The sequence below is a fragment of the Streptomyces sp. NPDC030814 genome (genome assembly GCF_055572155.1).
On sequence record NZ_JBVIDX010000003.1, the window covers coordinates 112,131 to 225,200 of the forward strand.

General features: G+C 71.2%; 102 protein-coding genes and 3 pseudogenes (2 of these 105 running past the window's edge). 47 read left to right on the plus strand and 58 right to left on the minus strand.

What is annotated here, in order from left to right:
• The 3 genes from ACZ43N_RS07350 to ACZ43N_RS07360 form a co-directional block, all read left to right on the plus strand.
• Positions 1-488: the 3' portion of a glycosyltransferase family 4 protein gene (locus ACZ43N_RS07350; protein WP_468095670.1), read on the plus strand. It extends 802 nt beyond the left edge of the window; the window shows 488 of its 1,290 coding nt (coding positions 803-1,290); the start codon falls outside the window, past its left edge; its stop codon occupies positions 486-488.
• 369 nt (positions 489-857) lie between these two features.
• Positions 858-2,330, plus strand: coding sequence for a tyrosine-protein kinase domain-containing protein (locus ACZ43N_RS07355; protein WP_468095671.1), 1,473 nt, complete (start codon positions 858-860; stop codon positions 2,328-2,330).
• Positions 2,327-2,878, plus strand: a complete 552-nt coding sequence (locus ACZ43N_RS07360) for an arsenate reductase/protein-tyrosine-phosphatase family protein (RefSeq protein WP_468095673.1) — start codon at positions 2,327-2,329, stop codon at positions 2,876-2,878. Before ACZ43N_RS07355 ends, ACZ43N_RS07360 begins: the two co-directional genes overlap by 4 nt.
• Before the next feature lie 70 nt (positions 2,879-2,948).
• On the opposite strand, the gene ACZ43N_RS07365 is transcribed toward ACZ43N_RS07360, so the two are convergent.
• Positions 2,949-3,806 carry an LLM class F420-dependent oxidoreductase gene (locus tag ACZ43N_RS07365; protein ID WP_468095674.1) on the minus strand — a complete coding sequence of 286 codons (858 nt, stop codon included), beginning with the start codon at positions 3,804-3,806 and terminating at the stop codon, positions 2,949-2,951.
• A 235-nt stretch (positions 3,807-4,041) separates the two neighbouring features.
• Here ACZ43N_RS07365 and ACZ43N_RS07370 point away from each other — a divergent pair, with 235 nt between their 5' ends.
• Both ACZ43N_RS07370 and ACZ43N_RS07375 read left to right on the plus strand, forming a co-directional pair.
• Complete coding sequence (locus ACZ43N_RS07370) at positions 4,042-5,544, plus strand: family 43 glycosylhydrolase (protein ID WP_468095676.1); 1,503 nt, start codon at positions 4,042-4,044, stop codon at positions 5,542-5,544.
• Positions 5,545-5,631: 87 nt separating this feature from the next.
• A complete protein-coding gene (locus ACZ43N_RS07375; RefSeq protein ID WP_468095677.1) occupies positions 5,632-7,080 on the plus strand; it encodes a family 43 glycosylhydrolase in 1,449 nt (482 codons plus the stop codon).
• A 67-nt stretch (positions 7,081-7,147) separates the two neighbouring features.
• Here the strand turns inward: ACZ43N_RS07375 and ACZ43N_RS07380 are convergent, their stop codons facing one another.
• The 6 genes from ACZ43N_RS07380 to ACZ43N_RS07405 all read right to left on the minus strand — a co-directional run bounded on the left by ACZ43N_RS07380 (position 7,148) and on the right by ACZ43N_RS07405 (position 13,014).
• Positions 7,148-7,825 carry a response regulator transcription factor gene (locus ACZ43N_RS07380; protein WP_468095678.1) on the minus strand — a complete coding sequence of 226 codons (678 nt, stop codon included), beginning with the start codon at positions 7,823-7,825 and terminating at the stop codon, positions 7,148-7,150.
• Complete coding sequence (locus ACZ43N_RS07385) at positions 7,822-9,072, minus strand: sensor histidine kinase (protein ID WP_468095679.1); 1,251 nt, start codon at positions 9,070-9,072, stop codon at positions 7,822-7,824. The genes ACZ43N_RS07380 and ACZ43N_RS07385 overlap by 4 nt, the downstream gene beginning before the upstream one ends.
• A 115-nt stretch (positions 9,073-9,187) precedes the next feature.
• Positions 9,188-11,395: an MMPL family transporter gene (locus ACZ43N_RS07390; protein ID WP_468095680.1), complete on the minus strand. Its 2,208-nt coding sequence runs from the start codon at positions 11,393-11,395 to the stop codon at positions 9,188-9,190.
• Positions 11,396-11,561: 166 nt separating this feature from the next.
• Positions 11,562-12,095: a hypothetical protein gene (locus ACZ43N_RS07395; RefSeq protein ID WP_468095682.1), complete on the minus strand. Its 534-nt coding sequence runs from the start codon at positions 12,093-12,095 to the stop codon at positions 11,562-11,564.
• Positions 12,088-12,432 carry a MazG-like family protein gene (locus ACZ43N_RS07400; protein ID WP_468095684.1) on the minus strand — a complete coding sequence of 115 codons (345 nt, stop codon included), beginning with the start codon at positions 12,430-12,432 and terminating at the stop codon, positions 12,088-12,090. Before ACZ43N_RS07400 ends, ACZ43N_RS07395 begins: the two co-directional genes overlap by 8 nt.
• 36 nt (positions 12,433-12,468) lie before the next feature.
• Positions 12,469-13,014 carry a DoxX family membrane protein gene (locus tag ACZ43N_RS07405; RefSeq protein WP_468095685.1) on the minus strand — a complete coding sequence of 182 codons (546 nt, stop codon included), beginning with the start codon at positions 13,012-13,014 and terminating at the stop codon, positions 12,469-12,471.
• 218 nt (positions 13,015-13,232) lie between these two features.
• Between ACZ43N_RS07405 and ACZ43N_RS07410 the strand changes: the two genes are divergently transcribed.
• The 3 genes from ACZ43N_RS07410 (at position 13,233) to ACZ43N_RS07420 (ending at position 14,840) form a co-directional block, all read left to right on the plus strand.
• On the plus strand, positions 13,233-13,559 hold the full coding sequence (locus ACZ43N_RS07410; RefSeq protein WP_468095686.1) for a nuclear transport factor 2 family protein: 327 nt from the start codon (positions 13,233-13,235) through the stop codon (positions 13,557-13,559).
• A gap of 85 nt (positions 13,560-13,644) precedes the next feature.
• Positions 13,645-14,640, plus strand: a complete 996-nt coding sequence (locus tag ACZ43N_RS07415; protein ID WP_468095688.1) for an aldo/keto reductase — start codon at positions 13,645-13,647, stop codon at positions 14,638-14,640.
• Positions 14,637-14,840: a hypothetical protein gene (locus ACZ43N_RS07420; RefSeq protein WP_468095690.1), complete on the plus strand. Its 204-nt coding sequence runs from the start codon at positions 14,637-14,639 to the stop codon at positions 14,838-14,840. Before ACZ43N_RS07415 ends, ACZ43N_RS07420 begins: the two co-directional genes overlap by 4 nt.
• A 67-nt stretch (positions 14,841-14,907) precedes the next feature.
• Here ACZ43N_RS07420 and ACZ43N_RS07425 read toward each other — a convergent pair whose 3' ends face one another.
• Together ACZ43N_RS07425 and ACZ43N_RS07430 are read right to left on the minus strand one after the other, a co-directional pair.
• Positions 14,908-15,159, minus strand: a complete 252-nt coding sequence (locus tag ACZ43N_RS07425) for a hypothetical protein (RefSeq protein WP_468095691.1) — start codon at positions 15,157-15,159, stop codon at positions 14,908-14,910.
• Between the two features lie 56 nt (positions 15,160-15,215).
• Complete coding sequence (locus ACZ43N_RS07430) at positions 15,216-15,674, minus strand: MarR family winged helix-turn-helix transcriptional regulator (RefSeq protein ID WP_468095692.1); 459 nt, start codon at positions 15,672-15,674, stop codon at positions 15,216-15,218.
• A gap of 63 nt (positions 15,675-15,737) precedes the next feature.
• Between ACZ43N_RS07430 and ACZ43N_RS07435 the strand changes: the two genes are divergently transcribed.
• Positions 15,738-16,106 (plus strand): VOC family protein, encoded by a 369-nt coding sequence (locus tag ACZ43N_RS07435; RefSeq protein WP_468095694.1) that lies wholly within the window; start codon positions 15,738-15,740, stop codon positions 16,104-16,106.
• Positions 16,107-16,444: 338 nt separating this feature from the next.
• On the opposite strand, the gene ACZ43N_RS07440 is transcribed toward ACZ43N_RS07435, so the two are convergent.
• Both ACZ43N_RS07440 and ACZ43N_RS07445 read right to left on the minus strand, forming a co-directional pair.
• Complete coding sequence (locus tag ACZ43N_RS07440) at positions 16,445-16,807, minus strand: SDR family NAD(P)-dependent oxidoreductase (RefSeq protein ID WP_468095696.1); 363 nt, start codon at positions 16,805-16,807, stop codon at positions 16,445-16,447.
• A 57-nt stretch (positions 16,808-16,864) separates the two neighbouring features.
• Positions 16,865-17,212 (minus strand): SDR family oxidoreductase, encoded by a 348-nt coding sequence (locus ACZ43N_RS07445; RefSeq protein ID WP_468095698.1) that lies wholly within the window; start codon positions 17,210-17,212, stop codon positions 16,865-16,867.
• 190 nt (positions 17,213-17,402) lie between these two features.
• Between ACZ43N_RS07445 and ACZ43N_RS07450 the strand changes: the two genes are divergently transcribed.
• Complete coding sequence (locus ACZ43N_RS07450; RefSeq protein ID WP_468095700.1) at positions 17,403-19,064, plus strand: alkaline phosphatase D family protein; 1,662 nt, start codon at positions 17,403-17,405, stop codon at positions 19,062-19,064.
• Here the strand turns inward: ACZ43N_RS07450 and ACZ43N_RS07455 are convergent.
• Positions 19,051-20,088 (minus strand): Gfo/Idh/MocA family protein, encoded by a 1,038-nt coding sequence (locus tag ACZ43N_RS07455; protein WP_468095701.1) that lies wholly within the window; start codon positions 20,086-20,088, stop codon positions 19,051-19,053. The two genes, ACZ43N_RS07450 and ACZ43N_RS07455, sit on opposite strands and share 14 nt — an antisense overlap.
• A gap of 98 nt (positions 20,089-20,186) precedes the next feature.
• Between ACZ43N_RS07455 and ACZ43N_RS07460 the strand changes: the two genes are divergently transcribed.
• The 3 genes from ACZ43N_RS07460 (at position 20,187) to ACZ43N_RS07470 (ending at position 24,068) form a co-directional block, all read left to right on the plus strand.
• On the plus strand, positions 20,187-21,794 hold the full coding sequence (locus tag ACZ43N_RS07460) for a multidrug effflux MFS transporter (RefSeq protein ID WP_468095703.1): 1,608 nt from the start codon (positions 20,187-20,189) through the stop codon (positions 21,792-21,794).
• Entirely contained in the window at positions 21,707-22,924 is a 1,218-nt protein-coding gene (locus tag ACZ43N_RS07465; protein ID WP_468095704.1) for a serine hydrolase domain-containing protein, read from the plus strand. The genes ACZ43N_RS07460 and ACZ43N_RS07465 overlap by 88 nt, the downstream gene beginning before the upstream one ends.
• Before the next feature lie 91 nt (positions 22,925-23,015).
• The gene (locus ACZ43N_RS07470; protein WP_468095706.1) at positions 23,016-24,068 is read left to right on the plus strand and encodes a small ribosomal subunit Rsm22 family protein; all 1,053 of its coding nucleotides are present in this window, start codon (positions 23,016-23,018) and stop codon (positions 24,066-24,068) included.
• Between the two features lie 385 nt (positions 24,069-24,453).
• Here ACZ43N_RS07470 and ACZ43N_RS07475 read toward each other — a convergent pair whose 3' ends face one another.
• Positions 24,454-25,044 carry a hypothetical protein gene (locus tag ACZ43N_RS07475; protein WP_468095708.1) on the minus strand — a complete coding sequence of 197 codons (591 nt, stop codon included), beginning with the start codon at positions 25,042-25,044 and terminating at the stop codon, positions 24,454-24,456.
• 329 nt (positions 25,045-25,373) lie between these two features.
• Between ACZ43N_RS07475 and ACZ43N_RS07480 the strand changes: the two genes are divergently transcribed.
• Positions 25,374-25,862, plus strand: coding sequence for a GNAT family N-acetyltransferase (locus tag ACZ43N_RS07480; RefSeq protein WP_468095709.1), 489 nt, complete (start codon positions 25,374-25,376; stop codon positions 25,860-25,862).
• 201 nt (positions 25,863-26,063) lie between these two features.
• Here ACZ43N_RS07480 and ACZ43N_RS07485 read toward each other — a convergent pair whose 3' ends face one another.
• The gene (locus tag ACZ43N_RS07485; RefSeq protein ID WP_468095711.1) at positions 26,064-26,273 is read right to left on the minus strand and encodes a DUF6243 family protein; all 210 of its coding nucleotides are present in this window, start codon (positions 26,271-26,273) and stop codon (positions 26,064-26,066) included.
• Between the two features lie 108 nt (positions 26,274-26,381).
• Here ACZ43N_RS07485 and ACZ43N_RS07490 point away from each other — a divergent pair, with 108 nt between their 5' ends.
• Positions 26,382-27,017, plus strand: coding sequence for a TetR/AcrR family transcriptional regulator (locus ACZ43N_RS07490; protein WP_468095712.1), 636 nt, complete (start codon positions 26,382-26,384; stop codon positions 27,015-27,017).
• Positions 27,018-27,229: 212 nt separating this feature from the next.
• A complete protein-coding gene (locus ACZ43N_RS07495) occupies positions 27,230-27,976 on the plus strand; it encodes a bifunctional DNA primase/polymerase (RefSeq protein WP_468095714.1) in 747 nt (248 codons plus the stop codon).
• Positions 27,977-27,988: 12 nt separating this feature from the next.
• Here the strand turns inward: ACZ43N_RS07495 and ACZ43N_RS07500 are convergent, their stop codons facing one another.
• The 5 genes and pseudogenes from ACZ43N_RS07500 to ACZ43N_RS07520 all read right to left on the minus strand — a co-directional run.
• A complete protein-coding gene (locus ACZ43N_RS07500) occupies positions 27,989-29,047 on the minus strand; it encodes an SCO2278 family lipoprotein (protein ID WP_468095715.1) in 1,059 nt (352 codons plus the stop codon).
• Positions 29,004-29,879, minus strand: a complete 876-nt coding sequence (gene efeU, locus ACZ43N_RS07505; protein WP_468095717.1) for an iron uptake transporter permease EfeU — start codon at positions 29,877-29,879, stop codon at positions 29,004-29,006. The genes ACZ43N_RS07500 and efeU overlap by 44 nt, the downstream gene beginning before the upstream one ends.
• Positions 29,880-29,883: 4 nt before the next feature.
• Positions 29,884-31,215 carry an iron uptake transporter deferrochelatase/peroxidase subunit gene (efeB, locus tag ACZ43N_RS07510; RefSeq protein ID WP_468095719.1) on the minus strand — a complete coding sequence of 444 codons (1,332 nt, stop codon included), beginning with the start codon at positions 31,213-31,215 and terminating at the stop codon, positions 29,884-29,886.
• A 23-nt stretch (positions 31,216-31,238) separates the two neighbouring features.
• The gene (gene efeO, locus ACZ43N_RS07515; RefSeq protein ID WP_468095721.1) at positions 31,239-32,390 is read right to left on the minus strand and encodes an iron uptake system protein EfeO; all 1,152 of its coding nucleotides are present in this window, start codon (positions 32,388-32,390) and stop codon (positions 31,239-31,241) included.
• 196 nt (positions 32,391-32,586) lie between these two features.
• A pseudogene (locus ACZ43N_RS07520) lies at positions 32,587-32,933 on the minus strand (ATP-binding cassette domain-containing protein); the annotation flags it as partial.
• Between the two features lie 205 nt (positions 32,934-33,138).
• On the opposite strand from ACZ43N_RS07520, the gene ACZ43N_RS07525 reads away from it, so the two are divergent.
• The gene (locus ACZ43N_RS07525; protein WP_468095722.1) at positions 33,139-33,783 is read left to right on the plus strand and encodes a PhzF family phenazine biosynthesis protein; all 645 of its coding nucleotides are present in this window, start codon (positions 33,139-33,141) and stop codon (positions 33,781-33,783) included.
• Between the two features lie 18 nt (positions 33,784-33,801).
• Here ACZ43N_RS07525 and ACZ43N_RS07530 read toward each other — a convergent pair whose 3' ends face one another.
• Together ACZ43N_RS07530 and map are read right to left on the minus strand one after the other, a co-directional pair.
• A complete protein-coding gene (locus ACZ43N_RS07530) occupies positions 33,802-34,470 on the minus strand; it encodes a biliverdin-producing heme oxygenase (protein ID WP_468095723.1) in 669 nt (222 codons plus the stop codon).
• Positions 34,471-34,677: 207 nt separating this feature from the next.
• Positions 34,678-35,535, minus strand: coding sequence for a type I methionyl aminopeptidase (map, locus tag ACZ43N_RS07535; protein WP_468095724.1), 858 nt, complete (start codon positions 35,533-35,535; stop codon positions 34,678-34,680).
• 102 nt (positions 35,536-35,637) lie between these two features.
• Between map and ACZ43N_RS07540 the strand changes: the two genes are divergently transcribed.
• Together ACZ43N_RS07540 and ACZ43N_RS07545 are read left to right on the plus strand one after the other, a co-directional pair.
• On the plus strand, positions 35,638-35,868 hold the full coding sequence (locus ACZ43N_RS07540; protein WP_468095726.1) for a hypothetical protein: 231 nt from the start codon (positions 35,638-35,640) through the stop codon (positions 35,866-35,868).
• 123 nt (positions 35,869-35,991) lie between these two features.
• Positions 35,992-36,207 (plus strand): hypothetical protein, encoded by a 216-nt coding sequence (locus tag ACZ43N_RS07545; protein WP_468095727.1) that lies wholly within the window; start codon positions 35,992-35,994, stop codon positions 36,205-36,207.
• A 150-nt stretch (positions 36,208-36,357) separates the two neighbouring features.
• On the opposite strand, the gene ACZ43N_RS07550 is transcribed toward ACZ43N_RS07545, so the two are convergent.
• Both ACZ43N_RS07550 and ACZ43N_RS07555 read right to left on the minus strand, forming a co-directional pair.
• Entirely contained in the window at positions 36,358-37,674 is a 1,317-nt protein-coding gene (locus ACZ43N_RS07550) for an MFS transporter (protein WP_468096452.1), read from the minus strand.
• 128 nt (positions 37,675-37,802) lie between these two features.
• Positions 37,803-38,405: a hypothetical protein gene (locus ACZ43N_RS07555; RefSeq protein WP_468095729.1), complete on the minus strand. Its 603-nt coding sequence runs from the start codon at positions 38,403-38,405 to the stop codon at positions 37,803-37,805.
• Between the two features lie 224 nt (positions 38,406-38,629).
• Here ACZ43N_RS07555 and ACZ43N_RS07560 point away from each other — a divergent pair, with 224 nt between their 5' ends.
• The 3 genes from ACZ43N_RS07560 to ACZ43N_RS07570 are packed head-to-tail and all read left to right on the plus strand — an operon-like array spanning position 38,630 to position 40,814.
• Positions 38,630-39,742 (plus strand): sialidase family protein, encoded by a 1,113-nt coding sequence (locus ACZ43N_RS07560; RefSeq protein WP_468095730.1) that lies wholly within the window; start codon positions 38,630-38,632, stop codon positions 39,740-39,742.
• A 51-nt stretch (positions 39,743-39,793) separates the two neighbouring features.
• Positions 39,794-40,540, plus strand: coding sequence for an NADPH-dependent F420 reductase (gene npdG / locus ACZ43N_RS07565; protein WP_468095731.1), 747 nt, complete (start codon positions 39,794-39,796; stop codon positions 40,538-40,540).
• A gap of 13 nt (positions 40,541-40,553) precedes the next feature.
• Positions 40,554-40,814: a hypothetical protein gene (locus ACZ43N_RS07570; RefSeq protein ID WP_468095732.1), complete on the plus strand. Its 261-nt coding sequence runs from the start codon at positions 40,554-40,556 to the stop codon at positions 40,812-40,814.
• Between the two features lie 63 nt (positions 40,815-40,877).
• On the opposite strand, the gene ACZ43N_RS07575 is transcribed toward ACZ43N_RS07570, so the two are convergent.
• Positions 40,878-41,678: a site-2 protease family protein gene (locus tag ACZ43N_RS07575; protein WP_468095733.1), complete on the minus strand. Its 801-nt coding sequence runs from the start codon at positions 41,676-41,678 to the stop codon at positions 40,878-40,880.
• Between the two features lie 204 nt (positions 41,679-41,882).
• Here ACZ43N_RS07575 and ACZ43N_RS07580 point away from each other — a divergent pair, with 204 nt between their 5' ends.
• Entirely contained in the window at positions 41,883-45,440 is a 3,558-nt protein-coding gene (locus ACZ43N_RS07580; protein WP_468095735.1) for an AfsR/SARP family transcriptional regulator, read from the plus strand.
• A gap of 75 nt (positions 45,441-45,515) precedes the next feature.
• On the opposite strand, the gene ACZ43N_RS07585 is transcribed toward ACZ43N_RS07580, so the two are convergent.
• From ACZ43N_RS07585 to panB, 5 genes are all read right to left on the minus strand, one after another.
• Positions 45,516-46,022 carry a DUF6624 domain-containing protein gene (locus ACZ43N_RS07585; protein ID WP_468095736.1) on the minus strand — a complete coding sequence of 169 codons (507 nt, stop codon included), beginning with the start codon at positions 46,020-46,022 and terminating at the stop codon, positions 45,516-45,518.
• 120 nt (positions 46,023-46,142) lie between these two features.
• A protein-coding gene (locus ACZ43N_RS07590; protein ID WP_468096453.1) for an IS5 family transposase occupies positions 46,143-47,023 on the minus strand; the annotation gives its coding sequence in 2 pieces (ribosomal slippage) (positions 46,143-46,663 and positions 46,663-47,023; 882 coding nt in all).
• A 66-nt stretch (positions 47,024-47,089) separates the two neighbouring features.
• Positions 47,090-47,908 carry an ABC transporter permease gene (locus ACZ43N_RS07595; protein WP_468095737.1) on the minus strand — a complete coding sequence of 273 codons (819 nt, stop codon included), beginning with the start codon at positions 47,906-47,908 and terminating at the stop codon, positions 47,090-47,092.
• Positions 47,905-48,930, minus strand: coding sequence for an ATP-binding cassette domain-containing protein (locus ACZ43N_RS07600; RefSeq protein ID WP_468095739.1), 1,026 nt, complete (start codon positions 48,928-48,930; stop codon positions 47,905-47,907). Before ACZ43N_RS07600 ends, ACZ43N_RS07595 begins: the two co-directional genes overlap by 4 nt.
• 374 nt (positions 48,931-49,304) lie before the next feature.
• On the minus strand, positions 49,305-50,171 hold the full coding sequence (gene panB / locus ACZ43N_RS07605) for a 3-methyl-2-oxobutanoate hydroxymethyltransferase (protein WP_468095741.1): 867 nt from the start codon (positions 50,169-50,171) through the stop codon (positions 49,305-49,307).
• A gap of 189 nt (positions 50,172-50,360) precedes the next feature.
• Here panB and ACZ43N_RS07610 point away from each other — a divergent pair, with 189 nt between their 5' ends.
• The 5 genes from ACZ43N_RS07610 to ACZ43N_RS07630 all read left to right on the plus strand — a co-directional run bounded on the left by ACZ43N_RS07610 (position 50,361) and on the right by ACZ43N_RS07630 (position 55,950).
• Positions 50,361-51,938, plus strand: coding sequence for an MFS transporter (locus tag ACZ43N_RS07610; protein ID WP_468095742.1), 1,578 nt, complete (start codon positions 50,361-50,363; stop codon positions 51,936-51,938).
• An 89-nt stretch (positions 51,939-52,027) separates the two neighbouring features.
• Positions 52,028-52,663 carry a TetR/AcrR family transcriptional regulator gene (locus ACZ43N_RS07615; RefSeq protein ID WP_468095744.1) on the plus strand — a complete coding sequence of 212 codons (636 nt, stop codon included), beginning with the start codon at positions 52,028-52,030 and terminating at the stop codon, positions 52,661-52,663.
• Between the two features lie 243 nt (positions 52,664-52,906).
• Positions 52,907-53,953 carry an endonuclease/exonuclease/phosphatase family protein gene (locus ACZ43N_RS07620; protein WP_468095745.1) on the plus strand — a complete coding sequence of 349 codons (1,047 nt, stop codon included), beginning with the start codon at positions 52,907-52,909 and terminating at the stop codon, positions 53,951-53,953.
• Positions 53,954-54,072: 119 nt separating this feature from the next.
• Positions 54,073-55,308, plus strand: coding sequence for an MFS transporter (locus tag ACZ43N_RS07625; protein ID WP_468095747.1), 1,236 nt, complete (start codon positions 54,073-54,075; stop codon positions 55,306-55,308).
• Positions 55,309-55,503: 195 nt separating this feature from the next.
• Positions 55,504-55,950, plus strand: a complete 447-nt coding sequence (locus ACZ43N_RS07630; RefSeq protein ID WP_468095748.1) for a VOC family protein — start codon at positions 55,504-55,506, stop codon at positions 55,948-55,950.
• A 3-nt stretch (positions 55,951-55,953) separates the two neighbouring features.
• Here ACZ43N_RS07630 and ACZ43N_RS07635 read toward each other — a convergent pair whose 3' ends face one another.
• The 3 genes from ACZ43N_RS07635 to ACZ43N_RS07645 form a co-directional block, all read right to left on the minus strand.
• Positions 55,954-56,616: an HAD family hydrolase gene (locus tag ACZ43N_RS07635; protein ID WP_468095750.1), complete on the minus strand. Its 663-nt coding sequence runs from the start codon at positions 56,614-56,616 to the stop codon at positions 55,954-55,956.
• 279 nt (positions 56,617-56,895) lie between these two features.
• Positions 56,896-57,519, minus strand: coding sequence for a DUF305 domain-containing protein (locus ACZ43N_RS07640; RefSeq protein WP_468095752.1), 624 nt, complete (start codon positions 57,517-57,519; stop codon positions 56,896-56,898).
• Positions 57,520-57,553: 34 nt separating this feature from the next.
• Positions 57,554-58,219: a DUF3105 domain-containing protein gene (locus ACZ43N_RS07645; RefSeq protein ID WP_468095754.1), complete on the minus strand. Its 666-nt coding sequence runs from the start codon at positions 58,217-58,219 to the stop codon at positions 57,554-57,556.
• A gap of 413 nt (positions 58,220-58,632) precedes the next feature.
• Here ACZ43N_RS07645 and glnA (ACZ43N_RS07650) point away from each other — a divergent pair, with 413 nt between their 5' ends.
• From glnA (ACZ43N_RS07650) to ACZ43N_RS07660, 3 genes are all read left to right on the plus strand, one after another.
• Positions 58,633-59,994, plus strand: coding sequence for a type I glutamate--ammonia ligase (glnA, locus tag ACZ43N_RS07650; protein WP_468095755.1), 1,362 nt, complete (start codon positions 58,633-58,635; stop codon positions 59,992-59,994).
• 210 nt (positions 59,995-60,204) lie between these two features.
• Positions 60,205-60,699 (plus strand): hypothetical protein, encoded by a 495-nt coding sequence (locus tag ACZ43N_RS07655; protein ID WP_468095756.1) that lies wholly within the window; start codon positions 60,205-60,207, stop codon positions 60,697-60,699.
• A gap of 326 nt (positions 60,700-61,025) precedes the next feature.
• Positions 61,026-64,028, plus strand: coding sequence for a bifunctional [glutamine synthetase] adenylyltransferase/[glutamine synthetase]-adenylyl-L-tyrosine phosphorylase (locus ACZ43N_RS07660; RefSeq protein ID WP_468095757.1), 3,003 nt, complete (start codon positions 61,026-61,028; stop codon positions 64,026-64,028).
• Positions 64,029-64,553: 525 nt separating this feature from the next.
• Here ACZ43N_RS07660 and ACZ43N_RS07665 read toward each other — a convergent pair.
• The 3 genes and pseudogenes from ACZ43N_RS07665 to ACZ43N_RS07675 form a co-directional block, all read right to left on the minus strand.
• A pseudogene (locus tag ACZ43N_RS07665) lies at positions 64,554-64,791 on the minus strand (hypothetical protein); the annotation flags it as partial.
• 45 nt (positions 64,792-64,836) lie between these two features.
• On the minus strand, positions 64,837-65,700 hold the full coding sequence (locus ACZ43N_RS07670; RefSeq protein WP_468095759.1) for a phosphatase PAP2 family protein: 864 nt from the start codon (positions 65,698-65,700) through the stop codon (positions 64,837-64,839).
• Between the two features lie 133 nt (positions 65,701-65,833).
• The gene (locus tag ACZ43N_RS07675) at positions 65,834-66,868 is read right to left on the minus strand and encodes a LacI family DNA-binding transcriptional regulator (protein WP_468095761.1); all 1,035 of its coding nucleotides are present in this window, start codon (positions 66,866-66,868) and stop codon (positions 65,834-65,836) included.
• 462 nt (positions 66,869-67,330) lie between these two features.
• Here ACZ43N_RS07675 and ACZ43N_RS07680 point away from each other — a divergent pair, with 462 nt between their 5' ends.
• The 4 genes from ACZ43N_RS07680 to ACZ43N_RS07695 all read left to right on the plus strand — a co-directional run bounded on the left by ACZ43N_RS07680 (position 67,331) and on the right by ACZ43N_RS07695 (position 72,469).
• Positions 67,331-68,602 carry an extracellular solute-binding protein gene (locus ACZ43N_RS07680; RefSeq protein WP_468095762.1) on the plus strand — a complete coding sequence of 424 codons (1,272 nt, stop codon included), beginning with the start codon at positions 67,331-67,333 and terminating at the stop codon, positions 68,600-68,602.
• Positions 68,603-68,715: 113 nt separating this feature from the next.
• On the plus strand, positions 68,716-69,720 hold the full coding sequence (locus ACZ43N_RS07685; protein ID WP_468095763.1) for a carbohydrate ABC transporter permease: 1,005 nt from the start codon (positions 68,716-68,718) through the stop codon (positions 69,718-69,720).
• 13 nt (positions 69,721-69,733) lie between these two features.
• Positions 69,734-70,645: a sugar ABC transporter permease gene (locus ACZ43N_RS07690; RefSeq protein ID WP_468095765.1), complete on the plus strand. Its 912-nt coding sequence runs from the start codon at positions 69,734-69,736 to the stop codon at positions 70,643-70,645.
• 141 nt (positions 70,646-70,786) lie between these two features.
• A complete protein-coding gene (locus ACZ43N_RS07695; protein ID WP_468095766.1) occupies positions 70,787-72,469 on the plus strand; it encodes a glycoside hydrolase family 13 protein in 1,683 nt (560 codons plus the stop codon).
• 73 nt (positions 72,470-72,542) lie between these two features.
• Here the strand turns inward: ACZ43N_RS07695 and ACZ43N_RS07700 are convergent, their stop codons facing one another.
• Entirely contained in the window at positions 72,543-72,947 is a 405-nt protein-coding gene (locus ACZ43N_RS07700; protein ID WP_468095767.1) for a hypothetical protein, read from the minus strand.
• Positions 72,948-73,262: 315 nt separating this feature from the next.
• Here ACZ43N_RS07700 and ACZ43N_RS07705 point away from each other — a divergent pair, with 315 nt between their 5' ends.
• The 4 genes from ACZ43N_RS07705 to ACZ43N_RS07720 all read left to right on the plus strand — a co-directional run bounded on the left by ACZ43N_RS07705 (position 73,263) and on the right by ACZ43N_RS07720 (position 82,315).
• Positions 73,263-74,645, plus strand: coding sequence for an alpha-amylase (locus ACZ43N_RS07705; RefSeq protein ID WP_468095768.1), 1,383 nt, complete (start codon positions 73,263-73,265; stop codon positions 74,643-74,645).
• 158 nt (positions 74,646-74,803) lie between these two features.
• Positions 74,804-80,230 (plus strand): pullulanase-type alpha-1,6-glucosidase, encoded by a 5,427-nt coding sequence (pulA, locus tag ACZ43N_RS07710; protein ID WP_468095769.1) that lies wholly within the window; start codon positions 74,804-74,806, stop codon positions 80,228-80,230.
• A 65-nt stretch (positions 80,231-80,295) separates the two neighbouring features.
• The gene (locus ACZ43N_RS07715; RefSeq protein ID WP_468095770.1) at positions 80,296-81,912 is read left to right on the plus strand and encodes a SpoIIE family protein phosphatase; all 1,617 of its coding nucleotides are present in this window, start codon (positions 80,296-80,298) and stop codon (positions 81,910-81,912) included.
• A gap of 46 nt (positions 81,913-81,958) precedes the next feature.
• On the plus strand, positions 81,959-82,315 hold the full coding sequence (locus tag ACZ43N_RS07720) for a 5-carboxymethyl-2-hydroxymuconate Delta-isomerase (RefSeq protein ID WP_468095772.1): 357 nt from the start codon (positions 81,959-81,961) through the stop codon (positions 82,313-82,315).
• A 24-nt stretch (positions 82,316-82,339) separates the two neighbouring features.
• Here the strand turns inward: ACZ43N_RS07720 and ACZ43N_RS07725 are convergent, their stop codons facing one another.
• The 3 genes from ACZ43N_RS07725 to ACZ43N_RS07735 all read right to left on the minus strand — a co-directional run bounded on the left by ACZ43N_RS07725 (position 82,340) and on the right by ACZ43N_RS07735 (position 88,486).
• On the minus strand, positions 82,340-83,032 hold the full coding sequence (locus ACZ43N_RS07725) for a TetR/AcrR family transcriptional regulator (protein WP_468095773.1): 693 nt from the start codon (positions 83,030-83,032) through the stop codon (positions 82,340-82,342).
• Between the two features lie 94 nt (positions 83,033-83,126).
• A complete protein-coding gene (locus ACZ43N_RS07730; protein WP_468095774.1) occupies positions 83,127-85,100 on the minus strand; it encodes a hypothetical protein in 1,974 nt (657 codons plus the stop codon).
• Between the two features lie 257 nt (positions 85,101-85,357).
• Complete coding sequence (locus tag ACZ43N_RS07735; protein WP_468095776.1) at positions 85,358-88,486, minus strand: alpha-N-acetylglucosaminidase; 3,129 nt, start codon at positions 88,484-88,486, stop codon at positions 85,358-85,360.
• Positions 88,487-88,605: 119 nt separating this feature from the next.
• Between ACZ43N_RS07735 and ACZ43N_RS07740 the strand changes: the two genes are divergently transcribed.
• Positions 88,606-89,073, plus strand: coding sequence for a hypothetical protein (locus ACZ43N_RS07740; RefSeq protein ID WP_468095777.1), 468 nt, complete (start codon positions 88,606-88,608; stop codon positions 89,071-89,073).
• Between the two features lie 105 nt (positions 89,074-89,178).
• On the opposite strand, the gene ACZ43N_RS07745 is transcribed toward ACZ43N_RS07740, so the two are convergent.
• The 8 genes from ACZ43N_RS07745 to ACZ43N_RS07780 all read right to left on the minus strand — a co-directional run bounded on the left by ACZ43N_RS07745 (position 89,179) and on the right by ACZ43N_RS07780 (position 97,172).
• Complete coding sequence (locus tag ACZ43N_RS07745; RefSeq protein ID WP_468095779.1) at positions 89,179-90,696, minus strand: DUF1996 domain-containing protein; 1,518 nt, start codon at positions 90,694-90,696, stop codon at positions 89,179-89,181.
• Positions 90,697-90,933: 237 nt separating this feature from the next.
• Positions 90,934-91,938, minus strand: coding sequence for an SDR family oxidoreductase (locus ACZ43N_RS07750; protein WP_468095780.1), 1,005 nt, complete (start codon positions 91,936-91,938; stop codon positions 90,934-90,936).
• A 95-nt stretch (positions 91,939-92,033) separates the two neighbouring features.
• Complete coding sequence (locus ACZ43N_RS07755) at positions 92,034-92,657, minus strand: winged helix-turn-helix domain-containing protein (protein ID WP_468095781.1); 624 nt, start codon at positions 92,655-92,657, stop codon at positions 92,034-92,036.
• A 333-nt stretch (positions 92,658-92,990) separates the two neighbouring features.
• A complete protein-coding gene (locus tag ACZ43N_RS07760) occupies positions 92,991-93,935 on the minus strand; it encodes a DUF6891 domain-containing protein (protein ID WP_468095782.1) in 945 nt (314 codons plus the stop codon).
• Positions 93,936-94,029: 94 nt separating this feature from the next.
• Positions 94,030-95,061 carry a glutamine synthetase gene (gene glnII / locus ACZ43N_RS07765; RefSeq protein WP_468095783.1) on the minus strand — a complete coding sequence of 344 codons (1,032 nt, stop codon included), beginning with the start codon at positions 95,059-95,061 and terminating at the stop codon, positions 94,030-94,032.
• A 300-nt stretch (positions 95,062-95,361) separates the two neighbouring features.
• Positions 95,362-95,556 (minus strand): hypothetical protein, encoded by a 195-nt coding sequence (locus ACZ43N_RS07770; protein ID WP_468095785.1) that lies wholly within the window; start codon positions 95,554-95,556, stop codon positions 95,362-95,364.
• Between the two features lie 413 nt (positions 95,557-95,969).
• A complete protein-coding gene (locus tag ACZ43N_RS07775) occupies positions 95,970-96,674 on the minus strand; it encodes an RlpA-like double-psi beta-barrel domain-containing protein (protein ID WP_468095786.1) in 705 nt (234 codons plus the stop codon).
• Between the two features lie 138 nt (positions 96,675-96,812).
• Positions 96,813-97,172 carry an arsenate reductase family protein gene (locus ACZ43N_RS07780; RefSeq protein WP_468095787.1) on the minus strand — a complete coding sequence of 120 codons (360 nt, stop codon included), beginning with the start codon at positions 97,170-97,172 and terminating at the stop codon, positions 96,813-96,815.
• A gap of 202 nt (positions 97,173-97,374) precedes the next feature.
• Here ACZ43N_RS07780 and ACZ43N_RS07785 point away from each other — a divergent pair, with 202 nt between their 5' ends.
• Entirely contained in the window at positions 97,375-97,689 is a 315-nt protein-coding gene (locus tag ACZ43N_RS07785; protein WP_468095788.1) for a hypothetical protein, read from the plus strand.
• A 252-nt stretch (positions 97,690-97,941) separates the two neighbouring features.
• Positions 97,942-98,598 carry a DUF4360 domain-containing protein gene (locus ACZ43N_RS07790; protein ID WP_468095790.1) on the plus strand — a complete coding sequence of 219 codons (657 nt, stop codon included), beginning with the start codon at positions 97,942-97,944 and terminating at the stop codon, positions 98,596-98,598.
• 258 nt (positions 98,599-98,856) lie between these two features.
• On the opposite strand, the gene ACZ43N_RS07795 is transcribed toward ACZ43N_RS07790, so the two are convergent.
• Positions 98,857-100,188, minus strand: coding sequence for a winged helix DNA-binding domain-containing protein (locus ACZ43N_RS07795; protein ID WP_468095791.1), 1,332 nt, complete (start codon positions 100,186-100,188; stop codon positions 98,857-98,859).
• Positions 100,189-100,532: 344 nt separating this feature from the next.
• Here ACZ43N_RS07795 and ACZ43N_RS07800 point away from each other — a divergent pair, with 344 nt between their 5' ends.
• Positions 100,533-100,808 carry a hypothetical protein gene (locus ACZ43N_RS07800; RefSeq protein ID WP_468095792.1) on the plus strand — a complete coding sequence of 92 codons (276 nt, stop codon included), beginning with the start codon at positions 100,533-100,535 and terminating at the stop codon, positions 100,806-100,808.
• 47 nt (positions 100,809-100,855) lie between these two features.
• Here ACZ43N_RS07800 and pspAB read toward each other — a convergent pair whose 3' ends face one another.
• Together pspAB and htpX are read right to left on the minus strand one after the other, a co-directional pair.
• A complete protein-coding gene (pspAB, locus tag ACZ43N_RS07805; RefSeq protein WP_468095794.1) occupies positions 100,856-101,434 on the minus strand; it encodes a PspA-associated protein PspAB in 579 nt (192 codons plus the stop codon).
• Positions 101,435-101,455: 21 nt separating this feature from the next.
• Positions 101,456-102,301, minus strand: a pseudogene (gene htpX, locus ACZ43N_RS07810) (zinc metalloprotease HtpX).
• Between htpX and ACZ43N_RS07815 the strand changes: the two are divergent.
• Entirely contained in the window at positions 102,183-102,494 is a 312-nt protein-coding gene (locus tag ACZ43N_RS07815) for a hypothetical protein (protein ID WP_468096478.1), read from the plus strand. The pseudogene htpX and the gene ACZ43N_RS07815 sit on opposite strands and share 119 nt — an antisense overlap.
• Here ACZ43N_RS07815 and ACZ43N_RS07820 read toward each other — a convergent pair.
• Both ACZ43N_RS07820 and glnA (ACZ43N_RS07825) read right to left on the minus strand, forming a co-directional pair.
• Positions 102,476-102,733 carry an SCO2583/SCO2584 N-terminal domain-containing protein gene (locus tag ACZ43N_RS07820; RefSeq protein ID WP_468095796.1) on the minus strand — a complete coding sequence of 86 codons (258 nt, stop codon included), beginning with the start codon at positions 102,731-102,733 and terminating at the stop codon, positions 102,476-102,478. The two genes, ACZ43N_RS07815 and ACZ43N_RS07820, sit on opposite strands and share 19 nt — an antisense overlap.
• 116 nt (positions 102,734-102,849) lie before the next feature.
• Entirely contained in the window at positions 102,850-104,259 is a 1,410-nt protein-coding gene (gene glnA / locus ACZ43N_RS07825) for a type I glutamate--ammonia ligase (RefSeq protein ID WP_468095797.1), read from the minus strand.
• 197 nt (positions 104,260-104,456) lie between these two features.
• Here glnA (ACZ43N_RS07825) and ACZ43N_RS07830 point away from each other — a divergent pair, with 197 nt between their 5' ends.
• Complete coding sequence (locus ACZ43N_RS07830; protein WP_468095798.1) at positions 104,457-104,924, plus strand: RDD family protein; 468 nt, start codon at positions 104,457-104,459, stop codon at positions 104,922-104,924.
• Positions 104,925-105,028: 104 nt separating this feature from the next.
• On the opposite strand, the gene ACZ43N_RS07835 is transcribed toward ACZ43N_RS07830, so the two are convergent.
• The 4 genes from ACZ43N_RS07835 to lipB all read right to left on the minus strand — a co-directional run bounded on the left by ACZ43N_RS07835 (position 105,029) and on the right by lipB (position 108,544).
• Positions 105,029-105,727, minus strand: coding sequence for a DUF4191 domain-containing protein (locus ACZ43N_RS07835; RefSeq protein WP_468095799.1), 699 nt, complete (start codon positions 105,725-105,727; stop codon positions 105,029-105,031).
• Positions 105,728-105,976: 249 nt separating this feature from the next.
• A complete protein-coding gene (locus tag ACZ43N_RS07840; RefSeq protein ID WP_468095800.1) occupies positions 105,977-106,180 on the minus strand; it encodes an SCO2195 family GlnR-regulated protein in 204 nt (67 codons plus the stop codon).
• 356 nt (positions 106,181-106,536) lie between these two features.
• Positions 106,537-107,502, minus strand: a complete 966-nt coding sequence (gene lipA / locus ACZ43N_RS07845; protein WP_468095802.1) for a lipoyl synthase — start codon at positions 107,500-107,502, stop codon at positions 106,537-106,539.
• Between the two features lie 250 nt (positions 107,503-107,752).
• The gene (lipB, locus tag ACZ43N_RS07850) at positions 107,753-108,544 is read right to left on the minus strand and encodes a lipoyl(octanoyl) transferase LipB (RefSeq protein ID WP_468095804.1); all 792 of its coding nucleotides are present in this window, start codon (positions 108,542-108,544) and stop codon (positions 107,753-107,755) included.
• Between the two features lie 346 nt (positions 108,545-108,890).
• Here lipB and ACZ43N_RS07855 point away from each other — a divergent pair, with 346 nt between their 5' ends.
• A complete protein-coding gene (locus tag ACZ43N_RS07855; protein WP_468095805.1) occupies positions 108,891-110,330 on the plus strand; it encodes a regulator in 1,440 nt (479 codons plus the stop codon).
• A 76-nt stretch (positions 110,331-110,406) separates the two neighbouring features.
• Here the strand turns inward: ACZ43N_RS07855 and ACZ43N_RS07860 are convergent, their stop codons facing one another.
• Together ACZ43N_RS07860 and ACZ43N_RS07865 are read right to left on the minus strand one after the other, a co-directional pair.
• Positions 110,407-111,816 (minus strand): NAD(P)/FAD-dependent oxidoreductase, encoded by a 1,410-nt coding sequence (locus ACZ43N_RS07860; RefSeq protein ID WP_468095807.1) that lies wholly within the window; start codon positions 111,814-111,816, stop codon positions 110,407-110,409.
• Between the two features lie 244 nt (positions 111,817-112,060).
• Positions 112,061-112,984 (minus strand): TIGR01777 family oxidoreductase, encoded by a 924-nt coding sequence (locus tag ACZ43N_RS07865; RefSeq protein WP_468095808.1) that lies wholly within the window; start codon positions 112,982-112,984, stop codon positions 112,061-112,063.
• A gap of 82 nt (positions 112,985-113,066) precedes the next feature.
• Between ACZ43N_RS07865 and ACZ43N_RS07870 the strand changes: the two genes are divergently transcribed.
• Positions 113,067-113,070 carry the 5' end (the start) of a hypothetical protein gene (locus tag ACZ43N_RS07870; RefSeq protein WP_468095809.1) on the plus strand. The gene runs 131 nt beyond the window's last position, so the window shows 4 of its 135 coding nt (coding positions 1-4); its start codon is at positions 113,067-113,069; its stop codon lies off the right edge, out of view.

The window sequence follows — 113,070 nt, forward strand, 5'->3', positions numbered from 1 at the left end:
GGGCGCGGGACCTGGCCGACCGGGTCGCCGTCATCGACCAGTCACTCGGTCAGGCCGAGATGTTCGGCCTGATGCGCGCGAGCGATGTGGCCATCTCCGTTCCCCGGGCCGACCAGCGAAGCTCATCGGTGCTCGAGGCCGCCGCCGCCGGGTGCCGGCTGCTGCTCTCCGACATCGCGCCCTATCGGGAACTGGTGGGGGAGGGCCTGCTGGCAGACCTGCTCCCCGATCCACTGGTCGGCTCGCTGGCCGACGCCCTCTCACACGCGGGGCCGCTCGACGACACTGATCGCCTGTCCAACCGGAAGCTGATCGACCGGGCGGAGCGCGGCTCACTGAAGGTCGCGGAACTCGAACGGCTCTACGGGGATGTGGTGCGCGCGGGGTGGGCGTCATCTCGGGGCGGCCATGCGGAGGACGGTGAGGAGCCACCATCCGACCGGGGCGGTCGCGGTGCCGTCGCTCGCACGGGCCCCGTCACCGAGTGACGCCGCGGGCCCCGGCCGGTTCTCGTCCGGGCTCCGGGAAGGCGACGGCTCGGCGGCTTCGGGTGGTTGGCGGACCTCGAAACGGAGCCGCCGGCCCGGGCGGGAAGCTGCCATGCGATGTGTGGACACCATGACCTGGATACATGAAATGAAGAGAAGACAACGAGACCGACCGGCGTGATGGTGGAAGAAGTCACCTGCTTGGGGGAGCGCCGACTCGCACGGTGTGCGTCGCAAGGGTCGTTCGAGGGGTCGACACGGGGGGTGGCTCCCTCGCTCGAAGAGTCCGAGTGCCTATGGTCGACTGCGTCCATAGGGAACAGAAAGCCTCAATTCGGGTGGTTCCCTCAGTCCCGTGAGGGGTGCAGCTTGGATCTCCAAGGATTCCTGAAGGCTCTTGCCAGACGCTGGCCGACGGTCGTGGTGTGTCTGGTTCTCGCGGTCGGGGCGGCGCTCGCCGTGACAAGCGTGAGCACCCCCGTCTACGAGGCGAGGACACAGCTCTTCGTCGCCACCCGCACCGGTGAGAACACCGTCGACCTGAACCAGGGACAGACGTTCTCGCAGGCGCGTGTGCAGTCGTACGCCGAGATCGTGAAGACCCGCCAGGTCACCGCTCCCGTGGTGAAACGGCTGGGGCTGCGCACCACCCCGGAGGAGCTGGCGTCCCGGATCACCGCCGTGGTTCCGCTCAAGACCGTGCTCATCGACATCACCGTCCGGGACACCGTGCCCCGGCGCGCGGCGCGCATCGCCAACACCGTCGCACAACGGTTCAGCTATGTCGTCGAGCAGTTGGAGACCCCGAAGCGGTCGGTCACCGCGACGTCCGAGGAGGGCAACGCGGGCCAGGTCGCCGCACCGGTCTCCCCGGTCTCACTGGGCGTCACCCAGGAAGCGATCGCCCCCACTTCTCCGACGTCGCCCCGCCCGCTGCTGAACCTGGCCGTGGGTGTGGCCGGGGGCCTGCTGCTCGCTGCGGGGCTGGTCGCCCTGCGCGAGACGCTCGACACCACGTTCAAGACGAGTGAGGCGCTGGGCGCGTTCCTCGCTCTGCCCGGCCTCGGCACCATCCCGTACGACAAGAGCGCCCCGAAGCAGCCGCTCGTCAGTGCCGACGGGAACTCGAGGCGCGCCGAGGCGTTCCGCAAACTCCGCACCAACCTGCAGTTCGCGCAGGTCGACGATCCGCCGCGGATCATCGTGGTGACGAGCTCGCTGCCCGGTGAGGGCAAGACGAACACCGCGATCAACCTCGCCCTCTCGCTCGCCGAGGGCGGCGTCTCCACCTGCCTCGTGGACGGCGATCTGCGCCACCCGAACGTGGCGTCGTCCTTCGGCCTCGTCCAGGACGCGGGCCTGACCACGGTGCTCATCGGGCAGGCCCGGGTGGACGACGTGATGCAGCAGGCCGCCGGGGGGCTCTCGGTGCTCGCCAGCGGTGCCGTGCCACCGAACCCCGCGGAACTGCTCGCCTCGGCACGCATGGAAGAGGTGCTGCGCGAACTCGCGGGGAGGTACCAGGTCGTTGTCGTCGACACCGCGCCGCTGTTGCCGGTCGCCGACACGCTGGGGCTCGCTCCGCTTTCCCATGGTGCGCTCCTGGTCGTACGGGCCGCGAGGACCAACCGGGACCATGTGCGCACCGCCAGGGAATCGCTGGACCGGGTGGGAGTCCGTGTGCTCGGCACCGTGTTCAGTATGGCTCCGGTCCCCAAGGTCGGCAGTTACGGCAGTTACGGCCCCTACGGGCAGTGCGGCGAGCTGCCCGCTCCACGTACGTCGGCCACGGAGGAGGGGACGGCCGCCGGCGCGGTGACGCGTCCCACGGACGGCACATGACGCGGATCCTGTTCGTCTGCACGGGCAACGTGCACCGTTCGGTGCTTGCCGAGCGACTGCTGGCGGCGAGGCTGCCGCCGGACTCGGCCCTGCGACCGGAGAGCGCCGGCACGGGGGCGTGGCACCGTTCCCGTATGGAGGACAACACCCGGGCGGTCCTGGAGGAGCTGGGCGGTGACGGTTCCGGATTCGCCTCCCGCCCGCTCACCTCACAGCTCGTGATGGGTGCCCCGCTGGTCCTCGGGCTGGCGCGCGAGCACCGGGAGGCGGCTGTGCGCCTCGCGCCGGCGGCGCTGCGGCGCTGCTTCACCCTGAAGGAGTTCCTGCGGCTCGCGGACGGCGGAGGCGCTGGGGAGGATGCCCGGGGTGGATTCGAGGCCGTGGTGGCGGTGGCGGCCGCCCGCCGCGGTGCCGCCTCCCCGGTCCCGCCGGCCGACGACGACATCCCGGACCCCTGGGGCAGGCCCCGTGAAGGGCTCTACGAGTGTGCCCTGGAGATCGACAGGGCGGTGAGGAGGCTGATCCGGCTGTGCGGGACGCGCCGGTAGCGCTCCAGAAGGGGGGTTGTACCGGGCCGGGTCCGTTCGGCGGGGTACACGCGTCGTCCCGGTCGTCCGGTCAGCCCAGCAGCCCGGCCAGCCGTCGCCACTCCTCCCGCGGCAGCGCGTCCCCCGCCCGGCCGTCGAGTACCTGCAGTGCCACGTGGTCGGCCCCCGCCGCGTGGAACTCGTCCACCCGCCGCCGGACCCGGTCCTCGTCGCCCCATGCGTACACCGCGTCGATCAGCCGGTCGCTGCCGCCGTCCGTGAGGTCGTTCTCGGTGAAGCCGAGGCGGAGGAACGTGTTCGTGTAGTTGGGCAGGCCCAGGTAGAAGGAGAGATGGTCGCGGGCGATCCTACGGGCGCGGGCCGGGTCGGTCTCCATGATCACCTTCAGCTCGGGGGCGAGGAGCGGCCCGTCGCCCAGGGTCTCGCGGGCCTCGGCGGTGTGCTCGGGGGTCACCAGGTACGGGTGCGAGCCGGCCGCCCGGTCACGGGAGAGGCGCAGCATCTTCGGGCCGAGGGCGGCGAGGATCCGGCGCTCGGCGGGGACGCCTGCCGCGTCCAGGGCGTCCAGGTAGGCGACCATCGCCGAATACGGGCGCCGGTACTGGTCGGCGAGCTTCGCGTGGCTCACACCGAGACCGAGCAGGAAGCGGCCGGGGTGGGCGGCTTCCAGACCGGCGTACTCCGCCGCGGTGTCGGGGGCCTCGTACTGCCAGATGCTCTGGATGCCGGTGGCGACGTTGAGCCGGGAGGTCGCCTCGATCAGTGGTACGGCGTGGCGTACGGTCGTGCTGCCGCCCAGCCATACCGTGCCGAAGCCCAGTTCCTCCAACTCGGCTGCCGCTTCCATGAGTTCGCTGCGGCGGGCGGGGTCCTCCGTCCGCAGGCCGATGCTCCAGATGCCGTAGCGTCCTGTGTTCTCTTTCACCATGCAGTCGCCAACCGGGCGCTGCCGGTGGTGTATTCCGCTGTCATGCCCAATAAATCGGTTCAAAACCACCGGCCCGGCACCTTCGCCGTCATGCGCCGGTGACGTCCGGGACAGAAAACGTGTCCGATCCATTGACGCCCCTCCCGCCTCACCTTTACCTTCTGGCCGAAGTTACGCACAGTGTTCGTGATATCGAACATTCCCCCATCTGAGTCGCTCCCGGAAGGCACTTGCCGTGTTCCGCATACGAGTCCGCCACTGGGTGACATGTGGGGCCGCGCTGCTGGCTCTCTTCGCGTCGCTCCTCGCCGTCCAGCCCGCGGGCACCGCCGTCGCGGCGGACGGCAAGCCGTTCAGCAACCCGGTCAAGTCGCAGAAGGGCGCCGACCCCTGGCTGGAGTACTACAACGGCAACTACTACCTGGTGACCACCTCGTTCACCGGTGAACTGACCATGCGGAAGTCGCCCACGCTGGCCGGGCTGAGCACCGCGCCCAGTGTGCAGGTGTGGTCGGACAGCACCTCCACACGCAACTGGAACATGTGGGCGCCGGAGATCCACTTCTTCGACGGCAAGTGGTACCTCTACTACTCCGCCGGGCCGCGCGGCTCCGCCTGCTGCGACGACCAGCGCACCCACGTCCTGGAGAGCGCGGGCTCCGACCCGATGGGGCCGTACACCTACAAGAACCAGCTCTCCGGGTCCAATCTCAACCCCAACGGCTGGCTGATCGACGCCAGCGTGCTCAAGTACAACAACAAGCTGTACCTGGTCGGCAGCGGCTCGGTGGGCGGCAGCAAGCAGAGCCTCGTCATCGCGCCGCTCAGCAACCCGTACACGCTCGCAAGCACCGCCTTCACCGTGATCTCCAGCCCGACCCTCAGCTGGGAGACGCAGAGCGGCGAGGTCAACGAAGGGCCCGAGCCGCTCTACCGCAACGGGCGCACCTTCCTCATCTACTCGGCCAGTGCCTGCTGGGGCCCCGACTACAAGCTCGGCCAGCTCGAACTCACCGGTTCCGACCCGCTGCTCGCCTCCTCCTGGACCAAGAAGCAGACCCCCGTGTTCCAGCGGAGCGACGCCGGCGGGGTCTACGCGCCCGGCCACAACGGGTTCTTCACCTCGCCCGACGGCACCGAGAACTGGATCGTCTACCACGCCAACGACGCCGCGAGCGACGGCTGCGACAACGGGCGCACGACCCGGGCGCAGAAGTTCACCTGGAACGCGGACGGCACCCCGAACTTCGGCACCCCCGTCGCCCTCGGCGCGACCCTCGCCGGCCCCTCCGGTGAGACGGCGACGACCCCGAACGCGTACACGATCGTCAACCGCAACAGCGGCAAGTGCCTGGACGTCAACGGCGGCAGCACGGCCGACGGCACCAACATCTTCCAGTGGACCTGCAACGGCGGGGCCAACCAGAAGTGGCGTATCGAGGACCGTGCCGACGACACCAGCCGCCCGGTGAACGTCGCCACCGGCAAGGTCGCCGACGTCGCCGAGTGCGCGAGCGCCGACGGCACCGACATCCGCCAGTGGTCCTGGCTGAACAACAACTGCCAGAAGTTCCGCATGGTCTACCTCGGCGGCGACCACGTCCGGATCGTCAACGCCTCCACCGGCAAGGTGATGGACGTCGCCGACTGCGGCACCGCCAACGGCACCGACGTACGCCAGTGGTCCTGGCTGAACAACAACTGCCAGCAGTGGCGGCTCGTCCCCACGACCGCCTGACCGACGGACGGCTCCGGCGTCCGCGGACGCCCGGCCTCCCGTGGATCCGATCCACCCGCACACCCGAACCCCGAAGGGCCGCACAACATGAGACGACTCCTCAGACGGGCCGTGGTGGCCGCAGCGGCGGCGCTCGCCGTCCTCACCGGCGTGACCACGCCCGCCCAGGCCGCCGCGCCCGCGTCCCCCGCCGTGACCTTCACCAACCCGATCGCGCTCCAGCGCGCCGACCCGCACATCTTCAAGCACACCGACGGCTACTACTACTTCACGGCCACCGTCCCCGCCTACGACAAGATCGTGATGCGTCGGGCCACCACCCTCCAGGGCCTCGCCACGGCCCCGGAGACGACCATCTGGACCAAGCACGCCACCGGTGAGATGGGCGCCCACATCTGGGCCCCGGAGATCCACTTCATCGACGGCAAGTGGTACGTGTACTTCGCGGCCGGCGCCTCCAACGACATCTGGAAGATCCGCCCGTACGTCCTGGAGTCCAGCTCCGCCAACCCGATCACCGGCACCTGGACCGAGAAGGGCCGCATCAGCCTGCCCCTGGACACCTTCTCGCTGGACGCCACCACCTTCACCCACAACGGCACCCGCTACCTCAGCTGGGCGCAGAACGACCCGGCGGTCGGCAGCGGCACCAACCTGTACCTGGCGAAGATGTCCAACCCCTGGACCATCAGCGGCAGCCCGGTGATGATCTCCAAGCCCGAGTACTCCTGGGAGACCGTCGGCCACCGCGTCAACGAGGGTCCGGCCGTACTCCAGAAGAACGGCAAGGTGTTCATGGCCTACTCGGCCAGCGCCACCGACGCCAACTACTGCCTCGGCCTGCTGACCGCCGACGCCACCGCCGACCTGATGAACCCGGCCTCCTGGGCGAAGACCGCCACCCCGGTCTTCAAGAGCAACGACAGGACCGGCCAGTACGGCCCCGGCCACAACACCTTCACGGTGTCCGAGGACGGCAAGTCCGACATCCTCGTCTACCACGACCGCGACTACAAGGACATCAGCGGCGACCCGCTCAACGACCCCAACCGCCGCACCCGCTACCAGAAGCTGTACTGGAACGCGGACGGCACGCCCAACTTCGGCATCCCCGTCGCCGACGGGGCGACCCCGGTCCGTTTCTCCTCGTACAACTACCCGGACAGGTTCATCCGGCACTGGGAGTACCGCGCGAAGCTGGAGGGCAACGTCACCAACCTCGCCGACTCGCAGTTCCGGATCGTCACCGGTCTGACGGGCAGCGGCACGGTCTCCCTGGAGTCGGCGAACTTCCCCGGCTACTACCTCCGCCACAAGAACAACGAGCTGTGGGTGGAGAAGGACGACGGCACGGCTCTGTTCGACGCCGACGCCTCCTTCCACCAGCGGGCCGGTCTCGCCGACAGCGCGGCCGGGGTGTCGTACGAGTCGTACAACTTCCCCGGCCGCTACATCCGGCACTACAACAACCTGCTCTACACCCAGCCGGTCAGCACGACCCTCGACCGGCAGGACGCCACCTTCTACAAGGAGTAGACGAGCGGGAGTCCGCGGAACCCAGCAGCGTCGGTGCACCGTGCCCTCACCGGGTGCGGTGCACCGCTCATTCCGGCGGCACGATCTGCACCAGACCCGACTGGTACGCCATCACCACCAGCTGGGCCCGGTCGCGGGCGCCCAGTTTCGTCATGGCGCGGTGGATGTGGGTGCGCACGGTCAGGGGGCTGACATAGAGCTTCTCGGCGATCTCGTCATTGGACAGGCCCTCCGCCGCCAGGGACATCACCTCCCGTTCACGGGTGGTGAGGGTGGCGAGCTGCTCGGGGGCGGTCAGCCGGGTACCCGGGGCGGGCGCGGTGAGGAAGCGGGTGATCAGGGTGCGGGTGGCGGTGGGGGAGAGCAGGGAGTCCCCGGCGGCGACCGTGCGGATGCCGTCGAGGAGGGCGTCGGCGGTGACGTCCTTGCCGAGGAAGCCGCTCGCGCCGGCGCGCAGCGCCTGGGCCACGTACTCGTCTATCTCGAAGGTGGTGAGGATCAGTACGCGGGTGTCGGAGAGTTCCTCGTCGGCGCAGATCACGGCCGTGGCGGTGAGCCCGTCGGTGCCGGGCATCCGGATGTCCATGAGGACCACGTCGGGGCGGTGGACGTGGACGAGGTCGACCGCCTCCCGGCCGTCGGTGGCCTCGCCGACGACCTCCAGGTCCGGGCAGGAGTCGATGAGGATGCGGAAGGTGGCCCGCAGCAGGGCCTGGTCGTCGGCGAGCAGGACGCGAATGGTCATGGGGTCGGTTCCCCTTCGAGCTGTGGGGTGCGGGTGCGGGGGCGCAGCGGAAGGTCGGTGGTGACCTCGAAGCCGCCTTCGGGCCGGTGACCGGCGCTCAGGGCTCCGCCGACGGACTGCGCGCGCTCGCGCATGCCGATGAGGCCGAAGCCGCGGCAGTTGTCGAACACACCGGACCGGGGAGCGCCACCGCCGCCGTCGTCGGTGACCGTGATCGTCAGGCGGGACTCCTGGTAGGCGAGGCGGATCCGTGCCGCGTCCGCGGCGGCGTGCTTGCTGACGTTGGTGAGGGCCTCCTGCACGATCCGGTACGCGGTCAGGTCCACGCCCGGGTCGAGCGGCCCCGGAGGGCCCTCCGCGGTCACGGTGACGGTGAGACCGGCGGACTCGCACGCGGCGACCAGGTCGGGAAGCTGGTGCAGGCCGGGGGTGGGGGCGAGGGGCGCCTCGGGGTCGTCGGGCTGGCGCAGCACACCGACGGTGGCCTTCAGCTCGCGCAGCGCCGACGACGTGGTGGCGGTCAGGTCGGTGAGGATCCGGTGGGCCTGCCCGGGATCGACGCGGGTGAGATGCGCGGCGGTGCCCGCCTGGGCGTTGGCGAGGGCCAGATGATGGGCGACCACGTCGTGCAGATCGCGGGCGATGCGCATCCGCTCCTCCGCGACCCGCAGGCGGGCCTCCTCCTCCCGGGTGCGCTCGGCGTGCTCGGCGCGGGCCTGCACCGACTTCAGATAGGCGCGCCGCACCTGGGTGGCCTTGCCGGTGGCGAGGGGCAGCAGCAGCCAGAAGACGGGGCCGACCGTCCTGATCAGCAGGGAGAGGTGGTCCATGGAGTCGGCGAACACCGCCGCGAGTGTCGTCGCCGCGATGGTGGTGAGGCCGTAGACGCGGGTGGTGTTCCGGTCGGTCTGGGTGGACAGCCAGTACAGGCCCCCCATGACCGGTGCCAGCAGCAGCGGGGTGACCAGATAGCCCAGGGAGACCGCGACGATCGTGCACAGCGCCGTGATGACCAGCGCGGTGCGCGGGTGGGCGCGGTGCCTGAGCAGGGCGAGGCAGGAGAGGCCCATCAGGGCGACGCCGACGTTGTCCTGGTCCGGCGGATCGGCTCCGGGCAGGGTGAGCGCGCTGCCGAGGGTCGCGCAGGCCATCAGCGTCGCGGCCATCATCAGATCGATGAGGAAGGGATGGCTCGCGGAGAACTCCTCCAGGCGGTCGGCGTAGCGCCGGTCCAGGCTGATGCTCATCGGGACTCCGGTCGGTGGGACTGGGAACCATGGTGGTCGACATCGGATGCGCACGCCCCGGGGCCGTCCGTGGCCTTCGCCACGGACGGCCCCGCTGGAGGGTGATGCGGTGGGGTCAGACGCGGGCCGCCGCGGGTTCGACGGGCTCCGCCGGGCCGGGCTCCGCCTCGGGCCGGCGGCTGAGCGCCTCACCCTCCACGTCGACGCGGGGCAGCGCGCGGTCGAGCCACTTCGGCAGCCACCAGGCCTTGTCGCCGAGCAGCGCGAGCACGGCGGGCACGATCGCCATCCGGACGACGAACGCGTCGAACAGCACCGCCGAGGCCAGGCCGAAGCCGATCATCTTGATCATGGATTCGCTCTCGCCGATGAACCCGGCGAACACCGCGATCATGATCAGAGCGGCGGCCACGACCACCCGGGCGCTGTGCCGGAATCCGCTGGTGACCGCCTCGTCGGGCCGGTCGCCGTGGACGTACGCCTCGCGCATCCGGGCGACGAGGAACACCTCGTAGTCCATGGCCAGACCGAAGACGATGCCCACCAGGAAGATCGGCATCAGGCTCATGATCGGACCGGTCTGCTCCACGCCCAGCAGTTCCGCGCCGTGGCCCTGCTGGAAGACCAGGACGACGACGCCGAGCGAGGCGAGCACCGACAGCAGGAAGCCGACCGCTGCCTTGACGGGGACGAGCAGGGAGCGGAAGACGACGAGCAGCAGCAGGACGGCGAGACCGACCACGACCAGCAGATAGGGGACCAGCGCCGACTGCACCTTCTCGGAGATGTCGATGTTCAGCGCGGTGGTGCCGGTGACCTCGTAGGTGGCGCCCGTCTCCGACTCGATGCCGGGTCGCTCGTCCCGGATGACCGTCACCAGCTCCTTGGTCTTCTCGTCGGTCGGCGCGGTGGCGGGCACGGCGGAGAAGACGGCGGTGTCGCCGGCCTCGTTGAAGCGCGCGGGGGAGACGGACACGATGCCCTTGGTGGCGCCGATGTCCTTGGCGACCGTCTCGGCGGCGCCCGTGGCGTCGTCGGCGCCACGGGCGTCCACGACGATCGTCAGCGGCCCGTTGAAGCCGGGCCCGAAGCCCTCGGCGAGCGCGTCGTAGGCCCGGCGCTCGGTGGTGGAGGTCGGCTTGGCCTCGTCGCCGGGCATGCCCAGCTGGAGGTCGGTCATCGGTACGGCGAGCGCGCCGAGAGCCATGACGCCGAGGAGCAGGACGGGCACGGGCCGGCGCAGCACGAACCGGGACCAGCGGGTGCCGCCGTTGTCGCCGCTCTCCGCCGGCCGGCCGCTCCTGCGGGCCTTGCGGGCCAGCACCGCGTTCGGCCAGAACCCGAGGAGGGCCGGAACCAGGGTGAGCGCGATCAGCACGGCGACGACGACCGCTCCGGCGGCGGCCAGCCCCATCTTCGTCAGCATCGGGATGCCGACCACGGCCAGTCCGGCCAGCGCGATGACGACGGTGAGCCCGGCGAACACGACCGCCGATCCGGCGGTGCCGGTGGCGAGGGCGGTCGCCTCCTCGGGGGTACGGCCCTTACCGCGTTCCTCGCGGTAGCGGGAGACGACGAACAGGGCGTAGTCGATGCCGACCGCGAGGCCCAGCATCATCGCGAGGGTGCCGGTCGTGGTGGACAGTCCCAGCGCGTCGGACAGGGTGAGGATGGTGGCCATGCTGACGCCGACGCCGACCAGCGCGGTCAGCAGCGGCAGACCGGCCGCGGCGAGCGACCCGAAGGTGACCAGCAGGACGACGGCGGCGATGGCGACACCGATCACCTCGGCCGTACCGCCCGCGCCGCCCTGCTCGGCGACCGCGTCGCCGCCCGCCTCGACGGTCAGCCCGGCCTCCTGGGCCCGGTGGAGGGCGCTTTCCAGGTGGGTCCTGCTGGCATCGGAGAGTTCGTTGGCGCCGGCCTTGTAGGTCACGGTCGCGTACGCCGTGGACCCGTCCTGGCTGACTGCCCGCGCCCGGAACGGGTCGACGGCGTTCGCGACCTGCGAGCCGTCGGCCAGGTCGGCCACGGTCTCCTCGATGGCGTTCTTGTTCTCGGTGGCTGTGACCTTCTCACCGCCCGGCGCGACGAACACCACCCGGGCGGTGGCGCCGTCCGCCGTCAGGCCGGGGAAGCGCTCCTCCATCAGGTCGAACGCCTTCTGGGACTCGATGCCCGGCATGGAGAACTCCTCGTCGGAGGCTCCCGGGGCCTTGAGGGCGCCGAGACCGACGGCACCGAGGACCGCCACCCACACGAGGGTGACGTACCAGCGTTTACGGAAGGCCAGCCGGCCCAGCCGATAGAGGAAGGTTGCCATGGGGCGCAGGTCTCCACGTCAGATGTCTGGGATACCCGCACAGACTCCCCCTGCGAGGCCCTCCGGGTCGTCGTGCGGCTGCCGACAATCCCGGCTACTCGAAACGCAGTACGACCCGACCGCCAAGTCAGCCCCCGGTATGACCGTACGGTGCCCGCGGCACCCCTCACATGGCGTGCAGGATGTCGCGCGACGCCTTGATGAAGTCCTTCACGGCCTGCCAGAACGGCCGGTAACAGGCGTCGAAGCGGGTGGCCGCCTCCGTGTCGCCCTCGATCATCGCCTCGATCGCCTTGTGGAACGGGTTCGTCGACCGCCGTACGGCGTTGGCGAGGTCGGCGACCTTCTCCGGGCCCTCCAGCGAGACGATCCACGTGCGGTGCCGCAGCGCGGCGTACTCCTCCCGCTGCCGGTCCCGCAACGCCCGCAGCTCCTCGACCTGTCCGGGCCCGAGCCCGCCCTCGGCGCCGCGAACGACGTCGGACACCTTCCAGTGCACGTCGCTCAGCCGCTGTGCCTGCTCGATGAAGTCCGCGTACGCCGCCCGCCGCGCCTCCCTGAGCCGCTCCACCCGCTGCGCGCCCGTGGTGGTGTCCGCCTGGATCCGCGCGGCCCGCGCCGTCCCCCGGCTCGTCACCCAGCTCGCGACGACCGCGGTACCGGCGGTGAGGGCGGCGATCCAGAACGCGTTGTCAGCCACGGCGGGCGCCCGTGGAGCGATCCCTGACCCCGGTCAGATGAGCGGCGAAGACCTCGCGGGCGTCCGGGGTGAGGGTACGCAGCGCCACCAGCGCCGTGATGACCACGTCGCACAGCTCGGACCGCACGTCGTCCCAGGTGTGGGTGGTGCCCTTGCGCGGGTTGGACCCGGTGGCGCCGATGACGGCCTGGGCGACCTCGCCGACCTCCTCCTGAAGCTTCAGCAGCCGCAGCAGCAACAGCTCACCGCCGTCGTGCACGCGGTTCGACTCCAGCCAGGAGTGGACCTGTTCCAGGGACTGCCAGAGATCGTCGGGGGCGTCGCTCCGCTCGTTCATGGGCGCAGCTTGCCACGCCCGTGCCGAGCGGAGGGATCACTCCTCGAACAACGGCTCCTGCTCGCCCTCCTTCTGCCGGCGCAGCCGCTTGGTCCGCGCGCCGATCACCAGCGCCGTGGTGGCGGCCGTGAAGGCGAGCGCCGACGGCACCATCCAGCCCCGGTCGACGACATGGTGGAACGCGTGGTCGAGGGAGAGCCTGCCGGGCCCGGCGATCGCGAGTCCGGCGGCGGCGAGGCCCAGGGTCGCGGCGTACTCGTAGCCGCCGCTCGCGTTGAAGAAGCCGTTGGGGGTGTGGACCGCGGCCGCGCCCGCCATCGCACCGGCCGCGGCGGCACCGGCGGCGGGGGTCGCGAGGCCGAGGGCGAGGAGCGCGCCACCGCCCGTCTCGGCCAGTCCCGAGGCGGTGGCGCTCGCCTTGCCCGGCGCGTACCCCACCGACTCCATGAAGGCGCCGGTCCCCTCGATGCCGTGCCCGCCGAACCAGCCGAACAGCTTCTGCGTCCCGTGTGCGGCGAGGACCCCGCCCGCGCCCAGGCGGAGGAGCAGCAGGCCCAGATCACGTCGGTCGAATGTGGTCATGGTGACTCCTGGATCGGACGGCGACGGTCGAACGTTTTCCCTCCCGCGTATCCACCGTCGCACCGATGACACGTATCGGAGCCGCCCGCGCGGCCGTTCGAGTGGTGCCGGATCGTGCGGGCGGTTCCGGACCCTGCGGGAGGGCTCCGCGCCGCCACACCCACCCCACCGCCCGCCTCCGGTGGCGGGCGCGTTCCGCCGGTGTGAGGCTGACCGGCATGACGATCGCACCCGCCCGACTCAGTGACCCGACCGTCCGCGCCTTCGTCAACGCCGTGAACGCACACGACCGCGACGCCTTCATGGCCCTCCTCGCCGACGACGCGACCATGTCGGACGACGGCTCCGTCCGGGACCTCGCGGACTGGACCGACCGGGAGATCTTCTCCTCCCACGGCCACATCGAGGTCCACCGCGAGTCCGACGGCGGCCGCTCCCTGGTCGCCGACTACCGCAACGACACCTGGGGCGAGATGCGCACCGCCTGGCGGTTCACGATGTCGGAGGACGGCAGGATCTCCCACTTCGAGACGGGCCAGGCCTGACCCCGCAGCCGTACGGCCGGCCCCGGGACTCCTTCACCGAAAGGGCTTGCCCTCGTGTGCACTCCAACTCCTACCGTCCTCGGTCATGGAGACGAACACGTACACCAGGTCCCTCGGCCGCAGCGGTATCCAGGTCAGCGCCCTCGGCTTCGGCTGCTGGGCCATCGGCGGCGAGTGGCAGTCCGCCGACGGGCAGCCGCTCGGCTGGGGCAAGGTCGACGACGAGGAGTCCGTACGGGCGGTGCGCCGCGCCCTCGACCTCGGCGTCACCTTCTTCGACACGGCCGACGCGTACGGCACGGGCCACAGCGAACGCGTGCTCGGCCGTGCCCTCGGCAGGCGCCGCGCGGACGTCGTCGTGGCCACCAAGTGGGGCAACGTCTTCGACGAGCGCACCCGCACCGCCGCCGGCCAGGACGACACCCCGGCCCACGCCCGTCGCGCCCTCACCGCCTCCCTCGACCGTCTCGGCACGGACCACATCGACCTCTACCAGCTCCACATCTCCGACGCCGACCCCGAGCGGGCGGCCGAACTCCGCGACACCTGCGAGGAGTTCGTCCGCGAGGGGTTGATCCGGGCGTACGCGTGGAGCACCGACGACCCGGACCGGGCCGCCGTCTTCGCGAAGGGAGCGCACTGCGCGGCCGTCCAGCACCGGCTGAACATCCTCCAGGACGCGCCCGAACTCCTCGCCCTCTGCGAGGCGTCGAACCTGGCGAGCATCAACCGCAGCCCCCTCGCCATGGGCCTGCTCACCGGCAAGCACGCCACGGGTCGCGCCCTCGCGGCCGGTGACATCCGCAGCAACCCGCCCGCCTGGCTGCCGGGCTTCACCGCGGACACCGGCGCCGACCCCGAGTGGCTGGGCCGGGTCGAGGCGCTGCGGGAGATCCTCACCAGCGACGGCCGTACGCTCGCGCAGGGCGCCCTCGCCTGGATCTGGGGCCGCAGCCCGCGGACCGTGCCCATCCCCGGCTTCCGCTCGGTCGCCCAGGCAGAGGAGAACGCGGGCGCCCTCGCGAAGGGGCCGCTCACCGCTGACCAGCTGGCGGAGGTCGACCGGGTCCTGGGGCGGTGAGCGGCCCGCTCATCCCGTTCCGCAAGAAGGTGTCCGGGGCCGGCGAATTCCTGCGTTGCCGCCCGGTACTTCGGGGAGCACGGCCCGCCGGCACGGTCATGGGCGTCTCCGACCTGGCGCTGCCGGACCAACTCGTGGAGATCGGCGCGCTCGTGCGTCTCGACGGGAAGCCATGGCGGCTCCGCCGCGGATCGGACTGAGGGCTGTCCTGTGATCCGCGGTGGATCAGCGCACGGCGTCGGATGCCGGGGGCACCTCCCACGCCGTTCAGGCAGTGGGGGAGCATCGCAAGGCGGAGGGGCGCCCGCATACCGCCATCGTCGCGGCGGTGAGCGCGGCAGAGGTCGCGGCGGCGGTCTCGGCCATGTGACGGAGGGCGGGGTCGGCCCAGTGGCGTTCGGCCATCTCGGACATGCGCGGCTCGACCGCCGCGGACTGCTCCTTCCCCAGGTCCGGGAAGGCCGGTTCCCGCAGGTCGGCGTGGTGGAGCAGGGTGGATGCATGCGGGCGTTCCGGCAACGCGGCGAGGTGCCGTAGCCGGCGTCGTGCGCCCGCCGGGGACCACGGGACAGTCCTCAGGCGCCCTCGTCGTCACCGCGCAGGGAACGGATCATGCTCTGCAGGATCCGGAATGCCTCCGACTGCTCGGTCCCGGTCAGGCCGGCCAGCATTCTGGCCTCGACGGACCGGACGGCCGCGCTCGCCTTCTCAAGGCTTCGTCGGCCGCGCGGCGTGAGCCGTGTGGGCAGCGCCTTCCCGACGGGCGCCTCCGCGGGCCTGGTCACGTAGCCGTCTCTCTCCAGGGCCTGGAGCAGCACGTTCATCGTCTGCCGCGTCACGAACGCGCCCCGTGCGAGCTCGGAGTTCGACAAGCCCGGCCGCTGCGCGAGCAGTTCGAGGCAGGCGTAGTGCGTCACGCTCATCCCGAGCGGCCGCAGCACCTCCTCCATGGCCGCGCGGAGGGCGCTCGACGCTTCTTTGAGCAGGTAGCCCAGTGACGTCTCCAGGTCGACGCCGACACCTTCTTGACCCATGTCAGCATTCTGACATAGGTTGCTGCGTGTCAGAAAACTGACACGCAAAGAAGGAGCGTCACCATGCCCGCCACCGGCCCCGACTTCCTCTCGCTCCAAGTGCGCGACCTCGACGCTTCACAGGTGTTCTACGAGCAGTACCTGGGTCTTGTGCGCTCGCCGGCCGGACCTCCGCACGCCGTCGTCTTCGAGACGAAGCCGATCGCGTTCGCGCTGCGCGACGTCGTTCCCGGCACCGACCTCGCGTCCGTCGCACAGCCCGGCATCGGTGTCGCGATCTGGCTCCACGCCACCGACGTCCAGGCCGTCCATGACGCGCTCGTCGCCGACGGTCACACCATCGTCTCCGCGCCGATCGACGGTCCCTTCGGCCGGACCTTCTCCTTCGCCGACCCCGACGGCTACCGGATCACGCTCCATGACCGCGCTTGACCGACCGAACGCCACCGGGTGACGACCTGGCTGTTCACGCCGTACCGGCGGTGCCTGGCGGTATGGCGGGGCAGCCGTCCCGTGTCCCGGTGCGCACCTCGCGGTCCCACGCGAGGTCCGCCCCCTTCCGGAGCGCGGGCCGGCTGCCCCCTCCCCCCTCGGTGTGGTGACGGAAGCCGTCTCCTCCAACTGTGAAGCCAAGATGTGAAGCTCCGGTGGAGGAGTGATGAGCATATGACTCCCACGTGCTCGAATGGCCCGGAGTGACATCTTCCGTTTGTGCAGGTTGAGCTCTGGATGAACGGCCCGGCAGGACTCGGCCGCGCCCCGCGTACGGCTCAGCCGCGCCCCACGTACGGCATCGTCGTCGCCATCACCGTCGCGAACTGCACAATCGTCTCCAGCGGCGACTCCGCCCTGTGCCGCACGGTCCGGGCCGCATCGGCGACATCCGTCCCGGGCTCGGACATGAGGTGCCCGTTCGCCTGGGGAACACCCTGCCGCATCCGCTCGGTCATCTCCGTCGCCGCGTTGCCGATGTCGGTCTGCCCGACCGCGATGCCCCACGGCCGGCCGTCGAGCGACAGCGACTTGGTCAGGCCCGTCAACGCGTGCTTGGTCGCCGTGCAGGCGGCGGAGTGCGGGCGGGCGTGTGCGCCGAGATGGAGCCGCTGTTGATGACCCGGCCGCCGTGGGGGCACCTCCCTGCTCGAACGCAGTGGAGAGCCTGGGGGAGGGTTGCTCCTTCATCTCCTTCATCAGCCGGTACGCCGCCTGTGCGCACAGGAGCGCCCCGCTGAGGTTGGTGTCCACCACATGCCGCAGGCCGCGTAGTCCGGCTCCTCCACCGGCACCCCGCCCGGCCCGAACGTCCCCGCGTTGTTGAACAGCAGATCCAGCCGCCCGCACCGCTCCCGCACCGCGGCGAAGAGCGCCGCCACCTCCTCGGGCCGTGAGACGTCCGTACGGACGCACAGCTCCTGAGGCGCCCCGCCCGCCGTCTCGACGAGCTTCTCCTCCCAGCGCCCCGCCGGCGCCACCGACCACCCGGCGCCCGGCAGCTCCAGAGCCTCGGCACGCCCGATACCGGAGCCTGCACCCGTCACGATCGCGATCTTCGTTCCCTGGGTCCTCCTGGGCTCGCAACGTAGGGGAGGGCACGCGGCGGACCGGGCAGGAGGAGGCGGGCCATAGGGAACTCATCCGTCCGCCACCTGGCTGTTGTGCACGGGACAGAAGATCGTCGAACCTGGCCACTCCAATGCTCACGGACAACTACCTTCAGGGGAAGGCCAGATGACGCACGCTGCCCACAGGGCGACCCAGACGCATTCGTCCCACTCGCCCGAACTGCGCGCTGCCGCACGCCACTTCGACCGCCGCCGCTTCCTCACCCTCACCGGCGCCGCCGCCGCGCTCGCCCTCGCCACCAACCTCCCGGCTGCGGGCGCCGCGGCCGCCGCCGAACTGGACCCGCGCCACATCACCGAGGACCCCTTCACCCTCGGCGTGGCCTCCGGCGACCCGTTGCCCACCTCCGTGCTCCTGTGGACCCGGCTCGCACCCAAGCCGTACGAGCCGGACGGTGGTCTGCCCGCCGAACGCGTCATCGTCCGCTGGGAGATCGCCCGCGACGAGGATTTCCGACGCGTCGTCAGACGCGGCTCCGCCATCGCCCACCCCGAGTTCCACCACACCGTCCACGTCGAGGTCCGTTATCTCGACCCGGGCCGTGAGTACTACTACCGCTTCCGCGTCGGCTCCTGGATCAGCGACACCGGCCGTACCCGCACCGCCCCCGGACGCGGCCATCTGTCCGGCGCCTCGGGGCTCTCCTTCGCGGCCGTCTCCTGCCAGCGGTACGACCAGGGGTACTACACCGCCTATCGGCACCTCGCGAACGAGGACATCGATGTCGTCTTCCACCTCGGGGACTACCTCTACGAGTACGCCGTGAACGCCGTGGGCGGCGCCCGCAACTACACCGACCGCGTCCTGCCCGCCCACTTCAACCACGAGACCGTCACCCTGGAGGACTACCGGCTGCGGTACGCCCTCTACAAGACCGACCCGGACCTTCGGGCCGCGCACCGCGCGCACCCCTTCGTCGTCACCTGGGACGACCACGAGACCGAGAACAACTACGCGGGCGACAACGACGAACACGACAGCCCGCCCGAGGAGTTCCTGCTGCGCCGCGCCGCCGCCTACCGCGCCTACTGGGAGAACCAGCCGCTGCGCCGCGGACAGCGGCCCGACGGCCCCGACATGCAGCTCTACCGCCGCTTCACCTGGGGCCGCCTCGCCCAGTTCGACATCCTCGACACCCGTCAGTACCGCGACAACCAGGCCCAGGGCGACGGCTGGCAGATCCCCGGTCCGGAGTCCGCCGACCCGGCGCGTTCGGTAACGGGCGACGAGCAGGAGCAGTGGCTGCTGGACGGCTGGGCCGAGTCCGACGCGATCTGGAACGTCGTCCCCCAGCAGGTCACCTTCTCCCAGCGCCGCAACGCCGTCGGCGAGAACTACAAGGTGTCCATGGACTCCTGGGACGGCTACCGGGCCTCCCGCGAACGCATCCTCGCCGGCGCGGACGCCGCCGGCATCGAGAACCTGATGGTCCTCACCGGCGACGTCCACGTGGGCTACGCCTTCGACATCAAGCGCGACTTCGACGACCGCTCCTCGCCCACCGTCGGGGCGGAACTCGTCGCCACCTCCGTCAGCAGCGGCGGCAACGGCTCCGACAAGCCCGCCAACTGGGACACCTACATGACCGCCAACCCGCACATGCGGTTCTACAACGGCCGCCGCGGCTATCTGACGGTCTCCCTCGGCAGGACGCAGGCCCGCGCCGACTTCCACGCCCTGCCGTACGTGACGACTCCGGACGCGGGCCTCACCACGGTCGCGTCGTTCGCACTGGAGGCGGGCAACCCCGGGCTCACACCGGTGTAGCCACGAGATCGCCGTCCCGCCGGCCGTCCTCGCCGGGATAGCGGACGCCGACGCGGTCCCGGATCGCGTCGAGCGTCCGCATCACCGCGAGGGTGCCGTCGAGCGGGACCAGCGGGGACTCGGTCTCGCCGGCGCGCAGGGCCCGCATCACCTCGGTGGCCTCGTGCCGGAAGCTGTTGCGGGGGCCGTCGGCGGGGTCCGCGGCGTAGGCCTGGGGCTCACGGCCGTCGCGGTGCAGCACGAAGCGGTCCGGGTAGAAGAAGCCGTTCGGGATGTCGATGCGGCCCCGGGAGCCGGTGACCGACGCCGAGGTGGCCGTACCGCCGACGATGGAGCAGTGCACCGAAGCGATGGCACCGCTCTCCCAGGTGAGCAGTGCTCCGGTCTGGAGATCGACGCCCTCGTCGGAGAGCATCGCTCTCCCCGTGACGTCCGACGGCTCCCCGAGCAGCAGCTGCGCGAACGAGATCGGGTACACCCCGAGGTCCAGCAGCGCGCCCCCGCCCTGCGCCGGGTCCCGCAGCCGGTGCGACGGCGGGAAGGGCCCCGCCAGTCCGAAGTCCGCCTGCACGGTCCGGACGTCACCGATCGCGCCGTCCCGCACCAGCTCCGCGAGCCGCCGGACCAGCGGATTGCAGTACATCCACATGGCCTCCATCAGGAACCGCCCGCGTCCCCGCGCCAGCGCGACCAGTTCCTCGGCCTCCCGCACGTTCAGCGTGAACGGCTTCTCGCACAGCACGCCCCGGCCCGCCTCCAGACACATCCCGGCGGCGATCCGGTGCGCCGAGTGCGGCGTGGCGACGTACACCACATCGACGCCCTCGTCCTCGGCGAGCGCGCGCCACTGCCCGTACGCCCTCGGTATCCCGAACCGTTCGGCGAACGCCTTCGCCGACTCCTCGCTGCGCGACGCCACCGCCACGACCTCGGCGTCCGGCAGGTCGACGAGATCGGCCGTGAAGCTCGCGGCGATCCCTCCGGTCGCCAGAATCCCCCACCGCACCCGTCCGTCCCGCGCCATCGCCACCCCTGTCCTCGGCCCCGGGGCGCGGTGGTGACCCCGCCCACGTCGTACGAGCTGAGAGCATAGGTGCGGACCGAACAGACAGGGAGGGGCACATGCCGGAGGGGCACATACCGGGCTCGGCGGCGGCCGAGTCGAACACGGTGGCGTCGGCCGGGCACCCGGAGCCGGGCTCGGCGGCGGCGATCGGACCGACGGAGGGGCGGCCCGAGGCGCCGGTATCCGGCCCCGGGCTCCCGCGGCCGGGCGCCGAGCCCACGGACCGGCCGGAGCGGACACGGCCGATCCCTGCACCGGCGCAGCCGGCCGACGAGCGGCCACCGTCGGACCCCGCGCCCTCGAAGCCGGCCGGCCGCCGGTCACCGTCGCACTCCGAGCCATCGAACCCCGCGGACCGACGGCCGACGCAGGACCCCAGGCCGGCGAAGGCCGCTCCCGCCGCCCTGCGCCGCACCGGTCTCCTCGTCACAATCACCCTCGGTGGGCTCACCGCCACCCCGCCCCTGGCGATGGACATGTACCTCCCGGCCCTGCCGGAGGTCACCAACTCCCTCCACGCCCCCGCCACCACGGTCCAGCTCACCCTCACCGCCTGCCTCGCCGGAATGGCCCTCGGCCAGCTGCTGATCGGTCCGATGAGCGACCGCTGGGGCCGCAGGCGCCCCCTCCTGCTCGGCCTCGCCGTCTACATCCTGGCCACCGCGCTGTGCGCCCTCGCCCCGACCGTCGAGACCCTCATCGCCTTCCGGCTGCTGCAGGGGCTCGCGGGCTCGGCCGGGATCGTGATCGCCCGGGCGGTCGTACGCGACCTGTACGACGGCGACGCCATGGCCCGCTTCTTCTCCACCCTGATGCTGGTCTCCGGGGTGGCGCCGATCGTCGCGCCCCTCGTCGGCGGCCAGATCCTCCGCGTCACCGACTGGCGGGGCGTCTTCGTCGTCCTCACCGTCATCGGCGCCGCCCTGCTCGCGGTCGTCTGGGCGAAACTCCCCGAGACGCTCGCCCCCGCCGAACGCCACGGCGGCGGCATCGGCGAGACGCTGCACGCCATGCGCGGCCTGCTCACCGACCGCGTCTTCATGGGCTACGTCCTCGCCGGCGGCTTCACCTTCGCCGCGCTCTTCGCCTACATCAGTGCCTCCCCGTTCGTGATCCAGGAGATCTACGGCGCCTCCCCGCAGACCTTCAGCCTCCTCTTCGGCGTCAACTCCGTCGGCCTCGTCATCGTCGGCCAGATCAACGGCAAGGTCCTCGTCGGCCGCGTCAACCTCGACAAGGTGTTCGCGGCCGGCCTCACCGTCATCACGCTCGCCGCGACCGCCCTGCTGCTGATGTCGCTGGGCGCCTTCGGGAAGGTCGGTCTGGCCCCGGTCGCCGCGGCCCTCTTCGTGCTGATGTCCGCGATGGGCGTCACCCTCCCCAACACCCAGGCCCTCGCCCTGATGCGGGTACGGCACGCGGCGGGTTCGGCGTCGGCGCTGCTGGGTACCTCGTCCTTCCTGATCGGCGCGGTAGCGTCCCCCCTGGTCGGCGTCGCGGGCGAGGAAACCGCCGTCCCCATGGCCGTCGTCCAACTCACCGCGACACTGTTGGCCGCGACCTGCTTCGTGGCACTGTGCCGTCCTTGGAACAAGCGTACGAAGGAAGTGGACGGGGGTATCCCTGTCCCGAACGGAGCGGAGAGGAAGGGGGAGGAGAGCTGAGCGCGCCGAGACTGCGCACGGACACCCCGGAACGGGCCGGACTCGACCCCGAGGAGCTGCGCCATCTCGTACGAGAGGTGCGCGCGCTCACGGAAGGCGACCGGCCCCGGGCGCCCGCCGCCGTCGTCCTCGCCGGCCGCGGTCCCGTCATCGCCGTCGAGGAGGCGGCCGGCTGGGCGGTCCGCTACCAGGCCTACGACGAACGCACCGACAGCGGGGTGGAACTGCCGCCCGGGGCCCGTGTCCCGGCGACCCCCCGCACCCCCTTCGACCTGGCATCCCTCACCAAGCTGTTCACCGCCGTGGCGGCGGTCCAGCAGCTGGAGCGCGGCACCCTCGGCATCGACGCGAAGGTCGCGGCGTACCTCCCAGACTTCTCCGGCGCCGCCGCACACGGCCTCACCGTCCGCCACCTCCTCACCCACACGTCCGGTCTGCGGCCCGAACTCCCGCTGTACGGCTGCGGGTCCCCCGAGGCACGGCTGGCGATGCTGCGGCGCGAGGAACCGACGACGGCGCCGGGCACGGTCCACGTCTACTCCGACCTCAACCTCCTGCTCCTCCAGCACGTCCTCGAACGCCTCACGGGCCGGGGCCTGGACGACCTGATCCACGCCGGCATCACCCGTCCCCTGGGCATGACGGCCACGGCCTTCGGGCCCTGCCCCGGCGCGGCGGCGACGGAGGACCAGCGCCGGCCCTGGGGCAAGGCCGAGCGGGGCATGCTGCGGGGCGAGGTCCACGACGAGAACGCCTGGGCGCTCGGCGGGGTCGCCGGCCATGCGGGGCTCTTCTCGACGGCCCGGGACCTGGCGGTGTTCTGCCGCACCCTGCTGGCGGGCGGCTCCTACGGCCCCGCCCGCATCCTCGGCCCCGACTTCGTCGAACTCCTCCTCACCCCGCCCGGCCTGGGCTTCGCCCTGGACCAGCCCTGGTTCATGGGCGGGCTGGCGGGCCGGGGCGCGGCCGGCCACACCGGCTTCACCGGCACGTCCCTCGTCCTCGACCAGGCCACGGACACCTTCCTGATCCTGCTGACCAACGCGGTCCACCCGCGCCGAGGGGCCCCGTTGAACGCGGCCCGCGCGGCGGCGGGGACCCGGGTGGCCCGGGCCGTGCGGGGGATGTGAGCGAGGTCGGGTGAGGTCCGGCCGCGGGGATCGACGCCGACGGGGACGGCTCCGACGCGGACGGACGGCCCGGTTCTCTTAGAATCCCTTCGTGAACGCCCCTCTCTCCCCGTCCGACACCCTCCGGACCGCCCTCGCCGGCCTTCTCGACGGGCTTCCGCCGAAGGCGGCCACGCAGGCGGTGGAGCGGCTCATCGTGAACTACCGGGGGCGGACGCCCACCGATGCGCCGGTGCTGCGGGACCGGTCGGACGTGGTGGCGTACGCGGCGTACCGGATGCCGGCCACGTTCGAGGCGGTCTGCGCGGCGCTGGAGGCGTTCGCGGGGACGGTGGCCGGCTGGGAGCCCGGCAGCCACGTGGACATCGGCGGGGGGACGGGCGCGGCGACCTGGGCCGTGAACGCGACCTGGGCGGGCGGACGCCCGGTGACGGTGCTCGACTGGGCGGAACCGGCGCTGGCGCTCGGCCGGGAGATCGCCGCCGCCAACCCGGACCTGAAGGCCGCCGCATGGCAGCGCTCTCGTATCGGATCGTCGCTCACTATCGAGAGCACTGATCTCGTCACGATCTCCTACGTCCTCGGCGAGCTCACCGACGACGACCGCGCCGCCGTCGTCGACGCCGCCGCGACCGCCGCGCAGGCCGTCGTGGTCATCGAACCCGGCACCCCCGGCGGCTACGCACGGGTCATCGAGGCCCGCGACCGTCTCGTCGCGGCGGGGTTCCACATCGCCGCCCCCTGCCCGCACAGCGCCGCCTGCCCGATCGTCCCCGGCGAGGACTGGTGCCACTTCTCCGCCCGCGTCAGCCGTTCCTCCCTGCACCGCCAGGTCAAGGGCGGCTCCCTGGCGTACGAGGACGAGAAGTTCAGCTACGTCGCCGCGACCCGCTTCGCCCCCGCCCCGGCCGCCTCCCGCGTCGTACGCAAGCCCCAGATCCGCAAGGGCCAGGTCCTCCTCGACCTCTGTGGAACCGGGACCGCGACCCCCACCGACACCCCGGGCGAGCCCGGCGCCGGCCCCGTTCCCACCCTCGGCCGGACGACGGTCACCAAACGCCACGGCCCCCTCTACAAGGCGGCCCGCGACGCCGACTGGGGTGACGCCTGGCCCCCGCCGGCCGGGAACGACGACCGGCACTGAGCCCTCAGCTCCGGACGGCAGCCGCTAAGAGCTCCGAACAAAAGGGGAGCCCGGCTCGCGGCGTCTGGCACGCACGCTCGCCGCGTTGCCGAAAGCCCCTAGTAGCTCCGCTACGAGGAGCTTCCGGCGCCTTGCGATCGCACGCACCATACGCCGCAAGCTGATCGGACTCCCCTTTTGTTCGGAGCTCCAAGGGCTGTCCCGTCATCCCCGGCGGGCGCACGACGCCGGCCACGCCACCTCGCCGCGTTGTCGGAACTCCCGCATACATCCCGTATGCGGACGCCCCTCCGCCTTGCGATGCTCCCCACTGCCTGAACGGCGTGGGAGGTGCCCCCAGCATCCGACGCCGTGCGCTGACCCACCGCGGATGACGGGACAGCCCTTAGTACGACGACGGGGGCCGGCCCGGCAGGTGCGGCTGGGCGGCGGGCGGTGCCGGCCAGGGGTGGGAGGACCGGGGCAGGGCGGTCTCCGCGGAGGCGGAGCGCTGGGTGCCGAGGAGGGTGAGCACGGTCGCGGCGAGGCCCAGGAGAGCGGCGAACACCAGCAGATAGAAGCCGAGGCCGAAGCTCATGACCTGGGTGTCCGACTCCCACTGCAGCACACTGACCGACTCCATCACCACTGTCAGGGTCGTGCCGAACAGCACCGCCCCGCCCGCGACACCGAGCCCCTGGCGCAGCGAAGACCGCCGACCGGGGCCCATCAGCAGGAACACGGCCGCGACCAGGGCGACGACGATGCCGACGAGCAGCGGGATGCCGTCGAACTGCATGGTCTCGGTCACCTCGTCGTCCACCAGGCCCGCAGCGAACTCGTTCCGGTGGGACCACGCCTTCGACACGCTCTCGAGGGCCACTTCTTCCCGCTCGCTGTCCTGGTAGTTCACCGCCGAGGTCAGCGTGGTGAACGAACCGCCGACGGTGAGGGCCGCGCCGACGGCCAACAGCGCACCGGACAGCCGGTCGGACACCCCGCCCGGACCTCCCGGCGGTCCGGCCGGCGCGCTCGCGTAGGGGTACGGGGCCGTCGGCGGGGGAGGGGCCGGCCAACCCTGCCCGGGGGCCGGGGCCGGGGGCGTCGGCGGAGTGGGCGGAGTCGGTGGCTGGGAAGCCGGGGGTGGGGAAGCCGGGGGCTGGGCCGGCGGGCCCGCTGACTGGCCGGATTGCGTCGGTTCCGTCATCTCATGATGATACTGAGGCCGGTTCGTGTGCATAAGGTGAACTCATCCTGTCGGAAGGTGAGTTGCGACCGCGGAAATCGGTTGCGGTGACCCTGTCGCCTCGGGCTAAGTCGTGGATCATGTCGACGACAACGCTGTGCCTGGAAGAGCTGACCCCCGCCAACCTCGATACCGCGCTGGGCATTCGTGTCCGCCCCGACCAGGAGCACCTGGTGGAGCCGGTCGAGAAGTCCCTCGCGGAGGCGTACGTCCGTCCCGGCGTCGCCTGGCCCCGCCTCATCCGGGACGGCGAGCGGGCCGTCGGCTTCCTCATGGCCTTCCTCGACATCGACTGGAAGGGCGACGGCAGCGGCACGGACATCCGCTCCGGCCTGTGGCGTCTCAACATCGACGCCGGTGAACAGGGCCGCGGCTACGGCCGTTTCGCCGTGGAGGCCGTCGCCGCCGAGATCCGCCGCCGGGGTGGCACCCGCCTCTATGTCACCTGGCACCCGGGACCCGACGGTCCCGAAGCCTTCTACCTGCGCCTCGGTTTCCGCCTCACCGGGGAGACCAGTGGAGGCCAGACGGTGGGCGTACTGGAGCTGTCGGACCGGCCGTCCGGCTGACCTCGATCAGCCATCACCCCGGCCCCGATCGGTCATCCGCCCGGGATTCGGGGATGTCCGCCCTGCTGCGGCCCGAGGGTCCCGGCGGGGCGGACCTGCTCCAGTTCGCGACGCCTCCTGTTCATGGCGCCTCGCTTTCATGGCGCCTCGTGTCCACGACGTCTCGTGTCCACGACGTCTCGTGTTCGCGGCGTCTCGTGTTCACGACGTCTCGCCGGTCGCTCCCGCTCCGTCGGCGCCTTCTTCCGCGTGTTTCTCCCGGAGCTTTCGCAGGAGCTCCCGCTTCTCGGCCTGCGGGTCGACGCCGCCACCGACCCGGCCGCCCCGCTCGCCGCCCCTCAGGGCCTTGCGGCCCAGGTTCCGGCGGGCGCCGCCCACTCCCAGCATGTTTCCGGCTCCGCCACGGGTCATGGTGGTCTCCTCTCATTGCGTTTACGCGACGGTACGGTCCGTCTCGTCATCCGACCGCTCCACTGTCAGGCGAGACGCGCCGTCTTGTCAACCTGGTAAATTCGGCACATGGCCAATAAGAGCGCCCCTGACTCCACTCGCCGCAGCGAGAAATCCCGCCGCGCCATCTACGACGCCGCCCTCGCCCTCGTCGGCGAGGTCGGCTACCAGAAGACGACCATCGAGGGCATCGCCGCCCGCGCCGGCGTCGGCAAGCAGACGATCTACCGCTGGTGGTCGTCCAGGGCGGACGTCCTGCTGGAGGCGTTCCTCGATCTGAGCGCCCAGGCGGCAGAGGCCGCGGCCGGGCCCGAGGCCCTCGGGGAGCGGGCGCAGTACGAGATCCCCGACACCGGTGACCTCGAGGCCGACCTCAAGGCCGTCCTGCGCGCCACCGTGGACGAACTGCTCGACCCCAGGTTCGAGGCCCCCTCGCGCGCGCTGGCCGCCGAGGGTGTCGTCAACCGGCAGCTCGGCACCGAGTTCGTCGCCAAGCTTCTCGAACCGCAGCTCCAGCTGTATGTGAAGCGCCTGCGCGCGGCCCAGGAACAGGGCGCCGTGCGCCCCGGCATCGACCCGCGCATCGCCCTGGAACTCTTCGTCTCACCGCTCGCCCAGCGCTGGCTCCAGTACACGGGCCCCATCTCGTACGAGTACACGGACGCCCTGGTCGAATACGCCCTGTATGGCCTGGTCCCCCGCTGACCTCGTCAACTCTCCGCCTCGGTGTGACCAAACCGACCGGGCTGCGCCTCGCGGCGGGCTGTAAATCACGTCAAAGTGTGTAATAGCGCGCCATCCCTGTCCGCGCTCCGGCTTGGCCCCACCTACCCCGGATGTGGGCTCTGGCCCACCACGGCGCAGGATGGTGGGACGATGAGGCATGCTGTCCGCACCACAGCGAGGCGAGGGGATAGATGAGGGCGACGTTCGGCGGCCGGACCGGTCGGCAGGGCAGGATCTCCGAGTGGCTGCGGGGCCGACGCGCAGGCCGCCCGCTCGACGAGACCCCCGACGCCGCCGGCCGTGAGGCGCTGCTCCTCGCGGCAGCCGCCGCCGGACTCCCGCTCGCGCCCGCCGCGTACCCCTCGGGCTACCGGTGTTCCTGCGACCGCGTCGGCTGTCCGACCCCCGCCCGCCACCCGGTGTCCTTCGCCTGGCAGACCCAGTCCACCACCGATCGCGCCCAGGTGGAGCGGTGGGCCCGGCACCAGCCGGAGGCCAACTTCATCACCGCGACCGGAATGGTCCACGACGTGCTGGACGTGCCGCTCGACGCCGGACGGCAGGCCCTGGAGCGGCTGCTCGCCTCCGGCATCGAGGTGGGGCCCGTCGCCGAGTCGGAGTCCGAGTCGGACGGCGGACGGCTCCTTTTCTTCACCCTCACCCGGGGCACCCCCGAGGACGAGGACGAGTGGTGGCCCTGTGAGCTGGACTGCCACCCGGAGACCATGGACGAGCATCCGGGTCTGCGCTGGCACTGCCGGGGCTCCTACGTCCTCGTACCGCCCGCCCGGCTCCCCGGTGACGTCACCGTCCACTGGGTCCGCGGTCCGGAGCATCCGCTGCCGGACCCGCTGAGCCTGCTGGAGATCCTCACCGACGAATGCGCCCGTCACGTGGGCGGGGAACCGGACCACACGGCCTGGCCCCACCGCGGCTGAACACCGGGAGCGTCACTCGCCCTTGGCGGACGTGAGCCCGCCCACCTGGCCGAGGAACCTCACCTGTTCGTCCGAGGCCGTCCGCGCCGGGTCCAGGACCGCCTGGTTGGAGACGAACTCCAGCGTCAGCGACTGCTTCGGCTCGCCCGTCATCAGCGCCCTGACGGCCGCGTCGTTGACGGGGATGTCCACACCCCGCGCCGCCGTCTGCTTCTCGTAGTGGCGGGTCGTGAAGAAGACCATCGCCCCACCGTCCGTGGTGCGCAACCCCACCGGCGCGTAGTCGCCGTTCGTCAGCGCCTCGTCGACGTACTGCCGTACGATGCCCGGCCGTTCGGCGTTCTTCTGGCGCTTGGAGCGCTCGTCCGAGGTGTACGGGCCGTCGGCGAAGAGGGCGCTGTCCTCCTTCAGATACGTCACGTACTTGTCGGGCAGCTCCGCCGGGGCCACGGACAGCTGGGGGTCGTCGGCGGAGACGACCTGCGCGTAGCCGTCCTCGTCCTTCTTGAACTGCGGCACGTCCTCGGCGGGCATGATCGTGAGGAAGGACACCTCCCACAGGTCGTCCAGCCCGTCGCGGGTGAAGACGAACAGCCAACGGTCGGTGTTCCGGCCCTTGTTGGCGGCGGCGTCGACCACGAACCAGCGGGGCCAGGCCGCCTTCTCGGGGATCGTGTACTTCACGTCGCTCAGCTTCAGCGGCACATGGTCGGGGTTGCCGCTCGGGTTGATCTTCGCGCCCGAGCGGAGCTTGCCGCCGTCGATGTCGGCGAGGGCACCGGTCACCCGCGAGGCGTCCCGGGACTGGTCGTACTCCTTGTCGGCCTCGTTGTACGCGGTGGTGAACTCCTCCAGCGCGCGGGCCGCCTCGCCCTGGGTCGCCGTGGCGACTATCTCCAGGTCGCCACGGACCACCACGCACCCGCTCGCCGTCAGCGACAGCACGGCCACCGCTGTCGTCAGCAGCGCTCCGCGGCCGTACGACCGAAGCCCGCGCCGCCCCTCACGCGTACGAACCGGACGAACCTCACGAAGCCTTCGTGTGCTCGGAACCCCGCGAACCCTGCTCATCAGGAACCTTCACCTTCCCCTTCCCGGAGGCGAACCCTACCGGGGCGAGGAACAGCGCGAGCGTCGGGACCAGATACAGGAGCCAGACCGTGACTTGGAGGACCGTCGGGTCGGGCTGGAAGTTGAACACGCCCTTCAGCAGGGTGCCGTACCAGCTGTCCGGCGGGATCGTCCCCGTGATGTCGAACGCCTTGTCCGTCAGGCCGGGCAGGAAGTCCGCCTCCTGGAGGTCGTGGAAGCCGTACGCGAGGACGCCGGCCGCGACCACGACCAGCATGCCGCCGGTCCACGTGAAGAACCTGGACAGGTTGATGCGCAGGGCACCCCGGTAGAACAGCCAGCCGAGGACGACCGCCGTGGCGAGGCCCAGCAGCACACCGATCAGCGGGCCCTGGGTGCCGTCGCTGGACGCCCGGACGGACGTCCACACGAACAGCGAGGTCTCCAGGCCCTCCCGGCCCACCGCCAGGAACGCGGTCGCCACCAGGGCGCCCGTGCCCAACTGGAGGGCCGTGTCGAGCTTTCCGTGCAGCTCGGACCGCAGGTGCCGGGCCGTGCGGCGCATCCAGAAGACCATCCACGTCACGAGGCCCACCGCGATGATGGACAGCGAGCCGCCGAGCGCCTCCTGCGCCTCGAACGTCATCTCCTGCGAGCCGAACTCGAGGACGCTGCCGAAGCACAGGGCGAGTGCCACGGCGGCACCGACACCGATCCAGATGGGCTTCAGGGCGTCCCGGCGTTCCGTCTTCACCAGGTACGCGATGAGGATGCAGACGACGAGACTGGCCTCCAGGCCTTCGCGCAGCCCGATCAGATAGTTCGCGAACACGGCGTCAGCCCTCCGTCGTCGCGGAGAACAGCGCCCGTCCCCACCAGTCGTCCGCGTCCCGGACGCCCGGCGGGACGGCGAAGATCGCCGAACCCACGTGCTGGATGTACTCGTTGAGCGCGTCCGTGGCCAGGTTGCGCTGGATCGGGATGAACCCCTTGCGCACGTCCCGCTGGTACGCCAGGAAGAACAGCCCCGCGTCCAGCCGGCCGAGGCCGTCGGTGCCGTCGGTGAAGGAGTAGCCGCGGCGCAGGATCGTCGCCCCGTCGTTGGAGTCCGGGTGCGCGAGCCGTACGTGCGCGTCGGGCTTCATCGCCTTCAGGAACGGCTTGTCCCGCTCCTTCGCCTTGCCGACGGGCGCGCCCTCGCCCTTGTCGCGGCCGAAGATGTCCTCCTGCTCCTGCAGCGAGGTCCGGTCCCAGGGCTCGATGTGCATACGGATGCGCCGGGCCACCAGGTACGAGCCGCCGGCCATCCAGGCGGGCCCGTCCTTCTCGTCGACCCACACGTGCTTCTTCAGCCGGGCGGTCTCCGTGCCCGCAATGTTGCGGGTGCCGTCCTTGAACCCCATGAGGTTGCGCGGGGTCTGCGCCTCCGGCGTGGTCGACGAGGTCTTGCCGAAGCCGAGCTGCGACCAGCGCACCGACACCTTGCCGAAGCCGAGGCGGGCGAGGTTGCGGATGGCGTGCACCGCGACCTGCGGATCGTCCGCGCACGCCTGCACGCACAGGTCGCCGCCGCTGCGGGCCCGGTCCAGGTTGTCGCCGGCGAACTGCGGAAGGTCCACCAGGGCCTCGGGCCGCTGCTTCGCCAGCCCGAACCGTTCGAACAGGGAGGGCCCGAAGCCGATGGTGAGCGTCAGCCGGGACGGCTTCAGCCCCAGCGCCTCCCCGGTGTCGTCCGGCGGCGCCTCCGCGAGACCGCCGTACGCGCCGTCACCGACCGCCTTTCCCGCGGTCATCCGGCGCGCGGCCTCCGTCCAGTCCTTCAACATCGCCACGAACGCCTCGCGGTCGTCCGTCTCCACGTCGAACGCGGCGAAGTGCAGCCGGTCCTGCACCGGCGTCGCGATACCGGCCTGGTGCTCGCCGTGGAAGGCGATGGGACCGCCGGCCGCGGTCACCGTCCGCCCGGTGTCCTCGCCGGGCCGGGCCACGGCCACGGCGCCCCCGGCTACGGCGGCGCCGAGCGCGAGGCCGGCCCCGCCCCAGCCGATCAGCGCACGGCGCGACGGTGCGCGCGAGCCGTCACCGGCGGACGCGGCGGCGCTCCCCGCGGTGTCGCCGGTGGTCTTCCCGCCCGCGCTGTCGGTGGTGTTCCCGTTGGTGTCCGTCATGACTGCCGACCCTCTTCCGTCGCCTACTTCACGACCGCCGCGGCGAGCTGCGAGAGCGGCTCCGCGAGCGCGTTCACCGCGTCCGACAGCTTGTTCTGCTCGGCCTCGCTGACCTTGTCGTAGGAGACGAAGTCGTATCCCGTCTTGTCCTCGCGGTACTTGTCGAGCAGCGTGTTCAGCGCCGTGAACTGCTTGTCGAGTTCCTTCGTCAGCTCCGGGTCGTTCTCGGTGGCGACGGACTTCAGCAGCTTGTACGACTCCTCGGCGCCCTCGACGTTCGCCTTGAAGTCGACCAGGTCGGTGTGCGAGTAGCGCTCCTCCTCGCCGGTCACCTTGCCGGTGGCGACCTCGTCGAGGAGTTCCTTGGCCCCGTTGGCCATGGAGGTCGGGGTGATCTCCGCCTTGCCGACCCGCTTGCGCCAGTCCACCAGGTCCGTCACCAGCTGGTCGGCGAGCTCGGAGTCACGGTCGGTGAGCTTGCCGTCCTTCCACAGCGAGCGCTCCAGACGGTGCCAGCCGGTCCAGTCCTTCTCCGGGTCCTGGCCCTCGTCCAGACCGTCCTCGCGGACATCGACCTTCGGGTCGATGTCACCGAAGGACTCGGCGACCGGCTCGGTGCGCTCCCAGCCGATACGGGAGGGCGCGTACGCCTTCTTCGCCGCCTCGACGTCACCCTTCTTGACGGCCTCGGCGAACACCTTCACCAGCGGGATCGTCTCATTGGCCTGCGTCTGTACGTACTTGCGGTACGAGGCCACGGCCTCGTCCAGACGCGGGTCGCGCTTGGCCACCTTGCCGGAACCGGTCGCGGTGACGTCCTGGCGTATGCCGTCGCCCTTCATGCCCGGCTTGCACGCGATCCGGTAGTCGCCCGCCTTCACCTCGGCGGTGACCTTCTGCTTGGTGCCCGGGCCGATGTTCTCCCGCTCGGTGACGACGCGGTCGTCCGGGAAGAGGAGGTAGACCTCGGTGACCTTCGAGCCCTTGTTCTCGATCTGCAGCTCGACGTGCCCGGCCGGGAACTCCTTCTTCGACAGCTCGCACTTGGTGTCGGTCGCGGTCACCGCGACGACCCCGTCCGCGCCCGCGCTGCTCTTCTCGGTGCAGCCCGTGACGGCGGTCAGGGCCGCGACGGTCGTGGCGGCGGTGACGAAGGACAGTCTGAGGGGGCGCATTTCGGCTCCAAGAGAGGACACAGGGGACACACAGATAAGGTGAGGCTGCCCCAAGTTATCTGAGGCTTACCTCACCAAATTCCGTGCCTCCAGTGAAGCCCGCCGCCCTGGGCCCGTACGAGCACGGACCGATCACGGTGGCCAAAAACAGGCCCCATCATCCGGTCAAGAGCCGGTCAAGTTTCCCATTCCGCGGTCAAGAACCCCGTTTCGGTGTGATCAAGGCATCACCGGTCCGGGGCCGCGGGAGCACCACCGGGCTGCCGGTAGACCTCCGACAGCAACGCTTCCTCCAACACCTCGCCCGGAGGCCCGGCCGCAGCGATCCGCCCGTCCCGCAGGATCGCCGCCCGGTCCGTGTGCGCCACAGCCGGCCCCGGACCGTGTCGGGACGACGACCGCAGCGTCACCGGCCCGCGCCCGCTCCCGGCGCACCCGCAGCACCGGCTGCTGATGGCGCAGGTCCAGTGCGGCGGTCGGTTCGTCCAGCAGGCCGCGGGGCCCACGGTGAGCAGAAGGGGTACCCGCCGCCGCCCGGCCACGTCGGCGGTTGCGGTGCCCCCGGCCCTGCCGGGCGCCGGCCCGCCGGCTCTCTCCAGCCCAACCGACCTGCCCAGTATGGCCATTTGGTCTCCCCGTCCGATGGCCCGGCCTGCTCGCTCATCCCGGCCGGTCTCACTTAGGTGAGCCTTACCCATGTGGGAGTCCGAGGCGACCGCACGGCCCGCGGGATGCTTCAATTCCGCATGTGACCGACTTCGATGTGCTGCGGGTGTTCTGCGGGCCCGGCGGCGGATACGGCAACGAACTGGGCGTCGTCCGCGAGGGCTCCGTGATGCCCGACCGCGCCGACCGCCAGGCGTTCGCCGCCAAACTCGGCTTCAGCGAGACCGTGTTCGTGGACGACCCCGAGCGTGGTGTCATCGACATCTACACCCCCACGCTGCGCCTGCCGTTCGCCGGCCACCCCTGCGTCGGCACGGCCTGGCTCCTCGACGTGCCCGAACTGGTCACCCCCGCCGGTCTGGTGGGCACCCGGCTGGACGGCGAGTTCAGCTGGATCGAGGCCCTGCCGGAATGGGCACCGCCCCGCACGCTCCGGCAGTACGGCACCGCCGCCGAGGTCGACGATCTGACGGTCCCGCCGCCCGGCGAGTGGATCTACGCCTGGGCCTGGGAGGACGAGGCCGCCGGCCGTGTCCGCGCCCGCGCCTTCCCGGGCCGCGACGACGGCATAGAAGAGGACGAGGCCACCGGGGCGGCGGCCCTCCAGCTCACCGCCCAGCTGGGCCGCGCCCTCAACATCACCCAGGGCGCGGGCTCCCAGCTCCTGACGGCCCCGCAGCCGCACGGGTGGGTGGAGGTCGGGGGCAGGGTGTTCCTGGAGCGGTGAGGAACTCCCGCCGATCCCTCAGGCGGAGAGCGGGAACTCCTCGCCCAGCGCCAGGAACACCGCGGTGTTCAGGGCGAACGCCCGCTTGCACTCGCTCACGATCCGCTGCTTCTCCAGATCGTCCGCCCGCACCCGGTCCAGCAGCTCGCGGTACCCCCGCTTGAACGCGGCCGGATTGGCGATGTCCTCGAACACATAGAACCGGACGCCGTCGCCCTTCCGTTCGAAGCCCCATGTCTTCTCGGCGCGGTCGCGGATGATCTGCCCGCCGGAGAGGTCGCCGAGATACCGCGTGTAGTGGTGGGCCACATAACCTCCCGGCCAGCTGCGCGCACACTCGGCCACCCGCGCCGCGTACTCCTCGGTGGCCGGCAGTGCCGAGAGTGCCGAGCGCCAGCGCGGACCGCGCAGATGCGCCAGGTCCCGCTCCAGCGCGGCCAGCCGCATCAGCTCCGGCTGGATGAAGGGCCCGGCGACCGGGTCGTCGACCAGCGCCCGCGCGCCGCTCTCCAGTGCCTCGTACACGAACCACAGCTGCTCGGTGTAGCGCGTGTACGCCTCGACGCCGAGTTTGCCGCCGAGCATGTCGCCCATGAACGTCGTGGTCTCCGCCTCGGTGTGCTGCTCGTGCGACGCCGTGCGGATGAGCGTGGAGAACGCCGTGTCCGAGGTGACCGACGCGTTCATGGAGGCCTCCGATGCCTGGGGGGAGACGAGAAGCTGCACTCAGTTTCATGGTTAGGTTTACCTAAGTCAACAGGTTCCCGACTCCCTGTCGGTAAAAACGGTACCCCGGATCATCACGACTCCCACATGAAATGAGCGCGACCACGAAAAAACCCGCCTCGCGGCCGAGAGGGGCCTGAAGGCGGGTCCTTGCGGGGATTCCGGCGGCTACGGGAGGGTGAGGATCTCCGCCCCCGTCTCCGTCACGACCAGCGTGTGCTCGAACTGGGCCGTGCGCTTGCGGTCCTTGGTCACGACCGTCCAGCCGTCGTCCCACATGTCGTAGTCGTACGATCCGAGGGTGAGCATCGGCTCGATCGTGAAGGTCATTCCGGGCTGCATCACGGTCGTCGCGTGCGGGGAGTCGTAGTGCGGGATGATCAGCCCGGAGTGGAACGACGAGTTGATCCCGTGCCCGGTGAAGTCGCGCACCACGCCGTACCCGAACCGCTTGGCGTACGACTCGATGACCCGCCCGATGATGTTGATCTGCCGCCCCGGCTTGACGGCCTTGATGGCGCGGGCGAGGGACTCCCGGGTCCGCTCGACGAGCAGCTTCGACTCGTCGTCGACGTCGCCCACGAGGTAGGTGGCGTTGTTGTCGCCGTGGACGCCGCCGATGTACGCCGTCACGTCGAGGTTGACGATGTCGCCGTCACGCAGCACGGTCGAGTCCGGGATGCCGTGGCAGATGACCTCGTTGACGGAAGTGCACAGCGACTTGGGGAAGCCGCGGTAGCCGAGGGTGGAGGGGTAGGCCCCGTGGTCGCACATGTACTCGTGGGCGACGCGGTCCAACTCGTCGGTGGTGACGCCGGGGGCGATGTGCTTGGCGGCCTCGGCCATCGCCCGGGCCGCGATCCGCCCGGCGATCCGCATCGCCTCGATCGTCTCGGGCGTCTGCACCTCCGGGCCGGTGTACGGGGTGGGGGAGGGCCTGCCCACGTACTCGGGGCGGCGGATGTGCCCCGGGACGGAGCGGGCGGGGGAGAGCTTCCCCGGTGCGAGCAGCGACTGGCCAGACATGCCAGCGAGTTTAACCAGCGGTGGTGGGGGACCATGTCCGTGGCGGATCGGCCGCGATCGGTGGGGAGCGGTGACCGGTCACTGGTGAAAGGAGTTCGAGCCATGCCCCTGTTCAAGCGACGCACGGTCGGCAAGCCCGGCGAGTGGTTCTACTGCCTGGAGCACAAGAAGGTGGAGGAGGGCCCGGACTGCCCCGGCAAGGACCGCATGGGTCCCTACGTCAGCCGTGAGGAGGCCACCCGAGCGATGGAGACGGCCCGCGAACGCAACGTCGAATGGGAGAACGACCCGCGCTGGCACGACGCCCCGGCCGGCGACGGCCCCGACGCCTGAGCGTCGCGCCGGCCGGGCGGGGTGGGGCGGCGCCGCTCCCCGCGGGCGCCCCCACCGCTCCGGACGGGAATCCGCCGTACCGGTGGGGGTGCGCTCCGCCCCGGCTTGGGCGACGCTGACGGTATGGCTTCTGCGATGCCCGTGGTCGTGTACCCGCCCGACGAGGACGGCGGCCGCCGCGTGCGCGTGGACGGCGAGATCCTGGGTCGCGCGTACGGCCTCAAGGACATCGGCGAGTTCCTCCGCCGCGCGGGCATCGAGGATGCCGACGAAACGTACGTGGCCCAGTCCGCCCTGATCGAATGGCGAGGCGGAGGCCCCGACAGGTGGACCCCGTAACGCTCCCACTCCCGATGATCCGCGGCCGCCGACGGCGCTCGGCCCCCGGGGGAGACCCGCGCGTGTGACCGTGGAGTGCCTTGAGTGCCTTGAGTGCCTGGAGTGCCTGGAGTGCCTGGAGTGCGGGGCGGGGTAAATCCGTGACGCGGGTCACGGGCCGGGCGGGTGGGCCAGGGCCCGCCCCTCACGGAGCCGCCGCGCATGCTCGTTCGTCCGCACGTCGTACGTCATCAGCTTCGGCAGGCACACCGCCAACATCCCGACCGCGGCCACGCACAACACCCCACCCGCCCACACGGACGCCCGCACCGAGGTCAACGCGGCCATCGTCCCCGCCCGCACCTGCCCCAGCTGAGGCCCCACGGAGTACGACAACAGCTCGATCCCGGCGAGCCGCCCACGCAACTCGTCCGGGATTGTCTGGTTCCACATGGCCGCCCGGAAGATCCCGCTGATCATGTCGAACGCCCCGCCCACCACTAGGAACGCCAACACCAGCCACACCTCACGCGCCACCCCCGCCGCCACCACGGACAACCCCCACAGCGCCGCCGCCAGCACCACCATCCGCCCGTGCCGATGCACCCGAGACGTCCACCCGCTCGTCAACGTCACCAGCAACGCCCCCGCGGGCAACGCCGCGTACATCAGCCCCAGCGACCACTCCGCGTCCAACTCGTCCGCGAGGAACGGCAGTACGGCCAGCGGCATCGCGAGGAACATGGCGGCGAGATCGACCGCGTACGTACCGAGCAGCTCCTTCCTGCTCCACGCGTAACGCGCCCCCTCCGCGATCGACCGCACCGACGGCTTCGCGGCCTCGTGCGAGGCGGGGGAGGGCGCGAGCCCCACGGCCAGCGCGACGGAGACGACGAATGTCGCGAGATCCGCCGCGTACGCCCAGCCGAGCCCGGCGTACGCGACGACCACGCCGGCCAGGGCGGGCGCGGCGACCCCGCCGACGGTCCACCGCAGTGAGTTGAGGGAGGCGGCGGCCGGCAGGTGTTCGTGCGGGACGATCCGGGGGACGATGGAGTCCAGGGCCGGCCGTTGCACCGCGACCAGCGCGGAGGAGAGCGCGGCGACGAGATACAACGGCCACACCAGCGGCTCGGGAAGCAACGCGTTCACCAGGAGCCCCGCGCACAGCAGCCCCTGCCCGGCCTCGCTCCACACGATCAGCGTCCGCTTGTCGAGGGCGTCCGCGAGGGCCCCGCCGTAGAGCCCGAAGACGATCAGCGGTACGAGTTCCACGGCCCCGATGGCCCCGACCGCCGCCACCGACCCCGTCAGCTCCTTCATCTGCACCGGCAGCGCGACGAAGGTCAGAAAGCTCCCGAAGTTGGTGATCAGCCCGGCCACCCACAGCCGCCGGAAATCCACGGACACCCGCCAGGGAGCGAGATCGGGAAGCAAAGCGACCAGCCACGAGGCCGAGGGGGAAGGTGAAGGCGACGAGGCGGGCACGGCCGCCGCTGAACGCGTCGTCGAGTCGTCCGCGGAGGCGCACTCATCGTCATCGGGTCTACTCACGTCGCCTCATGCTCAGCCGCGCCACCCCCGAGAGCAACCGGTTTTCCCGGCCCCGCCTCCCGTCACCAACGGACCGGTGGCGGTGACGTCAGCTGGTCCGCCAGCCGGGACAGACGGTCACGCAACCGGCCCCGCCCCCTCCGCAGGAGAACCGCGCTCTCCCCGGCCGCCGCGCTGACCAGGTGCTGCACGGTGTCGAGGTCGATCTCCCGCCGGTCCGGCGCCGCCAGCGACTCGTGGGCGATCGCGGCCAGTTCCCGGTCGCCGGTGTCCAGCGCGAGGACCGTGGCCCCGGCCCGCCGCGCGTCGTCGACCCGTTCCAGCAGGCCGGCGCCCGGCGCGGAGGGCGCCACCACGAGCAGCGTCTCGCCCCGGCGGGCCGCCGACACCCGGCCCAGCCCGACCGCCAGATGCGCCGGATCGGAGGGGAGCGCGGCATGCCGTACGAGGGTGGGGGACAGCTCCGGGGTTCCGGACCAGGCGGCTTCGTCCATCAGGTGCGCCGCGAGGTGCCACGGCTCGTACTCGGCGGTGCCGACGAGCAGCAGGCCACCTCCGTACGACACCACGGACCTCCGCAGCGCCCCCGCGAACCGCCGTGTGGCCCCCGGCCACTCGGTCCCGGCGAGCACCTCGCGCAACAACGCGACCCGTAGGGCATCCATGCGCCAGCATCGTGCCGCAACGAGCCACTCGTGACCCGGTGTTCACCCCGAATTAGCCCGAGCCGGGCACGCACGCCGAGTCAGAACCCGCCCACCCGAGTCCCGCACCGACGACATCTCTGCCTCGACGACATCCCGCCTCGACGACATCCCTGCCTCGACGACACCCCGACCCGACGGCATCCCGTACCCGACCCCGAGCCGCTCACCCTCAAGGAGCCCGTATGCCCCCCACGGCCGAGACCACCGCCCCCGCGACCCGCAGCCCCGAGACCAGCACCCCCTTCCGTGCCGGCCGCGAAGGCTACGCCAGCTTCCGTATCCCGGCGGTCGTGCGCACGGCGTCCGGCGCTCTGCTGGCCTTCTGCGAGGGGCGGGTCGGCGGTCGGGAGGACTTCGGGAACATCGACATCGTGGTGAAGCGGTCGACGGACGGCGGCCGGAGCTGGGGCCCGCTGCGGGTCGCCGCCGAGAACGGGGACGGACTCGCGGGCAACCCCGCCCCAGTGGTCCTGGACACCGGCCGGATCCTGCTGATCCACGTCCGGAACGCCGCGCCCGCCACCGAGGACGCCATCCGCCGGGGCACCGTGAGCGCGGCGGACGGGCGGCGCGTGTGGGTACGGCACAGCGACGACGAGGGGCAGACCTGGTCGAGTCCCCGGGAGATCACCGAGGACACGAAGAAGCGGGAGTGGCGGTGGTACGCCACCACCCCCGGTCATGCCCTCCAGCTGAGCACCGGCCGCGTCGTCGTCCCCGCCAACCACTCCCTCCCGCCGACGGGCACCGACAACGGCACGGAGGGCAAGTACAACGGCGGCCACTGCCTGATCAGCGACGACCGCGGCGAGACCTGGCGGATCGGCTACGTCGACGACAACACCGACGGCTACGTCAACGTCAACGAGACCACCGCCGCCGAACTCCCCGACGGGCGCGTCTACTTCAACACCCGCAACGACTCCCCGTCCCCCGGCACCCGCGCCGACGCGTACTCCGACGACGGCGGTGAGAGCCTGACCAAGCCGTTCCGGCCGCAGGCGGGCCTCGTCGGCCCCGTCGTCGAGGGCAGTCTCCTCCAGCTCCGCGACCCCGACCTGCTCCTCTACTCCGGCCCGGCCGACCCTGGATTCCGCGCCCTGATGACCGTACGGGCCAGCACGGACCACGGCACGACCTGGCGGGTCGCCCACACCGTCGACGGGCTGCCCGCCGCCTACTCCGACCTCGTCCGCGTCGACGAGCACACGGTCGGGCTCCTCCACGAGACGGGCGACTTCAGCGCGTACGAGACGATCACGTTCCGCAGGATCCCCGTCACCACCCTCATGTGACCGCGCCCACCTGACCCGCTCCCGCCGTGACCGCGCACGTAAAGTCAGCCCATGACCTCTACTGACAGTGCACAGACGACCCCTGGCACCCCCGACGCCGTCGGCGCGGCGCCCGCCAAGGCCCCGGCCAAGGACCCCTGGGACCTCCCCGATGTCTCCGGGCTCGTCGTCGGCGTGCTCGGGGGCACCGGGCCGCAGGGCAAGGGGCTCGCGTACCGCCTCGCCAAGGCCGGGCAGAAGGTGATCATCGGTTCGCGGGCCGCCGACCGCGCCCGGGCCGCCGCCGAGGAGCTCGGCCACGGAGTGGAGGGCGCCGACAACGCCGAGACCGCGCGCCGCAGCGACATCGTGATCGTCGCGGTGCCGTGGGACGGGCACGCCAAGACCCTGGAGTCCCTGCGCGAGGAGCTGGCCGGCAAGCTCGTCGTCGACTGCGTCAACCCGCTCGGCTTCGACAAGAAGGGCGCCTACGCGCTGAAGCCCGAGGAGGGCAGCGCCGCCGAGCAGGCCGCCGCCCTGCTGCCGGACTCCCGGGTGACCGCCGCCTTCCACCACCTGTCCGCCGTCCTCCTGGAGGACCCGGAGATCGAGGAGATCGACACCGATGTGATGGTGCTCGGCGAGATCCGGGCCGATGTCGAGATCGTCCAGGCGCTGGCGGGCCGTATCCCCGGGATGCGCGGCATCTTCGCGGGTCGGCTGCGCAATGCCCATCAGGTCGAGGCGCTGGTCGCCAACCTGATCTCGGTGAACCGCCGCTACAAGGCGCACGCCGGGATCCGCCTGACCGACGTGTGAGCCGCCGCCGGGCATGGGGGACACTGGACGCCGTACGACCACGACCACGTCGTACCGCCTCGTCCGACCGCCCTGTCAGGAGCAGACCCCCATGCCCCGCCTCGCCGTGTACGCCCTCGTCGTCTGTCTGCTCGCGATCACCGCGGCCGTGGTGTCCTTCGCCCGGGGCAGCTGGCTGGGTGTGGTGTGGGTGCTGATGGCCGGGCTGTCGTCCAACATGACCTGGTACTACGTGCGCCGTGCGAAGGCGGAGCGGCAGTCCGCCACGAGCTGAGGCCCCGCCCCCGCCCCCTGCCTCCGGCTGTCGCCGTCCTGCCTCCGGCCTCCCGCCCGTCCGTCACAGACCGGTGAGGCACACGTCGCTGTCCTCGCGCCAGAAGCGGTAGAGCCAGTAACCGCAGTCGGAGAGCTGGTCCTCGATGCCGAGGCCCCGCATGAACGCGTCGATCACGTCCCAGAACACGCCGTTCACCGCCGGGATCCACAGCACCGCGAAGACCAGCAGAAGCCCGAAGGGGGCGAGCGGCTCCACCTGGCGGCGGATCCTGTACGACAGCCAAGGCTCGATGACGCCGTAGCCGTCGAGGCCCGGCACCGGCAGGAAGTTCAGGATCGCCGCCGTGACCTGGAGCATCGCCAGGAAGGCGAGGGCGAACCGGAAGGCCGCCGGCACCCCGTCCGTCACCCCCAGCCAGAACGGCGCCGTGCAGACCGCCGCGAACAGCACGTTCGTCAGCGGGCCGGATGCCGAGATCAGGCTGTGCTTCCAGCGGCCCTGGATACGGTTCCGCTCGATGAACACGGCGCCGCCCGGCAGACCGATACCGCCCATGATGACGAACACGACCGGCAGCACGATGCTGAGCAGGGCGTGCGTGTACTTCAGCGGGTTGAGCGTGAGATAGCCCTTCGCGCCTATGGAGATGTCTCCGCTGTGCAGGGCGGTGCGGGCGTGGGCGTACTCGTGCAGACACAGGGAGACGATCCACGCCGACGTCACGAACAGGAAGACGGCGAGACCGGGCTGCTCGGCGAACCCGGTCCAGGTGGCCCAGCCCGTGACCGCCATGACGGCCACGATCCCCACGAAGACGGGGCTGATCCTCCGGTCGCTCCGGCGGGACGCGGCGGTGGTCATGGTGCTCCTAGGCTCGTGGACGTGTCGATCACTCGTGCGGACTGCCCGACCGTACCGGGCGCAAGGCGAAAACGTCTCGCGGTCGCCTCCTGGTTCCTAGGAAGGTGGGAGACATGAAGGCGGGGGACGTACGGTCGACGGTCGGGGGCAGTCCCGGCCGTTCCCCGCGACGGACCAGCCACCGGCACCGATCCGACGGAGACAATGGACCCCGTGCGCTACCGCATCCTCGGCACCACTCAGGCATCGCACGCCGACGGCACCCCGGTCCCGGTCGGTGGCGCCCGGCTGCGCGCCCTGCTGACCGTGCTCGCGCTGCGCCCGGGCCGTACGGTCACCGCGTCCACGCTGGTCGACGAAGTGTGGGCCGGTGATCCGCCCGCCGACGCGAGCGGCGCGCTCCAGGCGCTGGTGGGCCGGCTGCGCCGGGCGCTCGGCCCGGACGCGGTCGTGTCGGCGCACGGCGGCTACCGCCTCACCGCGGCCCCCGACGACATCGACCTGCACCGCTTCGACCGCCTTGCCGCGGAGGGCGCCCGCGCGCTGGCCGACGGCGACCCCGCCAAGGCGGCCGTGGTCCTCGACGACGCCCTCGCCCTCTGGCAGGACCCGCCCCTGGCCGACCTCCCGGACCGCACCGCCGAGGCCGCCCGCTGGGAGACCCGCCGCCTCGACGCGCAGCGCGCCCGCCTCACCGCCGCGCTCGCCCTCGGCCGCGCCGAGACCGCTCTCCCCGAACTCACCGCCCTCTGCGACACCCACCCCCTCGACGAGCCCCTCCAGTGCCTCCGGCTGCGTGCCCTGCGCGACACGGGCCGCCCGGCGGAGGCTCTTGCGGCGTACGACGCCATACGCCGCCTGCTGGCCCACCGCCTCGGCACGGACCCGGGCCCCGAACTCCGCGCCCTGCACGAGGAACTGCTGCATGCCGACGGCACGACGACCGCACCCCGTCCGGTGTTCGAGGGCGAGCCCACGGGTCGGCAAACCCCGCAGCCATCCGCCGTCGGCCGACCCGTGCGGCGACCCGAGGACCCCCACCCCGTCCAGCCGTCCGCGGACGGCCGACCCGGCCGACCCACCCTGCCGGGCCTCGCGCGACGGCCGCAGGGGGCGGGAACGGGCACGGACGGCAGGGGCGGGAACCTTGGTGGGCAGCCGGTCGCCCCGCAGGCCCGGCAGCCGCATCCGCCGCAGGCCCATCAACCGCAGCCGCAGCCGTCGCAGTCGTCGTCGAGCCCGTCGCACCCCGACCCCATCCGCCCGCGAGGCAACCTCCGGGCCCGTCTCACCTCCTTCGTGGGGCGGGACACCGACATCGACACCATCCGCACGGACCTGACCACCGCCCGCCTGGTCACCCTTCTCGGCCCCGGCGGCGCCGGGAAGACCCGTCTCTCCCAGGAGGCCGGCGAGGCGGTCGCGGCGTCCGCTCCCGACGGCGTCTGGCTCGCCGAACTCGCCCCCGTCGACGACCCGGCCGACGTGCCGGAGGCCGTCGTCACCGCCCTCGGCGCCCGCGAGACCGTCCTGCGCGGCGCCGGCGCCGAGGAGATGCGCGCGGTCTCCGACCGCCACGACGACCCCCTGGGCCGCCTCACCGAGCACTGCGCCAGACGCCGGATGCTGCTCATCCTCGACAACTGCGAACACGTCGTGGCCGCCGCCGCCCACCTCGTCGAGCATCTCCTCCAGCACTGCCCGGGACTGACCGTACTGGCCACCAGCCGCGAACCCCTCGGCATACCGGGGGAGTTGGTGCGCCCGGTGGAACCCCTCGAACAGCCCCACGCCCTGCGGCTGCTCGCCGACCGGGGTGCCGCCGCCCGGCCCGGTTTCACCGTCACCGACGACCCGGCGGCCGCCGCCGAGATCTGCCGCCGCCTCGACGGTCTCCCCCTCGCGATCGAACTCGCGGCGGCACGACTGCGCATGCTGACGCCGCGCCAGATCGCCGACCGGCTCGACGACCGCTTCCGGCTGCTCACCTCCGGAAGCCGCACCGTCCTGCCCCGCCAGCAGACCCTGCGCGCGGTCGTCGACTGGTCCTGGGAACTCCTCGACGAGGAGGAGCGGGACGTCCTGCGACGGCTGTCCGTCTTCGCCGGCGGCTGCGACCTCACCGCCGCGGAGGCCGTCTGCGGCCCTGCCGCGCTGGAGGCGCTCGGCTCCCTCGTCGACAAGTCCCTGGTGGTCGCGGCCCCCACCGCCGACGGCGAGATGCGCTACCGGCTTCTGGAGACCGTCGCCGAGTACGCCGGCGCCCGCCTCGCCGAGGCCGGCACCCGCTCCGCCGCCGAGCGCGCCCACCGCACCTACTACCGCGAACTCGCCCGCGCCACCGACCCGTTGCTGCGCGGCCCCGGCCAGCGCCGGGCGAACGAACTGCTGGAGCTGGAGTACGAGAACCTCCGCACCGCCCTGCGGCACGCCATCGCCGAACGCGACGAGCAGGAGGCGCTCTGCCTGACGCTGTCGCTGGCCTGGTACTGGCAGATGCGGGACCTGAAGACCGAGGCCCGGCACTGGGCCGCCCAGGTCATGGCGCTCGGCCCCAACCCGTTCGCCCCGCCGGCGCGCCCCGTCCCCGACGTCCGCGAGGGCCTCACCGACAGCCCGCCGCCGATGCGCCCCGAGGTGCTCGACGAGGCCCGCCGGGCGCTCCATCTCATCCATCTCGCCTGCATGGACATGGAGATCACCGCCTGGGAGACCCCCGAGGGGCAGGAGAAGCTCCAGGTCATCCGGGACACCTACCGCCCCGGCCAGCCGCAGACCTGCCGCTTCCCGGGCTTCATGTGGTTCTACGCCGTCCTGCTCTCCGGCGACATGGAGCGTCTGCGGGAGATCCTCGACGCGAGCATCGCGACTGCCCGCGACCTCGGCTACACCTGGGAGCTGGCCCAGGCCCTGCACATGCGGGCCAACATCCTCGCCAATCGCAGCGACTGGTCCGGCGACGCCGCCCGCGACGCCGACGAGGCGCTGGAGCTGTGCGAACGGCTTCAGGACGCCTGGGGCGCCGCCGAGGCGCTCTCGGCGCGCGCCATGAGCCTGGAGCGCACCGGCCGGTTCGACCTCGCCGCAGCCGACTACCGGCGGGCCATCGCCCACGCCGAACGGATCGGCACGAACGCCCACTCGGGTGTCCTCGGCGTCCGGCTCGGCAATGCGCTCCTCGAGTGCGGGGAGGCCGAACTCGGCGAGAAGATGCTGCTGGAGGTGCTGACGCGGCACGACAGCCCCAGGGAAGCGCTGCCGGCGGCCCGCCTCTACCTCGCCATCTGGTACGGCCGCACCGGGCGCCTGGACGAGGCGTGGCGGCACATCACGCGACTGCGCGAGGAGCTGGAGGTCGTCGACTTCGTACTGTTCGCCGGCTTCGTCCGCGGTCTGGAGGCCTGGCTGATGACGCTGGCCGGACGCCATGCCGAGGCCCGCAGTCGCGTCCGGGAGGCGTTCGAGCAGGCCGTGGACCCGCTCGCCCTGACGATCACCCCCCAACTGCCCGCCTCTCACCTCGTCACCGCGGCCTTCGCCGTCGCCGGTGTGGACGGCGGTACGCGCGCCAGGGACGCGGCCCGGCTCCTGGGCGCCTCCGACACGCACCTCCCGCCCGGCCATCACCCCAGCCCGCTGGAGACCGAGGGGCGCGCCCAGGCGGAGGCCGAGGTCCGGGCGAGGCTGGACGACGAGGCGTACGAGGCCGCGTACGCCGAGGGCGCCGGACTCACCCTGGAGGAGGCCGGCGCCCTGATCTAGGGCCTGTCCGGCGGATCATCGCCCGCGGCAGGTGAGCCCGGGCAATGATCCACCGGACGCCACCGGGAGGGGGCGTCAGGCCATGGAGAACTGGGCGACGTACTCGTCGAAGGCTTCGATGCCGACTTCCGCACGGAGTTCGTCCATGCGCTCGGGCTCTTCACAGGGCCACGGAACCGGCGCCCCGTCCTTCATGCCGGCGATCTGAGTGCCGTAGACCTGCTTGCGGCCCTCATTGACCAGCGTGCGGTCGCGCAAGAAGGCCAGCTCGCGCGGGCTGGCCGAGCCTGCCGACACCGCCTGCTGCATCAACTGGAGGGCACGACGCTGAACGTCGAGCTGCCGGTCGGCGTGCTGAGCGATCAGCCATGCCGCGCGTGCGGCCTCCACACCGACCAGTTCCGCCGTCGGCCAACCGTACTCGTCCATGATCTCGTTGAGCCGGTCACCGTGCCGGGCGGTCAGCCGCCGCCAGGCCAGCTGCTCGGCGGGGTCGTCGCTGTTCGCGCGGACTGCCAACTGGTGATCGGCCGCAGCCATATCCGTGAGTTCCGCTGTCAGTGCGGCAACGTCGTGCGCCACTCTCAACTCCCAGGTCAGATCCGTGCTTTGTGTCCGCCCGCAAGCCTAGAGGTGCAAATCGGATGTAAAGATCATTCCGAAGAACGGTGACAGGCGCCTCGCCGCACCGGGATAATGGATCTACCCCCGGAGCCAGAGCCGGATCGCTGCGACGGTCACGGTGCCCTGGAAGACGTAGACACGCTTGTCGAACCTCGTGGCAACGGCCCGAAAGTTCTTGAGGGCGTTGATCGTGCGCTCGACTTCGTTTCTGCGCTTGTAGATCGTCTTGTCAAAGCCGGTGGGCCGTCCGCCCTTGCTGCCGCGGCGTCGGCGGTTGGCCCGCTGGTTCTTCGGCTCGCGGATGGTGTGCTTGATCTGCCGTCTGCGCAGGTATCGGCGGTTACGCCGTGAGGAATAGGCCTTGTCGCCGCCGAGGTGGTCAGGCCGGGTGCGGGGGCGTCCGCCGCTGAGCCGGCCGACGCGGATGCGTTCCATAACGGGGATGAGCTGCGGGGCGTCGCCCCACTGGCCTGGGGTGATCAGCAAGGCCAGGGGGCGGCGTCCACCTTCTCCGGCGAGGTGAATCTTGCAGGTGAGGCCGCCCCGGGAGCGTCCGAGTCCCTCGTCGGGGCGGTGCTGCCGAGGCGTGCGTCTTTTCCCGGCACCCGCGGTGGTTTCTTGCGTGCTCCGGCGGCGTGCTGGTGGGCCCGGCAGGTGGTGGAGTCCACGCTCACCATGGACCAGTCGATGCGGCCCTGGGCATCCGCGTCAGCCAGAACGGCCGCGTAGATCTTGTCCCACGTGCCGTCCGCCGACCAGCGTCTGTGCCTCTCGTACACGGTCTTCCACTTACCGAACCGCGCAGGCAGATCCCGCCACGGCACCCCAGTCCGGTTCCGGTACAGGACCCCGTTGATGATCCTGCGGTGGCTGGCCCAACGCCCACCGCGCTGACCGGACTTGGGCAGATGCGGCTTCAGCCGAGCCCATTCCTCGTTCGTGAGATCTCCCCGCCCCATGAACATGCCAACGTGCCGGAGCGCGAGAGGTCACATGATCCGCCGGACAGGCCCTCGACAGGCCGGTCAGCTCTTGGTGCGGAACTTGTGGATCGCTATCGGAGCCATGACCGCCGTCAGCGCCACGGACCAGCCGAGTGTGATGAGCGCGTCGTCGGCGACCGGCCCGCCCGTCATCAGACCGCGCGCCGCGTCCGCGAGAGAGGACAGCGGGTTGTAGTCGGTGAAACTCTGCAGCCAGCCCGGCATCGACTGCGGGGGAGCGAAGATCGACGAGCCGAACTGCAACGGGAACAGCACCAGGAAGCCCATGGCCTGCACGGACTGCGCGTTCTTCAGGGTCACGCCCAGCACCAGGAAGATCCACATCAGGGACGAGCCGAAGACGACGGAAAGTCCCACCGCGGCGAACAGGCCCGGCCAGCTGGTGATGTCGAAGCCGATGAGGACGGCGACGGTCAGCAGGATGGTCGTGGCGAGCAGCATCCGCAGCAGCTCGACCGCGATCTTCGCGAGGAGCACCGAGGACCGGCCGATCGGCAGCGACCGGAAGCGGTCCATGACGCCTTTCTGGAAGTCCTCGTTGAAGCCCGTGCCCACGCCCATGGCGATGTTCATGCCGAGCATCGCCATCAGGCCCGGGATCACGTACTGCACGTACCGTTCCTGGCCGCCGCCGAGCGCCTGCCCGATGGAGCCGCCGAAGACGTACACGAACAGCAGGGCGAAGACGATCGGCATGAGGACCGCGTCGGCGACCGACTGCGGGTCGTTGCGGATCCACAGCAGATTGCGGCGCACGAGGGCGCCCGTGTGCCGGGCCTGTGCCCGCAGACCGATCCGGCCGTCGGAGTCGTCGGCGCGGGGCAGGGTGACGGTGCTCATACGGCGACCTCCTCGTAGGCGGGGGACGGGGTCGGGTCCTGCGGGGCACTGGCCCTGTGACCGGTGAGGGACAGGAACACCTCGTCGAGGCTGGGCAGTTCGGTGCTGATGGAGCCGATGGTGACGCCGCGCGCGCTGATCGCGCCGACGACGGCGGTGAGTTGCTCGTCGCTGAGGATCGGCACGAGCAGGGTGCCGTTCTCGGTGTCGACGGTGGTGGTGGCGAGCCCGGTGATCCCCAGGTCGTCCAGTTCCCCGGCGAGCGGCCGCAGCTGCGCCGCGTCGACCGGGCGGACGCGCAGGGTACGGCCGCCGACCTGCGCCTTCAGGTCCTCGATGCCACCCTTGGCGATGACCTTGCCGCGGTCGATCACGGTCAGCTCGGAGGCCAACTGCTCGGCCTCCTCCATGTACTGGGTGGTCAGCAGCACGGTCACCCCTTCGCCGACCATGCGCTTGACCTCGTCCCACACCTCGTTCCGGGTGCGCGGGTCCAGGCCGGTCGTCGGCTCGTCCAGATAGAGCACCGAGGGGCGGCCCGTCATCGACGCCGCGAGGTCGAGCCGCCGCCGCATACCACCGGAGTACGTGGCCACCGGGCGCCCGGCCGCCTCGGTCAGCGAGAACCGCTCCAGCAGCCCGTTCGCCCGGCCCTTCGCGTCCTTGCGGGGCAGGTCGAGCAGCCGGCCGATCATGTAGAGGTTCTCGAAGCCGGAGAGTTTCTCGTCCACCGAGGCGTACTGGCCGGTGAGGCCGATCACCCGGCGCAGGGCGCGCGGCTGGCGTACGACGTCGTAACCGGCCACGGTCGCCTGCCCCGCGTCGGGCGTGACGAGCGTGGACAGGCACCGGACGAGTGTGGTCTTGCCGGCGCCGTTCGGGCCCAGCACCCCCATCACGGTGCCTTCGCGTACATCCAGATCGACACCGTCCAGCGCCCTGGTCTCGCCGTAGTGCTTGACCAGCCCCCGTACGGTGACAGCGCGGGTCGCGCCGCTGGGTTCCTTGTCGATTCGTGTCATGCGGACGACGGTGTCAGGGGGCGCCGACAAACGACCGACAGGTCACCGACAGCGCGCGGCGAGTGCCGGGCGCCTGGGAGCTCGGGGGTGCGGGTTCTTTTGGCGGGTGCGGGCGGTTCGTGGTTTCTCGCGCAGTTCCCCGCGCCCCTGAGGGAGCGGGCCTGCGGCCCGCCCTTCATCCTTCAGGGGTGCGGGGGCGGTGACACATGCGGCTCCGCCGCGTGGGGCGCGCACAACCCCCACGCAGCCGCACCGCCGAAAGAACCCCCACCCCCCGAGCCGCAGCCCGCCGACTGGGGGAAGATCGGCGGGCTGCTCCGTACCGCAGTGGCTGCAGGGGCCGGTGGGCCCTGGAACCCTTCGGACTCACTCGTCTAGTGGACCGAGTGCTCCTCCAGCGGGAACGTCCCGCCGACCACGTCCTCCGCGAACGCCTTCGCCGCGTCCGTCATGACCCCCCGGAGGTCCGCGTACTTCTTCACGAACTTCGGCACCCGACCCCCGGTCAGCCCGAGCATGTCGGTCCACACCAGAACCTGCGCGTCGGTCTCCGGCCCCGCGCCGATCCCCACCGTCGGGATGTGCAGCACCCGAGTGACCTCCGCGGCCAGCTCCGCCGGAACCAGCTCCAGGACCACCGCGAACGCGCCCGCGTCCTGCACGGCCTTCGCGTCGCGCAGCAGTTGCGCCGCCGCCTCCTCGCCCCGGCCCTGCACGCGGTAGCCCATCGCGTTGACCGACTGCGGGGTGAGACCGATGTGGGCCATGACGGGGATGCCGGACTCCACCAGCAGCCGGATCTGCTCGTGCGACCGCTCGCCGCCCTCCAGCTTCACGGCGCCCACCCCGGCCTCCTTCACCAGCCGGGTCGCCGAGCGCAGCGCCTGCACCGGGCCCTCCTGGTAGGAGCCGAAGGGCAGGTCGCCGACGATCAGGGCACGGCTGGTGCCCCGTACGACGGCCGCCGACAGCATGGTCATCTCGTCGAGGGTGACGGGCACGGTCGTGTCGTACCCCAGGTGACAGTTGCCCGCCGAGTCGCCGACGAGCATGACCGGGATGCCGGCCTCGTCGAAGACGGACGCGGTCATCGCGTCGTACGCGGTGAGCATCGGCCACTTCTCGCCGCGTTCCTTGGCGAGGGCGATGTCGCGGACGGTGATGCGGCGTGTGCCCTTGCCCCCGTACAGCGCCTTGCTGCCGTCGGAGGGCTTCGTCTGGGCAGCCGAAAGCTGCGTCATTGCCACGGCTCCTTCATGTCATCTCGAGGCGCCCTGACGGCGTCCCCGGACCGACTCCATGGTGGCACCTCGCGGAGGCCAGTGCCAGAGCAGGTGGATGTGACCGTTCAGGCACGCGCCGCGTAAGACGTCGGTAAAGAATTCCGATACGAGACGGTCCCGTATCGAAATGGGTCTACTCTCGAAGACATGACTTCCGCAGCCCCTGACTCCCGGATACCGGAGGCGGTGCACCGGCGCCGCTGGGCGATCCTCGGTGTGCTGATGCTGAGCCTGCTGATCGTGGTGCTCGACAACTCGATCCTCAACGTCGCCATCAAGACGATCTCCACTCCCGAGCCGACCGGCCTCGGCGCCACGCAGAGCGAGCTGGAGTGGGCGATCAACGCCTACACGCTCGTCTTCGCGGGACTGCTGTTCACCGCGGGCCTGCTCGGCGACCGGCTCGGCCGAAAGAAGGTGCTGCTCGGCGGTCTGGTCGTCTTCGGCATCGGCTCGGCGCTGGCCGCCGGATCAGGTTCACCCGTCGAGCTCATCGCGTTCCGCGCGGTGATGGGCCTCGGTGCCGCCTTCGTGATGCCCGCGACCCTCGCCGTCCTGATGAACGTCTTCGAACGCGAGGAGCAGCCGAAGGCCATCGGCATCTGGGCGGGCGGCGTAGGTCTCGCCATCGCCATCGGCCCCATCACCGGCGGTGTCCTGCTGGACCACTTCTGGTGGGGCTCGGTCTTCCTGATCAACGTGCCGATCGTCGTCCTCGCGCTCGGCCTGATGCTCTGGCTGGTGCCCGACTCCCGCGACCCGAACCCCGGCCGGGTCGACCCCGTCGGCGTGCTGCTCTCCGTCGTGGGTCTCGTGCTGCTCGTGTACGGCATCATCAGGGGCGGCCAGCTCGCCGACTTCACCGACGCCACGGTCCTCGGCGCCATCGCGACCGGCCTCGCCGTCCTCGCCGCGTTCGTCGTGTTCGAGAAGCGCAGCGACCACCCGTCCATCGACATCTCGTTCTTCCGGAACAAGGTCTTCTCCGCCGCCATCGGCGTCATCGGCCTGGTCTTCTTCGCCCTGATGGGCGTGACCTTCTTCTCCGTCTTCTACACCCAGACGGTGCGCGGCTACTCCCCGCTCCAGACCGGCCTGCTGATGCTGCCGCTGGCCGTCGCCCAACTCGTGTTCGCGCCCCGGGCCCGTCTGGTCGTCGACCGCTTCGGCAACAGCGCGGTGTGCACGGCGGGCATGCTGCTGATCGCCGGGATGCTGGCCGCGTTCGCCGTCCTGGACGGGGACACGCCGATCTGGCTCCTCGAGGTCATCTTCTTCCTCATGGGTGTCGGCATGGCCCACGTCATGACTCCGCTGAGCGTCGTCATCATGCAGGCCCTGCCCCGCGAGAAGGCGGGCTCCGCCTCCGCCCTCAGCAACACCTTCCGTCAGGTCGGCGGCGCCCTCGGCATCGCCGTCCTCGGCTCCGTGCTGTCCACCGCGTACCGCTCCGGCATCGAGGACAAGCTGCCCGCCGGTGCCCCGCACGCCGCCGCCGAGTCCATCGAGGCCACCCTCGGCCTCGCCGCCCGTCTCGGCGACCGGGGCGCGGCCCTGGTCGCCCCGGCCCACGACGCCTTCCTGCACGCCATGCATGTGACGGCGCTGTGCGGGGCGGCCGTGGCCGTCCTCGGCGCGGTCGCCATGGCCGTCTTCCTGCCGGGCCGGCCGACTGCCGGCCAACCGGACGAGAAGGAGACCGAGTTGGTGGCCTCGGAGCACTGAGCTTCGGCCAACGGGGCGGAGGGGGGCATCTTTCGGGGGACGCGGCCGGGGGAGAATCACCCGGTGCGACGACAGAGACGGAGTGGACCGTGAGCCTCGCCGGAAGCCGGGCCCAGGACGGACGGGCCAGGGACGCGAGCCCCGTGCGGGGGCGGCCCCGCAGCGAGGCCGTGGAGCGCTCCATCATCGAGGGCGTGATGAAGCTCCTGGAGGACGGCGTGCCGCTCGCGGAGCTGTCCATAGAACGGGTGGCCCGAACCGCCGGCGTCGGCAAGGCCACCATCTACCGCCGGTGGCGCGGCAAGGAGGAACTCTTCGTCGACGTCCTGCGCGCCGCCGAACCGCCCGACCCCGTCCTGCCCGGCACGTCCATGCGGGACGACCTGGTCGTCCTGCTGGAGGCCGTCCGGCGGCGCGGACTCGCCAACCGCTCCTCGGCGATCCTGCACAACGTCTTCGCCCAGATGAAGTCCAGCCCCAAGATCTGGGACGCCTACCACGCGAACGTCGTCACCCCGCGCCGCCGGACCCTCGCCGACGTTCTGCGGCGCGGACAGGACAGCGGTGAACTCCGCGCCGACGTCGACCTCGACGTCATCGGCGACCTCTTCTTCGGCCCGATGCTCGTGCGCACCATCATGCGCCCCGACTCGCCGCTCCCCGAGGACCTCGCCGAGGTCATGGTCGACACGGTGCTCGAAGGGCTGCGTCGGCCTGCGAGCTGAGTCACAGCGAATGTTCGCATTCCGTTACAGAGCTCACCCGTTCACCGCCGGTTCGGAACTCCGAACAGCGAGTTGTTCGTCCTCGTGCCCGTACGGCCGCCATACGGCGGCAGGATGGACGGCGATCATCCCCTAGGGTCTAGGGGGTGCCGCGAAGTCCCGCACCACACCCCGGTGTCGCGGACTTCCTGGCACTCCCCGGGTGCGGGGGACGGTGTGCACGGCAGGTTGTGAGGCGACGGTATGGCGCAGGCGTACATGACGGAGACGGGCGGCGGCACGGGCGAGGGCCGCGAAGGATCCCGGCTCCGGCGCCTGCTCGGCCGGTGGTTCGGCGGCTGGAGAGACGACCGCAGGATCTGGCGGCGCGGCATCGTCGTCGCGGTCCTCGCCCTGCTCGTCGCGCTCGTGATGGTGCTGCACGCCCAGGTCCCCAACAGCGTGGGCAACCTGGGCAGTCTGACCGAGACGTTCCTGCCCTGGCTGGGCATCGCGATCCCGGTGCTGCTGGTCCTGGCGCTGGTCCGCAGGTCTGCGATCGCGCTGATCGCGGTCCTGGTCCCCACGATCGTCTGGCTGAACCTCTTCGGCGGGCTCGTCTCCAGCAAGTCCGGCGGCGGCGGCGACTTCACGGTCGTCACCCACAACGTCAACGCGGACAACGCCGACCCGTCCGGCACCGCCCGAGACGTCGCCGCCTCCGGAGCGGATGTCGTCGCTCTGGAGGAGCTGACGGAGACCGCGGTGCCGGTGTACGAGAAGGCGCTCGCGGCGACGTACAGGTACCACGAGGTCGTCGGCACCGTCGGGATGTGGAGCAAGTACCCGATGAGCGACACCAAGGCCGTCGACATCAAGCTCGGCTGGCAGCGCGCCATGCGCTCCACCGTGGCCACCCCCGAGGGCCGGGTCGCCGTGTACGTCGCCCATCTGCCCTCGGTGCGGGTGAAGCTGGAGGCCGGGTTCACCGCCCGCCAGCGCGACAAGAGCGCCGACGCGCTGGGCGAGGCCATCGCCGACGAGCCCATCCCGCAGGTCGTCCTCCTCGGCGACCTCAACGGCACCATGAACGACCGCGCCCTGAACGCCGTCACCGCCCAGATGCGCTCCACCCAGGGCGCGGCCGGCAGCGGCTTCGGCTTCAGCTGGCCGGCGGCGTTCCCGATGGCCCGTATCGACCAGATCATGGTCAGGGGGCTGGAGCCGATGGCGTCCTGGACCCTCCCGGAGACCGGCAGCGACCACCTGCCGCTGGCGGCACGGGTGACGGTCACCACGTCAGACCGGTGAACCGACTGGTCAGCGGGCCGGGAAGGGAGAACCCGGAGAGTTTGTTCCGTCAGTGAACATATAGTGGGGGAGGTCGTCCCTCCTTCCCCTTGCTCTCCCTCTCCCCGAAAGGCCTCCCCATGCCCTTGGCCCTGCTCGCCCTCGCCGTAGGAGCCTTCGGCATCGGTACGACCGAGTTCGTCATGATGGGCCTGCTGCCCGATGTCGCGGCCGACCTCGGTGTCTCGATCCCCACCGCCGGCCACCTCGTCTCCGCGTACGCGCTCGGCGTCGTCGTCGGTGCCCCGCTGCTCGCGGCGGTCACGGCCCGTATGCCGCGCCGCACGGTCCTCATCGGGCTGATGGCCCTGTTCGTGGCCGGTAACGCGCTCTCCGCGCTCGCCCCCGACGAGCACTGGCTGCTCGCCGCCCGCTTCCTCAGCGGTCTGCCGCACGGCGCCTTCTTCGGCGTGGGCGCGGTCGTCGCCACCGGCCTCGTCGCACCGGAGCGCAAGGCCCGCTCGGTCTCGCTGATGTTCCTCGGGCTGACGGTCGCGAACATCGCCGGCGTACCCGTGGCGACGCTGATGGGCCAGGAGTTCGGCTGGCGGGTCACCTTCCTCGGCGTGAGCGCGATCGGTCTCGCCGCGATCGGATCGCTGGCCGCGCTGCTCCCGCACGACAAGGCCGCCGCCCCGGGGGCCGGGCTGCGCGGCGAGCTGGGCGCCCTGCGCTCCCTGCCCGTCTGGCTGGCCCTCGGCACGACCGTCGCCGGTTTCGCCGCGCTCTTCGCCGCCTACAGCTACATCACCCCGATGCTCACCGACTCCGCCGGGTACGCCGACAGCAGCGTCACCCTGCTGCTGGCCCTGTTCGGCGTGGGCGCGACCATCGGCAACCTGGCCGGCGGCCGTCTCGCCGACCACTCGATGCGGGGCACCCTCTTCGGCGGCCTGACCTCCCTGGTCCTGGTCCTCGCGCTGTTCCCTGCACTGATGTCCGCCCCGTGGAGCGCGGCCCTGGCGGTCGTCCTCCTCGGCGTCGCCGCGTTCGTCACCGGCTCGCCCCTGCAGCTGATGGTCATGGAGAAGGCCGTCTCCGCCCCCTCCCTCGCCTCCTCCGCCAACCAGGCCGCCTTCAACCTCGCGAACGCCGGCGGCGCCTGGATCGGCGGTCTCGCCCTCTCCCTGGGCCTCGGCACCACGTCCCCGGCGGTCGTCGGAGCGGGCCTCGCCGTCCTCGGCCTCGGGGTCGCCGCGGTGGCCCACGGCGTGGACACCCGCCGCGCGACCGCGACCCGGTCCGCCCAGCCGGCCGGGGGTCGCCTCGTGGCGTCGCACGTACCCGGACGGGACGCTCGGGCGGTGCGGGGCTGACAGGGCTGCCGCCTGCAGGGCGGCTCCGGGCGCCCCGTCCTCGGGGTGGCGCCCGGCACGGTTTTCGGCTTCGGTGAGGGAGAACCGTTCGACCCGGACGTGCCGGCGGTTCGGGTGACGCGTGCGACGCAGGCGTGCGCGCCCGTGACCCAGGACGCTTCCGAACTCCCGTCCACGGCGACTTGGAGGACCAGGATGGACTTCTCGCTCGAAGTGATCCCGCTGCCCGTGACCGACATCGACCGCGCCCGGGACTTCTACCGGGACAGGGTCGGCTTCCACGTCGACATCGACCAGGAGGTCATGCCCGGCATGCGCATCGTCCAGCTGACGCCGCCGGGCTCCGGTTGTTCGATCGCGCTGGGCGACGCGATCTGGGAGATGGCCCGGGGTCCCAAGCCGGCCCCCGGCTCCTACCAGGGCCTCCAGCTCTGCGTCGCCGACATCGAGACGGCCCGCGCCGAACTCGTCGCACGGGGGCTCGATGTCTCCGAGCCCGTCCAGTACGCACCCGACGACGGCGCCACGTTCATGTACTTCACCGACCCCGACGGCAACAGCTGGGCCGTCCAGGAGTACCGCCGCCGCGCCAAGGAACCCCTGCACCAGGTACTGGCGGACCTCGCCGCACGGGGGCACTGAGGGCTACCGCCGCCGGCCGCCCACCCCGGCGAACTCCCGTATCGCCGGACCGGCCTCCTTCAGCGTCGGGAAGTGGCGGTGGGCGGCGGTCGTCGGGGCCGGGCCGTTGACCGCCCACACGGTCATGCCGGCCCGCAGGCCCGACTCGACGCCCGAGGGGGCGTCCTCGATGACGAGGCAGTCCTCGGGGCGGACGCCGAGGCGTTCGGCGGCGAGCAGGTACGGGACGGGGGAGGGCTTGCCCTCCGTCACCGCGGCGGCGTCCACGAGGACCGGCGGCACCGGCAGGCCCGTACGGGCGAACCGCCCGCGCACCCGGTGCTCGTAGTTCGAGGTCACCAGCGCCCATCCGTCCGACGGCAGTGCCGCGAGCAGTTCCGCCGCGCCCTCGAAGCAGCCGTAGACGCCCGAGCGGACGTCGTCGTCCTCCAGCTCGTGCAGGACGGCCAGGCATGCCGCCGGGTCCTCGTGCGGGGCCACCTCCGCGAACGTCTCCGACGGCCGCGTCCGCAGCGCGACCTCGTGGACCTCGGCGGCGTCCAGCCCGTACCGCCCTGCCCAGGCCGCCCAGACGCGGCGCTGGTTGTCCACGGCGTCGATCAACGTGCCGTCCACATCGAAGAGGACGGCCCTGCGGGCGCCGGGCCGGGCTGACTCGTCGTTCATGCCGTGATCATGCCAGGGCCGGTGGTCGTCCGGAGCGTCGGCGTCGACGAGTGGCGGGTGCGGCCCGAGAAGCCCCCGAATGAACGCCCGGAGGCCTGGAGCGAACGCCCGGAGGCCTGGAGCGAACGCCCGGAGGCCTGGAGCGAACGCCCGGACGCCTCGAGCGAACGCCCGGACGCCTCGAGCGAACGCCCGGACACTCCGAGCGAAATCTCCGGATGCCCCGAGGAGCCGCGTGCGCAAGGCAATCGCGGCACACGTCCCCCGGGCGCCGGGACGTCACGACCCGGGTGTGGCCCCCCGCGCCTTCAGCAGGTCCGTCATCAGCGCGATCTCGGACTCCTGGGCGTTGACCATGCCCTGCGCCAGCTTCTTCTCCACGCCGACCGTGCACTTGGCGACGCAGCCCTCCGCCATGTGGATGCCGCCCTTGTGGTGGTCGGTCATCAGCTGCAGGAAGAAGATCTCGGCCTGCTTGCCGTCGAGCTTGCCGAGCTTCGTCATCTCGGCGCCGGTCGCCATGCCGGGCATCAGGGAGCCGTCCTCGCCGGAGGCCATGTCGCCCATGCCCATCCAGGCCATCGGTTTCTGCGACGACACCTTCGGCAGGCCCCACAGATCGAGCCAGCCGATCATCATGCCGCGCTGGTTGGCCTGGGTCTGCGCGATGTCGTACGCGAGCCGCCGGATCTCCTCGTCGTCCGTGCGGTCACGGACGATGTACGACATCTCGACGGCCTGCTGGTGGTGGACCGCCATGTCCCGGGCGAATCCCGCGTCCGCGGAGTCGGCGGCGGGGGCCTTCAGCCCGGGGTCGTCGCCGTCGGCGACCGCGTATGTGATCGCGCCGGCCGCGACGAGTACCGCCGCGGCCCCGGAGGCGATCCAACCGATGTGCTTCATCTGTCCCACTGTGCCAGTCAGCGTGCGGCCGTCGTCAGGAAACGCCGTTGGTGCAGGCGGCACCCGGCTCGGGCGTCTGCTCGCCCTGGACGAACTTCTGGAAGAACTTGTCCACGTTCGGGTCGGCGGCGCTCGTCACCGTGCGCTGGTGGCCCCAGGCACTGAGCATGATCGGGTCCTTCTGGTCCTCGACCGGGCTCATCAGCGTGTAGGGGGTCTTCTTGACCTTCGCCGCGAGCGCCTTGACGTCCGCCTCGGAGGCCTTGCCGTTGTACGTCACCCAGACCGCGCCGTGCTCCAGGGAGTGCACGGCGTTCTCGTTCTTGATCGCCTCGTCGTAGACGTCGCCGTTGCAGTTCTGCCAGACCGGGTTGTGGTCACCGCCGACCGGGGGCGTCATCGGGTAGGTGACGGCCTTGGTGACGTGGTTCTGGGTGAGCTTGGTGCTCCACGTCCTGACGCCGTCCGCGTCCGTCGTGAACTTGCCCTTGCCCTTGGAGTCGCTCGCCGTGCTGCTGCCGCCGTCGTCGTTCGACTGCGAGCGGATCAGGACCGTGCCGCCGACGACGAGTCCGGCGACTATCACCACGCTGGCGCCGATCGCGAGGATCCGGTTCCGGCGCTCACGGGAGCGCTCGGCACGGCGCATCTCCTCGATGCGCGCCTTGCGCGCCGCGCTGCTGGTGTTCTTGGCGGCCATGGGTTGAGTCCTTAGTGGGGGATGAGGCGGATGGGACAGGAGGATCAGCTGATCGTAATTTGATGAGCTCCCTCTCGTAAACGAGGGATCCCGCCTCCCATGCTCCCGCGCGGGCGGGTGCGCCGCGCGGTAATGACCAGGGTGTTACGGACGGCCGCGGCCGTAGCCGTATCCCGGACGGCACGGGCGTTACGGATGGGGGCGCGAGCAGGCAAGATGGGCGGCAGAACGGTTGAGCGGCGCAGGCAGCGGTACACCTGCCGTACGCATGGCGTTCAGCCCGTGGTCGGTCCGCCGATCAAGGTGCGCAACACGCGTGAAATGGTGTTGTGGTGGGATGCTCAGACGCCCGACCGCATCCCGTCGCTCGGGAGCAGACGGCCTGACCAGCAAGGAATGGGTGGAAGCGGAAGATGGACAAGCAGCAGGAGTTCGTGCTCCGTACCTTGGAGGAGCGCGACATCCGTTTCGTACGCCTGTGGTTCACGGACGTGCTGGGCTTCCTGAAGTCCGTGGCCGTGGCCCCTGCCGAGCTGGAACAGGCGTTTGACGAGGGCATCGGCTTCGACGGCTCGGCCATCGAGGGCTTCGCCCGCGTGTACGAGTCCGACATGATCGCCAAGCCGGACCCGTCGACGTTCCAGGTCCTGCCGTGGCGCGCGGAGGCCCCGGGGACGGCCCGGATGTTCTGCGACATCCTCATGCCGGACGGCTCCCCGTCCTTCGCCGACCCGCGCTACGTCCTCAAGCGCGCCCTGGCCAAGGCGTCCGACCTGGGCTTCACGTTCTACACCCACCCCGAGATCGAGTTCTTCCTGCTGAAGGACAAGCCGGTCGACGGCTCCCGCCCGACCCCCGCCGACAACTCGGGCTACTTCGACCACACCCCCCAGAACGTCGGCATGGACTTCCGCCGCCAGGCGATCACCATGCTGGAGTCGATGGGCATCTCGGTCGAGTTCTCCCACCACGAGGGCGCGCCCGGCCAGCAGGAGATCGACCTGCGGTACGCCGACGCGCTCTCCACGGCGGACAACATCATGACGTTCCGCCTGGTCATGAAGCAGGTGGCGCTGGAGCAGGGCGTCCAGGCGACGTTCATGCCGAAGCCGTTCTCGGAGCACCCCGGCTCGGGCATGCACACGCACCTCTCTCTCTTCGAGGGCGACCGGAACGCGTTCTACGAGTCCGGCTCGGAGTACCAGCTGTCGAAGGTGGGCCGCTCCTTCATCGCGGGCCTGCTGAAGCACGCGGCCGAGATCTCCGCGGTGACGAACCAGTGGGTGAACTCGTACAAGCGCATCTGGGGTGGCACCGAGCGCACCGCCGGCGCCGGGGGAGAGGCCCCCTCGTACATCTGCTGGGGCCACAACAACCGCTCGGCCCTGGTCCGCGTCCCCATGTACAAGCCCGGCAAGACGGGCTCGGCACGCGTCGAGGTCCGCTCCCTGGACTCGGGCGCGAACCCGTACCTGGCGTACGCGCTCCTGCTCGCCGCCGGACTCAAGGGCATCGAGGAGGGCTACGAGCTCCCGCCGGGGGCCGAGGACGACGTCTGGGCCCTCTCCGACGCGGAGCGCCGTGCGATGGGCATCGAGCCGCTCCCCCAGAACCTCGGCGAGGCCCTGGCCCTCATGCAGCGCAGCGACCTGGTCGCGGAAACCCTCGGCGAGCACGTCTTCGACTTCTTCCTGCGCAACAAGAAGCAGGAGTGGGAGGAGTACCGCAGCGAGGTCACCGCGTTCGAGCTGCGGAAGAACCTGCCGGTGCTGTAGGGGCAGGCCCAAGCCAGTTTCCCGCTGACGCGGTGAACGGGGGCCGGCGGTCGCGGACCGTCGGCCCCACGGCGGCAGCCCCGCATCGCGGGCGCCTCAGGCATGATGTGGTCATGACCGCACCGACCACCGCTCTGCCGACGGTTCCGCCCGCCTCGCGGCCGGCCACCCGGACCGCCACCCAGGGGTCTGCCGCCCACCGAAAGGCCGATGCCGCGTAACCGGCCCGGCGCACTGCGCGCAGCCCGGCGCACCCGACACCGCCCGCGCCGGTGGGACACGCCCTCCCCGGACCGCATCCACGGCCTCTCGGCCCGGACCAGCCTCGCCGTCCACCGGATCGAGGCACTGTCGAGGGACTACTACGTCTTCCCTGGCGTCACCGACCGCGCTCTCCGGCGCTACCGGGCGTTTCTGACGCCTCCTGGCCGACGGCCCCGCTACCCCTTCCTGGACGACTGCTCGTGCCGCGGCTGCTCCCTCCGCGACGTCAGACACGCCCGCGACGTCCTCGGCACCGTCCTGCGGAACCTGCCACGCCGGCCCCGCGCCGAGCTGGGCCGCCTGGTCACCGCCCTCGACGCCGTCTACCTGGAGCGCACCCTCCCCGACCCCTTCGTCGCCGTACGCCGGGAGTGGCGCCCCCACGTCTGGTGGTACCGCCGCCTGGAAGGCTGCCGGTACGCCGCGACGGGGACCGTGTGACGTGCGGCCCGCGTTGGGCGCCGAGACGCGCCCCCGCGTCCAGCGCTGCCGGGGCCGGCCGCTCTCGTCGGCCCGCCGGTCAGGACGTCGCCCGGCGCGGTCCGGCGGGCCCGGGCGAGACGGGGCAGACCGGGCAGCCACGGCCCGGCGCGGCGGCGGTCGCAACGCACAGGGGAGGCATGGGCCGCTCCGCTCCTGGTGACCGATCGCCCCGCCCGGCCCGGCCGACCCCCGCCCGACGGGCGCTTCCCCCAGGTACTCCGGTTAGGCTCAGCCCGTACGACCTTGATCTTTGATCGGGCTCGATCGGACACGGGAGGCCGGGGATGACGGCGCCGGGGCGCAGGAGCAGCACGTTCTCGCGACTGCTGCGGCACGGTTTCACGGATCCCTCGGCGGCCGAGCGGCTGCTGGAGAGCGCGGAGCTGGCGGCCGTAAGGAATGATCCGGTGCTGTTGGACGCGCTGGGGGCGACCGCCGATCCGGATCTCGCGCTGGCGGGTCTCGTACGGCTGCTGGAGGCGCAGCCGGACCACACGGACCGGCGCAAGGTGCTGGACACCCTGATAGCGGCGAAGCCGCTGCGGGACCGGCTGCTCGGGGTGCTCGGCGCCTCGGCCGCGCTGGGCGAGCACCTCGCACGGCACCCGCACGACTGGCAGGCGCTCGTGACGTACGAGCCGCAGGACCTGCATCCGGGGGTCGAGGAGTTCGAGCGCGGCCTCGCCGAGGCCACCGACCCCGTCTCCCTCCGGGTCGCCTACCGCCGTTGTCTGCTGTCCATCGCCGCCCGTGACGTGTGCGGCACCACCGACGTCGCCCAGGCCGCCGCCGAACTCGCCGACCTCGCCACCGCCACCCTCCGCGCGGCCCTCGCCATAGCGCGGGCCGCCGCACCCGACGACGCGGCACTCTGCCGGCTCGCGGTGATCGCGATGGGCAAGTGCGGGGGCCACGAGCTGAACTACGTCTCCGACGTCGACGTCATCTTCGTCGGCGAGACCGCCGACGGGGCCGACGAACAGAAGGCCGTGCGCGCCGCCACCCGGCTCGCCTCGCACATGATGCGGATCTGTTCCGAGACCACCGTCGAGGGCAGCATCTGGCCCGTCGACGCCAATCTGCGGCCGGAGGGCCGCAACGGCCCGCTCGTACGGACGCTCAGCAGCCATCTGGCCTACTACCAGCGGTGGGCGAAGACCTGGGAGTTCCAGGCCCTGCTCAAGGCCCGGCCGGTGGCTGGGGACATCGAGCTGGGGGAGCAGTACGTCGCCGCGCTCGAACCCCTGGTGTGGAAGGCCGCAGAGCGGGAGAACTTCGTCGCCGACGTCCAGCGCATGCGCCGCCGGGTCGTCGAGAACATCCCGGCCGCCGAGATCGACCGCCAGCTGAAGCTGGGGCCGGGCGGACTCCGGGACGTCGAGTTCGCCGTGCAACTGCTCCAGCTGGTCCACGGGCGCGCCGACACCTCGCTGCGCAGCGGCACCACCCTCGACGCGCTGGGCGCGCTGGCCGCGGGCGGCTACGTGGGCCGCGCCGACGCCGCCCAACTCGATGCCGCCTACCGCTTCCTGCGGTCCATGGAACACCGCATCCAGCTCTACCGCCTGCGCCGCACCCACCTGGTCCCCGAGGACGAGAGCGACCTGCGGCGCATCGGCCGCTCGCTGGGCCTGCGCACCGAGCCGGTCGCCGAGCTGAACCGCGAGTGGCGGCGCCACGCCGCCGTCGTACGGCGCCTGCACGAGAAGCTCTTCTACCGTCCGCTCCTTGACGCCGTCGCCCAACTCGCTCCCGGCGAGGCGAGGTTGAGCGCCGATGCGGCCCGCGAGCGCCTCGTCGCCCTCGGCTACGCCGACCCGGCCTCCGCCCTGCGCCACCTGGAGGCCCTGGCCTCCGGCGTCACCCGCAAGGCCGCCATCCAACGCACCCTGCTGCCCGTGCTGTTGGGCTGGTTCGCCGATTCGGCCGACCCGGACGCGGGGCTCCTCAACTTCCGCAAGGTCTCCGACGCCCTCGGCAAGACGCCGTGGTATCTGCGGCTGTTGCGCGACGAGGGCGCCGCCGCCGAGAACCTCGCACGTGTCCTGTCCGCCGGACGCCTCGCCCCCGATCTCCTCATGCGCGCCCCCGAGGCCGTCGCTCTCCTCGGCGACGGGGACGGCGGCGCAGGCGGCCTCGAACCCCGCGAACGGGCCCACCTGGAGCAGGAGATCCTCGCCGCGGTCGGCCGCGCCGACGGCGCCGCCCAGGGCGTCACGGCCGCGCGCGGCGTACGGCGACGGGAACTGTTCCGTACGGCCGCCGCGGACATCGTCGGCTCCTACGGCACCGAGGCGTCCCCGGCCACCGCCGACCAGGGCGCGCTGGTGGACCTGGTCGGCGGCGCGATCTCCGACCTCACCGCGGCGACCCTCGCGGGCACCCTCCGCGCGGTCGTCCGCGAGGGCTGGGGCGACACCCTCCCCACCCGGTTCGCCATCATCGGCATGGGCCGCTTCGGCGGCCACGAACTGGGCTACGGCTCCGACGCCGACGTGCTGTTCGTCCACGAGCCGAGGGAGGGCGCCGACGAGCAGGAGGCGGCCCGCGCCGCGAACACGGTCGTGGCCGAGATGCGCCGACTGCTCCAGCTCCCGAGCGCTGACCCGCCGCTCCTCATCGACGCCGACCTGCGGCCCGAGGGCAAGTCCGGTCCTCTCGTACGGACCCTGAAGTCCTACGAGGCGTACTACCGCCGGTGGTCCCTGGTGTGGGAGTCCCACGCCCTGCTGCGGGCCGAACCGGTCGCCGGTGACGCCGACCTCGGCCGCCGCTTCGTCGAGCTCATCGACCCGCTGCGCTATCCGGCGGACGGCCTCGGGGAGGACGCGGTCCGCGAGATCCGCCGCCTCAAGGCCCGCATGGAGTCGGAGCGGCTTCCGCGCGGCGCCGACCCGACGCTCCACACCAAGCTAGGCCGCGGCGGTCTCTCGGACGTCGAGTGGACCGTCCAGCTCCTCCAGCTCCGCCACGGCCGGCGCGAGCCGGGCCTGCGCACCACCCGTACCCGGGCCGCGCTGGGCGCCGCACGGGAGGCAGGCCTCGTCACCGACGAGGAGGCGGCGACCCTCGACGAGGCCTGGGTCCTCGCGACCCGCGTCCGCAACGCGGTCATGCTCGTCCGTGGGCGGGCCGGCGACACGTTCCCCTCGGACAGCCGGGAGGTGGCCGCGGTCGGTCGTTACCTGGGGTATGGCCCCGGTCATGTGGGCGACATGCTCGACGACTACCGGCGGGCGACGCGGCGAGCTCGGGCGGTGGTGGAGGACTTGTTCTACGGCACGTGAGGGTGGGGCGGGGCGCACACGTGAGGGTGGCGGGGCGCCTCACGGCCCGGGGGCGCGCGGTTCGTCGGCGGCTGCGGGTTCGTCGCGGTCTCTCGCGCAGTTCCCCGAGCCCTGAAGGATCGGGCCCGCGCGTGAAGGGATCGGGCCCGCGTCCTGAAGGATCGGGCCCGCGCGTGAAGGGATCGGGCCCGCGTCCTGAAGGATCGGGCCCGCGCGTGAAGGGATCGGGCCCGCGCCCTGAAGGATCGGGCCCGCGGCCCGCCCTTCGATGAGCCCGCACCCCGGGCTGAGGGCTGTCACGTGATCCCCGGCGGGCGCACGACGCCGGCTGCGGCACCTCGCCGCGTTGTCGGAACGCCCGCATACATCCCGTATGCGGACTCCCCTCCGCCTTGCGATGCTCCTCCCACTGCCTGAACGGCGTGGGAGGTGCCCCCAGCATCCGACGCCGTGCGCTGATCCATCGCGGATCACGGGACAGCCCTTAGGACGCGCCCGGCCCCCGGCGGCGCGCATAACGCGCGCGCCCGGCCCCCGGCGGCGCGGATACGCGCGAGCCGCCCGCACCCGCACCCGGTCCCCGCACCGCGTCGAACACCACGGCAGTTGCCCGTGCCGCAACAGATACCGCTCGCATGGACTGGCCCCGCGCGCCGTGAGCCGCTCGGCGTCGTCTCCCGTCAACAGATCCGCCGCGTTCGCCGGCCAGGACCGCGAGCGCGTGATCCAAGAGCTGGGTCGTCGGATGGGCGGCCGCCCGGTACAGCTCCCGTCCGGTTGCACAGCGGCGCCGCCGCCGGCGCCCGCGCTACGCCTTCACCGGCTCCAACAGCCGGCCCCCGTCATCCGCGGTCACCTGGCGCGGCAGCGCGTACGGCATCGATCCGTACCAGAGCCATGCCACCCCGTAGCCGAAGGACAGGCAGAGCATGCCGCCGACCGCGTCGAGCCAGAAGTGGTTGGCGGTGGCGACGATGACCACGAGCGTCAGCGTGGGGTAGAGCAGGCCCAGGACGCGCACCCACGGCACCGAGGCCAGCGCGAAGATGGTCAGGCCGCACCACAGCGACCAGCCGATGTGCATGGAGGGCATGGCCGCATACTGGTTCGACATGTTCTTCAGATCGCCGGAGGCCATGGAACCCCAGGTCTGGTGCACCACGACCGTGTCGATGAAGTTCTCGCCGGTCATCAGGCGGGGCGGGGCCAGTGGATAGAAGTAGTAGCCGACCAGGGCCACTGCCGTCGTCGCGAACAGCACCAGACGCGTCGCCGCGTAGCGGCCCGGATGGCTACGGTAGAGCCACACGAGAACACCGAGCGTGACGACGAAGTGCAGGGTCGCGTAGTAGTAGTTCATGCCGACGATCAGCCATGTGACCGAGTTCACGGCGTGGTTGATCGTCTCCTCGACGGCGATCCCGAGGTGGTGCTCCGCCTTCCAGATCCAGTCGGCGTTGGCGAGGGCCTGGTCCTTCTGCTCCGGTACCGCGTTGCGGATCAGTGAGTACGTCCAGTAACTCACCGCGATCAGCAGGATCTCGAACCAGATGGGCGGGCGGCGAGGAGCTCTCAGCCGCTGCAGACGCCCCTGCTCCGGCGCGCCCGTGACGGACCGCGGAGCGGCCTGCTCCCGGCCTTCCTCCAGTGTCGTCACGGTCATCTCACCCATGGGCACAGAGTCTGCCAGATAAGCCATTCCCCACCGATCATCCTCTGGTCGGGTTCTCTCCGCACGTTCTTCGGGGTGCCGCAAGGGGCACCCCTCCTACGCGCGGAGGGCCCCCACCCCCGATTTCTCCGCCTTAAGTACGACTGCGGTCCCCAGGAGCCGAAGCCGTCGATCCCCGCACCACCAGCTCCGGCATGAACACGAACTCGCTGTGCGGCGCCGGTGTCCCCCCGATCTCCTCCAGCAACGTGCGCACCGCCGCCTGCCCCATGGCGGGGACCGGCTTGCGGATCGTCGTCAGGGGCGGGTCGGTGAAGGCGATCAACGGGGAGTCGTCGAAGCCGACCACCGAGACGTCCCGCGGGACCTCGAGGCCCCGCTGCCGGGCCGCCCGGATCGCGCCCAGCGCCATCATGTCGCTCGCGCACACCACCGCCGTGCAGTTCCGGTCGATCAGCGCCGTGGCCGCCGCCTGGCCGCCCTCCAGGGTGTAGAGGGAGTGCTGGACCAGCTCGGACTCGATGCCCGCGCCGTCCAGGCCCAACTGCTCCTGCATCGTGCGGACGAACCCCTCGATCTTGCGCTGTACCGGGACGAACCGCTTGGGCCCGAGGGCCAGACCTATGCGGGTGTGCCCCAGCGACACCAGATGCGTCACCGCGAGGCTCATCGCCGCACGGTCGTCCGGCGAGATGAAAGGAGCCTGCACCTTGGGGGAGAAACCGTCGACGAGCACGAAGGGCACGCCCTGTGCGCGCAGCTGCTCGTAGCGCTGCATGTCCGCGGAGGTGTCCGCGTGCAGCCCGGAGACGAAGATGATGCCGGCGACACCGCGGTCGACCAGCATCTCGGTCAGCTCGTCCTCGGTGGACCCGCCGGGGGTCTGGGTGGCGAGGACCGGCGTGTAACCCTGCCGCGTCAGCGCCTGGCCGATGACCTGGGCCAGCGCCGGGAATATGGGGTTCTCCAGCTCGGGGGTTATGAGGCCCACCAGACCCGCGCTGCGCTGCCGCAGCCGTACCGGCCGCTCGTAGCCCAGTACGTCGAGGGCGGCCAGGACGGACTGGCGAGTGGTCGCGGCGACGCCCGGCTTCCCGTTCAGGACGCGGCTGACAGTCGCCTCGCTGACCCCCGCCTGGGTTGCGATGTCGGCAAGCCGTGTGGTCACAGGACCGGACTGTACCGGCCGGGCATCCGCTTGCCCACCGGCCCGGCGTCGGGTGCGGGTGGGGGTGCGGCCCACTGCGGGCTGCTGCGTCATCGCGGTCCCTCGTGATTCTGGTCGGTGTCCGGGGGGTGCCCCTGCGTGAAAGAGATGACTTTCGCAAGTGCTGACGGGCTGATGATTCCCGTACGGCCCCAGTCATGGCAAGAGCTTTCAGAGTCTTTCACGGCCGCCGGAAACCCCCTTGATCGGCCCCGATACTGGATTGCGGGGCAGTTGAGCGCAGGTCACGGCGGGGTAACCATCACCGCTTCTTGCATTTTTTTGCAGCAAGGTCTTTCGTCCGGCTTACATCGCTGTTACGTTCGGCCACGCCCGGCGGCGGCGACGACGCGCCGGCACTCGGATGGAGCGGCGGACGGGGCCCTCCTCCCAGCACACGGGCTTAACCCTCAAGGAGATCTCATGCGGCGTGGCATAGCGGCCACCGCGCTGGTGGCGTCCCTCGCCCTCGCGGCGACGGCCTGCGGCGGAAGTGACAGCGGCGACTCGGCCGGCGGTCCGGTCACCATCACATGGTGGGACACGTCCAACGCCACCAATGAGGCACCGACGTACAAGGCCTTGGTCAAGGAGTTCGAGGCCGCCAACAAGGACATCAAGGTCAAGTACGTCAACGTGCCCTTCGACCAGGCGCAGAACAAGTTCGACACCGCCGCAGGCTCCAAGGGCGCCCCGGACATCCTGCGCTCCGAGGTCGGCTGGACGCCCGCGTTCGCCAAGAAGGGCTTCTTCCTGCCGCTGGACGGCACCGAGGCCCTCGCGGACCAGGACGCGTTCCAGCCCAACCTGATCAAGCAGGCCCAGTACGACGGCAAGACCTACGGCGTGCCGTTCGTCACCGACACCCTCGCGCTGGTCTACAACAAGGAGCTCTTCGAGAAGGCCGGCATCAAGGAGGCCCCCAAGAGCTGGGCCGACCTGAAGAAGGCCGCCGCCACCATCAAGAGCAAGACCGGCGTCGACGGCTACTGGGGCTCCACCCAGGCGTACTACGCCCAGTCCTTCCTCCACGGCGAGGGCGCCGACACCGTCGACGTCGCCGCCAAGAAGATCACCGTCAAGTCGCCCGCGGCCGTGAAGGGCTACGAGACCTGGCTGAGTCTGTTCGACGGCAAGGGCCTGCACAAGGCGGACACCACCGCCGACGCCTACGCCCACATCCAGGACGCCTTCGTCAACGGCAAGGTCGCCTCGATCATCCAGGGCCCGTGGGAGATCACGAACTTCTACAAGGGTTCGGCGTTCAAGGACAAGGGCAACCTCGGCATCGCCACCGTCCCGGCCGGCTCCACCGGCAAGGCGGGCGCCCCGACCGGCGGCCACAACCTCTCGGTCTACGCCGGCTCCGACAAGGCGCACCAGGAGGCCTCGCTGAAGTTCGTGAAGTTCATGACCTCGGCGAAGTCCCAGGAGACCATCGCCCTGAAGAACTCCACGCTGCCCACGCGGGACGACGCCTACACCACGGAGGTCAAGGCCGACCCGGGCATCGCCGGCTACCAGACCGTCCTCGCCGCCGCCCAGCCGCGTCCCGAGCTGCCCGAGTACAGCTCGCTGTGGGGCCCGCTCGAGACCGAGCTGCTCGCGATCGCGGGTGGCAAGAAGTCCCTGGACAAGGGTCTGAGCTCCGCGGAGACCTCGATCGCCAAGCTGGTCCCGGACTACAGCAAGTGACCCCGAGCGGCCGCCGCGTCCGACCGACCTGTCGAGGGACGGACGCGGCGGCCGCCGGCCCGCCTACCAGCCAGCCCCCGATCTTCCAGTGATCTTCCAGAAGGTGTCGAACGATGACAGTCGCCATCGACCGAGCGACCGGCAAGCGCCGCGGTGAGCAGGGCGGGCGCCCGGGCCCGCTGTCGCGTCTGAAGCACTCCTACCAGCGCCACTGGTACGCCTACGCGATGATCGCCCCGGTGGTCGTCGTGCTGGGTGTCCTCGTGGTGTATCCGCTGGTCCGCGGCTTCTACCTCACGCTCACCAACGCCAACAGCCTCAACTCGGCGCGCACGATCGGCGTCAACCACATCGAGGCGACCTACGAGTTCATCGGCTTCGACAACTACGCCGACATCCTGTGGGGCCCGACCGCGTACGACCGCTTCTGGTCGCACTTCATCTGGACGATCGTCTGGACGGCGCTCTGCGTCACCCTGCACTACGTCATCGGCCTCGGCCTCGCGCTGCTGCTCGACCAGAAGCTGCGCGGCCGCACCTTCTACCGGCTGATCCTGGTTCTGCCATGGGCGGTGCCCACCTTCGTCACCGTGTTCGGCTGGCGGTTCATGCTCGCCGACGGCGGCATCGTCAACGCCGGCCTCGAAGCACTGCATCTGCCGGCCCCGCTGTGGCTGGAGGACACCTTCTGGCAGCGGTTCGCCGCGATCATGGTGAACACCTGGTGCGGTGTGCCCTTCATGATGGTCTCGCTGCTCGGCGGCCTGCAGTCCATCGACGCCTCCCTCTACGAGGCCGCCGAGATGGACGGCGCGAGCGCCTGGCAGCGCTTCCGGTACGTCACCCTGCCGGGTCTGCGGTCCGTCAGCTCCACCGTCGTCCTGCTCGGCGTGATCTGGACCTTCAACCAGTTCGCCGTCATCTTCCTGCTGTTCGGCGACACCGCCCCCGAGGCGCAGATCCTGGTGACCTGGGCGTACTACCTCGGCTTCGGACAGCAGCCACGTGACTTCGCACAGTCGGCGGCCTACGGCATCCTGCTGCTGGCCATCCTGATCGTCTTCACCTCCGTCTACCGCCGCTGGCTGAACCGCGATGAGCAGCAGCTCGCGATCTGAGGCAGGAGCCCCCATGAGCACCACGACCGTCAAGACCCCGGCTCCGGCGGACCTCCCGCCCGCGCCGACCGCCGCCGCCCGCAGGTCGCGCGGGCGCGGTGAGCGCAGCCTCGCCGGCTCCCTCACCTCGCACGCCGTCCTCATCGTGGCGAGCCTGGTCGCGCTCTTCCCGATCGCCTGGCTGGTCTTCCTGTCCCTCGGCCCGGACAAGGACGACTATCTGCACCCCGCACGCATCCCCGGGAAGATGACGTTCGACAACTACGCGTTCGTCCTGCAGAAGACGGCGTTCTTCGACTGGCTGGTCAGCACGCTCGTCGTGTCGCTCGGCACGACCGTCATCGGCGTGCTGATCTCCGCGACCACCGGCTACGCGGTCTCCCGCATGCGGTTCCCGGGTTACCGCAAGTTCATGTGGGTGCTCCTGGTGACCCAGATGTTCCCGGTCGCCGTACTGATGGTGCCGATGTACGAGATCCTGTCGGAACTCCAGCTCATCGACAGCTACCTTGGTCTCATCCTCGTCTACTGCTCGACGGCCGTGCCGTACTGCGCCTGGCTGTTGAAGGGCTACTTCGACACGATCCCCTTCGAGATCGACGAGGCGGGACGCGTCGACGGGCTGACCCCCTTCGGCACGTTCGCGCGGCTCATCCTGCCGCTCGCCAAGCCCGGGCTGGCGGTGGCCGCGTTCTACAGCTTCATCACCGCGTTCGGGGAGGTCGCCTTTGCCTCGACGTTCATGCTGTCGGACACGAAGTACACCTTCGCGGTCGGCCTGCAGAGCTTCGTCAGTGAGCACGACGCCCAGCAGAACCTCATGTTCGCCACGGCGGTCCTGGTCGCGATCCCCGTCTCCGGGTTCTTCTACCTGGTGCAGAAGAACCTGGTGACGGGTCTGACCGCCGGCGGCACGAAGGGCTGAGCCGCCACCCCGATGACTCCCGTACGCCTTGCCGTACGGGTGGCGGCCGCGGTGCCCATCCGACCCCGCTGTCACCGCGGCCGCCTCGTCAACCGACCCGAGACTCCGATGCCCCGCACTCCCTTACGTACCAAGGACGTCATGAGCCAGCACTCCGCCATCGACCCGGCCGACAACTCCGCGCTCGCCACGGTCGCCTCCCGCCGCGACTGGTGGCGGGACGCGGTGATCTACCAGGTCTATCCGCGCAGCTTCGCCGACAGCAACGGCGACGGCATGGGCGACCTGGAGGGCGTACGCTCCCGCCTGCCGTACCTGCGTGACCTGGGCGTGGACGCCGTCTGGCTGTCCCCCTTCTACGCCTCCCCGCAGGCCGACGCCGGCTACGACGTCGCGGACTACCGTGCCGTCGACCCCATGTTCGGCAATCTGCTGGACGCCGACGCCCTCATCCGCGACGCCCATGAGCTGGGCCTGCGCGTCATCGTCGACCTCGTCCCCAACCACTCCTCCGACCAGCACGAATGGTTCAAGCGTGCGGTGGCGGAGGGCCCCGGCTCGCCGTTGCGCGACCGCTACCACTTCCGCCCCGGCAAGGGGAAGAAGGGCGAACTCCCGCCGAACGACTGGGAGTCGATCTTCGGCGGCCCGGCCTGGACCCGGGTGACGGAGCCCGACGGCACACCGGGGGAGTGGTACCTGCACCTCTTCGCCCCCGAGCAGCCCGACTTCAACTGGGAGCACCCGGCCGTCGGCGACGAGTTCCGCTCCATCCTGCGTTTCTGGCTCGACATGGGTGTCGACGGCTTCCGCATCGACGTGGCACACGGCCTGGTGAAGGCCGACGGCCTCCCCGACCTCGGCTCCCACGATCAGGTCAAACTGCTGGGCAACGATGTCATGCCGTTCTTCGACCAGGACGGTGTGCACGCGATCTACCGCGAGTGGCGCCTGGTGCTCGACGAGTATGCGGGTGAACGGATCTTCGTCGCCGAGGCCTGGACCCCCACCGTCGAGCGCACGGCGAACTACGTCCGCCCGGACGAGCTGCACCAGGCGTTCAACTTCCAGTACCTCGGCACCGACTGGGACGCGGCCGAGCTGAAGGTCGTCATCGACCGCACCCTCGACGCGATGCGTCCGGTGGGCGCCCCCGCCACCTGGGTGCTGTCCAACCACGACGTGACCCGCCACGCCACCCGCTTCGCCAACGAGCCGGGCCTCGGCACGCAGATCCGCCTCGCCGGCGACCGCGAACTGGGCCTGCGCCGCGCCCGGGCGGCGACGCTGCTGATGCTGGCGCTGCCCGGCTCGGCGTACGTCTACCAGGGTGAGGAGCTGGGCCTCCCGGACGTCGTGGACCTCCCCGACGAGGTCCGGCAGGACCCCGCCTACTTCCGGGGCGCGGGCCAGGACGGCTTCCGCGACGGCTGCCGGGTGCCGATCCCGTGGACCCGCACCGGGTCCTCGTACGGCTTCGGCACGGGCGGCTCCTGGCTGCCCCAGCCCGCCGAGTGGGGCGAGCTGAGCGTCGAGGCGCAGACCGGCGTCGCGGGCTCCACCCTGGAGCTGTACCGCACCGCGCTCGCCGTCCGCCGTGAGCAGGCCGCCCTCGGCGCGGGCGACTCCGTCGAGTGGCTGAAGGCCCCCGAGGGCGTCCTCGCCTTCCGCCGCGGTGACTTTGTGTGCGTCGCCAACACGACCGGAGAGTCGGTCACGATCCCCGCGTACGGCCGGGTCCTCGTCGCCAGCGGCGAGCCGACCGTCGTCGGGGACGAGGCGAAGCTGCCGGCGGACACGACGGTGTGGTGGACGACCGTCTGACCGGCACGACCACCGAGGCCCGCCGCTCCTTCCGGGGGTGGCGGGCCTCAGTCGTCGTCCGGAGGCCCGGCCGTCACGCCGTGACCCGGCCGCTGTCCCCCTTCGCGGCGGCGATCACCGCGGAGACGGTGGCGGTCGCGGCGAGGCTCCCGAGCATCACCAGGCCCACGCCTATGCCGTAGAGGCCGCTCGCGTCGTCCGACCAGTCGTAGAACGAGGCGACGGTCAGCCCGGCCGTGGTCCCGGCCACCGCGCCCACGAAGTAGCGGTGCGACGCCGCCCAGTACACCGCTGCCAGCAGGGTCAGCACCAGCCCGATCACCTGCCACGCCTCGTACGGTCCGGTCGTCGAACCGTCGGGGTGCACATCCCGCCGCTGGTCCCAGCCCAGCCAGGCGGCCCACATCACCGATGACGCCGCGGCCAGCACGAGAACCGTCAACAGCTGGGCGGCGGGGTTGCTCTGTCGTCGAGTCATGCCATCAGCGTTCCGGCTGTCCGCGGCGCCCGGCAGAGCGCACCTACTCAGTTCCCTCCGAGTACCCGTGCTCAGGTGCCCCCGCGTGCTGAGGTGCCCCCGCGCATCCTCAACCCCCGTGCCTGTGAAGACATTTCGCATGGGTGAAGAACGTGTGTCGGGAGGGTTGACCGTTCGACGAACTGACTCGTACCTTCTGGGCGGTTGAAAGTTTTCAGCCATCTTGCAGCAAGAATCGGCAACGGATCTTGCGTGCACCCTTCCGAACTCCCCTTCGGAACTCCCCAGGACCCCTTCAACGGAGAAGGACCCCACATGGCCAGCAGAACCCTCTCCGGCGTGCTCGCCCTCGCGGCGGGCGCGTCCCTCGCGCTCGCCGTGCCGACAGGCGGCGCATACGCCTCCCCGCCCGGCACGAAGGATGTCACCGCCGTCCTCTTCGAGTGGAAATTCGACTCGGTAGCCAAGGAGTGCACCACCACCCTCGGTCCCAACGGCTATGGATACGTCCAGGTCTCGCCGCCCGCCGAGCACATACAGGGCTCGCAGTGGTGGACGTCGTACCAGCCGGTGAGCTACCGGATCGCGGGCCGGCTCGGTGACACCACCGCGTTCAAGAACATGATCGACACGTGTCACGCAGCCGGTGTGAAGGTCGTCGTCGACACGGTCGTCAACCACATGGCGGCGGGCAGCGGCACCGGCACCGGCGGCTCGTCGTACACGAAGTACACCTACCCCGGTCTGTACTCCTCGTTCGACTTCGACAACTGCACCGCGCAGATCACCAACTACCAGGACCGCGCCAACGTCCAGAACTGCGAACTGGTGGGCCTCCCCGACCTGGACACCGGCGAGGACTACGTCCGCTCGGCCATCGCCGGGTACATGAACACCCTGATCGGGTACGGCGTCGACGGCTTCCGCATCGACGCTGCCAAGCACATCCCGGCAGCCGACCTCGCCAACATCAAGTCGCGCCTGACCAACCCCTCGGTCTACTGGAAACAGGAGGCCATATACGGCTCCGGCGAGGCCGTCCAGCCGACCGAGTACACGGGCAACGGGGATGTCCAGGAGTTCCGTTACGCGTTCGACCTCAAGCGGGTCTTCAACAACGAGAACCTCGCCTACCTCAAGAACTACGGCGAGGGCTGGGGCTATATGAGCGGCTCCGTCGCCGGCGTCTTCGTCGACAACCACGACACCGAGCGCAACGGCTCCACGCTCAGCTACAAGGACAACGCCAACTACACCCTCGCCAACGTCTTCATGCTGGCGTACCCGTACGGCGCCCCCGACATCAACTCCGGCTACGAGTTCTCCTCCACGGACGCCGGACCGCCCAACAACGGTACGGTCAACGCCTGTTGGCAGGACGGCTGGAAGTGTCAGCACGCCTGGCCGGAGATCGTGCGCATGGTGCCCTTCCGGAACGCCACGCGCGGTGAGCCCGTCACCAACTGGTGGGACAACGGAGGCGACGCGATCGCGTTCGGACGCGGCAACAAGGGCTACGTGGCCATCAACCACGAGTCGGCCGGCCTGACCCGTACGTATCAGACGTCCCTGCCCGCCGGTACGTACTGCAACGTCCAGAACAACACGACGGTCACCGTGAACGGCTCCGGCCAGTTCACCGCCACCCTCGGCTCCAACACGGCGCTGGCGATCTATGCCGGTAAGTCCGGCTGTTGACCCACTCGGTCGGAGCTGAAAGCACTTACCGCTGCTTTCAAGCCTCTTGCTGAAAAGCTTTCGGCGGCGATACGGTCGCGCGGGGTCGGACCCACCCAGAGGGCGTTGTGCGGGACTTTCACAACGCCCCCAGAGCCGTCATCGCTAGGAGTCCCTCTGTGATACCGAGATGGCCGACGCCGTCGAGGCGCCGTACCGCCCGTGCCGAACGGGCCGCAGTGGTCAGCGCGGTCACCGTGACCGCGCTGACCGCGGCGCTCGTCCAGCCGCTCGCGGCAGGGGCCGCGGCACCGCCCCCGCCGCCGTCCGACGCGAAGCTGGCCGCCGAGCCCGCCCGCCACGACCTGACCCGCGAGCAGTTCTACTTCGTCCTGCCGGATCGTTTCGCCAATGGGGACAAGGCGAACGACAAGGGCGGACTGACCGGCTCCCGCCTCGCCACCGGGTACGACCCCACCGACAAGGGCTTCTACCAGGGCGGTGACCTGAAGGGCCTCACCCAGCGGCTCGACTACATCAAGGGCCTCGGCACCACCGCCATCTGGCTGGCCCCCATCTTCAAGAACCAGCCCGTCCAGGGCACCGGCGAGAACGCGTCCGCCGGTTACCACGGCTACTGGATCACCGACTTCACCAAGGTCGACCCGCACTTCGGCACCAACAAGGACCTGGAGACCCTCATCTCCAAGGCCCACGCCAAGGGCATGAAGGTCTTCTTCGACGTCATCACCAACCACACGGCGGACGTCGTCGACTACGAGGAGAAGTCCTACGACTACCTCTCCAAGGGGGCCTTCCCCTACCTCACCAAGGACGGGAAGCCCTTCGACGACGCCGACTACGCGGACGGCGCCAAGGCGTTCCCGAAGGTCGACCGGGACTCCTTCCCCCGGACCCCCGTCGTCCCGGCCGCGAAGAAGAACCTCAAGGTCCCGGCCTGGCTCAACGACCCGACGATGTACCACAACCGGGGCGACTCCACCTGGGCCGGCGAGTCCGCCACCTACGGCGACTTCGTCGGGCTCGACGACCTGTGGACCGAGCGTCCCGAGGTCGTCGAGGGCATGGAGAAGATCTACGAGAAGTGGGTCAGGGACTTCCGCATCGACGGCTTCCGGATCGACACCGTGAAGCACGTCAACACCGAGTTCTGGACCCAGTGGGCTACCGCGCTCGACGCGTACGCGGCGAAGAAGGGCCGCGACGACTTCTTCATGTTCGGCGAGGTCTACTCCGCCGACACCTCCGTGACCTCCCCGTACGTCACCCAGGGCCGCCTCGACTCCACGCTCGACTTCCCCTTCCAGGACGCGGCACGGTCGTACGCCTCCCAGAGCGGCAGCGCCAAGAAGCTCGCCGCCGTCCTCGGTGACGACTACAAGTACACGACCGACAAGGCCAACGCGTACGAGCAGGTCACCTTCCTCGGCAACCACGACATGGGCCGCATCGGGACCTTCCTGAAGCAGGACAACCCGAAGGCCACAGACGCCGAGCTGCTCGCCAAGGACCGGCTCGCCAACGAGCTGATGTTCCTCACCCGCGGCAGCCCGGTCGTCTACTACGGCGACGAGCAGGGCTTCACCGGCGCCGGCGGCGACAAGGACGCCCGCCAGACCCTCTTCGCCTCCAAGGTCGCCGACTACCTGGACGACGACCAGCTGGGCACCGACCGCACCCATGCCACGGACGCCTACGACACGAGCGCGCCGCTCTACCGGCAGATCAGCGCCCTCGCCAAGCTCCGCAAGGCCAACCCGGCCCTCGCCGACGGCGTCCAGACCGAGCGCCACGCGGACGACGGCGCGGGCATCTACGCCTTCTCCCGCACCGACGCCCGCACCGGCGTCGAGTACGTCGTCGCCTTCAACAACGCGGACGACGCCAGGTCGGCGACCTTCGCGACGGGTTCGGCGGGCATGACCTTCAAGGGGATCTACGGGACGGCCGCCAAGGTCAAGAGCGACGCCGACCGCAAGGTGACCGTCACCGTCCCGGCCGGCTCGTCCATCGTCCTCAAGGCCGCCGGCAGGCTCGGCAAGCCCGCCGCCAAGCCGTCCCTCACGCTCAAGGCCCCGGCCGCCGGAGCCACCGGCACGGTCGAGATCGGCGCCGATGTCGACGGCGGTCAGCTCAACCGCGTGGTCTTCGCCGCCCAGACCGGCAACGGCAAGTGGAAGACGCTGGGCTCCGCCGACCACGCCCCCTACAAGGTCACCCACACCATCGGCAAGGACGTACCGGCCGGAACCGCCCTGCGCTACAAGGCCGTCGTGATCGACTCGGCCGGCCGCACCGCGAGCACCACGGCGGCCTCCACCACCGGCACCCCGCCCGCCCCCGAGATCCCCACCGCCTCCTCCCGCGACTACGCGATCGTCCACTACAAGCGCGCCGACGGCGACTACACCGACTGGCGGCTGTACGCCTGGGGCGACATCGCCGACGGCGAGGGCACGACCTGGCCGGAGGGGCACGACTTCGTCGGACGGGACGCCTACGGCGCCTTCGCCCACGTCAAGCTGAAGCCCGGCGCCTCCAGCGTCGGCTACCTCGTCATCGACAAGGACGGCACCAAGGACGTCTCCGCCGACCGCTCCATCGACGTCACCAGGACCGGCGAGATCTGGGTCGAGCAGGGCAAGGAAGCCGTACGCACGGAGAAGCCGGCGGCCGAGTACCCGGAGCAGGACAAGTCCAAGGCCGTCCTCCACTACCACCGAGCCGACGGGAAGTACGACGGCTGGGGCCTGCACGTCTGGAGCGGCGCCGCGAACCCCACCGACTGGTCCAAGCCCCTGGAGCCGGTGAGGACCGACGCGTACGGCGCCGTCTTCGAGGTGCCGCTCTCCGAGGGCGCCACCAGCCTCAGCTACATCCTCCACAAGGGCGACGAGAAGGACCTCCCCGCCGACCAGTCCCTCGACCTCAAGGCGAACGGGCACGAGGTGTGGCTGCTGAGCGGCCAGGAGAAGTACCTGCTCCCGCAGCCGGCCGGGTCCGCCGCCGCGCTCGACCTGACCACCTCCAAGGCGGTCTGGATCGACCGGAACACCCTCGCCTGGAACGGGAACGAGGCCGCCGCCTCCACCCAGCTGCTGTCCTCCCGCACCGGCTCGATCACGGTCAAGGACGGCGCGCTCACCAGCACCGACGAGCGCTGGATCCGCCTGACCAAGTCGTCCCTGACCGACGCCCAGAAGGCGAGGTTCCCGCACCTGAAGTCCTACACCGCCTGGACCGTCGACCCCCGGGACCGCGACCGGGTGCGTGAGGCCCTGCGCGGCCAGCTCGTCGCCTCCCAGCGGGCCGTGAACGGCGCCGTGCTCGCGGCGACGGGCGTGCAGATCGCCGGTGTGCTCGACGACCTCTACGACGGATCGGACGCCGACCTCGGCCCGACCTTCCGCGACGGCCGTCCCACCCTCGCCGTCTGGGCGCCCACCGCGCAGCGGGTCTCCCTCGACCTCGACGGCACGAAGGTGGTCATGAAGCGGGACGGCGCCACCGGCGTCTGGTCCGTCACCGGCCCCAAGTCCTGGAAGGGCAAGCCCTACCGGTACGCCGTGGAGGTGTGGGCGCCCACCGCCGGCAAGGTCGTCACCAACAAGGTCACCGACCCGTACTCCGTCGCACTCACCGCCGACTCCGAGCGGAGCCTCGTCGTCGACCTCGCCGACCGGTCCCTCGCGCCGCGCGGCTGGACGTCGTACGACAAGCCCAAGGCCGTACCCCTGAAGGACGCGCGGATCCAGGAGCTGCACATCCGCGACTTCTCCATCGCCGACAAGACGGTCCCCGCGAAGGACCAGGGCACCTACCTCGCCTTCACCGACAAGGACAGCGCCGGCTCCCAGCACCTGCGGCAGCTGGCGAAGGCCGGCACCTCGTACGTGCACCTGCTGCCCGCCTTCGACATCGCCACCATCCCCGAGAAGAAGGCCGACCAGGCCACCGTCGACTGCGACCTCGGCTCCTACGCCGCCGACTCCGACCAGCAGCAGGAGTGCGTGGCGAAGGCCGCGCCGAAGGACGCCTACAACTGGGGCTACGACCCGTACCACTACACGGTCCCCGAGGGCTCGTACGCGACCGACCCGGACGGGACGCGGCGCACGGTCGAATTCCGGAAGATGGTGAAGTCGCTCAACGACGACGGGCTGCGGGTCGTGATGGACGTGGTCTACAACCACACCACCGCGAGCGGCCAGGCGAAGACCAGCGTCCTCGACAAGGTCGTCCCCGGCTACTACCAGCGGCTCCTCGCCGACGGCTCCGTGGCGACCAGCACCTGCTGCGCCAACACCGCGCCCGAGAACACGATGATGGGCAAGCTCGTCGTCGACTCGATCGTCACCTGGGCCAAGGAGTACAAGGTCGACGGCTTCCGCTTCGACCTGATGGGCCACCACCCCAAGGCCAACATCCTCGCCGTCCGCAAGGCCCTCGACGCGCTGACCCCCGCCCAGGACGGCGTCGACGGCAAGAAGATCATCCTGTACGGGGAGGGCTGGAACTTCGGCGAGGTCGCCGACGACGCCCGCTTCACGCAGGCCACGCAGAAGAACATGGCCGGCACGGGCATCGCCACCTTCTCCGACCGCGCCCGTGACGCCGTCCGCGGCGGTGGTCCCTTCGACGAGGACCCCGGCGTCCAGGGCTTCGCCTCCGGCCTCTACACCGAGCCCAACTCCTCAGGGAGCAACGGCACCCCGGCCGAGCAGAGGTCCCGGCTGCTGCACTACCAGGACCTCGTCAAGGTCGGCCTGAGCGGCAACCTCGCGAACTACCGGTTCACCGACACCAGCGGCAAGGAGGTCAAGGGCTCCGAGGTCGACTACAACGGCAGCGCCGCCGGCTACGCGGACGCCCCGGGCGACGCCCTCGCCTACGTCGACGCCCACGACAACGAGTCGCTGTTCGACGCGCTGGCCTTCAAACTGCCGAAGTCGACGAGCGCCGCCGACCGGGCGCGCATGCAGGTCCTCGCCATGGCGACGGCCGCCCTCTCCCAGGGCCCGGCCCTCTCGCAGGCGGGCACCGACCTGCTGCGCTCCAAGTCCCTCGACCGCAACTCCTACGACAGCGGCGACTGGTTCAACGCGATCCACTGGGACTGCCGCGACGGCAACGGCTTCGGGCGCGGTCTGCCCCCGGCCGCCGACAACAAGGCCAAGTGGCCCTACGCCAGGCCCCTACTGACCTCGGTCGCCGTCGGCTGCGAGCAGATCGAGGGCGCGTCGGCCGCGTACCGGGACCTGCTGCACATCCGTTCGACAGAGGGCGACTTCTCCCTCGACACCACCGGACAGGTCCAGTCGAAGCTCTCCTTCCCCCTGTCGGGCAGGGACGAGACCCCCGGCGTCATCACCATGGAACTCGGCGACCTGGTCGTCGTCTTCAACGCCACCCCCGAGAAGGCGCGGCAGAAGGTGACGGACCTGGCCGGAACGGCCTACGCCCTGCATCCGGTGCAGGCGGAGGGCGCGGACTCTACCGTCAAATCCGCGTCGTACGAAGCGGAATCGGGCACGTTCGCCGTTCCGGGGCGGACCGTGGCGGTATTCGCACGCTCGAACCGGTAGGCCGCTAGCTTGGGTGGTGCAGGTGGAAAGGGGCCTGCACCACCCAAGCCTCAGGGACGGGCCGTATGAGTCTCCTGGCCGACGAAGCACGCACCACCGTTCTGGTGGTCGACGACGCGGCCGCCAGCCGTTACGCCATGGGCGCGGTGCTCCGCAGGGCCGGCCACAGCGTCGTCCCCGTCGCCAGCGCCGGGGAGGCCCTCACCGAACTCGGCGTACGGCTCCGCTCGGGCGCCCTGCCCGACGTGGCCCTCGTGGACGTCGGTCTCCCCGACATGAGCGGCTTCGAACTCTGCCGCCGGCTCAAGGCACAACCCCCGACGGCGGCCCTCCCCGTCGTCCACTTCTCCGCAGCCGCCATCGCCCCCGGCGACCGCTGCCGGGGCCTCGACGCCGGCGGCGAGGCCTATCTGACGGTGCCCGCCGAACCCGAGGAGATCCAGGCGGTCGTCCGCGCCGCCGTACGGGGCGCCCGGATGCGCAACGACGCCGAGGCCCTCGTCCGCCGGCTCATGCTGCTCTCCGAGACCGTCGTCGACGTCCAGGCCGCCCGCACCCTCGGAGAACTGGCCGAGGCCGCCGCCGAGGGCGCCGCCCGGCTCACGCGGTCACCGGCCGCCGTGTTCGTGCTCGGCGAGGACGGCGAACTCTGCAGCGGCACCTCCCACGCCCGGGCCCGCTCCAGCCTCCCCGACGGCGACGCACACGACGCCGTGGCGCGGCTCATCCAGCGGGTCACCGCCGCCGCCCCCGGTGCGCACGACACCGTCATCCCCGCCCCGCTGTGGCCCGCCGGTTTCTTCCGGCCGGGCGTGTTCGAGGACGCCCGTCTGGTGCTCGCCCGCACCGAGGGCGGCGCCCCCGTGTGTGTCGCCGTGCCCCTGGCCGGCCCCCGCGGCACCTGCCCCGACACCATCGGCCTCGTCTCCCGGCTCGCCCAGGCCACCGCGCTCGCCGCGCAGCCGCTGCTCATGTACCAGGTCGAGCGGCATGTCGCCCTCACCCTCCAGCACAGCTTCCTGCCCAAACGAGTGCCCGAGTTCCCCGGCCTGGAAGTGGTCGTCCGCTATGTCCCCGCGTCCCGCGAGACCGAGATCGGGGGCGACTTCTACGCCGCCGTCTCCACCCCGGGCGGCATCCTCACCGCCGTCGGCGACGTCGTCGGGCACTCCCTGGAGGCGGCCACCGTGATGGTCGAGATCCGGCACGCCCTACGGGCCTTCGCGGTGGAGGAGGCCGACCCCGGAGTGCTGGCCGCACGGCTCGACCAGATGCTCCAGCACTACCACCCCGACGTCACCGCCACGGTCTGCCTCGCCCTCGTCGAGCCCCGCAGCGGACGCCTGCGCGTCGCCAACGCCGGCCACATCCCGCCTCTGGTCGTCCACGAGGCCGGCGACGCCGCGTACGTGAAGGCCTCGGGGCCCCTCCTCGGACTCGGGCTCGAACGGCCCGAGCCCACGGAGACGACGCTCTGGCCCACGGACCGGCTCCTGATGATCACCGACGGGCTCATCGAGACCCGCGGCGTCGATCTCTCGGTGTCCATGGAGCAGCTGCGGACCGCCGCGGCGGACGCCCCGATCGGCACGGCCGCCCTCTGCGACACCCTGCTGCACTGCTTCGGGCGGGACCGGGATGACGACATCGCGATGCTCGCGCTCCGCCTCCGGCTAGGGTGAGCTGATCTCTTCCAGCCGCTGGAACACCTTGCCGAGGAGCGCACCGATGCCGCAGATCACCGTGGACTACTCCGCCGTACTCTCCGAGGGTTTCGACCGGCCCGGGTTCGCGAAGGCCCTGCACGAGGAGGTCGTACGGACCGCCGTGGCCAAGCCGGAGGCCTGCAAGACGCAGTTCCGGCGGACCGAGGACACGACGGTCGGCCCCGACACCGAAGGGCATGGCGTCGTGCACGTCACGCTGGGGCTGCTCGCGGGCCGGACCGACGAGACCAAGGCGACGCTGACGGAGAACGTGCTGGACCTGCTCCGCGAGTACGTGAAGGTGGCGGAGGGGCTGGCCTTCCACGCCTCGGCGGAGGTACGGGACCTCGACCCCTCCTACCGGAAGTTCGAGGTCTAGAAGGTCCAGGACTCGTCGTTCGGATCAGGGCCGCGTCAGGGTGACCAGGCGACCCACCAGATCGCCGAACGGACCGTCCTCCGGTTCGTCGGCGATCACCTGGCGCAGGATCGCCGCCATCTCCTCGTCGGACGCCGCGCTCACCGCCATGAGCGCGGCGAAGTCGTGCACGAGCTGGGTCTCCAGCTCCCTCCGGGGGATCTCACGGCCGTCCAGCCAGACGAGGGCGGTGGATTCGGCCAGGGAGATCCAGGAGCGGATGACCAGTTCGAGGCGCGCGGGCGGGTCCTTGATGTCGAGGTGCGACAGGATCTGGACATAGGCGGCCTGCCGAACGCCGTCGACGAGGGCGTTCGTACGCGAGGAGCCGACGGACGGCCCGCCGCGCAACAAGGCGGAGAAGCCGGGGCCGTACTCGTCGACGAAGTCGAAGAAGCGGCGCATCATCCGCAGCAGACGGCCCCCGAGCGGACCTTCGCGGGACTCGACGAAACGATCCGCCAGATCTTCCGAGGCACGCTGCAACGCGGCCTCGTACAGGCTGAGTTTGCCGGGGAAGTAGTGATAGACGAGCGGCCGGGAGATACCGGCCGCCGTCGCTATCTCGTCGAGGGAGACCTCTTCGGGCGAGCGCCGGCTGAAGAGGTCGAGGGCGACGCCGATCAACTGCTGCCGTCGTTCCTCCACACCCATCCTGCGGCGCACACCGGTTCTCATGCGAACACCTTACCGATTCATTCCGGCCTTCGACCGGCTGGATCTGGGGGATCGGGCAGGCCATGGATCGGCTGACTGGAACGGATCGCTCCGCTCACCGCGCAGCGCCCTTCCCGCGTGGGCCCGTTCCCCGGGCGTCGGACTGAAGACCGTCGATCGTCCGGCCGTTGGCCAGCGTCCCCTTCAGCTCGGCCCGGGCGCCTGCTTCGGCCCGTACGGCGAGCAGACGGCCCGGTGCCGAGCCCGTCACCCCGCCGCTCACCTCGACGGAGACGGTGTCCCCGGCACCGGCGGCAAGGAGGTAGGAGTCGCCCGCCGCGGACTTCCACGGGGCGGCGGCGAGGACATGGGGATCGGCGGGGCCGCAGGCGGGGACCCCGTCGACGGCCGCGGTGACGAAGGCACCGCCGGGGGCGCCGAACTGGGCCAGCACCCGGGTGCCCGCGCCCCGCCAGGTCTCGGCGCGAGTGCAGACCCAGTCCGCGGTGCCGCTGCCGTCGGGCAACGGCTGCCGGGCGAAGTGCCAGGCGTTCACGGCCCGTACGCCCTGCGACCGTACGGCGGCCAGGGAGCAGGCGAAGGGCGCCCACGCCCCCGGCGCCCTGGTGGCCTCCCGGGCCGGGGCCGACGACGGGTGTCCGACGGTGAGGTGCGCGGGGACCACCTCCAGGAGGTCGGTCAGCAGCCGGGTCCGCCCCGACGCCTCGGTCAGTTGCAGCACGTCCCAGGACTCGCACGCGCCGGCCCGCGCCGCCGGGCCGGCGAACGGTCCCGTCACCCCGTCCTTCGACAGCGCGAGGGGCGCCACCTCGTCCGAGACCCGGGTCAGGTCCCGTACGGCCGCCTTCCGTACCCAGGGGGCCGTCAGATAGCGGACGTTGCCGTCGGCCCGGCCCAGCAGCAGCGCGGCGGCCCCACCGCCGGTCGCACCGTCGACCCGGGAGAGGTCGAGGGCGGCGACGCCGGGGTTGTCGAGCGGCTCGGCGTAGCGGGCGATGCGCAGGCCGTCGTACAGGAGCACCACACGCAGGTCGTCGACCTTGCCCGCGAACAGCAGCTGGGGCGGACCGGGCGGCGGGCCCGCCTGGGTGCCGGGGGTCACCGAGGTCCGCACGGCCTCGCCGGGGCGGGCCCAGACGGCGAGGGCCCGCCGCAGCAGGTCCTTGTCGTCGGTGAGGCCGCCGCGCGCGGGCCAGGTGGAGAAGTCGGTGCGGCCGGTCGCCCGCCAGGTCGTGGCCGCCGTCGTCGTCAACCGGCCCGGATCGAGGGCGGCCTGGGCGGCGGGGTTCCGGGCGTACGGGGGAGCCGCCGCGTCGTCCGGCCCCCACGCGTCACCGGGCAGACCGAGCAGTGCCCCGCAGACCACCACCGCGGCGGTTGCGGCCACGGCGGCCCGCACATGGTGACGGCGCCGCATGAGGTCGGTCGGCCGGGCGCGCAGCGAACAGGCGTCGAACTCGGGTGAGGCGAGCAGGGCGTACTGCTCGGCCGGTACGGCGGCGGCCTCGGCCAGCGCGGACGCCGGATCCTCGACCCCCGCCTCCTCCAGCAGGGTCCGGACCACCCGGTCCGGGAGCCTCTCCAGCCCGCGCAGCACATACGCGGCCCGCGCCGGGGCCGGCAGGGCCGACAGCCGCTGGTCCAGAGCGAGTTCATCGGTGCTGCCGGACCGGGGGAACAGCCGCAGCCCCCACACCCGGGGCAGCAGCGGCGGCAATGAGGACCGCCTGGGCCAGGCGGCCCCGTGGAACAGGGGCCGACCCGCCTCCAGTGCGCAGCGCACGACCTGGAGGCGGACGTAGGCGTATCCAGGATCCCGGTCCCGCCCCGTCGCCTGCGCCGGGATCAGGGAGGTCGACCGCCGGCCCCGCGGCAGGGCCCGCTGCGTCACCGAGTGCGCCGTCAGCACCCGCCGGTTGCGGCCCAGGCCCTGCGGCAGCGTGAGGTACGCGAGCCGGACCAGCCGCGGATAGTGCTCGACGAGCGCGGCCTCCGCCTGCTCGACATCCACCACCGACTCTCGGTCGCGGGAACCTGCGGGGCGAGGGGCGACATCCTGTGACTGCACGTTCAGCAGAACGAGCGAATCTTGAGATGGTCACCTTGCCGCTCCGCTGGGGTGGGGGCGGGCGCCTCAGGGGGTGGGGGGGGGTGCGGGTTCGTCGGCGGGTGCCGGTGGTTCGTGGTTTCTCGCGCAGTTCCCCGCGCCCCTGAAGCATGGGCCTGGGGCCCAGCTTCATCTGAAAAGCACGGGGGCAGCCCCGGTCGCTTTTCAGGGGCGCGGGAAACCGCGCGACAAGCCCCCACTCACCCGCACGTACGTCCCTAGGTGAGCGACCAGCCGCTGAACTCGACCAGACCCCGTGCCCCCGACCCCCCGTGCGCCGCGGTCATGAACATCCCCACGTCCTGCCCGTCACCCGAACCCCCGGGCACACGCAACGAGCCGACCGCCCGCCACCCGCCCCCGCCGTCGACCGAGAACTCCCCCGTGTACGCCCCCGCCCCCGTCCGCACCACCCGCAACCACACCGGCGCCTTCACCCCCGTCACCCGCCGATACGTGTCGAGCGTCCCGTCCCCCGAGCTGTCGTACGACAGCACCACCCCGTGGGCGGGAGTGACCGCCAGATTCAGGAACCCCCGGGCCCCGGCCGTGCCGAGGGCGTCACGCACCACGATTCCCGCCCGCGCCCAGTTGCCCGTCACCGCCTGCGCGTCGACGCGGAGGGTGACGGTGACGCCGTCCCCCAGCACGCCACGCCGGTAGACCGTCCCGAACTCCGAGGTCCCCCGCCACAGATCCGCCCCGCCCCCGTCGATCGCGAACCGCTCGCCCCACTGCCCGAACACGGCGGCGTTGTTCGTGTACGTGGCCCACCCGGATTCCAGCGGCCCCGCCTCGAAGAGCGTCCCGTCGAACCGTCCGCCCACCCGCTTCTCGCCGCGCGGCCCGTACCGTGCGGTGACCGTGTACGGGAGGGGCCGCAGCGGCCGGTCCAGCGGCGTCCCCGGCGCGCTCGCCCGCCAGCTGACCGTCCCCGACCCGGCGGCCGACACGCTCGCCAGGGACGTCGGGCCCTCCGGCTCGGCCCTGCCCGCGAAGCCGCCGAGCGCGAAGTCGACCCGCCCCGTGGCCCGCAGCCCGTTGACGTTGCGGAACCCCGCCGACAGTCGCGCGCTCCCGCCGGGCCGCAGGACCGGCGGCTCGGCGGTGACGGTCAGCGTCCCCTGGTACGGAGCCCGCGCCAGCACGTCCCGCACCCGCGTCGCCAGCCGGTACGCGTCACCCACCGGCCGCAGCGGATAGTCCTTACGCTTCCGGGTCCACGGCTCCTCGAACGCGAACCAGTCCACGGCCGCCGGAGCCGTCCCGGTGGCGAGCGCGTCCTCCAGGGTGTCCAGCCACTTCTGCCAGCGCGGCACATAGAAGTCGGCCATCAGGCCGTTCCACTCCCGGTTGCCGTACTCGTGCAGGTCCCCCGTGTCCGAGGTGGCGCGCCCGCCCCACACCGTGACCAGGACCTTCGCGGTCCGTTCGAACTCCGCCCGTTCGGCGTCGTTCGTGGCGAGCCGCCGGGCGTCGTCGATCCACGGCCCCAGCAGGAACGCCCGGTGCGCGCCCGTCACCTCGTCCGACAGCCGCATCAGCCGCAGCCACAGCGTGGCCAGGGCCCGGAAGGTCGCGAGGTCCCCCCGCCGGTACGCCGCCCGCAGCTGCGGCAGGTACTGGCGGCTGCGGTGCGCGAGCGCCTGCCGCGCCACGTCCACCACGTCGTGGGTGTACGCCGCGCTGCCCCGCAGCCCCTTCGCGACGCCGAGCAGCCCGGCGAGGGCCGCGTCGAAGCGGCCGGGGTCGTAGGTCAGTGTCCTCGGCGCGTACTCGGCGGCGCGGTCGGCGGCCAGGTCGGGACGGGCGCAGAAGAGGGAGTCGTGGGGATCGCTGCGCTCGGTGGCCCGGTGCTGGTAGGCGGTCTCGTGCAGGGCCCGCCAGGCGGCGCGGGCCGAGGCGTCGCGGCCGCCGTAGCGGAGATCGGCGTAGGAGGAGAACCAGGCGGCCCGGTCGATCCGCTGCGGCGTCCACGCCAGTTCGGAGAACAACTCGAAGGCGGCCGGGTCGCGGTCCGTGGCCTCCGGCATGAACGCCGTGCCGACGAGCGCGCTGTCCGCCTTGTCCCGCCAGGCGAAGAACTTCTCGTTCCAGACGTGGGCGCGCGCCCCGATCGTCGTACGGCCGCCGAAGTTGGGGATCGTGCCGAAGCAGTACGGCGTGCCACCCCAGTCGCGTTCCCGGTCGGTGACGTTCGCGTACCGGTCGGAGACACCGTCGACGATCAGCATCCTCGACCGGTCGACGGCGTCGAGGAGTTCGAGCAGCGGGTTCTCCTGCCAGCCGAGGATCACCCAGGTGGCGCCGGGGTGCGCCCGGCGAAGGGCGCGTTCGACGCCCTGTGCGGCGTCCGGGACGGGAACGTCACCGGCGGTGCCGCCCTCGTGGAGGAGGTCCATCTTGAAGAGGTCCGCCTCACCGAACACGTCCTCCACATGCCGGTAGAAGGAGGCGGCGACCCGGGCGAAGGAGTCGGTGCGCGGGTCGAGCCAGTCGGGCCGTTCGAAGCCGTGCCAGATGCCCTGGGGGACGACGTGCGCGTCACCGCCGTTGCGCTCCACGAACTCCTTGGGCACATGCCCGTAGTAGCCGGGCAGCACGGGCGCCATGCCCAGTTCGCGCAGTCGGTCGGCGATACGGCGGCCCAGCGCGGCCCGGCGGGCGATCAGCTCGGGGGAGAGGGGCCCGCCGTACCCGGAGAGGTTCTGCAGCAGCCACCAGGGCTGGTGCGAGGGGGCGGGCAGCCAGGCGCGGGACTCCTCGTCCGAGTAGCCGAAGTCCTTCAGCAGCCGGTGGTAGACGGCCTCCATGCCCGCGATGACGAGGACCTCGTTGCAGCCGTGCGCCGCCAGCAGGTCGATCTGGTGCTCCCAGTACGGCCAGTCGGCGTACGGGGCGGTGTAGCCGTCGTTGGTGTCGTTGAGGGCGAAGCGGTGGGGGAGGGCGGTCGACCTCTCCAGGGGGCGGGCGGGGGCGGGCAGCCGCGCGGGCAGGTTCAGTTGGCTGCCGTTCCAGGCGAGATGGGCCCCGCAGACGTACTTGAGGTACCAGTGCACGCCCATGAGCAGGGTGGCCGGTGTGGTGGCCCGTACCTGGATGCGTCCGGTGGTGCCGGTGACCCGGAACCGGTCGACCGCGCCGTCGCGGTCGAGGAGACCGAGCCGGAACTGTCCGGCGTGGTCGGGCAGCAGCCGATTGAGCGCCGAGCGCGCGGGAGCCGTATCGAAGACGGGGCCCCCGCCGGGGCTCTGAGCGGCGTGGGCCGGAGCCGACCACTCCAGTAAGGTTCCGAGGCCGATGGCACCGGCCGAGCCCAGCACCGTGCGTCGCGACGGACTGTTCATGTCTGTGTGCCCCCTGTGTCGACAGTGGCGGCACGCTAACGGGGCGACCGTCCGTGAACAACGGTGCGCACGGAGCTGGCGCGTTCACGTCGCCGGAACGGACCCGGAGGTACGTACGAATGAGTGTGACGAGGAAGAGGCTCGCGGGAAGCGCGATCGGCGCGGTCGCTGCCCTGCTGGCGCTGACCGGCTGCGGCTCGGCCGACGACGGGGGCGCGGCCGTTCCCAAGACGGCCACCGGGACCCTGGAGCACATCGCGGGTGAGGTGGGCTGCAAGCCGGACATGCAGACGGACGCCGACACGATCCGTCAGGCCCTCTGCACGAACAAGGACGGCGACTTCGACGGCAAGTTCGTGCTCGCCACCTTCGCCACCGACCGGGGCCAGGCGGAATGGCTCGCCGGCGCCAAGGACTACGGCGGCTACTACCTCGTCGGCCGCAAGTGGGTCGCCGTCGGCGAGAAGAAGACGGTCGCCGGGCTCCGGGGCACCCTCGGCGGGGAGGTGCAGGAGGGCTCGGAGCACATGAACCCCGGCGGCAGCCACAACGACAGCGGCACCCACGGCGGCGGCCACAGCGGATGACCGGAGCCGCGCGTGTCGTGCTCGACCGCGCGGACCTGCGGGCACACGAAAGCCGGCGGTGGGAATTCCCACCGCCGGCTTCGGTCGTTCAGAACCGCTTCCGCACTACTTGCAGTTCTGGCCGTTGTTGATGCAGTTGACCATCTTGTTCATCGTGTTCTGGTTGAAGAAGTTGATGAAGTCGTTGTGGTCGGTGATCGGCTTGTGCAGGTTCTCCGGGAAGGAGTCGACCGCGTACGCGTTCTTCACCTGCCCGTTCTGGATCTGCGGGGCCGGAACGTTGTAGACCAGGCGGACCTGGAGCTGGGGGATCGCCTTGAAGCCGTTGGCGCAGCTGCCGTCACCCTTGACGAAGCTCACGTGGGTGCGGTGGTTGGCGCTGTCGATGTTCTTGCCGTCCCAGCAGCTCTGGAAGAAGGACGTCCGCACCACGGAGCTGCCCTGCGGGCAGATCGGGTACTTGTCCGTCACCACACGGTTCTCGAAGCCCGTGCAGCTCCAGTTGGTGTTGGCGTTGCCCAGGCCGTTCACGAAGGCCTTCGCGTCACCGGTGATGATGCGCAGGGCCTGCGGCATCGCGACGACGGGGCCGCGCTTGTTGCCGACGAACTTCAGCTGGACCTGGTTCGGCTCGACGATCTTGCCGACGTTCTTGTCCTGGCCACCACCGGGCTTGCCCTGGTCGATGTCCTGCGTACCGTCCTGGATGCGGATGACCGGCCAGAAGTACGACGACTTGTCGCCCTGGTTCTGGCAGGACGTCTGCGCGTTGGCCAGCTGCTGGTCGCTCGCGAAGGCGTTGTTGCTCTGGTTGCCGACGTAGTCGTGCTGGTGCTGGGCACCGTTGCTGACGCCGGGGGCCACGATCACGTTGTCCGAGTTGCGGATCTCGTTCTTGTTGTTTCCGCAGTTCGTGGTGAAGGAGCCGCGCGAACCACCGTTGCCGTTCGCGGCGAGACCGTTGCCGTTCACGCCCTTCGGGCCGCCGTTGGGCTGGACCTGGTTGATGTTGATGAAGTCCCCGGCCACCGGGCCGTTGCCACCCTGGCCCTGACCCTGGCCGCCCTGCTGCTGGCCGCCCTGCTGCTGGCCGCCTTGCTGCTGGCCGCCTTGCTGCTGACCGCCCTGCTGGGCACCACCGGCGGTGGTCTGCGCCTGGTCGGTCTTGCTCTGGCAGGCGGCGAGCTGCGCCATGCCCTGCGGAACCTGACCGCCCACGCGCCGGATGTTGATGCCGATCCGGTCGATGGTGGCCGTCCGCTTGGACTTCAGCGGGCTGAGAATGGCGTTGTTGACGAAGTTGGCGTCCCGGGACTGGGCCTGGCGGGTCTCCGCCAGACGCTTGTAGGCCTCGGTGATCTGCTGGTCCAGCAGCGCCAGCTCCTTGGCGACTCCCGCGCGCGCCTGGCTGGGAACGTTCGTCAGCTTCTGGCCGACGTCAGGGCAGGCGATGGTGGCCACCTGGGCAGCGGCCAGCGTGGCGTTCGGCTTGGACTGCGACTCGCCTGCTGAGGCGTAGAAGTTCGCCCAGACCAGACCGCCGCCCGCTACCGCGAGCGCCGCGGATGCGGCAATGGCCCGAACGGCCAGCGGCGAACGTCGTTTCCGTGTGTTGCGTCCCATGGAACTCCTCTGACTTCCTTGCGGGGCATCGAGGCGCCCGACAGGAGTGAAGCGGCGCCCTCAGATACGCGGTGAGTCCCAGGAGTGTTCAGCCGACTCACAAATTGATGAGAGATTCGTGCAGAGAACCGGTTTCAACACCCCCTGTGCGACTGCGAGTTGCCGAACGCTCACGCCGTGTGGGGCAGGGGTGCGGCCGGACGGCGGCCGGCTGTCCCGGCCGCGCTCCGCACACCCCTACGCCCCCAGCACCTTCGCCTCCACCTCCGGATCGAGTCCCACCGCGGGCCGGTCGGGCCGCTGGGGCGCGATCCCGCCGAGGCTCCGCAGCCACTCCCAGGTGTCCCGGACGGTCTCCTCGACGCCTCGGCACCGAAGCCCCTCCCGCAGGGCCCGGGAGACGTCCATCCCGTGCAGCGCCCCGTGGAGCTCGCTCCCCTCCGGCACCCACACGGGCAACTGCGTCCACGGCTCGATGCCCGCCCCGAGCACCGCCTCCGGTGGTGTCCACCGCAGTTGTGCCGGTCCGCCCGTCACCCGCACACAGGCGTCGAGCAGTTCACCCATCGTCGCCGTCCCCGGCGGCCCGACGACGTTGTACGCCCCGCTCGCACCCCGTTCCGCGGCGTCGAGGATCCAGTCCGCGAGATCGCGGACATCGATGTACTGGAGGGAGAGGTCACGCGGCCCGGGCGCCAGCACCGGCCCGCCCCGGGCGACCCGGCCCAGCCACCACGGCAGGCGCCCGATGTTCTCGTACGGCCCGAGGATCAACCCGGCCCGCACGAGGAGCGACCGCTCCGCGCCGAACGCCTCCACGGTGGCCAGTTCCCCGCCCCGCTTGTCGCGGGCGTAGTCCGTCTGCCCCGCGTCCGCCACCGCGCCCTCCACCAGGGGCGCGCTCTCGTCGGACCCGGCGGCCGGCGGCCACGCGTACACCGAGCAACTCGACACATACACATACCGGCCGACCGCACCGGCCAGCAGGCACGCGGTGTCCCGGACGGCTCGCGGCGCCGCCGACCAGGTGTCGACGACGACATCCCACCCGCCCTCGGCGGAGGCGTCGACCAGCGCCGCGAGCCCGTCCGGTGCGGTGCGGTCGCCCAGCAACGACCGCACCCCGGCCGGGGGTTCGTGCCGTCCCCGGTGGAAGACGGTCACCTCCCAGCCGCGGGTCAGCGCCGACTCCACGACGGCGCGACCCACGAACTCCGTCCCACCCAGCATCAGAAGTCTCATACTTCCGACTCTGCCCGCCGGGCGCCGGGTACGGAACGGCGATCTGCTCTCAGAAGATCCGTCCGCCGGCTGTCGTCGCCGACGCGGAGCAGTGGTCAACGGTCCAGCGGCGGGGCGTACTTGTAGCCGACCCGCCGCACCGTCTGGATCGCCTGACGGAACTCGGCACCCAGCTTGCGGCGCAGGCGGGCGATGTGGACGTCGACGGTCCGCCCGTCGCCCACATGCCCGTAGCCCCACACCGTGGTGACCAACTGGTCGCGGGTGTGGACCCGGTGGGGATGCGCGACCAGGTGCGCAAGCAGCTCGAACTCCAGGTAGGTCAGGTCGAGCGGCCGCCCGTTCACCTCGGCGGTGCGCTGCACGGTGTCGACGCGGACCAGTTCGTCCCCGGGCCCGGCGGCCCCGGTGTCCGTGCCGTCGGCCGGCCCGTCGTCCGCGACGGTGAACGGCAGCACCGGCGGCTGCTGGTCGGCCGGTACGAGGACCAGATAGCCGACCATCGGTGGCCGGCCCGGCAGCGTGGGCAGGGTGTGCTGCGGCGCGGGCAGCCAGGTGGTGCCCGGCGGCAGCAGGCCCCCGACGTCGACCACCTCGTCCCGGCCCACGGCACGCAGCCGATGGCGGGGCGAACCGGTGGCGGAGGGAGCGGCTGCCGCGGCGGAGCCCGAGGCGGCGGTCAGACCGGTGGCGGTCGAGAGGGAACGGGTGTTCGCCATGAGAGGTCAGCTCTTTCGCGCGAGAAGTTCGTCCGGGGAACCTCGGCGACCGACTTCGTGATCGGGGTCCGCCGAGGGACGTACGTCTTGTCGCGCCGGCCGAAGACCGGGATGTACGGCTTTAGAGGGCCGGCGCGTTCATCGCGCGGCAACACACCCGGTCGAAGTCGTGGTGCTGACGGGAAGGCCAGAAGGGTTCGAGGTCATCGCGACCCGTCGCGCGGTCGTCCTGGAAGCCGGCCATGGCCCCATTGAAGCAGACACAGGCCCCCGAGAGGACCCTCCTCTCACGGCTCGGACGCTCCGCGAAGGCCACACGGGTGTGTCACCGCCTCATCCCACCAGGCGTTTGCGCCAGTCCAAGGGGGTGACGGTGATGGCCCTGGAGGGATCGCCGTCCCACTGGGCGGACAGTCCCTCAGCCGCGAGGGCCGCGACGACCTCGTGCCCGACGGACGTCGTCGCGCCGGCCGACCCGTCGAACCCGCCGTACAGCAGCATCAGTCCGTGTCCGGCGGCCGCGCCCTCGGTGCACTGCGCGTGGAAGAACACGAAACCCCGGGCTCCCTCGGCGCTCTCGCCGGCTATGTCGCCCGTACCGCAGGTGCGGCAGCAGGTGAAGTTCTCCCGGGCGGTGATGCCGGCGGCCTCAAGTGCCGTGAAGGCGCGGGTGATCCGCTCGGGATCGGTGGCGCCCTCCCAGGTCTCCTGCTCCATGAGCCGCTCCGTCCACAGCCGGTCGACGAGCCGGCGGGCCTGCGCCCCGGAGACGGGACGGTCGGCGCCGTCCACCAGATACTCCTCGGCGGCCTCGGTGAGCCGCGCCCGGTCGTCGTACCCGCAGCGCAGCAGCTCCCGCACCCGCTCCTCGACCTGTTCCCTGACGGCGTCCGGGAGTTCCGGCACGTCCTCGGGCGGGTCGTGGTCGAGCGGGGTCCAGTCGATGCCGCCGTCCCAGCCGTCCGTCCGCCGCGCCCAGCCGGTCATCGCCCCGGCGACCCGCTCGGGGTCGGCGAGGACCGTCCCGAAGAACCGGTCGCGCCCCTCCCGGTGCTCCAGCTGGTACTCCCCGCTGCCGTGCTCGTGCCAGACCTGGATGAAGACGTCCGGCACGTCCGGGATCCGCTGCACGACCAGGAAGCGGTCGTCCTCGCCGCCGATCCGGCCCACCAGCTCCCACAGCCCCTCGGCCGTGATCCGGGCGTGCTGCTGCCAGTTCTCCGTCTTCACCTTGATGGCCAGGCCGTCCGCGGCCGCGCCGCCCCCGTCGATCTCCATGTCCCCACCCTCGCACGCCCCACCGACAACGCCGGAGGGCGCCCACCGCGAACGGTGGACGCCCTCCGAGGAGCCCTGCGTGAGGCGGGGTGGATCAGACCTGGCCGGCCTTCTCCAGCGCCGAGCAGCAGGTGTCGACGAGGAGCCGCGTCACGACGTACGGGTCGACGTTGGCGTTCGGGCGGCGGTCCTCGATGTAGCCCTTGCCGTCCTTCTCGACCTGCCACGGGATACGGACCGAGGCGCCACGGTTGGAGACACCGTAGGAGTACTCGTTCCACGGGGCGGTCTCGTGCAGACCGGTCAGGCGGTCGTCGATGCCGGCGCCGTAGTTCTTGACGTGGTCGAGCGGCTTCGAGCCCTCACCGAGCGACTCGCACGCGGTGATGATCGCGTCGTAGCCCTCGCGCATCGCCTTGGTGGAGAAGTTGGTGTGCGCGCCCGCGCCGTTCCAGTCGCCCTTGACCGGCTTGGGGTCGAGGGTGGCGGAGACACCGAAGTCCTCGGCGGTGCGGTAGAGCAGCCAACGGGCCACCCACAGCTGGTCCGAGACCTCCAGCGGAGCGAGCGGGCCGACCTGGAACTCCCACTGACCGGGCATGACCTCGGCGTTGATGCCGGAGATGCCGAGACCGGCCTCCAGGCAGTTCTCCAGGTGCGCCTCGACGACCTCACGGCCGAAGATCTCGTCGGCGCCGACACCGCAGTAGTAGCCGCCCTGGGGGGCCGGGAAGCCGCCCTTGGGGAAGCCGAGCGGGTAGCCGTCCTGGAAGAAGGTGTACTCCTGCTCGATACCGAAGATCGGCTCCTGCGCGGCGAACTTCGCGGCGACCTCACGAAGCGCGGCACGGGTGTTGGACTCGTGCGGGGTGAAGTCGATGTTGAGGACCTCGCAGAGCACGAGGACGTCGTCGCCGCCGCGGATCGGGTCCGGGCAGGAGAAGACCGGCTTGAGCACACGGTCCGAGGAGTGGCCCTCGGCCTGGTTCGTGGAGGACCCGTCGAAGCCCCAGATCGGCAGCGCGTCCAGACCGGCGGGCTCACCCGTGATGATCTTGGTCTTGGAACGGAGCTTGGCCGTCGGCTCGGTGCCGTCGATCCAGATGTACTCAGCCTTGAAGGTCACGGGACACATCCTTCGGGGTGGGTCACTAGGCGCATGTGCGGGTGCTGCGGCGCTGCGGCACTGAAACGCCGCGCTGATGCCGGGCAGCCTGCCAACATGCGATTTCCCGATCATTGCTCGCATGTGAACCCCGTGTTACCGGGCGCCGCTGTGGTGCGGTTCACCTCCCCGGAGCGGCGACGGTGCTCCCTGAGAGTGTTCGCAGCAGTTACGCATCGGCCGCGCCCCGAGCCGTATGCGAAGGGAATGACCGGCGGGTTACGGCGCAGTCGGCGCCGTTGGTCGCCTCCAGCACCCCGGTCAGGAAGCCGCGCCCGCAGCCGGCTGCCGGTCGTCATGCTGGCGCAGCGTCTCCGTCGCACACCCGATCACCGGCCCGAACGCCGCCCGTCCCAGCTCGGTCGCGCGTTCGTCGACCTCGACGAACATCCGCCGCCGGTCCTGCGTGCCCCGCACCCGCCAGACCGGTCCGAGGCGCTCCAGCCGGTCGGGCAACCCGGTGGCCCCCCGCCTTGGTTGAGCCCCAGCACGGGGTCAAGCTGTCCCGACGTGATCTCCCGGCCGGTCCGCCGCGCCTCCAGCAGGGCGAGCGGCGCGGGTACGTCGGTCGGATGCATACCGTTCCGGTTCGCGAACCGGACACGGTGCAGGCGGAGGTCGCCGGCGACCTCGCGCAACAGGCGCACGACCTGGGTCTCCCGTGTGTCCTCAGCCGTGCCGCCGCCTTGCCTCTCGCCGAACCGGTGTCGCGATCGGCGAGGGATGACGGCATCGGCACACACGGGGGGAGAAGGCGAGCAGGGGTCGGCCACCCCTCCGTGCGTGGCCGACCCCTGATCGGGCTCGACGGGATCCGGACAGGCCGGCCACGCCGCTCCTCGGCTGGAGCGGCGGGGCCGGCCGTCGTCCTAGCCGACCTTCTCGATCAGCGCCCGGCGGATCAGGAACTTGCCGGGCTCCCGCACCTGCTCGAACGCGGAGTTGTTCAGCAGGACGCAGCTGCCGGAGACCGAGGTGACCTCCACGGTCGTGGACTTGTTGTTGTCCAGGTTGGTCACCTTCAGCTTGGTTCCGGCCGGGAACTGGTTGCTGGACGCGGCCGGGGCGCCGCCCTCGCCGGAGAGCGTGACGGTGGACCCGTTGCAGACCTGCTGGCCGCCCCCGGCGTTCCCGTTTCCGCCCGCGTCTCCGGCGTTCCCCGCGTCTCCGGCGCCGCCCGCGTTCCCTGCGGCCTCGTCGCCCTGGGGGTCCTGAGCCGACCCCCCGGTCGCCGCGCCGCCGGGCTGCGCGGGCTGTGCGGCCTGGGAGTCCTGAGCCGACTCCCCGACGACACAGCCGGACGCCTCCTGCTGCACCTTGATCTGCTTGATGACGGCCTCGCGGTTGGCGATCCGCGCCTCGGACTGCGCGTCCGGCTTGGCCCGTTGGCCGTCGATGAACTTCTGGTTGTTGCCGAGTGCGGTGGCGAGGCCCTGACAGACACTGGAATCCGCGGCGGTCTGCGCCGCGTTCGAGGTGGCCGCCATGGTGAAGGCCCCGCCTCCCGCCACCGTCGCCGCACCGACGAACAGCGCGATCTTCTTCTTCGTACTGAGAGTTCTCCTGCGCGACATGCGCGCCTCCTGAGAGGTAGGGGAGCGTACGCCGCTATGTACGAGATGCCGAACGAGGTTACTCAACGGTCACGGGATTCTCCGAAGTAACCTGCGTCACACCCGAGTCGGTGCTGTCGGCGGGCGACCGGGGTGCGGCTACCGCGACAGCGCGTCCCGTACGGCCTCCTCCGTGCGGGCCACCACCGCCGTGCCGTCGTCCGCGGTGATGATCGGCCGTTGGATCAGCTTCGGATGCTCGGCGAGAGCCTTGATCCACCGGTCGCGCGCATCGGCGTCCCGGGTCCACTCCTTGAGGCCGAGTTCCTTCGCGGCGGCCTCCTGGGTGCGGGTGATGTCCCATGGTTCGAGCCCGAGCCGGTCGAGCACCTCACGGATCTCGTCCTCGCTCGGGACGTCCTCCAGGTAGCGGCGGACGGTGTAGTCGGCGCCCTCCGTGTCGAGCAGGTCGATGGCGCTGCGGCACTTGGAACAGGCCGGGTTGATCCAGATCTCCATGGCCCCCGTAGCCAACCGGTCGTGGGCGTCCGGAGGGCATCCTGGTGCCCCGAAAACCCGTGTCCCACCCCTGTCACAGAACCGCTCAACCGCCCTCTGGCCAGGGGCGATTGTCAGTGGTGGGTAGTAAAATAGAAGCAGTGTTCGAGGGTTGCCGACGGGGGATTTCCGGCGGCGCCCAGACCGCGACAGGAGGATGTCCGTGCCCGCTGCCGCACTGAAGTCGAAGCCGCTGCCCACCCAGTCAACCGCCAAGCATCCCGTCCTGCTCGACCTGCCGTACGAGCCGGTGGTGAAGCACACGCTGCCGCCGGGCCGCCCGCGGGAGTGGTACATCACGCACAACCGGCGCCTGAAGGCGATGCGTCTCGCCATCGCCCTGCTGGACTCCGGTGTCTACATGCCGAACCAGGCGCGCAACGAGACGATCCGGACCACCGCGGAGGTGATCGGCGTGCACCCGCCGTCGGACACCACCTGCCACATGGTCCGCGCGCTGATGCGGTACTGCCGCTGACGCCGGCTCGTTGACCCGGCCTTCCGGTGCCGTCCGCCCCTGGGGGTGGGCGGCACCGGTGCGTTGGGGGCCGGTGTCGGCGGAAGAGCGGCGATCCCCGGCCGTCAGGGTTGGCCGGAGATCGCTCTAGCCGTGTCCGTCCCGGGTCCATACGATGCGGTCGCCCCACAGTCTTCACAGCTCTTTCACAGGCTGCCGGGGTTGTCGCGCATGTCTATTGACATGTGCATGCCTATGATGGGAGAACCCCCCATGGTTCGTGGTCTCCTCCTGGGCGGCGCCGTAGCCGCCCTCCTCGCCGGCGCGCTTCCCGCGCACGCGTCGGATCCGGCGGACCCGTTCGACAACCCGCCGCCGGACAAGATCATCATCAAGGTCGCCACGGTGAACGGCTCCGGCTGCCCCCAGGGCACGACGGCGGTCGCCGTCTCCCCGGACAACACCGCGTTCACCGTGACCTACAGCGAGTACCTCGCCCAGGTGGGCGGCGGCGCGCCCTCCACCGCGTTCCGCAAGAACTGCCAGCTGAACCTGAGAGTTCATGTGCCGAGCGGCTTCACCTACGCCATCGCGAGCGTCGACTACCGAGGCTTCGCCTCCCTCCAGCGCGGCGCCAACGGCACGCAGAAGGCCTCGTACTACTTCCAGGGCTCCCCGGACACGGCCGCCAGGAGCCACGCCTTCAACGGCCCCTACGAGGACAACTGGCAGGCCACGGACCAGACCGACTGGGCCCAGCTGGTGTGGGCGCCGTGCGGTGCCGAGCGCAACTTCAACATCAACACCGAACTGCGCGTCAACAGGGGTTCGTCACCGGCGAGCAGCACGAGCTTCATGACGATGGACTCCACGGACGGCGACATCAGCACCATCTACCACTTGGCCTGGAAGGAGTGCCCGGCCAAGTGAGCGGGGGTGCCGGGTGCCCTTGTGTTCGTGGGCGCCCGGCACGCTGTCGGTGACCGCCTGGGCCTGTCAGGTGCGGGCGGGTGGGGTCAGGGACTCGGGGGTGCGAGTGGGCTGGGCAGGTGCGGGTGCGTCATGCGTCCCGGGCAGCTCCCCGCGCCCCTGAGAAGCGGCCGGGGCAGGGCTGTCCGTTAGCCGGCGCCGTGCGCCGCAGGCGATCACGGGACAGCCCTTAGAGCTCCGAACAAAAGGGGAGTCCGATCAGCTTGCGGCGTATGGTGCGTGCGATCGCAAGGCGCCGGAAGCTCCTCGTAGCGGAGCTACCAGGGGCTTTCGGCAACGCGGCGAGCGTGCGTGCCAGACGCCGCGAGCCGGGCTCCCCTTTTGTTCGGAGCTCTTAGACGCGCCCTGCCCGCCCAACTCCTTCTCCAGCGGTGTCCTGAAGCGCGGCGTGACCCGCGTCTCGCCCACCCACGCCCGCAACCGCTCCGCCTCCTCGGCGATGGCCCGCTCGGCCTCCGCGCCGACCCCGTCCGTGGTGAGCAAACGCCACACGATCTCCCCGTCCGCGCGCTGGGTCCAGCCGCCCACCACGCGGCCGTTCCACCACACGGTGGGGCCGACGTTGCCGCTGCGGTCGAACAGCGCCGGAAGCAGCTCGGGCGCCAGATACCAGTCGCGCTGCCTCCAGCCCATCGCGGTCGGATCGAGGGCCGGCAGCAGGGCGGCCCAGGGCTCGGCGTCCCCGGCGACCGGCTCCTCGTCCCCGGCGACCACATACCCCGTGCCCTCGTCCAGGGTCACGGCCCGCGCCCCGATCGCCGCGAGCGCCCGGCGCACCTCGGTGACCCGCCAGCCCGTCCACCACTTCAGATCGGCCTCGGTGGCCGGACCACACGCCGCCAGCCACCGCCCGAGAAGCGACGCCTGGGCCTCCGCCACGTCCAGCTCGGGGTGCGCCGGGGCCACGGCCCAGCGGAACTGACTCGACGTCCACGAACCGAGCGGGCGCCCCCGTACCACCCTGCCCTCCACGCCCAGCACCTTCAGCAGTCGCGTCGAGACGGTGTGCACCCCCTCGTAGGGCTTTCCGGCCGCGTACACGAACCGTTCCCGCAGCCGGGGTTCGTCCTCCGCCAGTTCCGCCGCCGTCGCCTGGCCGCGCCGGGCCAGCGCGGTGAGCGCCGACTCCTCGACCTCCTTCAGCCAGGTCGCGTCCGGGGCGCCGGCCACCGCCATGTCCCTGAGCAGCGCCGCCCGTTCCTTCGCGGCGACCGAGATGCCGGTCGAGGCGTGCACCACGGCGGTCAGGCCGACGGGGAACACGAACACGGTGTGCCGCATGCCGTGCATCCGCACCATGGTCCGGTCCGCGTACAGCGCCCGCTCGGTCTCGGCCACCGTCCGCCCCGGGTCGGCGAGCCGCGCGCCCACCGCGAGGTACACCGTCGCCGGGTCCGAGCCGTGCAGCGCTACCAGCGAGTCGGCGACCTCCTCCGGTCCCGCCGCCCGTACGGATCCGGCCAGCCGCTGCCGCGCGCCGAGCCGGGCCCGCCGCTCGGCCACCCCGACAAATCGCTGTACATCCCCCATACCGCTGCCTCCCGCCGAACGCCACATGTCCCGCTCGTCTTCTCGCTGTCTTCGTCGTCCGCGCTGTTTCCGCTGTCTTCGTCGTCCTCGCCGTACCGCGTCCTCGCGTTCTCCGTCGTCCGGGGGCATCCTTCCGGACACCACTGACAACCACCCCTCCGCGCGCCCCGACGCCCACGTCGCGGGCCCACATTTCGCGGCGGCCTTCGTGCCACGCCCGATATTGGGATGCGGACGCGCACGCCCGCCCAGCATCCTGGACGGGCGCAGTCGAGCGTCCGGCACCGGACCGTGCGGGACGGGCATCGCTGCCATCACCCACGCACACCCCAAGGAGGCCCGCCATGGGCACCTTGATCCTTTCGGCGACCGCGGTCCTGGTCGTCCTCGGCTTCTCGAACGAACTGCTCTGGCTCGCCGCGGTCGGGCTGCTCTACCTGTACATCCGCCACGGTCGCACCGGCGGCGGCTCGTCCGGTTCTCCGGCCGGCACCGCACAGCCCGCCTCCTACCGGGCGTACCGCGAGCGCCGTGACCAGCAGGCGAAGTGGGAGCGCCGCTACCGCCGTGAGCGGCCCTTCGAGGCCCGTCGGCAGGAGCGGGCGAAGAGCGGCAAGTAGCGGGCCGGGCCGACCGGTTCGCAGGACCAGACCGTGCCCCGGGGCCGTCACAGCCCCGGGGCACCCCACAGGGGGAACCACCGGCCCAGATCGGGCTCGATCCGCAGGTCCTCCGCGAGGACCGCCCTGACCCGCAGCTCCAGCGCGTTGTCCCGCCGGCCCGCGTCGCCCGGCAGCGGCGCGAACGGATAGAACGTGCCGCGCTTGTAGAGATAGACGAGCCCCAGCCGCACCCGGTCCGCGCCCTCGCCGCCTCGGAACCCCATCACCGAGCACAGCAGCTGCGGCCCGAACCCGCCGCTCTCCAGGGCGCTGTTGACCGCGTGCAGATCACCCACCGGCGCGGGCAGCTCCTCCGGCCGGCGCCGGGACACCAGCCACGAGTACCCGTACTCGTCCCGCGTGACCTCGACACCGGCAGCACCCCGCTCGGCGTCCGCGTCGAGCAGCGCCCGCACCTCCCGCCGTACGGCGTCGAAGGCCGCGCCCTCGACCGACGCGAAGCACACCGCGCCGGTACCGCTCGGGGTGAGGGAGGCCGCGGCCTCCAGTGTCACCGCGGCGGACGGCAGGGCGAACAACCGGTCCAGGTCCGGTGGCACCGGCTTCGTGCGACCGAGGATCACATCCAGCAGCCCCGTGGCCGCTCAGCCCGCCTTTCCCGAGCCGGGCGCCTGCGTCTCACCCAGCTCCACGGAGATCCTGCCCAGTTGTTCGAGCCGCTGCTCCCGGGGGCGGGTGGGTGGCGAAGAAGCGGGCCAGGTGCGGGTGGTCGCCCAGGGCGGGGGTGAAGTAGAAGGCGTTGAACGCCTGCGACGTCCTCAGGTCCCGGGTCGGGATCCGCGCCATGTCCCCGGTGACCTTGGTCAGGGCGGAGGCCAGCACCGAGGGCCGCCCGGTGAGCAGCGCGCCCGCCCGGTCGGCGGCCAGCTCCCGGTACCGGGACAGCGCACGGATCAGCAGGAAGCTCAGCACATACACGGCGGCCGAGACCCCCATCACCACGCTGAAGATGACGGCGGTGTTCTGGTCCCGGCGCCCGCCGAACATGTGCGAGTAGAACGCGAACCGTACGACCAGGCCCGCCAGCACCCCGAGGAACGAGGCGATCGTCATCACGGCGACGTCCCGGTGCGCCACATGGGACAGCGCATGGGCGAGCACACCCTCCAGCTCGTCCGTCTCCAGCCTCCTGAGCAGACCGGTCGTCACACAGACCACCGCGTGATCGGCGTTCCGCCCGGTCGCGAACGCGTTCGGCATGTCCATGTATGCCACTGCGACCCGGGGCCTGGGGATGTCCGCGACCGCGCACAGCCGGTCCACCACCCCGTGCAGCCGCGGATACTCCTCGCCTCCACGATCCGCCCCCGCATGGCGTACAGGGCGACCCGGTCCGCGTACCAGTACCGCGCCCCCAGGAGCACGGCCGCGATCACCACGACCAGCACCCAGGACTTCAGCAACGCGATCAAAACGGCCGCGAACACCACGTACAAGAGCCCGAGCAGGAACAACGTGATCGTCATCCGCGCGGTCAGCCGTGGATCGCTCCGGAACCGGCCAGACATCCGCACCACCCCGCACTCAGGCAGGCACCCGTCCCGCCTTCCCTTGTGCGCTCGGGCGGCGGCGACGGCTCCCAGGGCCGGCGCTGCGGGACGGGCTCAGTACGAGGACTGGTAGTTGAGGTAGCCGATCACCACGATCAGCCCTGCCACGCAGCCGAACACCACGAGCGTCGACACCCACGACGACCGGCGCGGTGCCCGGGGCCCGGGATCGGCGCGGAAGGGCTGCGGCGCGGGCGGGTTCTCCTTCCAGCGCGCGGCCAGCATCCGGGCCCGCGCGGAGGGTTCCTTGTGCTCGGCGTTGTCCGCCCACTTGAGGTCGAACTCCCGCTCGCCGTCGTCCTGTTCGGGCATCCCCGTATCTCCCCGTGTGTCTGTCGAACAGCCGTGCAGGAAACCATACGACGGCGCCCCCGCCCTGGAAAACCAGAACGGGGGCGCCGGTCGAACGGTGCCTGCTCAGGCGTCGATCACACGTCGAAGTACAGCTCGAACTCGTGCGGGTGCGGACGCAGCTGGAGCGGCGCGATCTCGTTGGCGCGCTTGTAGTCGATCCAGGTCTCGATGAGGTCCGGCGTGAAGACGTCGCCCTGGAGGAGGAACTCGTGGTCGCGCTCGAGGGAGTCGAGGACGGCCGGGAGGGAGGTCGGGACCTGCGGGACGCCCGCGTGCTCCTCGGGGGCGAGCTCGTAGAGGTCCTTGTCGATCGGCTCGGCCGGCTCGATCTTGTTCTTGATGCCGTCGAGGCCCGCGAGCAGCAGGGCCGAGAAGGCCAGGTACGGGTTGCCGGAGGAGTCGGGCGCGCGGAACTCCACACGCTTGGCCTTCGGGTTCGAACCCGTGATCGGGATGCGCATGGCCGCGGAGCGGTTGCGCTGCGAGTACACCAGGTTGACCGGCGCCTCGAAGCCCGGCACCAGACGGTGGTACGAGTTCACCGTCGGGTTGGTGAAGGCCAGCAGCGACGGGGCGTGCTTGAGGATGCCGCCGATGTAGTAGCGGGCGGTGTCCGACAGGCCCGCGTAACCGGCCTCGTCGTAGAAGAGCGGGGAGCCGCCCGACCACAGCGACTGGTGGACGTGCATGCCCGAGCCGTTGTCACCGAAGATCGGCTTCGGCATGAAGGTCGCCGTCTTGCCGTTCTTCCACGCCACGTTCTTCACGATGTACTTGAAGAGCTGGAGGTCGTCGGCCGCGGCGAGCAGCGTGTTGAACTTGTAGTTGATCTCGGCCTGGCCGGCCGTGCCCACCTCGTGGTGCTGGCGCTCGACCTGAAGGCCGGCCCGCTCCAGCTCCAGGGAGATCTCGGCACGCAGGTCGGCGAAGTGGTCGACCGGCGGGACCGGGAAGTAACCGCCCTTGTAGCGGACCTTGTAACCGCGGTTGTCCTCCAGCGCACCGGTGTTCCAGGCGCCCGCCTCGGAGTCGATGTGGTAGAAGGACTCGTTCGCCGAGGTGGCGAAGCGCACGCTGTCGAAGACGTAGAACTCGGCCTCGGGGCCGAAGTACGCGGTGTCGGCGATACCGGTGGACGCCAGGTACGCCTCCGCCTTCTTCGCCACGTTGCGCGGGTCACGGGAGTACTGCTCGCCCGTGATGGGGTCGTGGATGAAGAAGTTGATGTTGACCGTCTTGTCGCGGCGGAACGGGTCGACACGGGCGGTGGACAGGTCGGCACGCAGCGCCATGTCGGACTCGTGGATGGCCTGGAAGCCGCGGATCGAGGAGCCGTCGAAGGCCAGCTCCTCGGCCGGGTCGAAGGCCTCCGCCGGCACCGTGAAGTGCTGCATCACGCCCGGCAGGTCGCAGAAGCGGACGTCGATGAACTTGACGTCCTCGTCCGCGATGAACTTCTTGGCCTCGTCGGCGTTCTGGAACATCCAGCTCCTCCTACTCCCGACCGTCCCGCCGGGGTGGTAGTTCGTTCGTGCGGCCAGTGCGGTGGCACACGCTGCTCTCGACCCTAGGGACGGGTGATTTCTCGTACGTGACCCATTTGTTTCGCACAAGTTAACCGGACATCCCGTACCCGACCCCACCTGTCCGAATGACAGAACGGTCGCAGTACGGTGGTCGGGTGGACAAGAGGCAAGCAATCGGATCGTGGCTCTCCGGCCCCCGCGCGGCCGCCGAGGACGCGGGTGTCGACTTCGGATACCGGGGCGAGCAGCTCGGTCTGCCGGAGCAGGGGCCGGGTTCCATCGCCCGCCCGGGCCGCCGCCTCGGGGCGCTGGCCGTCGACTGGGGACTGTGCCTCTTGATCGCATACGGCCTGATCACCGACGGCTACGACCAGGCCACCAGCAACTGGGCCCTGCTCATCTTCTTCGTGCTCCATGTCCTCACCCTGGGCACGGTGGGCTTCACCCCCGGTAAGCGCCTCTTCGGTCTCCGGGTGATCGCCCAGGACACCGGCACCGTGAACCCCTGGCGCGCCCTCGTCCGCAGCGTCCTCCTCTGTCTCGCCATCCCCGCCCTGGTCTGGGACCGCGACGGCCGCGGCCTGCACGACCGCCTGGCCCGGACGGTCGAGGTGCGGATCTAGGTACCGCCGCACGCGAGAAGGCCGCCGCACACGAGAAGGGGGCGCCCGGAGAACTCCGGGCGCCCCCTTCGTCGTACGAGGAGAGTGGTGTCGGGGGAGGAGGGTCAGCGCATCTTTCCGCCGCGCGGCATCCGCATGCCCTTGGGCATCGGGCCCTTGGGGAGCGGCATGTTGCTCATCAGGTCGCCCATGGCGCGGAGCCGGTCGTTGGTGGCGGTCACCTGGGGGCCGGACAGGACGCGGGGCAGCTTCAGCATGGTCGTGCGGAGCTTCTTCAGCTCGACCTGGCCCTCGCCGTTGCCCACGATCAGGTCGTGCACCGGCACGTCCACCACGATCCGGGCCATCTTCTTCTTCTCGGCGGCCAGCAGGCTCTTCACCCGGTTCGGGTTGCCCTCGGCGACCAGGACGATGCCGGCCTTGCCGACGGCCCGGTGGACCACGTCCTGGTTGCGGTTCATCGCGACCGCCGGGGTGGTCGTCCAGCCTCGGCCCACGTTGTCCAGCACCGCCGCGGCGGCACCCGGCTGGCCCTCCATCTGCCCGAACGCGGCCCGCTCGGCCCGCCGTCCGAAGACGATCGCCGTCGCGAGGAAGGCGAGCAGGAGGCCCAGGATGCCGAGATAGATGGGGTGACCGATCAAGAAACCGATCGCGAGGAAGACACCGAAGGTGCTGGTTCCGACAGCCGCGAGTACAAGACCGATCTTCTTGTCGGCCCTGCGGGTCATCTTGTACGTCAGAGCGATCTGCTTGAGTCGCCCGGGGTTCGCAGCGTCCGCTGCGGTTTCCTTCCTCGCCATGGCACGAAGTCTACGTGTCCGGGGAAGCGAGGACGACGGCGGTGCCGGTGGGGTCCGGTGACCGGCGACGACGCGGGGGGGAGCGGCGCCGGGCGGCGGCGGTGCCTGAGTGTGTGCCTCAGTGGTGCGGGGGTGGTGCCTGACCGGCCACGGTGTCGTGCCTGAGCGACCGCGGTGCGGATCGCGGACGAGCCTTCGGGCGGTCGGCTCGTGCCCCGCTCACGGGGCCGTGGGTGGCCGGGTCGTGCGTTACGAGGTGCGCGTGGAGACGGCGGCTTCGAGGACGCGCTCGGCCTCGACACGGTCCTTGGCGCGGCGGCGGTCCTCCAGGACGGAGGTCCAGGCGTTGCGGCGTGCGGTGCGCTGGCCACTGCTGAGGAGCAGTGACTCGACGGCACGGAGTGCATCGGTGAACGACGGGATCGCTGTGGCGCGAACGGGCGCGGCCTGCATGATGAAATTCCCCCCTAGGGGTCGGGTGCGCCGACGGGGCTGTACGGGGCGTGAAACCAGAGTCACAAAATGGTGTTACCAGGGCGTGACCGACGGGTCAAACGCCCATGAAGCCCGGATTGGCCGCGCTCAAACCCCAAGGCGGCCCTGACGGTTGCCCCCATCTGGGAGAACGGTCAGGACCGCGGGCAATCGGCCATTACTGTCCGGTAGCTTCTTGTGCTCAGATTCACACGTTTGCCTGGCACTCCGTGCCACCCGTCTGGCCGCACGTCGTGTCGTCGCGCAGCCGCGGGAGGCGGCCCCGAAGGCTCCGTCCGGGGGCCGGGGGCCGGGGGCCGGGGGCCGGGGGACGGTCAGACGGCCTGCGAGGCGACGTAGTTGCCGCGCTTCTCGACCGCCATCTGGTACAGCCGCCCGGCGCGGTACGAGGAGCGGACCAGCGGGCCGGACATCACCCCGGAGAAGCCGATCTCCTCGGCCTCCTCCTTCAGCTCCACGAACTCCTGCGGCTTGACCCAGCGCTCCACAGGGTGGTGCCGCACGCTCGGCCGCAGGTACTGGGTGATGGTGACCAGCTCGCAGCCCGCGTCGTGCAGCTGCTTGAGCGCCTCGCTGACCTCCTCGCGGGTCTCGCCCATGCCGAGGATCAGGTTCGACTTGGTGACCAGGCCGTAGTCGCGGGCCTCGGTGATGACCTTCAGGGAGCGCTCGTAGCGGAAGCCGGGGCGGATCCGCTTGAAGATGCGGGGGACGGTCTCGACGTTGTGCGCGAAGACCTCGGGGCGGGAGGCGAAGACCTCCTGGAGCAGCTCGGGTACGGCGTTGAAGTCCGGGGCGAGCAGCTCGACCTTGGTGTGGCCGCCCTCGCGGTCGGCGGTCTGCTGGTGGATCTGGCGGACCGTCTCGGCGTAGAGCCAGGCGCCGCCGTCGGGGAGGTCGTCGCGGGCGACACCGGTGATGGTGGCGTAGTTCAGGTCCATGGTGACCACGGACTCGCCGACGCGGCGGGGCTCGTCACGGTCGAGCGCCTCGGGCTTGCCGGTGTCGATCTGGCAGAAGTCGCAGCGGCGGGTGCACTGGTCGCCGCCGATGAGGAAGGTCGCCTCCCGGTCCTCCCAGCACTCGTAGATGTTGGGACAGCCGGCTTCCTGGCAGACCGTGTGCAGCCCCTCGCTCTTCACGAGCATCTGCATCGCGGTGTACTCGGGACCCATTTTCGCCCGGGTCTTGATCCACTCGGGCTTGCGCTCGATGGGGGTCTGGCTGTTGCGGACCTCCAGGCGCAGCATCTTGCGTCCGTCGGGTGAGACTGCGGACACATCGGCTCCCTGTAGCTTCGATTCTTCGGCGCACCCCAGGGTACGCCCGTGCGGTTGTCGCTTCCCGAGGTGGGCAACCTTCGGCTCTCGGGCCGCATTCCCGGGGCGCCTCATGGCCCGGGGGGCGGGTTCTCGGGTGACCGCGGGTGGTTCGTGGTCTCCCGCGCAGTTCCCCGCGACTCCTGAAGGGCTGGGCCGGCGGCCCGCCCTTCACTCCCGCTCACCCGCGGCCCCGGCCGCCTCCCGGCCGTCACACCGGCGCGCGTTCCACGACCCTCGGCCGAAGGTCCGCGTGCTCCAGTACGTCGCGCAGATGCCTCTCGGCGACGGGGAGGACCTCGGCGATGGTGATGTCGCGGCCGAGTTCCGTCGCGAGGGACGCCACGCCCGCGTCGCGGATGCCGCAGGGGATGATCCGGTCGAACCACCGGTTGTCGGGGTTCACGTTGAGCGCGAAGCCGTGCATGGTGACGCCCTTGGCCACCCGGATCCCGATCGCCGCGATCTTGCGGTCCTCGCGCCGCTGCCCCGCGTTGGAGGGCGCGTACTCGGGGCCGTTGAGCCGGGGGTCGAACTCGTCGTCGTGCATCCGGGGGTCGAGGTCCAGGGAGAGGCCGCCGAGCCGCTGCTCGACGGGGTCGCCCAGCACCCACACCCCGCTGCGCCCCTCCACTCGCGTCGTCTCCACGCCGAACTCGGCGCACGTGCGGATCAGGGCCTCCTCCAGGCGGCGCACATGGGCCACGACGTCCACCGGGCGGGGCAGCTTCTGGATCGGATACCCGACCAGTTGCCCCGGCCCGTGCCAGGTGATCTTGCCGCCGCGGTCGACGTCGATGACGGGCGTGCCGTCGAGGGGGCGTTCGTCGTCGGCCGTGCGCCGACCGGCGGTGTAGACCGGCGGGTGCTCCAGCAGCAGCACGGTGTCGGGGACCTCGTCGGCGAAGCGCGCCGCGTGCACCCGGCGCTGCTCGTCCCACGCCTGCTGGTACTCCACGGCCTCCGTGCCGAATCCCATGCGGACGAACCGCAACCCACTCACGGCAAGCGCCTCCCTCGGCGGTACGGCCGTGCGGCGGTACCGCGATAGCTCTGTCAGGCGCGTGACGCGCCCACGCCACTGTACGACCGTACGACCGGGCCGTCGGAAAGGCCCTGCACGTGACGGCCGTCCCACCGGCGCACGAGCACGACCGCCGGCGTACGCCGTGCCCCCGACCCGTCAGCCGTGCGGCCAATCCTCACACGATCGGATGAACCGACGCGGAAGTGTGCGATCGGGCGCTTACTCTCCGCTACATTCGCGCCGTTCACCAGGCCGCAAAGGCTTCTCACCAGGCAATCCGGGCACCGCGCCGACACCCGGAAGGCAGGAGACCGCACCGCAGATGACGGAACGACCCGCGCAGCGCACCCCCAACCGCCAGCTCGCCGCCCTCATCGCAGAAGCGGGGTTCTCCAACGCGGGACTAGCGCGTCGTGTGGACCAGCTCGGTCTCGAACACGGCCTCGATCTCAGATACGACAAGACGTCGGTCACCCGCTGGCTGCGAGGCCAGCAGCCGCGGGGCACCACGCCCGCGCTCATCGCCGAGGTGTTCACCCGCCGCCTCGGTCGCCGGCTCACCGCGCAGGACCTCGGTCTCGACGCCTGCGCCCCCGTGTACGCGGGGCTGGAGTTCGCCGCGACCCCCGAGGAGGCCATCGACATCGTCAGCGGTCTGTGGCGCAAGGACTCCGGCAGCCACGCCGAACTGCGGAAGATCGCCTTCACCCCGGCCGGACTCGTGGTCCCCAGCCGGGACTGGCTGATCGGCCGCGCCGACGACCGGGTGGGCCGGGGCGACCCGGGTGCCACCCGTGTCCCCCCGCAGGGCCGCCCGGCCGTACCCCGGCAGCGCAGCCAGACCGAGCGCGGCCCCGGCCAGAAGGTCACCTCCGGGGACATCGCCGCCCTCCGCTCGGTCGGCGAGCTCTTCCGCGCCCTCGACAACGCCTACGGCGGCGGGCACGCCCGCCAGGCCCTCGTGCGCTATCTGGAACACGAGGCCGAGCCCATGCTGCGCGGCACCTACGGCGAACAGACGGGCCGGCGGCTCTTCGCGGCCGCCGCCGACCTCACCCGCCTCGCCGGCTGGACCTCGTACGACATCGGCGCCCACGGGCTCGCCCAGCGGTACTTCGTGCAGGCGCTCCGCCTGGCGCAGGCGGCGGGCGACCGGGCGTACGGGGCGTACGTCCTCGTCACGATGAGCCGCCAGGCGGTCTATCTGGGGCACGGACGGGAGGCCGTGCAGCTCGCGCGCGTCGCCCAGCAGGGCGTCGGGTCCGCCGTGCCGCCGGTCGTGCAGTCGCTGCTGCACGCGGTCGAGGCACGCGGGCACGCGGTCCTCGGTGAGGTACGGGCCTCCACGGCCGCGCTGGTCCGCGCCGAGCGGGCCCTGGAGACCGCCCGCCCCGGCGACGAGGTCCCCTACTGGGCGCGCTTCTTCGACGAGGCGCAGCTCGCCGACGAGTTCGGGCACAGTCACCGCGACCTGCAGCAGTACCGTGCCGCCGCCCAGCACGCCGAGCGGTCACTGCAGCTGAGGGCGCCCGCCTTCGCCCGCAGCCGGCTGTTCTGCCGGGTCGTGCTCGCGTCCGCCCGTCTCGGGCTCGGTGAGCTGGACCAGGCCTGCCAGCTGGGCGCGGAGGCCGCCGGACAGGCCGCCGAGATGCGGTCGGTGCGCGCCGTGGAGTACGTACGCGACTTCGAGCGCCGCCTGGAGCCGTACCGGGACGCGGCTCCTGTGAGGGGCTACCGGGACAAGGTGGCCGCGCTGGGGTAGGAGGCGCGCGGCGGTCCGCACGCCGCACGCTCGGGGACGCCCGGAGACGATCCGGGCGTCCCTCGCCGTTCGTCGGTCATGCGGCCGTTTCGAGCGCCTCCTCCATGGGGGTCGGGTGGGCGTCCAGGTCCGTGAGCACGGCGTGTGCGGCCCGGCGGGCCGAGTGGAGGGCGCCCTGGACGGTGCTGGTGTCGCGGTGGTCGCCGCAGACGTAGAGACCGGCCAGGAGCCGTACGGGGCGCCGCAGGTCGTGCGGCGCGGGCATCGCGGGTACGGCCTCGGGGTCGTGGTGGACCGACAGCAGCTCCCAACGGGCGGTGGACGTGCGGTAGAGGCGGCCGAGCTGGGCGCGGACGGTGGCGTCCAGGTGTGCCGCGTCCGGGGGCGTGCCGAGCACCGTGGAGGTGATGAGCGCGCGGCCCGCCGGCGCCCGGGTCGAGTCCACCTGGCTGATGACCGCCGTGTGCGAGACGGGCCCGCCGCGGTCCGCGTCGAGGAGCAGCGCCGCCTCGCTCATCGGGGGCTCGTCGGTGGCGTGGTGCAGCACGGTCACCGGGTGGAAGTCCGGTACGCGCAGCCCCGGCAGCAGTTCGGCCGCGGACCGGGCGTCGGTTGCCAGGACCACTGCGCGGCAGGGGAGTTCACCGTGGTCGGCCGTCGTCACCGAGGTCGTACTGATCGCGGTGGCCCGGACCCCGGTACGGACGGTGCCGGGCGGAAGGGCCGCGGCGAGCAGTTCCGGAAGGGTGTCGGCACCGCCCTCCGGGAGGCACAGCCGGCCCGTCGCGAAGGCGTGCAGGGCCAGGTCGGCGCAGCGGCTGGAGGTCCCCAGCGCCGGATCGGCGAGCAGGGCGGCCAGCAGGGGGCGTACGAAACCGTCGATCGTGCGGGGCGGGAAGCCGCGGATCGCCAGGGCCTCGGCGATCGGGACCTCCGCGCGGGTGGCGAGCCGTTCCGGTGCGGTCGCGGCGAGCCGGGCCAGGGCCATGGCCAGCCGGGACTGGTCGGCGGGGGCGCCCAGTCGGCCCGGCCGCGTACCCGTCGGCCGGCCCTGGAGCCGGCCCTGCGCGCGGACCGCGTTCCGGGGCAGCCTGGGGGCGCTTGCGAGGGCGCGCGCAGCTGTGAGTGCGCCCCTTGCGCTCCGGAGGGTCGGGGTGGCGCCGGCCCGTTGATGGTGGCCGTCGGCGTACAGCAGGACGCCGGGGGCGAACGGGCGCAGGGGCAGGGTGTCCAGGCCCGGGGTGCGGCGCAGTTCGGGGTAGGACGTGGAGAGCAACTGGGCGGTTCGGTCGAGGCGGAAGCCGTCGATCTTCTCGGTCGACATCCGGCCGCCGATGGCGGGCGCGGCCTCCAGGACGGTGGTCGTCAGACCCGCCCTGGTCAGATGTCCGGCCGCGGCGAGGCCGGCCACGCCGGCTCCGACGACGATGACGTCCACGGTCTCCGTGTCCGCCGAGTACGTCGATTGGTACACCGACTCAAGCACGTGCCCCTCCCGAGGTCGCGCGGCTGCTGGGAACGTCATGCCCTCAACGGCCTTCTCGAATACCTGAGTTCGCCACGAGGGTGCGGTCTTGGGGGCGGACCGGGGAAGTCGCGCGTGCCCCTCGCACGGGGGCATGCCGCGGACGCCCGTGCGCCCGGCGTCCACGCGGTGCCCCTGCGGACCCACCCCCACCGGCTCGGAGGCGTCCTGAGGCGGATGGCCGAAAACCGCGCGGTCGGTGGTCTCAGCTCGTCGCGGCCGCTCGGATCGCCGCGTCGATGTCCGGGTGTCTGAACTCGAAGCCCGACTCCAGGAGCCGGGTCGGCACCGCGCGCGTACTGCCGAGGACGTCGGCGGAGACCTCGCCGAGGGCGAGGCGGAGGACGGCCGCGGGGACGGTGAAGAGCGTGGGCCGGTGCAGGACCCTGCCCATCGCCGCCGTGATCTCCCCGTTGGTCAGCGGGGTGGGCGCCGTCAGGTTGAACGGTCCGGACAGCGACGGCGTCCGCATGAGGTGGCGCAGCGCGGCGACCTCGTCATGGAGGGAGATGAAGCTCCAGTACTGCCGCCCGTCCCCCATGCGTCCACCCACCCCGGCCTTGAACAGCGGGAACAACGGCCCCCACGCACCCCCGCCGCGCGCCACCACCAGCCCGGTCCGGGCGAACACCGTCCGCACCCCGGCGTCGCTCGCGGCCTTCGCCGCCCCCTCCCACTGCACGCACACCGTCGGCAGGAACCCCGTCCCCGCCGGCGCCGACTCGTCCACCACCCGGTCACCCGTGTCGCCGTAGAACCCGATCGCGCTGCCGTTGACGAAGACGCTCGGTGGTGTGTCCAGGGAGGCGACGGCCTCGGCGAGCACCGTCGTGCCGAGCACCCGGCTGCGCCGGATCGTCTCCTTGTACGCGTCCGTCCAGCGGCGCGACGCGACTCCCGCGCCCGCCAGGTTCACGACGGCCACGCACCCCTCCAGCCCCGCCACGTCGACCCGCTGGGCGTCCGGATCCCAGCGGACCTCGTCCGCCGTGCGCGGCGCACGCCGCACGAGCCGGCGCACCTCGTACCCGTCGGCCACGAGGGACCGGGCCAACGCCGAACCGATCAGGCCGGACGCCCCGGCGATCACCACACGGGAACCGGGCGCCACAGGTGCATCTGTGTCCATGCCTCCATCCTGCCCCTCCGTACGACGAATCCACGGACCGGGGGACGACGGCGGCCCGGTGCGCCCCCGCACAGTTGCCCGCATGC

Bases quoted from the DNA above. Each gene is read 5' to 3' on its own strand.
- efeO (WP_468095721.1), bottom strand. From the start codon at position 32,390: ATGCGCCCCCTCAGACTGTCCTTCGTCACCGCCGCCACGACCGTCGCG.
- ACZ43N_RS07835 (WP_468095799.1), bottom strand. From the start codon at position 105,727: ATGGCGAGGAAGGAAACCGCAGCGGACGCTGCGAACCCCGGGCGACTC.
- ACZ43N_RS07815 (WP_468096478.1), top strand. From the start codon at position 102,183: ATGGCGTACAGGGCGACCCGGTCCGCGTACCAGTACCGCGCCCCCAGG.
- ACZ43N_RS07375 (WP_468095677.1), top strand. From the start codon at position 5,632: ATGAGACGACTCCTCAGACGGGCCGTGGTGGCCGCAGCGGCGGCGCTC.
- ACZ43N_RS07625 (WP_468095747.1), top strand. From the start codon at position 54,073: ATGCCCTTGGCCCTGCTCGCCCTCGCCGTAGGAGCCTTCGGCATCGGT.
- ACZ43N_RS07720 (WP_468095772.1), top strand. From the start codon at position 81,959: ATGCCGCAGATCACCGTGGACTACTCCGCCGTACTCTCCGAGGGTTTC.
- ACZ43N_RS07635 (WP_468095750.1), bottom strand. From the start codon at position 56,616: ATGAACGACGAGTCAGCCCGGCCCGGCGCCCGCAGGGCCGTCCTCTTC.
- ACZ43N_RS07640 (WP_468095752.1), bottom strand. From the start codon at position 57,519: ATGAAGCACATCGGTTGGATCGCCTCCGGGGCCGCGGCGGTACTCGTC.
- ACZ43N_RS07570 (WP_468095732.1), top strand. From the start codon at position 40,554: ATGGGGGACACTGGACGCCGTACGACCACGACCACGTCGTACCGCCTC.
- ACZ43N_RS07540 (WP_468095726.1), top strand. From the start codon at position 35,638: ATGCCCCTGTTCAAGCGACGCACGGTCGGCAAGCCCGGCGAGTGGTTC.
- ACZ43N_RS07390 (WP_468095680.1), bottom strand. From the start codon at position 11,395: ATGGCAACCTTCCTCTATCGGCTGGGCCGGCTGGCCTTCCGTAAACGC.
- ACZ43N_RS07775 (WP_468095786.1), bottom strand. From the start codon at position 96,674: ATGTCGCGCAGGAGAACTCTCAGTACGAAGAAGAAGATCGCGCTGTTC.
- ACZ43N_RS07485 (WP_468095711.1), bottom strand. From the start codon at position 26,273: ATGACCCGTGGCGGAGCCGGAAACATGCTGGGAGTGGGCGGCGCCCGC.
- ACZ43N_RS07595 (WP_468095737.1), bottom strand. From the start codon at position 47,908: ATGAGCACCGTCACCCTGCCCCGCGCCGACGACTCCGACGGCCGGATC.
- ACZ43N_RS07380 (WP_468095678.1), bottom strand. From the start codon at position 7,825: ATGACCATTCGCGTCCTGCTCGCCGACGACCAGGCCCTGCTGCGGGCC.
- npdG (WP_468095731.1), top strand. From the start codon at position 39,794: ATGACCTCTACTGACAGTGCACAGACGACCCCTGGCACCCCCGACGCC.
- ACZ43N_RS07660 (WP_468095757.1), top strand. From the start codon at position 61,026: ATGACGGCGCCGGGGCGCAGGAGCAGCACGTTCTCGCGACTGCTGCGG.
- ACZ43N_RS07670 (WP_468095759.1), bottom strand. From the start codon at position 65,700: ATGGGTGAGATGACCGTGACGACACTGGAGGAAGGCCGGGAGCAGGCC.
- ACZ43N_RS07820 (WP_468095796.1), bottom strand. From the start codon at position 102,733: ATGCCCGAACAGGACGACGGCGAGCGGGAGTTCGACCTCAAGTGGGCG.
- ACZ43N_RS07685 (WP_468095763.1), top strand. From the start codon at position 68,716: ATGACAGTCGCCATCGACCGAGCGACCGGCAAGCGCCGCGGTGAGCAG.
- ACZ43N_RS07555 (WP_468095729.1), bottom strand. From the start codon at position 38,405: ATGGATGCCCTACGGGTCGCGTTGTTGCGCGAGGTGCTCGCCGGGACC.
- ACZ43N_RS07360 (WP_468095673.1), top strand. From the start codon at position 2,327: ATGACGCGGATCCTGTTCGTCTGCACGGGCAACGTGCACCGTTCGGTG.
- ACZ43N_RS07430 (WP_468095692.1), bottom strand. From the start codon at position 15,674: ATGGGTCAAGAAGGTGTCGGCGTCGACCTGGAGACGTCACTGGGCTAC.
- ACZ43N_RS07610 (WP_468095742.1), top strand. From the start codon at position 50,361: ATGACTTCCGCAGCCCCTGACTCCCGGATACCGGAGGCGGTGCACCGG.
- efeB (WP_468095719.1), bottom strand. From the start codon at position 31,215: ATGACGGACACCAACGGGAACACCACCGACAGCGCGGGCGGGAAGACC.
- ACZ43N_RS07600 (WP_468095739.1), bottom strand. From the start codon at position 48,930: ATGACACGAATCGACAAGGAACCCAGCGGCGCGACCCGCGCTGTCACC.
- ACZ43N_RS07530 (WP_468095723.1), bottom strand. From the start codon at position 34,470: ATGAACGCGTCGGTCACCTCGGACACGGCGTTCTCCACGCTCATCCGC.
- ACZ43N_RS07575 (WP_468095733.1), bottom strand. From the start codon at position 41,678: ATGACCACCGCCGCGTCCCGCCGGAGCGACCGGAGGATCAGCCCCGTC.
- ACZ43N_RS07755 (WP_468095781.1), bottom strand. From the start codon at position 92,657: ATGGCGAACACCCGTTCCCTCTCGACCGCCACCGGTCTGACCGCCGCC.
- ACZ43N_RS07750 (WP_468095780.1), bottom strand. From the start codon at position 91,938: ATGAGACTTCTGATGCTGGGTGGGACGGAGTTCGTGGGTCGCGCCGTC.
- ACZ43N_RS07415 (WP_468095688.1), top strand. From the start codon at position 13,645: ATGGAGACGAACACGTACACCAGGTCCCTCGGCCGCAGCGGTATCCAG.
- ACZ43N_RS07480 (WP_468095709.1), top strand. From the start codon at position 25,374: ATGTCGACGACAACGCTGTGCCTGGAAGAGCTGACCCCCGCCAACCTC.
- ACZ43N_RS07695 (WP_468095766.1), top strand. From the start codon at position 70,787: ATGAGCCAGCACTCCGCCATCGACCCGGCCGACAACTCCGCGCTCGCC.
- ACZ43N_RS07645 (WP_468095754.1), bottom strand. From the start codon at position 58,219: ATGGCCGCCAAGAACACCAGCAGCGCGGCGCGCAAGGCGCGCATCGAG.
- ACZ43N_RS07745 (WP_468095779.1), bottom strand. From the start codon at position 90,696: ATGGGACGCAACACACGGAAACGACGTTCGCCGCTGGCCGTTCGGGCC.
- ACZ43N_RS07705 (WP_468095768.1), top strand. From the start codon at position 73,263: ATGGCCAGCAGAACCCTCTCCGGCGTGCTCGCCCTCGCGGCGGGCGCG.
- ACZ43N_RS07490 (WP_468095712.1), top strand. From the start codon at position 26,382: ATGGCCAATAAGAGCGCCCCTGACTCCACTCGCCGCAGCGAGAAATCC.
- ACZ43N_RS07545 (WP_468095727.1), top strand. From the start codon at position 35,992: ATGGCTTCTGCGATGCCCGTGGTCGTGTACCCGCCCGACGAGGACGGC.
- glnA (WP_468095797.1), bottom strand. From the start codon at position 104,259: ATGTTCCAGAACGCCGACGAGGCCAAGAAGTTCATCGCGGACGAGGAC.
- map (WP_468095724.1), bottom strand. From the start codon at position 35,535: ATGTCTGGCCAGTCGCTGCTCGCACCGGGGAAGCTCTCCCCCGCCCGC.
- ACZ43N_RS07800 (WP_468095792.1), top strand. From the start codon at position 100,533: ATGGGCACCTTGATCCTTTCGGCGACCGCGGTCCTGGTCGTCCTCGGC.
- ACZ43N_RS07365 (WP_468095674.1), bottom strand. From the start codon at position 3,806: ATGGTGAAAGAGAACACAGGACGCTACGGCATCTGGAGCATCGGCCTG.
- ACZ43N_RS07655 (WP_468095756.1), top strand. From the start codon at position 60,205: ATGCCGCGTAACCGGCCCGGCGCACTGCGCGCAGCCCGGCGCACCCGA.
- ACZ43N_RS07495 (WP_468095714.1), top strand. From the start codon at position 27,230: ATGAGGGCGACGTTCGGCGGCCGGACCGGTCGGCAGGGCAGGATCTCC.
- ACZ43N_RS07690 (WP_468095765.1), top strand. From the start codon at position 69,734: ATGAGCACCACGACCGTCAAGACCCCGGCTCCGGCGGACCTCCCGCCC.
- ACZ43N_RS07840 (WP_468095800.1), bottom strand. From the start codon at position 106,180: ATGCAGGCCGCGCCCGTTCGCGCCACAGCGATCCCGTCGTTCACCGAT.
- ACZ43N_RS07680 (WP_468095762.1), top strand. From the start codon at position 67,331: ATGCGGCGTGGCATAGCGGCCACCGCGCTGGTGGCGTCCCTCGCCCTC.
- ACZ43N_RS07435 (WP_468095694.1), top strand. From the start codon at position 15,738: ATGCCCGCCACCGGCCCCGACTTCCTCTCGCTCCAAGTGCGCGACCTC.
- panB (WP_468095741.1), bottom strand. From the start codon at position 50,171: ATGACGCAGCTTTCGGCTGCCCAGACGAAGCCCTCCGACGGCAGCAAG.
- ACZ43N_RS07560 (WP_468095730.1), top strand. From the start codon at position 38,630: ATGCCCCCCACGGCCGAGACCACCGCCCCCGCGACCCGCAGCCCCGAG.
- ACZ43N_RS07760 (WP_468095782.1), bottom strand. From the start codon at position 93,935: ATGGAGATCGACGGGGGCGGCGCGGCCGCGGACGGCCTGGCCATCAAG.
- ACZ43N_RS07580 (WP_468095735.1), top strand. From the start codon at position 41,883: ATGGACCCCGTGCGCTACCGCATCCTCGGCACCACTCAGGCATCGCAC.
- ACZ43N_RS07715 (WP_468095770.1), top strand. From the start codon at position 80,296: ATGAGTCTCCTGGCCGACGAAGCACGCACCACCGTTCTGGTGGTCGAC.
- ACZ43N_RS07865 (WP_468095808.1), bottom strand. From the start codon at position 112,984: ATGGACACAGATGCACCTGTGGCGCCCGGTTCCCGTGTGGTGATCGCC.
- ACZ43N_RS07630 (WP_468095748.1), top strand. From the start codon at position 55,504: ATGGACTTCTCGCTCGAAGTGATCCCGCTGCCCGTGACCGACATCGAC.
- ACZ43N_RS07500 (WP_468095715.1), bottom strand. From the start codon at position 29,047: ATGAGCAGGGTTCGCGGGGTTCCGAGCACACGAAGGCTTCGTGAGGTT.
- ACZ43N_RS07725 (WP_468095773.1), bottom strand. From the start codon at position 83,032: ATGAGAACCGGTGTGCGCCGCAGGATGGGTGTGGAGGAACGACGGCAG.
- ACZ43N_RS07455 (WP_468095701.1), bottom strand. From the start codon at position 20,088: ATGGCGCGGGACGGACGGGTGCGGTGGGGGATTCTGGCGACCGGAGGG.
- ACZ43N_RS07735 (WP_468095776.1), bottom strand. From the start codon at position 88,486: ATGAACAGTCCGTCGCGACGCACGGTGCTGGGCTCGGCCGGTGCCATC.
- ACZ43N_RS07780 (WP_468095787.1), bottom strand. From the start codon at position 97,172: ATGGAGATCTGGATCAACCCGGCCTGTTCCAAGTGCCGCAGCGCCATC.
- ACZ43N_RS07855 (WP_468095805.1), top strand. From the start codon at position 108,891: ATGACGGAACGACCCGCGCAGCGCACCCCCAACCGCCAGCTCGCCGCC.
- ACZ43N_RS07700 (WP_468095767.1), bottom strand. From the start codon at position 72,947: ATGACTCGACGACAGAGCAACCCCGCCGCCCAGCTGTTGACGGTTCTC.
- ACZ43N_RS07795 (WP_468095791.1), bottom strand. From the start codon at position 100,188: ATGGGGGATGTACAGCGATTTGTCGGGGTGGCCGAGCGGCGGGCCCGG.
- ACZ43N_RS07385 (WP_468095679.1), bottom strand. From the start codon at position 9,072: ATGAGCATCAGCCTGGACCGGCGCTACGCCGACCGCCTGGAGGAGTTC.
- ACZ43N_RS07410 (WP_468095686.1), top strand. From the start codon at position 13,233: ATGACGATCGCACCCGCCCGACTCAGTGACCCGACCGTCCGCGCCTTC.
- ACZ43N_RS07620 (WP_468095745.1), top strand. From the start codon at position 52,907: ATGGCGCAGGCGTACATGACGGAGACGGGCGGCGGCACGGGCGAGGGC.
- ACZ43N_RS07460 (WP_468095703.1), top strand. From the start codon at position 20,187: ATGCCGGAGGGGCACATACCGGGCTCGGCGGCGGCCGAGTCGAACACG.
- ACZ43N_RS07790 (WP_468095790.1), top strand. From the start codon at position 97,942: ATGGTTCGTGGTCTCCTCCTGGGCGGCGCCGTAGCCGCCCTCCTCGCC.
- glnA (WP_468095755.1), top strand. From the start codon at position 58,633: ATGGACAAGCAGCAGGAGTTCGTGCTCCGTACCTTGGAGGAGCGCGAC.
- ACZ43N_RS07740 (WP_468095777.1), top strand. From the start codon at position 88,606: ATGAGTGTGACGAGGAAGAGGCTCGCGGGAAGCGCGATCGGCGCGGTC.
- ACZ43N_RS07450 (WP_468095700.1), top strand. From the start codon at position 17,403: ATGACGCACGCTGCCCACAGGGCGACCCAGACGCATTCGTCCCACTCG.
- ACZ43N_RS07400 (WP_468095684.1), bottom strand. From the start codon at position 12,432: ATGAACGAGCGGAGCGACGCCCCCGACGATCTCTGGCAGTCCCTGGAA.
- ACZ43N_RS07405 (WP_468095685.1), bottom strand. From the start codon at position 13,014: ATGACCACATTCGACCGACGTGATCTGGGCCTGCTGCTCCTCCGCCTG.